This window comes from Streptomyces sp. NBC_00483 (assembly GCF_036013745.1).
Taxonomy (GTDB): Bacteria; Actinomycetota; Actinomycetes; order Streptomycetales; family Streptomycetaceae; genus Streptomyces.
Map to the genome: position 1 here is coordinate 3,474,278 of NZ_CP107880.1, position 115,343 is coordinate 3,589,620.

At 71.0% G+C, this 115,343-nt stretch carries 94 protein-coding genes and 3 tRNA genes (1 of these 97 cut by a window edge); 56 read left to right on the top strand and 41 right to left on the bottom strand.

Annotated features, from left to right (window positions below; translation table 11 throughout):
• Nucleotides 1–174: 174 nt before the first annotated feature.
• The 7 genes from OHA73_RS15405 (at nt 175) to OHA73_RS15435 (ending at nt 8,787) form a co-directional block, all read left to right on the top strand.
• Nucleotides 175–1,332, top strand: coding sequence for a mandelate racemase/muconate lactonizing enzyme family protein (locus OHA73_RS15405; protein ID WP_266719981.1), 1,158 nt, complete (start codon nt 175–177; stop codon nt 1,330–1,332).
• Complete coding sequence (locus OHA73_RS15410) at nt 1,329–2,336, top strand: zinc-dependent alcohol dehydrogenase (protein ID WP_327655317.1); 1,008 nt, start codon at nt 1,329–1,331, stop codon at nt 2,334–2,336. The genes OHA73_RS15405 and OHA73_RS15410 overlap by 4 nt, the downstream gene beginning before the upstream one ends.
• 202 nt (nt 2,337–2,538) lie before the next feature.
• Nucleotides 2,539–3,495, top strand: coding sequence for a hypothetical protein (locus OHA73_RS15415; RefSeq protein WP_267070566.1), 957 nt, complete (start codon nt 2,539–2,541; stop codon nt 3,493–3,495).
• 131 nt (nt 3,496–3,626) lie between these two features.
• On the top strand, nt 3,627–4,748 hold the full coding sequence (chvE, locus tag OHA73_RS15420) for a multiple monosaccharide ABC transporter substrate-binding protein (protein WP_266725494.1): 1,122 nt from the start codon (nt 3,627–3,629) through the stop codon (nt 4,746–4,748).
• A 30-nt stretch (nt 4,749–4,778) separates the two neighbouring features.
• Nucleotides 4,779–6,329, top strand: coding sequence for a multiple monosaccharide ABC transporter ATP-binding protein (gene mmsA / locus OHA73_RS15425; protein WP_266719975.1), 1,551 nt, complete (start codon nt 4,779–4,781; stop codon nt 6,327–6,329).
• Nucleotides 6,326–7,576 (top strand): multiple monosaccharide ABC transporter permease, encoded by a 1,251-nt coding sequence (gene mmsB / locus OHA73_RS15430; protein WP_266719973.1) that lies wholly within the window; start codon nt 6,326–6,328, stop codon nt 7,574–7,576. Before mmsA ends, mmsB begins: the two co-directional genes overlap by 4 nt.
• 38 nt (nt 7,577–7,614) lie before the next feature.
• On the top strand, nt 7,615–8,787 hold the full coding sequence (locus OHA73_RS15435) for an aldose epimerase family protein (protein WP_327655318.1): 1,173 nt from the start codon (nt 7,615–7,617) through the stop codon (nt 8,785–8,787).
• 67 nt (nt 8,788–8,854) lie between these two features.
• Here OHA73_RS15435 and OHA73_RS15440 read toward each other — a convergent pair whose 3' ends face one another.
• Nucleotides 8,855–9,784, bottom strand: a complete 930-nt coding sequence (locus OHA73_RS15440) for an arabinan endo-1,5-alpha-L-arabinosidase (RefSeq protein WP_327658467.1) — start codon at nt 9,782–9,784, stop codon at nt 8,855–8,857.
• Nucleotides 9,785–10,082: 298 nt separating this feature from the next.
• On the opposite strand from OHA73_RS15440, the gene OHA73_RS15445 reads away from it, so the two are divergent.
• Nucleotides 10,083–11,300 carry a pyridoxal phosphate-dependent aminotransferase gene (locus OHA73_RS15445; RefSeq protein WP_327655319.1) on the top strand — a complete coding sequence of 406 codons (1,218 nt, stop codon included), beginning with the start codon at nt 10,083–10,085 and terminating at the stop codon, nt 11,298–11,300.
• A 51-nt stretch (nt 11,301–11,351) separates the two neighbouring features.
• Here OHA73_RS15445 and OHA73_RS15450 read toward each other — a convergent pair whose 3' ends face one another.
• Nucleotides 11,352–11,816 (bottom strand): RrF2 family transcriptional regulator, encoded by a 465-nt coding sequence (locus tag OHA73_RS15450; RefSeq protein WP_326023324.1) that lies wholly within the window; start codon nt 11,814–11,816, stop codon nt 11,352–11,354.
• 133 nt (nt 11,817–11,949) lie between these two features.
• On the opposite strand from OHA73_RS15450, the gene OHA73_RS15455 reads away from it, so the two are divergent.
• Nucleotides 11,950–12,894: a sulfite exporter TauE/SafE family protein gene (locus OHA73_RS15455; RefSeq protein ID WP_266719965.1), complete on the top strand. Its 945-nt coding sequence runs from the start codon at nt 11,950–11,952 to the stop codon at nt 12,892–12,894.
• A 76-nt stretch (nt 12,895–12,970) separates the two neighbouring features.
• On the opposite strand, the gene arfA is transcribed toward OHA73_RS15455, so the two are convergent.
• The 8 genes from arfA to OHA73_RS15495 form a co-directional block, all read right to left on the bottom strand.
• Complete coding sequence (arfA, locus tag OHA73_RS15460; protein ID WP_327655320.1) at nt 12,971–14,476, bottom strand: arabinosylfuranosidase ArfA; 1,506 nt, start codon at nt 14,474–14,476, stop codon at nt 12,971–12,973.
• A 43-nt stretch (nt 14,477–14,519) separates the two neighbouring features.
• Complete coding sequence (locus OHA73_RS15465; RefSeq protein WP_266719961.1) at nt 14,520–15,383, bottom strand: carbohydrate ABC transporter permease; 864 nt, start codon at nt 15,381–15,383, stop codon at nt 14,520–14,522.
• Complete coding sequence (locus OHA73_RS15470; protein ID WP_267070560.1) at nt 15,380–16,324, bottom strand: carbohydrate ABC transporter permease; 945 nt, start codon at nt 16,322–16,324, stop codon at nt 15,380–15,382. The genes OHA73_RS15465 and OHA73_RS15470 overlap by 4 nt, the downstream gene beginning before the upstream one ends.
• Nucleotides 16,321–17,670 carry an extracellular solute-binding protein gene (locus tag OHA73_RS15475; protein ID WP_327655321.1) on the bottom strand — a complete coding sequence of 450 codons (1,350 nt, stop codon included), beginning with the start codon at nt 17,668–17,670 and terminating at the stop codon, nt 16,321–16,323. Before OHA73_RS15475 ends, OHA73_RS15470 begins: the two co-directional genes overlap by 4 nt.
• A 179-nt stretch (nt 17,671–17,849) precedes the next feature.
• Nucleotides 17,850–18,698, bottom strand: a complete 849-nt coding sequence (locus OHA73_RS15480) for an SMP-30/gluconolactonase/LRE family protein (protein ID WP_266719955.1) — start codon at nt 18,696–18,698, stop codon at nt 17,850–17,852.
• Nucleotides 18,695–19,471, bottom strand: coding sequence for an IclR family transcriptional regulator (locus OHA73_RS15485; protein WP_266719953.1), 777 nt, complete (start codon nt 19,469–19,471; stop codon nt 18,695–18,697). Before OHA73_RS15485 ends, OHA73_RS15480 begins: the two co-directional genes overlap by 4 nt.
• 134 nt (nt 19,472–19,605) lie before the next feature.
• Nucleotides 19,606–20,835, bottom strand: coding sequence for a helix-turn-helix domain-containing protein (locus OHA73_RS15490; protein WP_327655322.1), 1,230 nt, complete (start codon nt 20,833–20,835; stop codon nt 19,606–19,608).
• Between the two features lie 4 nt (nt 20,836–20,839).
• Complete coding sequence (locus tag OHA73_RS15495; protein ID WP_267070556.1) at nt 20,840–20,992, bottom strand: hypothetical protein; 153 nt, start codon at nt 20,990–20,992, stop codon at nt 20,840–20,842.
• Nucleotides 20,993–21,398: 406 nt separating this feature from the next.
• Here OHA73_RS15495 and OHA73_RS15500 point away from each other — a divergent pair, with 406 nt between their 5' ends.
• The 11 genes from OHA73_RS15500 (at nt 21,399) to OHA73_RS15550 (ending at nt 34,845) form a co-directional block, all read left to right on the top strand.
• The gene (locus tag OHA73_RS15500; RefSeq protein WP_266719949.1) at nt 21,399–22,409 is read left to right on the top strand and encodes a DUF3068 domain-containing protein; all 1,011 of its coding nucleotides are present in this window, start codon (nt 21,399–21,401) and stop codon (nt 22,407–22,409) included.
• A gap of 181 nt (nt 22,410–22,590) precedes the next feature.
• On the top strand, nt 22,591–23,745 hold the full coding sequence (locus OHA73_RS15505; protein WP_327655323.1) for a glycosyltransferase family 4 protein: 1,155 nt from the start codon (nt 22,591–22,593) through the stop codon (nt 23,743–23,745).
• The gene (locus OHA73_RS15510) at nt 23,742–24,497 is read left to right on the top strand and encodes a class I SAM-dependent methyltransferase (RefSeq protein WP_327655324.1); all 756 of its coding nucleotides are present in this window, start codon (nt 23,742–23,744) and stop codon (nt 24,495–24,497) included. Before OHA73_RS15505 ends, OHA73_RS15510 begins: the two co-directional genes overlap by 4 nt.
• Nucleotides 24,494–28,747 (top strand): DUF3367 domain-containing protein, encoded by a 4,254-nt coding sequence (locus OHA73_RS15515; protein WP_327655325.1) that lies wholly within the window; start codon nt 24,494–24,496, stop codon nt 28,745–28,747. The genes OHA73_RS15510 and OHA73_RS15515 overlap by 4 nt, the downstream gene beginning before the upstream one ends.
• Nucleotides 28,744–30,045: a condensation protein gene (locus OHA73_RS15520; protein ID WP_327655326.1), complete on the top strand. Its 1,302-nt coding sequence runs from the start codon at nt 28,744–28,746 to the stop codon at nt 30,043–30,045. The genes OHA73_RS15515 and OHA73_RS15520 overlap by 4 nt, the downstream gene beginning before the upstream one ends.
• Nucleotides 30,042–30,788, top strand: a complete 747-nt coding sequence (locus OHA73_RS15525) for a class I SAM-dependent methyltransferase (RefSeq protein ID WP_327655327.1) — start codon at nt 30,042–30,044, stop codon at nt 30,786–30,788. The genes OHA73_RS15520 and OHA73_RS15525 overlap by 4 nt, the downstream gene beginning before the upstream one ends.
• Before the next feature lie 6 nt (nt 30,789–30,794).
• Nucleotides 30,795–31,709: a hypothetical protein gene (locus OHA73_RS15530; protein WP_266719937.1), complete on the top strand. Its 915-nt coding sequence runs from the start codon at nt 30,795–30,797 to the stop codon at nt 31,707–31,709.
• On the top strand, nt 31,699–31,941 hold the full coding sequence (locus OHA73_RS15535) for a Trm112 family protein (RefSeq protein ID WP_266719935.1): 243 nt from the start codon (nt 31,699–31,701) through the stop codon (nt 31,939–31,941). Before OHA73_RS15530 ends, OHA73_RS15535 begins: the two co-directional genes overlap by 11 nt.
• Nucleotides 31,938–32,762, top strand: a complete 825-nt coding sequence (locus tag OHA73_RS15540; RefSeq protein ID WP_327655328.1) for an FkbM family methyltransferase — start codon at nt 31,938–31,940, stop codon at nt 32,760–32,762. The genes OHA73_RS15535 and OHA73_RS15540 overlap by 4 nt, the downstream gene beginning before the upstream one ends.
• Complete coding sequence (locus OHA73_RS15545; protein WP_443063080.1) at nt 32,737–33,324, top strand: hypothetical protein; 588 nt, start codon at nt 32,737–32,739, stop codon at nt 33,322–33,324. Before OHA73_RS15540 ends, OHA73_RS15545 begins: the two co-directional genes overlap by 26 nt.
• Nucleotides 33,325–33,807: 483 nt before the next feature.
• Entirely contained in the window at nt 33,808–34,845 is a 1,038-nt protein-coding gene (locus OHA73_RS15550) for a rod shape-determining protein (RefSeq protein ID WP_266719929.1), read from the top strand.
• 123 nt (nt 34,846–34,968) lie between these two features.
• Here the strand turns inward: OHA73_RS15550 and OHA73_RS15555 are convergent.
• The 3 genes from OHA73_RS15555 to OHA73_RS15565 form a co-directional block, all read right to left on the bottom strand.
• A tRNA-Ile gene (locus OHA73_RS15555) sits at nt 34,969–35,042 on the bottom strand.
• A 177-nt stretch (nt 35,043–35,219) separates the two neighbouring features.
• Nucleotides 35,220–35,292 (bottom strand) — tRNA-Asn (locus OHA73_RS15560).
• A 5-nt stretch (nt 35,293–35,297) separates the two neighbouring features.
• Nucleotides 35,298–35,370, bottom strand: a tRNA-Asn gene (locus OHA73_RS15565).
• A gap of 180 nt (nt 35,371–35,550) precedes the next feature.
• Here OHA73_RS15565 and OHA73_RS15570 point away from each other — a divergent pair.
• The 4 genes from OHA73_RS15570 to OHA73_RS15585 all read left to right on the top strand — a co-directional run bounded on the left by OHA73_RS15570 (nt 35,551) and on the right by OHA73_RS15585 (nt 41,198).
• Nucleotides 35,551–35,862, top strand: a complete 312-nt coding sequence (locus OHA73_RS15570) for a YtxH domain-containing protein (protein ID WP_266719927.1) — start codon at nt 35,551–35,553, stop codon at nt 35,860–35,862.
• Nucleotides 35,863–35,929: 67 nt separating this feature from the next.
• On the top strand, nt 35,930–37,360 hold the full coding sequence (locus tag OHA73_RS15575; RefSeq protein WP_266719925.1) for a xylulokinase: 1,431 nt from the start codon (nt 35,930–35,932) through the stop codon (nt 37,358–37,360).
• Nucleotides 37,361–37,533: 173 nt separating this feature from the next.
• The gene (locus OHA73_RS15580; protein WP_266719923.1) at nt 37,534–39,273 is read left to right on the top strand and encodes an ABC transporter ATP-binding protein; all 1,740 of its coding nucleotides are present in this window, start codon (nt 37,534–37,536) and stop codon (nt 39,271–39,273) included.
• On the top strand, nt 39,273–41,198 hold the full coding sequence (locus tag OHA73_RS15585; protein WP_267070550.1) for an ABC transporter ATP-binding protein: 1,926 nt from the start codon (nt 39,273–39,275) through the stop codon (nt 41,196–41,198). The genes OHA73_RS15580 and OHA73_RS15585 overlap by 1 nt, the downstream gene beginning before the upstream one ends.
• A 124-nt stretch (nt 41,199–41,322) precedes the next feature.
• Here the strand turns inward: OHA73_RS15585 and OHA73_RS15590 are convergent, their stop codons facing one another.
• The 5 genes from OHA73_RS15590 to OHA73_RS15610 all read right to left on the bottom strand — a co-directional run bounded on the left by OHA73_RS15590 (nt 41,323) and on the right by OHA73_RS15610 (nt 48,308).
• Nucleotides 41,323–42,609: an RNA polymerase sigma factor gene (locus tag OHA73_RS15590; protein ID WP_266719919.1), complete on the bottom strand. Its 1,287-nt coding sequence runs from the start codon at nt 42,607–42,609 to the stop codon at nt 41,323–41,325.
• A 153-nt stretch (nt 42,610–42,762) separates the two neighbouring features.
• Complete coding sequence (gene dnaG, locus OHA73_RS15595) at nt 42,763–44,670, bottom strand: DNA primase (RefSeq protein ID WP_267070549.1); 1,908 nt, start codon at nt 44,668–44,670, stop codon at nt 42,763–42,765.
• 55 nt (nt 44,671–44,725) lie between these two features.
• Entirely contained in the window at nt 44,726–45,991 is a 1,266-nt protein-coding gene (locus tag OHA73_RS15600; RefSeq protein ID WP_266719915.1) for an NAD(P)/FAD-dependent oxidoreductase, read from the bottom strand.
• A gap of 78 nt (nt 45,992–46,069) precedes the next feature.
• Entirely contained in the window at nt 46,070–47,401 is a 1,332-nt protein-coding gene (locus OHA73_RS15605; protein ID WP_267070548.1) for a deoxyguanosinetriphosphate triphosphohydrolase, read from the bottom strand.
• Nucleotides 47,402–47,447: 46 nt separating this feature from the next.
• The gene (locus OHA73_RS15610; protein WP_267072905.1) at nt 47,448–48,308 is read right to left on the bottom strand and encodes a sirohydrochlorin chelatase; all 861 of its coding nucleotides are present in this window, start codon (nt 48,306–48,308) and stop codon (nt 47,448–47,450) included.
• A gap of 182 nt (nt 48,309–48,490) precedes the next feature.
• On the opposite strand from OHA73_RS15610, the gene OHA73_RS15615 reads away from it, so the two are divergent.
• The 5 genes from OHA73_RS15615 to OHA73_RS15635 all read left to right on the top strand — a co-directional run bounded on the left by OHA73_RS15615 (nt 48,491) and on the right by OHA73_RS15635 (nt 55,176).
• The gene (locus tag OHA73_RS15615) at nt 48,491–49,177 is read left to right on the top strand and encodes a SanA/YdcF family protein (protein ID WP_267070547.1); all 687 of its coding nucleotides are present in this window, start codon (nt 48,491–48,493) and stop codon (nt 49,175–49,177) included.
• 80 nt (nt 49,178–49,257) lie between these two features.
• Nucleotides 49,258–51,357 (top strand): molybdopterin oxidoreductase family protein, encoded by a 2,100-nt coding sequence (locus OHA73_RS15620; RefSeq protein ID WP_267070546.1) that lies wholly within the window; start codon nt 49,258–49,260, stop codon nt 51,355–51,357.
• A gap of 726 nt (nt 51,358–52,083) precedes the next feature.
• Entirely contained in the window at nt 52,084–53,673 is a 1,590-nt protein-coding gene (locus tag OHA73_RS15625; RefSeq protein ID WP_327655329.1) for a M4 family metallopeptidase, read from the top strand.
• A 228-nt stretch (nt 53,674–53,901) separates the two neighbouring features.
• Nucleotides 53,902–54,447, top strand: a complete 546-nt coding sequence (locus tag OHA73_RS15630) for a hypothetical protein (protein ID WP_443063081.1) — start codon at nt 53,902–53,904, stop codon at nt 54,445–54,447.
• Nucleotides 54,448–54,519: 72 nt separating this feature from the next.
• Nucleotides 54,520–55,176: a class F sortase gene (locus OHA73_RS15635; RefSeq protein ID WP_327655330.1), complete on the top strand. Its 657-nt coding sequence runs from the start codon at nt 54,520–54,522 to the stop codon at nt 55,174–55,176.
• Between the two features lie 22 nt (nt 55,177–55,198).
• Here OHA73_RS15635 and OHA73_RS15640 read toward each other — a convergent pair whose 3' ends face one another.
• Together OHA73_RS15640 and OHA73_RS15645 are read right to left on the bottom strand one after the other, a co-directional pair.
• The gene (locus OHA73_RS15640; RefSeq protein ID WP_327655331.1) at nt 55,199–55,981 is read right to left on the bottom strand and encodes a sulfite exporter TauE/SafE family protein; all 783 of its coding nucleotides are present in this window, start codon (nt 55,979–55,981) and stop codon (nt 55,199–55,201) included.
• A gap of 305 nt (nt 55,982–56,286) precedes the next feature.
• Nucleotides 56,287–57,741, bottom strand: coding sequence for a ferredoxin reductase family protein (locus OHA73_RS15645; RefSeq protein ID WP_443063082.1), 1,455 nt, complete (start codon nt 57,739–57,741; stop codon nt 56,287–56,289).
• 250 nt (nt 57,742–57,991) lie between these two features.
• On the opposite strand from OHA73_RS15645, the gene OHA73_RS15650 reads away from it, so the two are divergent.
• From OHA73_RS15650 to OHA73_RS15665, 4 genes are all read left to right on the top strand, one after another.
• Entirely contained in the window at nt 57,992–59,251 is a 1,260-nt protein-coding gene (locus OHA73_RS15650; RefSeq protein ID WP_327655333.1) for an NAD(P)/FAD-dependent oxidoreductase, read from the top strand.
• Nucleotide 59,252: 1 nt separating this feature from the next.
• Nucleotides 59,253–61,790 carry a nitrite reductase large subunit NirB gene (gene nirB, locus OHA73_RS15655; RefSeq protein ID WP_327655334.1) on the top strand — a complete coding sequence of 846 codons (2,538 nt, stop codon included), beginning with the start codon at nt 59,253–59,255 and terminating at the stop codon, nt 61,788–61,790.
• Nucleotides 61,787–62,134, top strand: coding sequence for a nitrite reductase small subunit NirD (nirD, locus tag OHA73_RS15660; RefSeq protein WP_327655335.1), 348 nt, complete (start codon nt 61,787–61,789; stop codon nt 62,132–62,134). Before nirB ends, nirD begins: the two co-directional genes overlap by 4 nt.
• Nucleotides 62,135–62,346: 212 nt before the next feature.
• Nucleotides 62,347–63,630 (top strand): LPXTG cell wall anchor domain-containing protein, encoded by a 1,284-nt coding sequence (locus tag OHA73_RS15665; protein WP_327655336.1) that lies wholly within the window; start codon nt 62,347–62,349, stop codon nt 63,628–63,630.
• 90 nt (nt 63,631–63,720) lie between these two features.
• Here OHA73_RS15665 and OHA73_RS15670 read toward each other — a convergent pair whose 3' ends face one another.
• The 3 genes from OHA73_RS15670 to OHA73_RS15680 all read right to left on the bottom strand — a co-directional run bounded on the left by OHA73_RS15670 (nt 63,721) and on the right by OHA73_RS15680 (nt 69,154).
• The gene (locus tag OHA73_RS15670) at nt 63,721–64,647 is read right to left on the bottom strand and encodes an oxidoreductase (protein ID WP_267070539.1); all 927 of its coding nucleotides are present in this window, start codon (nt 64,645–64,647) and stop codon (nt 63,721–63,723) included.
• Between the two features lie 171 nt (nt 64,648–64,818).
• Nucleotides 64,819–67,536: a pyruvate, phosphate dikinase gene (ppdK, locus tag OHA73_RS15675; protein WP_327655337.1), complete on the bottom strand. Its 2,718-nt coding sequence runs from the start codon at nt 67,534–67,536 to the stop codon at nt 64,819–64,821.
• A 415-nt stretch (nt 67,537–67,951) separates the two neighbouring features.
• Nucleotides 67,952–69,154 (bottom strand): ROK family protein, encoded by a 1,203-nt coding sequence (locus OHA73_RS15680; protein ID WP_327655338.1) that lies wholly within the window; start codon nt 69,152–69,154, stop codon nt 67,952–67,954.
• Between the two features lie 145 nt (nt 69,155–69,299).
• Between OHA73_RS15680 and OHA73_RS15685 the strand changes: the two genes are divergently transcribed.
• Together OHA73_RS15685 and OHA73_RS15690 are read left to right on the top strand one after the other, a co-directional pair.
• A complete protein-coding gene (locus OHA73_RS15685; protein WP_443063083.1) occupies nt 69,300–70,655 on the top strand; it encodes an MGH1-like glycoside hydrolase domain-containing protein in 1,356 nt (451 codons plus the stop codon).
• Nucleotides 70,652–72,625 carry an amylo-alpha-1,6-glucosidase gene (locus OHA73_RS15690; protein WP_327655339.1) on the top strand — a complete coding sequence of 658 codons (1,974 nt, stop codon included), beginning with the start codon at nt 70,652–70,654 and terminating at the stop codon, nt 72,623–72,625. The genes OHA73_RS15685 and OHA73_RS15690 overlap by 4 nt, the downstream gene beginning before the upstream one ends.
• A 766-nt stretch (nt 72,626–73,391) precedes the next feature.
• Here the strand turns inward: OHA73_RS15690 and dusB are convergent.
• Together dusB and OHA73_RS15700 are read right to left on the bottom strand one after the other, a co-directional pair.
• The gene (gene dusB, locus OHA73_RS15695) at nt 73,392–74,519 is read right to left on the bottom strand and encodes a tRNA dihydrouridine synthase DusB (RefSeq protein WP_266719883.1); all 1,128 of its coding nucleotides are present in this window, start codon (nt 74,517–74,519) and stop codon (nt 73,392–73,394) included.
• A gap of 119 nt (nt 74,520–74,638) precedes the next feature.
• Nucleotides 74,639–75,496, bottom strand: coding sequence for a helix-turn-helix transcriptional regulator (locus tag OHA73_RS15700; protein ID WP_327655340.1), 858 nt, complete (start codon nt 75,494–75,496; stop codon nt 74,639–74,641).
• Between the two features lie 100 nt (nt 75,497–75,596).
• Here OHA73_RS15700 and OHA73_RS15705 point away from each other — a divergent pair, with 100 nt between their 5' ends.
• Complete coding sequence (locus tag OHA73_RS15705; protein ID WP_327655341.1) at nt 75,597–77,069, top strand: MFS transporter; 1,473 nt, start codon at nt 75,597–75,599, stop codon at nt 77,067–77,069.
• Between the two features lie 57 nt (nt 77,070–77,126).
• A complete protein-coding gene (locus OHA73_RS15710; protein WP_327655342.1) occupies nt 77,127–78,596 on the top strand; it encodes an MFS transporter in 1,470 nt (489 codons plus the stop codon).
• Here the strand turns inward: OHA73_RS15710 and OHA73_RS15715 are convergent.
• Nucleotides 78,591–79,475 carry a helix-turn-helix transcriptional regulator gene (locus tag OHA73_RS15715; RefSeq protein ID WP_327655343.1) on the bottom strand — a complete coding sequence of 295 codons (885 nt, stop codon included), beginning with the start codon at nt 79,473–79,475 and terminating at the stop codon, nt 78,591–78,593. The two genes, OHA73_RS15710 and OHA73_RS15715, sit on opposite strands and share 6 nt — an antisense overlap.
• 112 nt (nt 79,476–79,587) lie before the next feature.
• Between OHA73_RS15715 and OHA73_RS15720 the strand changes: the two genes are divergently transcribed.
• The 4 genes from OHA73_RS15720 (at nt 79,588) to OHA73_RS15735 (ending at nt 83,734) form a co-directional block, all read left to right on the top strand.
• Nucleotides 79,588–81,024, top strand: coding sequence for an MFS transporter (locus OHA73_RS15720; protein ID WP_327655344.1), 1,437 nt, complete (start codon nt 79,588–79,590; stop codon nt 81,022–81,024).
• A gap of 45 nt (nt 81,025–81,069) precedes the next feature.
• The gene (locus OHA73_RS15725; protein ID WP_327655345.1) at nt 81,070–82,002 is read left to right on the top strand and encodes a molybdopterin-dependent oxidoreductase; all 933 of its coding nucleotides are present in this window, start codon (nt 81,070–81,072) and stop codon (nt 82,000–82,002) included.
• Between the two features lie 112 nt (nt 82,003–82,114).
• Nucleotides 82,115–83,125, top strand: coding sequence for an aldo/keto reductase (locus OHA73_RS15730; protein ID WP_327655346.1), 1,011 nt, complete (start codon nt 82,115–82,117; stop codon nt 83,123–83,125).
• A gap of 24 nt (nt 83,126–83,149) precedes the next feature.
• Nucleotides 83,150–83,734 (top strand): TetR family transcriptional regulator, encoded by a 585-nt coding sequence (locus tag OHA73_RS15735; protein WP_266719867.1) that lies wholly within the window; start codon nt 83,150–83,152, stop codon nt 83,732–83,734.
• Between the two features lie 432 nt (nt 83,735–84,166).
• Here the strand turns inward: OHA73_RS15735 and OHA73_RS15740 are convergent, their stop codons facing one another.
• The gene (locus tag OHA73_RS15740; protein WP_266719865.1) at nt 84,167–84,613 is read right to left on the bottom strand and encodes an ATP-binding protein; all 447 of its coding nucleotides are present in this window, start codon (nt 84,611–84,613) and stop codon (nt 84,167–84,169) included.
• 174 nt (nt 84,614–84,787) lie between these two features.
• On the opposite strand from OHA73_RS15740, the gene OHA73_RS15745 reads away from it, so the two are divergent.
• Genes OHA73_RS15745 through OHA73_RS15755 form a run of 3 tightly spaced genes read left to right on the top strand, consistent with a single transcriptional unit; the run spans nt 84,788 to nt 86,138 of the window.
• A complete protein-coding gene (locus tag OHA73_RS15745; protein ID WP_266719863.1) occupies nt 84,788–85,645 on the top strand; it encodes a helix-turn-helix domain-containing protein in 858 nt (285 codons plus the stop codon).
• Nucleotides 85,645–85,875, top strand: a complete 231-nt coding sequence (locus OHA73_RS15750) for a DUF397 domain-containing protein (protein WP_266719861.1) — start codon at nt 85,645–85,647, stop codon at nt 85,873–85,875. The genes OHA73_RS15745 and OHA73_RS15750 overlap by 1 nt, the downstream gene beginning before the upstream one ends.
• Nucleotides 85,872–86,138 (top strand): DUF397 domain-containing protein, encoded by a 267-nt coding sequence (locus OHA73_RS15755; protein ID WP_266719859.1) that lies wholly within the window; start codon nt 85,872–85,874, stop codon nt 86,136–86,138. Before OHA73_RS15750 ends, OHA73_RS15755 begins: the two co-directional genes overlap by 4 nt.
• A 97-nt stretch (nt 86,139–86,235) precedes the next feature.
• Here OHA73_RS15755 and OHA73_RS15760 read toward each other — a convergent pair whose 3' ends face one another.
• Nucleotides 86,236–87,618, bottom strand: a complete 1,383-nt coding sequence (locus OHA73_RS15760; protein ID WP_266719857.1) for a glycine--tRNA ligase — start codon at nt 87,616–87,618, stop codon at nt 86,236–86,238.
• Between the two features lie 188 nt (nt 87,619–87,806).
• Here OHA73_RS15760 and OHA73_RS15765 point away from each other — a divergent pair, with 188 nt between their 5' ends.
• From OHA73_RS15765 to OHA73_RS15780, 4 genes are all read left to right on the top strand, one after another.
• Nucleotides 87,807–88,772, top strand: a complete 966-nt coding sequence (locus OHA73_RS15765) for a metal ABC transporter substrate-binding protein (RefSeq protein ID WP_266719855.1) — start codon at nt 87,807–87,809, stop codon at nt 88,770–88,772.
• Nucleotides 88,773–88,789: 17 nt separating this feature from the next.
• On the top strand, nt 88,790–89,563 hold the full coding sequence (locus OHA73_RS15770) for a metal ABC transporter ATP-binding protein (RefSeq protein WP_266719853.1): 774 nt from the start codon (nt 88,790–88,792) through the stop codon (nt 89,561–89,563).
• Complete coding sequence (locus tag OHA73_RS15775) at nt 89,563–90,444, top strand: metal ABC transporter permease (protein WP_267070527.1); 882 nt, start codon at nt 89,563–89,565, stop codon at nt 90,442–90,444. The genes OHA73_RS15770 and OHA73_RS15775 overlap by 1 nt, the downstream gene beginning before the upstream one ends.
• 67 nt (nt 90,445–90,511) lie before the next feature.
• A complete protein-coding gene (locus OHA73_RS15780; RefSeq protein ID WP_266719849.1) occupies nt 90,512–90,925 on the top strand; it encodes a Fur family transcriptional regulator in 414 nt (137 codons plus the stop codon).
• A gap of 1 nt (nt 90,926) precedes the next feature.
• Here OHA73_RS15780 and OHA73_RS15785 read toward each other — a convergent pair whose 3' ends face one another.
• The 4 genes from OHA73_RS15785 to OHA73_RS15800 all read right to left on the bottom strand — a co-directional run bounded on the left by OHA73_RS15785 (nt 90,927) and on the right by OHA73_RS15800 (nt 95,649).
• Nucleotides 90,927–93,326, bottom strand: a complete 2,400-nt coding sequence (locus OHA73_RS15785) for an ATP-binding protein (RefSeq protein WP_327655347.1) — start codon at nt 93,324–93,326, stop codon at nt 90,927–90,929.
• A gap of 134 nt (nt 93,327–93,460) precedes the next feature.
• The gene (locus OHA73_RS15790; protein WP_266719845.1) at nt 93,461–94,291 is read right to left on the bottom strand and encodes an isoprenyl transferase; all 831 of its coding nucleotides are present in this window, start codon (nt 94,289–94,291) and stop codon (nt 93,461–93,463) included.
• A gap of 37 nt (nt 94,292–94,328) precedes the next feature.
• Nucleotides 94,329–95,078 (bottom strand): DNA repair protein RecO, encoded by a 750-nt coding sequence (gene recO / locus OHA73_RS15795; RefSeq protein ID WP_266719843.1) that lies wholly within the window; start codon nt 95,076–95,078, stop codon nt 94,329–94,331.
• Between the two features lie 49 nt (nt 95,079–95,127).
• Nucleotides 95,128–95,649 carry an RrF2 family transcriptional regulator gene (locus tag OHA73_RS15800; RefSeq protein WP_327655348.1) on the bottom strand — a complete coding sequence of 174 codons (522 nt, stop codon included), beginning with the start codon at nt 95,647–95,649 and terminating at the stop codon, nt 95,128–95,130.
• Nucleotides 95,650–95,714: 65 nt separating this feature from the next.
• Here OHA73_RS15800 and OHA73_RS15805 point away from each other — a divergent pair, with 65 nt between their 5' ends.
• Nucleotides 95,715–97,166: an MFS transporter gene (locus OHA73_RS15805; protein WP_327655349.1), complete on the top strand. Its 1,452-nt coding sequence runs from the start codon at nt 95,715–95,717 to the stop codon at nt 97,164–97,166.
• Here OHA73_RS15805 and OHA73_RS15810 read toward each other — a convergent pair.
• Nucleotides 97,163–97,378: a hypothetical protein gene (locus OHA73_RS15810; protein ID WP_266719837.1), complete on the bottom strand. Its 216-nt coding sequence runs from the start codon at nt 97,376–97,378 to the stop codon at nt 97,163–97,165. The genes OHA73_RS15805 and OHA73_RS15810 overlap by 4 nt on opposite strands.
• A gap of 354 nt (nt 97,379–97,732) precedes the next feature.
• Between OHA73_RS15810 and OHA73_RS15820 the strand changes: the two genes are divergently transcribed.
• Both OHA73_RS15820 and OHA73_RS15825 read left to right on the top strand, forming a co-directional pair.
• Nucleotides 97,733–98,566 (top strand): helix-turn-helix domain-containing protein, encoded by an 834-nt coding sequence (locus OHA73_RS15820; protein ID WP_327655350.1) that lies wholly within the window; start codon nt 97,733–97,735, stop codon nt 98,564–98,566.
• Nucleotides 98,548–98,754 (top strand): DUF397 domain-containing protein, encoded by a 207-nt coding sequence (locus OHA73_RS15825; protein WP_327655351.1) that lies wholly within the window; start codon nt 98,548–98,550, stop codon nt 98,752–98,754. The genes OHA73_RS15820 and OHA73_RS15825 overlap by 19 nt, the downstream gene beginning before the upstream one ends.
• Here the strand turns inward: OHA73_RS15825 and OHA73_RS15830 are convergent.
• Complete coding sequence (locus OHA73_RS15830; protein WP_327655352.1) at nt 98,696–99,820, bottom strand: PP2C family protein-serine/threonine phosphatase; 1,125 nt, start codon at nt 99,818–99,820, stop codon at nt 98,696–98,698. The genes OHA73_RS15825 and OHA73_RS15830 overlap by 59 nt on opposite strands.
• Before the next feature lie 236 nt (nt 99,821–100,056).
• On the opposite strand from OHA73_RS15830, the gene OHA73_RS15835 reads away from it, so the two are divergent.
• Complete coding sequence (locus OHA73_RS15835; protein ID WP_327655353.1) at nt 100,057–102,150, top strand: ATP-binding protein; 2,094 nt, start codon at nt 100,057–100,059, stop codon at nt 102,148–102,150.
• Here the strand turns inward: OHA73_RS15835 and OHA73_RS15840 are convergent.
• A complete protein-coding gene (locus OHA73_RS15840; protein WP_327655354.1) occupies nt 102,137–103,336 on the bottom strand; it encodes an MFS transporter in 1,200 nt (399 codons plus the stop codon). The two genes, OHA73_RS15835 and OHA73_RS15840, sit on opposite strands and share 14 nt — an antisense overlap.
• Nucleotides 103,337–103,436: 100 nt before the next feature.
• On the opposite strand from OHA73_RS15840, the gene OHA73_RS15845 reads away from it, so the two are divergent.
• The gene (locus OHA73_RS15845; RefSeq protein WP_327655355.1) at nt 103,437–104,366 is read left to right on the top strand and encodes a LysR family transcriptional regulator; all 930 of its coding nucleotides are present in this window, start codon (nt 103,437–103,439) and stop codon (nt 104,364–104,366) included.
• Here OHA73_RS15845 and OHA73_RS15850 read toward each other — a convergent pair.
• Nucleotides 104,363–105,424: a PP2C family protein-serine/threonine phosphatase gene (locus OHA73_RS15850; protein ID WP_327655356.1), complete on the bottom strand. Its 1,062-nt coding sequence runs from the start codon at nt 105,422–105,424 to the stop codon at nt 104,363–104,365. The genes OHA73_RS15845 and OHA73_RS15850 overlap by 4 nt on opposite strands.
• 249 nt (nt 105,425–105,673) lie before the next feature.
• Here OHA73_RS15850 and OHA73_RS15855 point away from each other — a divergent pair, with 249 nt between their 5' ends.
• Both OHA73_RS15855 and OHA73_RS15860 read left to right on the top strand, forming a co-directional pair.
• Nucleotides 105,674–107,746 carry an ATP-binding protein gene (locus OHA73_RS15855; protein ID WP_327655357.1) on the top strand — a complete coding sequence of 691 codons (2,073 nt, stop codon included), beginning with the start codon at nt 105,674–105,676 and terminating at the stop codon, nt 107,744–107,746.
• Nucleotides 107,747–107,776: 30 nt separating this feature from the next.
• Nucleotides 107,777–108,124, top strand: a complete 348-nt coding sequence (locus OHA73_RS15860) for a VOC family protein (protein ID WP_327655358.1) — start codon at nt 107,777–107,779, stop codon at nt 108,122–108,124.
• A 4-nt stretch (nt 108,125–108,128) separates the two neighbouring features.
• On the opposite strand, the gene OHA73_RS15865 is transcribed toward OHA73_RS15860, so the two are convergent.
• The 5 genes from OHA73_RS15865 to leuA form a co-directional block, all read right to left on the bottom strand.
• The gene (locus OHA73_RS15865) at nt 108,129–108,800 is read right to left on the bottom strand and encodes a response regulator transcription factor (protein ID WP_327655359.1); all 672 of its coding nucleotides are present in this window, start codon (nt 108,798–108,800) and stop codon (nt 108,129–108,131) included.
• Nucleotides 108,797–110,089 carry a sensor histidine kinase gene (locus tag OHA73_RS15870; protein ID WP_327655360.1) on the bottom strand — a complete coding sequence of 431 codons (1,293 nt, stop codon included), beginning with the start codon at nt 110,087–110,089 and terminating at the stop codon, nt 108,797–108,799. The genes OHA73_RS15865 and OHA73_RS15870 overlap by 4 nt, the downstream gene beginning before the upstream one ends.
• Nucleotides 110,090–110,156: 67 nt before the next feature.
• On the bottom strand, nt 110,157–112,229 hold the full coding sequence (locus OHA73_RS15875; protein ID WP_327655361.1) for an MMPL family transporter: 2,073 nt from the start codon (nt 112,227–112,229) through the stop codon (nt 110,157–110,159).
• A 212-nt stretch (nt 112,230–112,441) separates the two neighbouring features.
• Entirely contained in the window at nt 112,442–113,137 is a 696-nt protein-coding gene (locus tag OHA73_RS15880) for a TerB family tellurite resistance protein (protein ID WP_443063084.1), read from the bottom strand.
• Nucleotides 113,138–113,324: 187 nt separating this feature from the next.
• Nucleotides 113,325–115,046, bottom strand: coding sequence for a 2-isopropylmalate synthase (gene leuA, locus OHA73_RS15885; RefSeq protein WP_327655363.1), 1,722 nt, complete (start codon nt 115,044–115,046; stop codon nt 113,325–113,327).
• Nucleotides 115,047–115,334: 288 nt separating this feature from the next.
• Between leuA and OHA73_RS15890 the strand changes: the two genes are divergently transcribed.
• Nucleotides 115,335–115,343: the 5' end (the start) of a M4 family metallopeptidase gene (locus tag OHA73_RS15890; RefSeq protein ID WP_327655364.1), read on the top strand. Its footprint extends 1,077 nt past the window's final position; 9 of the gene's 1,086 nt are visible here — the first part of the coding sequence; it begins with the start codon at nt 115,335–115,337; its stop codon lies beyond the right edge, outside the window.

Here is a 115,343-nt window from a genome sequence, read left to right on the forward strand (position 1 = left end):
GAGAGAAAAAGCCTGTCCTGTGAAACTTCTGCACGGAACGCGACGCCGATCGACCGGCCACTGATCACTCGCAGACCGGTCCAGACCCATTGACAGCCCCCTGAGGCCGACTTACTGTCTCGCCAGCATTTCGAACGTGTGACGAAATTTCGAACAGCACAGGGGGCAACTGCCTTGCGGATCACGGGAATCAGCACGCACGTGGTCGGGACTCCGTGGCGGAACCTGACCTACGTACAGGTGCACACCGACGAAGGACTCACCGGTGTCGGCGAGACCCGGATGCTGGGCCACACCGACGCACTCGTCGGCTACTTGCACGAGGCCCAGGCCAACCACATTGTCGGCTCCGATCCGTTCGCCGTCGAGGACCTCGTACGGAGGATGAAGTACGGCGACTACGGCCGGGCCGGCGAGATCGTCATGTCCGGCATCGCCGTGATCGAGATGGCCTGCTGGGACATCAAGGGCAAGGCCCTCGGCGTGCCGGTGTGGCAGCTGCTCGGCGGCAAGGTGACCGACAAGGTCAAGGCGTACGCGAACGGCTGGTACACCACCGAGCGCACGCCGGAGGCCTACCACAAGGCCGCGCAGACGGTCATGGAGCGCGGGTACAAAGCGCTGAAGATCGACCCGTTCGGCACCGGGCACTTCGAGCTCGACCACGAACAGTCCCTGTACGCCGTCTCGTTGATCGAGGCCGTGCGCGACGCCATCGGTCCCGAGGCCGAGCTGATGCTGGAGATGCACGGGCGGTTCTCCCCCGCCACGGCGATCCGGCTCGCCCGCGACCTGGCTCCGTTCAACCCGGCGTGGCTGGAGGAGCCGGTGCCGCCGGAGAACCTCAAGGCGCTGGAGAAGGTGGCCGCGAAGGTGGAGATGCCGGTGGCGACCGGTGAGCGGATCCACGACCGGATCGAGTTCCGGGAGCTCTTCGAGAGCCAGGCCGTCGACATTCTTCAGCCGGACGTCGGCCACATCGGCGGCATCTGGGAGACGCGGAAGCTGGCCGCCACCGCGGAGACGCACTACATGCTGGTCGCTCCGCACAATGTGGGCGGGCCTGTACTGACTGCCGCTTCTCTGCAGGTGGGTTTCTCCACTCCCAACTTCAAGATTCTCGAGCACTTCAACGACTTCGCGGACGCCGAGATCAAGAAGGTCGTGAAGGGCGCGCCGAAGGTCGTCGACGGCTACTTCGAGCTGTCCCACGAGCCGGGTCTCGGCGTCGAGCTCGATGTCGACGCGGCGGCCGAATTCCCGCAGCAGCAGGCCCGGTTCGACCTGTGGGCCGAGGGCTGGGAGAAGCGCGACCCGAAGGCGGCGTCGTGAGCTCCGCCGTCGTCGTCGAGGCGCCGGGCAAGCACCGGGTCGTGCCGCACGAGCCCGCGGCGCCGGGCCCCGGCGAGGCGCGGGTGCGGGTGCACGCCGTGGGGATCTGCGGCAGCGACCGCGAGGTGTACCAGGGCAACAGGCCCGAGGGGTACGTGCGTTACCCGCTGACGCCGGGGCACGAGTGGTCCGGCGTGGTCGACGCGGTGGGCGACGGGGTGCCGGGGTCCCTGGCCGGGCGGAAGGTCGTCGGCGAGGGGTTCCGCAACTGCCAGGTGTGCGCGCGGTGCCATGCCGGTGAGACGACGCTGTGCACCGATGGGTACGAGGAGACCGGGTTCACCCAACCGGGCGCCATGGCCGCGACGTTGACGCTTCCCGCGCGGCTGCTGCATGTGCTGCCCGACGACGCCGATCTCACCGCCGCGGCGCTGCTCGAACCCGCCGCATGCATCGCCGCTGCCGCGATCAAGGCGGAGGCGAGGCCCGGGGAGCGGGTCGGGGTGGTCGGGACCGGGACGCTCGGAATGTTCGCCGTGCAGTTCCTCGCGGCGGCCTCGCCGGCGGAGCTGGTGGTGGTCGGTACGCGGGGCGAACGGGAGCCTCTGGCGCGGAAGTTCGGCGGCACCGATTTCCGGCTGCGTACGGACGTACTGCCGGACGATCTCGACGTGGTCATCGAGACTGCCGGGTCCGCCTCGGCCGCACGTACGGCCGCGTCGTTGCTGCGGCGGGGCGGGCGGCTCGTGCTCACCGGGATTCCGGCGGCCGGGGCGGCGCAGGGGCTTGATCCGACGGATCTTGTGGTGCGGCAGTTGGAGGTGCGGACCGTGTTCGGGGCCGCGGCGGATGCGTGGGGGCATGCGGTGCGGATGTTCGGGGCGGGGTTGCTCGATCCGTTGCCGCTGGTGACGCATCAGGTGCCGTTGGAGCGGTTTGCCGAGGCGATCGAGTGGGTGGGGGCGGGGGACCCTGCGGTCGGCAAGGTGTTGTTGCGGCCCTAGCCGTGGGCGGCTGCGCCTGCGGCGGGCCTTCTTCCCCAATCCCACCCCTTCCCGAAACGGCGCTCCGCGCCCCGTGGTTGAGGTCTCGGGGCTCCGCCCCGGACCCCGCGCCTCAAACGCCGGCGGGGCTGGAAATGCCCGACCGCCGCAGGGGCTCAGATGGTCCGAAATGTCGAACGACTCGTACTCGTAAAGGAACACCGTGACCGACACACCCCGCCGACCCGGCGAACCCGCTCTCTCCGCTCTCGGGCTCAGCGCCCCCGCGCACGAGCCCGGCGACGCCTCGCCGCACGCCTTCCCCGACGGTGGTACCTGGCGTACCGAGATTCCGTCGGTCGAAGGGCCGGAGGCCGTCGCCACCGTGCTCAAGGAGTCCTCGCGGCTCGACGTGCCCATTCACCGGATCAGCCAGGGCAGCGGCATCTGGATGCTGCGGGACACCGAGATCCAGGAGATGGTCGAGGCGACCGCCGAAAGGGACATCGAGCTCTGCCTGTTCACCGGGCCGCGCGGCACCTGGGACACCGGCGCCTCCGTGCGGACCGACTCGGGCGGCGCGGGGTTGCGCGCCCGTGGGCACGACGCCGTCGCCGGATGCGTCGAGGACGCCGTGCGGGCAACGGAGTTGGGCGTGAAGTGCCTGCTCGTCGCCGACGAAGGTGTGCTGTGGACGCTGCACCGGGCGCGCAGCCAGGGGATCATCCCCGCCGACACCACGCTCAAGGTGTCCGCGCTCGTCGGGCCCGTGAACCCGGCCGCGTACGCCGTGTACGAGCGGCTCGGAGCCGACTCGTTGAATGTGCCGAGCGATCTGACGCTCGCGCATCTCACCGAGATTCGGCGGGTCTCCGGGGCGCCCATGGACATGTACGTCGAGGCGCCCGACGACCTCGGCGGCTATGTCCGGATGTACGAGATCGCCGAACTGGTGCGCCGCGGCGCCCCGTTGTACCTGAAGTTCGGTCTCGCCAAGGCGCCGGCCATCTACCCGTACGGCGCCCAGCTGCGCGACGTCACCCTGGACACCGCCCGCGAGCGGGTGCGCCGGGGCCGGCTCGCGCTCGACCTGCTGGAGCGGCACGGGGCCGCCGGCGGGATGTCGCCGCTGGGCTCGCGGCTGCCGGGAGCGCTGAGCCGGTTCGACACGGGCCAATAACTTTCCGGGCACGGAACTTCCCAGAACTGGACAGGGCCGCGCAGAATCCAACGCATCTGCACTCGTTCAACCCGCGCTCCGCGCAAGGGACTTCGCACCGCCCGCATTTGTGCACTCACACATCAAGGATGATGACCATGCGAAACCGTCGAGCCGTTCTCACCGCGATAGCCGCCTCCGCCTCCCTCGCGCTCACCCTGTCCGCGTGCGGCCAGAGCGGAGAGGGCGGAAGCAAGGACGAGAAGAAGAGCGCGAAGGGCTCCACCGTCGGCATCGCGATGCCGACCAAGTCCTCCGAGCGGTGGATTGCCGACGGCAACAACGTGGTCAAGTCGCTGAAGGCGAAGGGCTACAAGACCAAGCTGGCGTTCGGTGAGGACGACCCCGACCAGCAGGTCTCGCAGATCGAGAACATGATCACCCAGGGCGTCTCGGCGCTGATCGTCGCCTCCATCGACAACAAGTCGCTCACCAACGTGCTGCAGGAGGCGAAGGACGCGAACATTCCGGTGATCGCGTACGACCGCCTGATCCTCGACTCGAAGAACGTCGACTACTACGCGACGTTCGACAACGAGAAGGTCGGCCAGCTTCAGGCCGGCGCCATCGTCAAGAAGCTGGGCCTCGACAGCGGCAAGAAGGGCCCGTTCAACCTGGAGCTGTTCGCCGGTTCCAACGACGACAACAACACCAAGTACTTCTTCAACGGCGCGATGTCGGTGCTCAAGCCGTACATCGACAAGAAGCAGCTGGTCGTCAAGTCGGGGCAGACCAAGCTCAACCAGGTCACGACGCTGCGCTGGGACGGCGCCACCGCGCAGAAGCGCATGGACGACATCCTCACCTCCACGTACAAGAGCGAGAAGGTCGACGCGGTGCTCTCGCCGTACGACGGCATCTCCATCGGCATCCTGTCGGCGCTGAAGTCCGACGACTACGGCACGAAGGCGAAGCCGTTGCCGGTGGTCTCCGGGCAGGACGCCGAGGTCGCCTCCGTGAAGTCGATCATCGCGGGCCAGCAGTTCTCGACCGTCTACAAGGACACCCGCAAGCTCGCCGAGGTCTCGGTGGACATGGTCGACGACGTGCTCAACGACAAGAAGCCGAAGGTCAACGACACCAAGACGTACGACAACGGCGCCAAGGTCGTCCCCTCGTACCTGCTGACCCCGGTCAGCGTCGACAAGACCAACTACCAGAAGACGCTGATCGACAGCGGCTACTACACCAAGTCCGACCTGGGCCTGAAGTAGACCGTCCACGCCTCAGAGAAGGGCACGACCATGGCGGGACCCGTCCTGGAAATGCGCTCGATCGTCAAGACCTTTCCCGGCGTCAAGGCGCTGTCGGACGTCTCCCTGAGCGTCCGCCCCGGCGAGGTCCACGCCATCTGCGGGGAGAACGGCGCCGGAAAGTCCACCCTCATGAAGGTGCTCTCCGGCGTCCACTCGCACGGAAGTTACGAAGGGGACATCCTCTTCGAGGGAGAACACTGCGAGTTCAAGGACATCAACGCCAGTGAGGCGCGCGGCATCGTCATCATCCACCAGGAGCTGGCGCTCGTGCCGTTCCTGTCGATCGCCGAGAACATGTTCCTCGGCAACGAGCACGCGAGCCGCGGCTTCATCAACTGGCACGAGACCCTCGGACACGCGACGCGCCAGCTGCGCCGGGTGGGCCTGAACGAGAACCCCAACACCCGCATCGCGGACATCGGGGTGGGCAAGCAGCAGCTCGTGGAGATCGCCAAGGCGCTCGCCAAGGAGGTGAAGCTGCTCATCCTGGACGAGCCGACGGCGTCCCTGAACGACGAGGACTCCGACACGCTCCTCGATCTGATCCTGGAGCTGAAGGATCAGGGCATCACCTCGATCATCATCTCGCACAAGCTGAACGAGATCCGCAAGGTCGCCGACTCGGTGACGATCCTGCGCGACGGGCGCACCGTCGAGACCCTCGATGTGCGGGCCCCGGAGACCACCGAGGACCGGATCATCTCCGGCATGGTCGGCCGCGACCTGGACAACCGCTTCCCCGAGCGCACCCCGCACCAGCCGGAGGCGGGCGCGGCGCCCGCCATGGAGATCCGCAACTGGACGGTGCACCACCCCCTCGACCGTGAGCGCAAGGTCGTCGACGACGTCTCGCTCAGCGTGCGCCGCGGCGAGATCGTCGGCATCGCGGGTCTGATGGGCGCGGGCCGCACCGAGCTGGCGATGAACGTCTTCGGGCGTACGTACGGCAGGTATGCGGGTGGAGTGGTCCTGAAGGACGGCAAGGAGATCCGGACCAGGCACGTCTCCGACGCCGTCGGCCACGGGATCGCGTATGTCACCGAGGACCGCAAGCACTACGGGCTCAACCTGATCGACACCATCGGCCGCAACATCACGATGAGCGCCCTGGACAAGGTCGCCAAGCGCGGGATCGTCGACGAGCACGAGGAGCGGCAGGTCGCCGAGGGCTACCGCAAGTCGATGAACATCAAGGCGCCGACGGTGTTCGAGCCGGCGGGCAAGCTGTCGGGCGGCAACCAGCAGAAGGTCGTCCTCAGCAAGTGGATCTTCGCCGGGCCCGATGTGCTGATTCTCGACGAGCCGACGCGTGGCATCGATGTCGGCGCCAAGTACGAGATCTACACGGTCATCGACAAGCTGGCCGCCGAGGGCAAGGCGGTCGTCTTCATCTCCTCCGAGCTGCCCGAGCTGCTCGGCATGTGCGACCGCATCTACACGATGGCCGCGGGCCGCCTGACCGGCGAGGTGCCGCGCGCCGAGGCGACGCAGGAATCGCTGATGCGCCTGATGACGAAGGACAAAGAGGTAGCACGATGAGCACGAACGTCACGAGCAAGGTCCCGGCGGACGCGCCACCGCCGCCGCGCAAGGAGGGCGGGGCGGCCGGGGGCGGCCTGCTCCAGCTCGTCGTCGACGGCATGCGCCGCAATATGCGCCAGTACGGGATGCTGATCGCGCTCGGTCTGCTGGTCGCCGTCTTCGCCGTGTGGACCGACGGCGACCTGATCCTGCCGCGCAACGTCTCCAACCTGGTGCTGCAGAACAGCTACATCCTGATCCTCGCGATCGGCATGATGCTGGTCATCATCGCGGGCCATATCGACCTGTCCGTCGGCTCGTTGACGGCGTTCGTCGGCTCGATGGCGGCGGTCCTCACGGTCAGCCATGACATCTCCTGGCCCGTCGCCATGATCCTCTGCCTGGTGATGGGCGGCATCGCCGGTTCGATTCAGGGCTGGCTCATCGCGTTCGGCGGCATACCGTCGTTCATCGTGACCCTGGCCGGCATGCTGGTGTGGCGCGGGCTCACCGAGATCCTGCTCAAGGGGCAGACGCTCGGCCCGTTCCCCGACGGCCTGCAGGATCTCGGCAACGGCTTCCTGCCCGCGGTAGGACCGAACACCAACTACCACAACCTCACCCTGCTGCTCGGCGTCCTGCTCGCCGCCGCGGTGGTCTGGCAGGAGATGCGCGACCGGCGCCGGCAGCGCGAATTCTCCCTGGACGTCGTCCCGTTCAACCTGTTCATACTGAAGCTGATCGCGATCGTCGCGGCGATCGCGGTCGTGACGCTGCTGCTCTCCAGCTACAAGGGCACCCCGATCGTCCTGATCGTCCTCGGCGTCCTGGTGGTCGGCTACGGCTATGTGATGCGCAACTCGATCTTCGGCCGGCACATCTACGCGATCGGCGGCAATCTGCCGGCGGCGAAGCTCTCCGGCGTGAAGGACAAGAAGGTCACCTTCTATGTCTTCCTGAACATGGGCGTGCTCGCGGCCCTGGCGGGTCTGGTCGTCGCCGCCCGGCTGAACGCGGCCTCGCCGAAGGCGGGGCTCAACTTCGAACTCGAGGCGATCGCCGCGTCGTTCATCGGTGGCGCGTCGATGAGCGGCGGCGTCGGCACCATCCTCGGCGCGATCATCGGCGGTCTCGTCCTCGGCGTGCTGAACAACGGCATGAACCTGCTCGGCGTCGGCTCCGACTGGCAGTCGGTGATCAAGGGTCTGGCCCTGCTCGCCGCGGTCGGCTTCGACGTGTGGAACAAGCGCAAGTCCGGTTCGTAGTAAGTCCGGTTCGTTACTCACTTTCAGGAGCCGCACAGATGGAACTGAGCAGACGTACGGTCATGGCATCCGCCGCGGCGGCCGGTGTCGCAGCCACCGCGCTCGGCGGCACGGCACACGCGTCGGGGAGCACCTCCGCGAACGCGTCGGGAAGCAGGAAGCCCGTGAAGGAGTCCTTCGGCAAGCTCGCCGACGGCACGAAGATCTACCGCTGGTCGCTGGAGAACGGCGGCACGCGCCTGAAGGTCCTGAACTACGGCGGCATCGTCCAGTCGCTCGAACTCCCGGACCGGCACGGCCGGTACGTGAACGTCTCCCTCGGCTACGACACCGTCGAGGAGTACGTGGCGGGCACCACGTTCTTCGGCGCCACCATCGGCCGCTACGGAAACCGCATCGCCAAGGGGAAGTTCACCCTGGACGGCAAGGCGTACCAGGTCTCCGTGAACGACGGCGACAACTCGCTGCACGGCGGCGCGAAGGGCTTCAACACCCGGGTGTGGGACATCGAGCCCTTCACCTCCGGCTCCGACGTCGGCCTGCACATGCACTACACGTCCGTCGACGGCGAGATGGGCTACCCCGGCACGCTGAAGACGACCGTCACGTACACGCTGACGGCGCGCGGCGACTGGCGCATCGACTACGAGGCGACGACGGACAAGGCGACCGTCGTGAACCTCACCAACCACACGTACTACAACCTCGCGGGCGAGGGCAGCGGCACGATCTACGACCACGAGCTGACGCTGGCCGCCTCCCGCTACACGCCCACCGACGCGGGGCTCATCCCGACCGGTGAGCTGGCGAAGGTCGCGGGCACCCCGTTCGACTTCCGCAAGGCGAAGCCCATCGACCGCGACATCCGCGACGCCCACCCGCAGCAGATCCTCGCCAAGGGCTTCGACCACAACTGGGCCCTGGACAAGGGCATCACCGCGAAGCCGGTCCTCGTGGCGACGCTGCGCGATCCGGCCTCCGGCCGCAGCCTGAAGATCGCCACGGACCAGCCGGGCCTGCAGTTCTACTCGGGCAACTTCCTCGACGGCACGCTCGTCGGCCAGTCGGGTCGCACCTACCGGCAGGGCGACGGCCTGGCGCTGGAGACCCAGCACTTCCCGGACTCCCCGAACCAGCCGAAGTTCCCGTCGACGGTGCTGCGTCCGGGCGAGAAGTACCGGACGACGACGGTGCACTCCTTCGGCGTCTGACGACGGTCCGAGCATGTAAGTGGCCGGGGCCCTGCGGGGTCCCGGCCACTCGCATGCCCGGTCCGGCTCAGTACGCGACGGGCCAACCACTCCCCCAGTTCAGCAGGTTGACGCCCATCTTGGGCGTCCCGCCGTCCGTCCCGTCGTAGTAGTGGTAGACGAGCAGATCGCCGTCGGAGTCCGCGAGCACGGACTGGCCGCCGGGCCCGATGTACTTGTCGTGCGTGGCGAGCACCTCGGTGCCGCCGTTCTCCGTCATCCGGACGCCGTTCTTGTCGACGTAGGGGCCGGTCGGCGAACTCGCCCTGCCCACCTTGATCTTGTACGTGGACGAGGTGCCGGCACAGCAGGTGTCGTACGAGGCGAAGAGGTAGTAGTACGCGCCGTGCTTGACGACCGCGGGGCCCTCGACGGCCTTGGTGCCGCTCGGGCGCGCGGCCAGTGACCGCACCGCCTTGTCGGCGGCGTACTGCTTGCCCGTCGACGGGTCGAGCCTGATCATCTTGATGCCGGACGACCAACTCCCGAACGACAGCCACCACTTGCCGTCGTCGTCCACGAAGAGGTTCGGGTCGATGGCGTTGTACCCGGAGGACGTGGTCGTGGCGTGCACGACGCCGTGGTCGGTCCAGGTGCCCGGCTGTCCGCTCGGCGAGGACGCGAAGCCGATCGCCGAGTGCGTCGAACCGAAGGTCGAAACGGCGTAGTACATCAGGTACTTGCCGCCGTGGTACGAGACGTCGGGCGCCCACACGTCCTTGTCGGGGTTGTACGTCGACCACCACGACGGGAGCGTCGTGAAGGCGGCGCCCGCGCGCTTGAACGCCGTGCGGTCGGTGGAGGTGCGGGCCTCGACGCCGTTGTGCGTGGAGTAGACGACGTAGCCGCTCGACGTCTTGACCATCGACGGGTCGTGCACCGACACATCGCCGGTGAGCACGCCCGAGCCGGGGTAGGCGGCCTGCGCGCTGGCGGGGACGAGGGCGTAGGCGGTCATGACGGCGGCGGACGCGGCGAGCACCGGGATCAGGCGGCGCTTGCGCAGGGCGTGACGGCGGACGCGCACTCTTCGCGTGGGGGTTTCATCCTTCATACCGGTGAGTCGCCGCGGGCGGGGCGGGGGTTGCCGGGGGCGGGGCGGGGATTGCCGCGTCACGCACTCAGCGGGGTTGCCGCGTCACACACTCAGCGGGATTGCCGCGTCACGCACGTCACATTCGCCCCACGCGCTGAACACCGACCGCCACACCCCCGTACTCATGCCCGACACCCACCCGGCCGATGGGAGGCATGTGATGAGCGGAAGCGTCGTCTCGCTGTTCCAGGGCTCGACGGCCCACTCCCCGTCCTACGGCCAGCTGACGCGGGCCGGGGCGGGCGGCGGCGACGGCGCGGTCATCGACTTCTGCATCCCGTGCAACCCGTACTTCCCCACCCCCGCGATGCTGGACGCGCTGCGCGGCCGGCTGCACGAGATCCTGACGTACTACCCCAGCAGCGCCGAGCACATCACCGCCGAGCTGTGCCAGGTCCTCGGCCTCAACCCGGCGACCGTGGCGATGGGCAACGGCTCGACCGAACTCATCACCTGGATCGACCACTTGCTGGTCCGCGAGTCCCTCGCCGTGCCGGTGCCGACGTTCGGCCGGTGGACGGACCAGCCCATGGAGACGGGCAAGCGGGTCGACATGTTCCCGCTGCCCGAGCGCGACGGGTTCGCGCTCGACCCGGCCGCGTACGCGGAGTTCATCCACGCGCGCGGCTCGCGGGTCGCCGTCGTCTGCAACCCGAACAACCCGGACGGCGGCCTGCTCCCGCGCCGGGCCCTGCTCTCCCTCGTCGACGAGCTGCGCCACCTGGACCTGATCGTCATCGACGAGTCGTTCCTCGACTTCGCCGACGCCGACGGCGGGCAGGACCCCAGCCTCGTACAGGAGGCGGTACTCCGCCCGAACGTGATCGTGCTGCGCAGCCTCGGCAAGAACTTCGGCCTGCACGGGGTCCGCTTCGGCTACCTGGTCGCGAACCCGGGACTCGCCGGCCGGGTCCGCACGGCGCTCCCCAAATGGAACCTCAACTCCTTCGCGGAGACGGTCGTCTTCATGCTCCGCGAGCACCGCCAGGAGTACGCCGACAGCCTCCGCCAGGTGACCCGCGACCGCCAGGAGATGCGCTGGCACCTGGCGCGCCTGCGCCCGCTCACCGTCTACCCCTCGCAGGGCAACTTCCTCTACGTCCGCCTGCCGGACGGCGTCGACGGCGTGGCGGTCCGCGACCGGCTGCTCGCCGAGCACGGCGTCCTGGTGCGCGAGTGCGGCAACAAGATCGGATCGTCCAGCAGCTTCCTGCGCCTCGTGGTGCGACCCCAACCGGACGTCCTGCGCCTGGTGGCCGGCCTGGAGTCGCTCATGGGGAGCGGGAACGGAGTCGCCGTGCCCGAGCTGATCGGAGGGACCACCTACAGCTCGGGCACGGCGGCGGTCGACCGCCTCATCCGGACCACGGGAACGTGAACCTCAGGGAGCATCAGGGGGCCTCAGGGAGCTCAGGGAGCTCAGGAAGCCTCAGGGGTTGCGCCAGGCGGCGGGGTCCTCGGCCAGCTCCTTCACCGGATCCGGCAGCCGGTCGTGCGCGAGGTCGGCGAGCGTGACGCCCTCCAGGATCTTGCGCACGTTGGCCCGCAGCGCCACCCACAGCGGGAGCAGCGGTTCGGCGGGACCGGTGTAACTGAGCGCGTTCGGCCGTTCACCCCGCACGGAAACGATGGGCCCCTCCACGGCACGTACGACATCGGCAACGGTGATCTCGGCGGCAGGCCGGGCCAGCAGATACCCCCCGTTCCCACCCCGCTTGCTCACGACGATGCAGCCGCGCCGCAGATCGCTGAGGATCCCCTCCAGGAACTTGTGCGGAATCTCCTGCGCCGCGGCGACGGCCTCTGCCTTGATCGGGACACCGTCCCCCTCGGCATGAACGGTGATTTCCAGGCAGGCACGTACGGCGTAGTCGGCGCGGGCGGAGATCCTCATGCGCTCATTGTGGTGGACGTTCGCGGCGCGCGGTGCGGTGGATCTTGCTTGAGTCCTCCGCGGATCTTCCAGCATCTGGGATACACAGATCTTCCCTACCTTTCCCATAGGGATGGTGCGTACAGTCGCGACCATGGATTTCTCATGGGCGATAGTCGTCGCGGGTGCGCTCGTCGGTGTGGCAGTGGGCCTCACCGGCATGGGCGGCGGCGCGCTGATGACACCGATCATGGTGATGCTGTTCGGCGTCAATCCGACGGCGGCGATCGGCAGCGACCTGGCCACCTCCGTCTTCATGAAGCCCTTCGGAGCGGCGGTGCACCAGCGGGCGGGAACCGTGCGCTGGGACATCGTGCGCTGGCTGCTGCCGACGGCGATGCCGGCGGCGGTCCTCGGCGCACTAGCCCTCCAGCTCCTCGGTGACGGAGATCAGCTTCAGGAGCGCGTGAAGTACGTCATCGGCGGCGCGCTCGTCCTGGCGGTCGTGGGCATGCTGGCCCGGATGTGGCTGGACGCGCGGCGCGGCACGGGCTCCGCCGAGGCCGAGGACGCACACGTGGCGGTCCGCCCGCTGGCCACCCTCACCATCGGCCTGATCGGCGGCTTCATCGTCGGCATGACGTCCGTCGGCTCCGGCTCGCTGATCATCGTCATGCTGATGCTGGCGCACCCGCGCCTGAAGGCGAACCACCTGGTCGGCACGGACCTCGTGCAGGCCATCCCGGTGGTCGCGGCGGCGGCCCTCGGCCACGTGATCTTCGGCGACGTCGCCTTCGGCATGGCGGGCACGCTGCTGATCGGCGCGATCCCCGGCGTCGTGGCCGGCGCCCTCCTCTCCACCCGCATCTCCGGCCCGGCCCTGCGCTGGGCCCTGGTGACACTCCTGGCGGGATCGGGCCTGGCGATGTGGGGCGTGTCGGGAACGCCACTGCTGCTGGTGTGCGCGGCGTTCGCGGCGGTGGGAGTGACGGTCACGCTGCGGGGGCGGCGGCGCTCTCTGGTGGTGGCGGGCTCGTCGGCACCGGCGCCCGCACCCGACGCAGAGAAGGCCGCATCGGAGGCAGGCTCCAGGGTGTAGCCGCGCCGCAAGCGCGGGACTGTGACGCGGAACCACGGAAATATCGTGGTTCCGCGTCACAGTCACAACTCCACGATCACGCCAACCGGATCACATTCCACGACAGCGGTTCCAGGTCCGCCTTGAGGGTGCCGTCCTCCAGGACCGTTCCCGTCGCCGCGTGCGGCACCACCCGGTCCGGCTCCGTGAGGGTGTTGCGGGCCTCCGGGTCGGTGTCGGAGAGGACGGTGTGCTCGACGATGCGTGTGAGGTCGAGGCCGTTCAGGGCGACTTCCAGGGGAAGCGTCTCCGTCTGGCTGCGGTTGACCGCGAAGACGGTGAGCGTGCCGTCCTCGGCGCGGACCGCCGTGGCGTGCAGGAGGTCGGCCGTGCCGTGGCGCCGCGTGTCGTGGGTGGGGCCCGAGACGCGGACGTCGAGGACCTCGCCGCGGCCGTACTTCGAGGCCGCCGCGAACGGGTAGAACGTCGTCTGCCGCCAGGCGGGGCCGCCCGGCTCGGTCATGATCGGGGCGATGACGTTGACCAGCTGGGCGAGGCACGCCACCGTGACGCGGTCCGCGTGGCGCAGGAGCGCGATGAGGAGCGAGCCGAAGACGACCGCGTCCGTCACCGTGTAGACGTCCTCCAGGAGGCGCGGGGCCTCCGGCCAGTCGAGAGCCGCGACCTCGGACTGGGAGCGCGTCTGGTACCAGACGTTCCACTCGTCGAAGGAGAGGTTGATCTTCTTCGACGACTTGAGGCGCGCGCCCACGTGGTCGCAGGTCGCCACCACGTTCTCGATGAACGACTCCATGTCGACCGCGGAGGCGAGGAAGGAGTCCCTGTCGCCGTCGTGCTCCTGGTAGTAGGCATGGAGTGATATGTGGTCGACGAGGTCGTATGTCTCGGCGAGGACCTTCGCCTCCCACTCGGCGAACGTCGGCATCGACTGGCCCGAGCTGCCGCACGCGACCAGCTCCACGTCCGGGTCGATCTGGCGCATCGCGCGCGCCGTCTCCGCCGCGATCCGCCCGTACTCCTCGGCCGTCTTGTGGCCGGTCTGCCAGGGGCCGTCCATCTCGTTGCCGAGGCACCACAGGCGGATGCCGAAGGGGTCCTTGTCGCCGTGCTCGACGCGGAGGTCGGAGAGGGCGGTGCCGGCGGGATGATTCGCGTACTCCTGGAGTTCGATCGCCTCGGCGACGCCGCGCGTGCCCAGGTTGAGCGCCATCATCGGCTCGGCCTGCGGGCCGAGCTTCTTCAGGAACGCGATGTACTCGGACAGGCCGAAGCGGTTCGGCTCCGTGGTGCGCCAGGCCAGGTCGAGGCGGGCCGGGCGGTCCTCGACAGGGCCGACCGAGTCCTCCCACTTGTAGCCGGAGACGAAGTTGCCGCCGGGGTAGCGGATGGTCGTCACGCCCAACTCGCGTACCAGCTCCAGGACATCGGTGCGCAGGCCCGCCTCGTCCGCGTGCTCGTGCCCCGGCTCGTAGATGCCGGTGTAGACGCAGCGGCCGAGGTGCTCCACGAACGAGCCGAAGAGCCGGGGGTTGACCTGGGCGACGGTGAAGGCGGGGTCGAGAGTGAAGCGTGCGGTGCGCAAGGTGTTCCTTTCGACGAACTGGTTGATCTTCAGGTGCCGGAGGTCACTGGCCGGCCAGACCGGTATGGGCCACGCCCGCCACGATCTGTCGCTGGAAGAAGACGAAGACGATGATCAGGGGGAGGCTCGCCATGAGGCCGCCGGCCATCAGCTGGGCCCACTGGATGCCGTAGGAGTTCATGATGGTCGCGATGCCGTTGGGCATCGTCATCAGGTCGGGGTTGTTGGTGACCATGTACGGCCACAGGAAGTTGTTCCACGAGCTGATGAAGGTGAAGATGCCGACCGCCGCGAGCGAGGGGCGGGACAGCGGCAGGATGACGGTGAAGAAGATCCGCCAGCGGCCCGCGCCGTCGATGGCCGCGGCATCCTCCAGTTCCCGCGGGACGCCCTGGAAGAACTTGTAGAGGATGTAGACCATCGACGCGGGCGCGCACTGCGGCAGGATCATGCCCCAGTACGTGTCGACCATCCCCATCTGCTGGACCGTGGTGAAGAGGGGGACGCCGAGGACGGCCGGGGAGATCATGAGGCCCGCCATGACCAGGCCCATCAGGGCGCCCTTGCCCCTGAACTCGGTGCGCGCGAACCCGTATCCGGCGAGCGCGCTGGTCATCACCACGACGGCCGTGACGCACACGGACACGACCACGGAGTTGACGAACCAGTTGGTGATGTTGCCGGTCTCGAAGATGGCGGACCAGGCCTGCCAGGTCCAGTTCTCGGGCAGCCAGTGCGTCGGTGAGGCGACGGCCTCCGTCTCCGACTTCAGCGACGTGAACAGGGCCCAGACCAGCGGCGACAGGAACACGGCGGACACGGCCACCCCGAGGGCGGTGAGCACGATCTGGCTCGGGGTCCAGCCACGGCGGGCCTTGACGCGGATCTGCGGGGCGGTGGTGGTCATCGGGCGCCCTCCTCACGGTTGCGCAGCAGCCACATCCGCGCGAGCGCGACGGAAGCGATGATCACGAAGAAGATGATGGAGGTGGCGGAGGCGTAGCCCACGCGGTAGGCGGTGAAGCCCTCTTCGAGGGTGAACTGCACGAAGGTGCGGGTGCTGTCCTCGGGTCCTGGCCCGAAGTCGAACATCACGACCGCCTGGTCGAAGACCTGGAGCGAGGCCAGGATCTGGAGCGCGATGACGAGTCCGGTGATGTTGCGCAGCATCGGCAGCGTGATGTGGACCATCCGGTGCCAGGCGTTCGCGCCGTCCAACTTGGCGGCCTCGTACAGATGGGCCGGGATGCCCTGGAGGGCGGCGAGGTAGAGCAGGAAGCTGAAGCCGGCGGTCCACCACAGGGTGCAGATGACGACGGCGAGCATCGAGTAGGACTTGTCGGCCAGCCAGGCCGTGTCCAGGCCGAAGACATGGTTGACCATGCCCGCGGTGGGGTTGAACAGCCATTCCCACAGATTGCCCGCGACGGTCGAGGGCAGCAGGAACGGCAGGAAGAAGCAGAGCCGCCACAGCCACTTCCCGCGCTCGATGTGGTGCGCCAGCATCGCGAGCAGGAACGCCATGACGGTGATGCAGGGCACGACCAGGAGCGTGAAGTACGCGCTGTGGCCGAGCGAGTCCCACAGCATGTCGTCCTGGAGTGCCTCGCGGTAGTTGTCGAGGCCGATGAAGCTCGCGCCCTCGCCGGAGATGTTGGCGTCGGTGAACGAGAGGTACAGGCCGCGCACCACCGGCCAGATCACGAAGAGGCCGAACAGCGCCAGGAACGGCGCCACGAACCAGCCGCCGTGCTGGAAGCCCTGCTTGCGGCGGCGGACGGTGGCGGCCTTGGTGGCGGACCGCGCGGGCGCCGGGGCGATGACGGTCTGCGGGGTGGTCGTCGTCATGAGACCGCACCTCCCTGGGCGGCGGTCCTGCCGTCCATCGGGTTCTTCGAGGCGAGGAGCTGGGAGAGGGCGCCCTTGAGGCGCCGGGCGGCGGCCTCGGGGCTCGCGGAGCCTGCCGACGCGGACATCACGATCGGCCCGGTGCGCTGGCCGAGCAGTCCGGTGGAGCCCGCGAACCACGCCTTCGGCTCGGTCGCCATGTGGTTCATCGCGGACACGTACTCGCTCTGCGGCTCCATCTTTCGGTACGCGGCCGATGACAGGGTCGGCGTGTACGCGGGGATGTGGCCGCCGAGGGCCCACTTCCTGGCGTGCTTGACGATGTACGCGGCCAGTTGGTGGGCGCCCTCGTTGGCGGCGCCGCCGCGCTCCGCCTGGTGCGGGAGGACGAAGGCGTGGGACTCGGCGTGGGTGGCCTCCTTGCCGAAGACCGGCGGCAGCGGGGTCGCCCCGTACGGCACCTTCGCGGTGTCGAAGACGGGCACCGACCAGTTGCCCTCCCAGGTGAACGGGGCGCCGTTGACCATCTGTTCGGCGCCCTTGGCCCCCTTGGCGGAGTAGCCGTCGGTGACGTGCTTGCGCAGGAACTCCAGGACCTGGGTCGCCTTGTCGGTGTCGAAGGTGACCTCGGTGCGGTCGGCGCTGAACCAGGTGCCGCCGAGCTGGGTGTAGAAGGCGACGAACATCCACCACTGGATGTTGAGGTCCTGGACGTTCAGACCGAGGGTCTGCACACCCTTCTTGGCCGCCTTCTTGGCCTCCTTCAGCACGTCGAACCACTCGTCGGTGGAGGTGACCGGAACCATCCGTCCTTCGCCGTCGAGCAGCCCCGCCTTCTTCAGCACGTCCTTGCGGTAGAAGCAGAGCTGTACGTGGATGTCGAGCGGCAGGCCGTACAGCTTGCCGTCGATCGTCGCGCGCTTCCACAGGACCTGGTTGAAGTCCTCCTCCCGCACGCCGTACTTGGCGAGCAGGCCGACGTCCCAGGGATCGAGGAGGGTTCCGGGCGCGAAGCCGGGGATCCTTCCGAGGTGCATCACGGCGAGGTCGGGGGCGCGGTCCCCTGACGCGGTCATCGCGAGCTTGGAGTAGTACGGATTGCCCCACTGGAGCGTGGAGTCCTTCACGTCGATGTCCGGATGCCCCCGACGGAAGTCGTTCAGCATCGAGATCATGTTGTACCCGTCGCCGCCGCTGAAGAGATTCCAGTAGCGCACGCGGGTGTCCGCGCCAGAGGTGAGCGCGTCGGCGCCCGTGCCCATGGCCGCGAATCCCAGGCTTCCCGCGACCGCCAACCCACTCGCACCTGCGAGGAGTTGTCTGCGGTTCAGGCCAGGTCGTCCCACAACCGGCCCCTCCCTACGTCCGATATTTCGAATGCCGCTCGTAACTTCGAACGGGACCGTAAAATCGAAGCGCTTCCGCGTCAATGGGTCGCACGGGAATGGAGGTAAAAAATGCGGGGGGCGCACGACGCGAACGCCGCACGCCCCGCAGGGCATCACCGGACTGCCCGGCCGAACTCTCAGCCTCCGAAGGCCGGTTGGGCCAAGCCCTGTCCGGCTCCCGACACCACCAGCAGGGACCCCGCGAGCGGCTCCGGCGCTTCGAGGCCGACCCGCGCCGACGACACGTACAGATCCTTGAGGTCCGCGCCGCCGAAGGCACAGGCCGTGGGGCGGCTCACCGGTAGCGGGAGCACCCGGTCGAGCTTCCCCTCGGGGGTGTAGCGGCGGATCGCCGCCCCGCCCCACAGGGCCACCCACACGCAGCCGTCCGCGTCGACGGTGAGGCCGTCGGGAGAGCCGGAGCCTTCCTCGACGACCGCCAACTCCCGCCTTTTGCCGATCCGTTCACCGTCCACGTCGAAGACGTCGATGCGTCCCGTCGGGGTGTCGACGTAGTACATGCGCGCGGCGTCGGGGCTCCAGCCGGTGCCGTTGGAGATCGTGACGTCGTCGAGGACCTCGGTCACCGCCCCGTCGGGGGCGACGCGGATCAGGTTGCCGCCGCCGGGCGTCTCGTCGTACGACATGGAACCCGCCCACAGCGCGCCGTCGGGGGCCACCGCCGCGTCGTTGCCGCGCCGCCCGGGGACGGGCTCGCGGTGCAGCCACGTGAAGGCCCCGTCCGGGCCGTAACTGCCCACTCCGTCACGGAGGTTGACGACCAGGCCGCCTCCCGCGCGCGGCTTGGCGGCGCCCACGTGCTGTTCGGTGGCGAGGACGGTGCGGCGGCCGCTGCCCGGCTCGTAGGTGTGCACGCGGGAGTTGAGGATGTCCACCCAGATCACGCGGCCCGTGGCCGGGTCCCAGGTCGGGCCCTCGCCCAGCTCAGCAGAGGCTCGCACGGCCTCCTCGACGCGGATCCTCATCGCGTCACCCCCCGGTGGCCGAGGCGCTCGGAGAGATCGGCGGCGCCCTTCGCGGCGAGCCCCGCCAGCTCGTCCTCGCGCGCGTCGCTCCAGCGGATCATCGGTACGGAGATGGAGAGCGCGGCGACGACCCGGTTGGTGCGGTCGCGTACGGGCGCGGCGACGCACGACACGTCCGAGTTCGACTCGCGGCTCTCCACGGCGATGCCGCGCTCGCGCACCCCGACCAGGTGGGTGCGCAGGGCCGCCGGGTCGGTGATCGAGTTCTCGGTCATCGCGACCAGGTCCGCGTCGTCCGGGACCCGCGCGGTCAGCTCGGCCTCGGACAGCGACGCGAGCAGCATCTTGCCGACCGACGTGCAGTGCGCGGGGAGGCGGCGGCCCGCGGCGGACACCATGCGCACGGCGTGCGTGGAGTCGACCTTCGCGATGTAGATGACGTCGGTGCCCTCCAGGATCGCCACGTGGACGGTCTCGTCGCAGGTCTCCGCGACGTCGCGGGCGACGTGCTGCCCCTCGGCGGCGAGGTCGAGCTGCTCGGCGTACCGGCTGCCGAGCTGGTACGGGCGCACGCCGAGGCGGTAGCGGCCCGGCTGTCCCGGGACCTGCACGATGTACTGGCGGGCGGCGAGCGTGGTGACCAGTTCGTGGACCGTGGTCCGCGGTAGCTGTAGCTTGCGGACGATGTCGGGGGCGGACAGCGTGCCGTCCCCGTCCAGGAACAGCTCCAGGATGTCCAGAGCGCGGGTCACGGCTGGTACGAGGCGTCCCACAACCGACCCCTCCCTATGTTCGGTATTTCAACAGACGGTCGGTATCGCGAACATAGGCTAAACACAGGGGCATTGACCGGGCAATGGGTGATCCCATGCCCGCTACACGGTCTGCACAGAGTCATCGAGTCCGCTCAGACGGGCCCGAGTTCCCCCCGAAGACGCCGGGCCCGCAGCACCAGTTCCAGCTCGAAGCGGCGGTCCGGGTCGTCGACCTCGTCGCCCCACAGCTCGCGGATCTGGCGCAGCCGGTAGCGGACGGTCTGCGGGTGGACGCCGAGCCGGGCCGCGACCTCGGGGGCGCCGCCGCGGGTCTCCAGCCAGGCGAGCAGGGTCTCGGCGAGCCGCCGCGCGTGCGCGGGGCCGCACCGGGTGAGGGGTTCGAGGGCGCGCCGCGCGAGATCGTCGACGAGCTCCTCGGGCTGGAGCAGGACGAGGGCCTGGGTGTGCTGGGTGCACTGCACCACTTCGGCGTCGGGCAGCAGTCCGCGCTCCATGAGGCCGACCGCGGCCTCGGCCCAGCGCAGCGACTTCGCCGCGTCGGCGGGCGCGACGGGCGGCCCGATCGCCCCGGTCCAGCCGGACAGGGCGCGGCGCAGCAGATCGGCGCGGCCCGCGGCGTCGGGTTCGGAAAGGACGAGCCGGGGCCGCTCCGGCTCCATGTCGAGGAGGACGTCGGCCCCGACGGCGGGGGCGACCGCGTCGCGGGCCGGCCGCAGCAGCACGCCGACGGCGACGTGCGCGGGCACCGTCCACCCGATGCGCGCCGCCCGTTCGGTGAGTGCCTGGACGGGGTCGCGGGGCACCGCGGTCCGCCCTTCGAGGAGCAGGTCCATCAGCTTGCGCTGCTGGCGCAGGCGCTCCCCGGCCTGCCGGGCGGCCGCCTCCGCGTAGCCGCGGACCGACTGGTCGACGAGGCCGTCGAGGTACTCGTAGCCGGCCTCCGCGAGTTCGTACATGGCCGGGGGCGGGATGTGCAGCCGCTGCCCGATGTCGGCGAGGCGGCGCCAGGCCATCTTCACACCGAGCCGGTACATCGCCTGGAGCGAGTCGAGGGTGCGGCCGTGCAGGGACTGGCCGCGCCCGAACTCCTGGAAGAGCGCCGGGGCCTGGCCCTCCGGAAGGCCGTCCGAGGCCCCGTCGGCGAAGCCGCGCACGAAGTCCTCGACGGCGCGGCGGATGCCGACGAGGGCCACCGCCTCGCCCGACTCGTCGAGCACGACCGGCAGTTGGGGGAACTCACGGTGGATCTCGTCGAGGATGTCCCGGGCGAGCCGGGGTGCCTCGTCGAGGGCGAGTGCCACGAACTGCTTGGCCTGGAGGCGCGGCACGTCGCACCATGCGGAGCGAGCGGTGGCCGGCACCGGCTCAGCCCCCTTGGCCGGGCGTCTCGTAGGTCACCAGGGGCGTATTGGGCTGGTCCGGTGTCGCGTTGATCAGCGCGAGCACGCCGAAGGCGGCCGCGAAGGCGAGCGCGGCTCCCGTGGCCGCGGACAGCGCGGCGGCGAGCAGTCGGTTCATCGCAGGGTCAGCCTCTCGTCCGTGCCCGATCCGGAGTTCACCGATCGGGGTATCGAGGTCGTTCCCCACCCGTGCGATTGCGACGTACGGCAAGCCGTCCGCCTCAAGTGCCCAGTCTCCACAGGACGTTGACACTTCGTCAAGAGTACGTCTACGGTTCCCGGCCCAAAGGACCCTTCTGACGGATCCTGCTGGAGTCGCGGGCCCTGGCACGCGCATCTGCGGCGTTGTCGTCGGTTGCCAACGCTCCGCGTTGACGCCCTCCTCCGCCTTGCAGCTGCACGCACCAGACCCCGCTCGCCTGCACCGCACGTGGACGCCGTCCGCATCCAGCCTGACCCGTCAGAAGGGCCCTCACCGGCCGCCCGCGAACAGAGCGCGGATGCCCTTCCACCAGGAGTGCCGGATGCGCCGTACAGCCTCACCGTTCTCGCTGGTCGCAACAGGTCTCGGCACGTTCCTGCTCGTCCTGGCGGGGCTGCTCGCCTGGTACGTGGAGCCGCGCGCCGAGCGCACCAGCATCGACATCGACGCGACGACCGTGTTCACCGGAACCGGCAGCTACTTCGACACCGAGAAGATCAAGACCGTACGCGATCGCAAGCTCACCATCACCCGACAGGCCCGCGGCGACGTGGCCGCGAGCGAGCGCAGCGGCCGGGCGGTCTGGGACGTGACGACGTCCGTCGACACCGCGAAGACCCTCCCGGCGAGCGACCCGCACGACGCACTGCAATGGACCCTGGAGCGCTGGGTCACCGACCGGAAGACCAACGCCGCCGTGCACTGCTGCGGCGAGCAGCCCACCTTCAGCGGCGAGGCCTACCTGAAGTTCCCCTTCAACGTGGAGAAGCGCACCTACACCTGGTGGGACAACACGCTCGGCGCGACGGTCCCGCTCCGCTTCAGCGGCGTGACCAAGGTGCAGGGCTACGAGGGCTACCGGTTCACCGGCACCGTCGCCCCCGCCAGGACCGGCTCCCGGCTCGTGCCCGGCCGGATCGTGGGGCAGCCGAGCAAGAGCCAGGTCCTCGCCGAGGAGTGGTACGCCAACCACGGCGTCGAGCTCGTCGTCGACCAGCGCACGGGCCGGGTCCTGTACGCCGCCATCGGCCCGCGCAAGACGCTGCGCGCACCCGGCACGGACAAGGACGCGGCGGTGCTCCTGGACAGCCGGAAGATCGCGTTCACCCCGGCCACGCAGCGCGACCAGGTGGCGCTGGCCCAGGACGACAACGACCGGCTCACGCTGATCGGCACGACGTTGCCGCTGGTGGCGGGGGGTCTGGGTGTGCTGCTCGTGGCGGCCGGCCTGGTACTCGTCGTACGGGGCAGGGGTGGCAGGCAGGAGCGGGAAGGGTCGGAGCGTCCGGATCCCGATACGTCCCCGACGACCCTGGAAACGTCCACGATGTGACGGTACGTCAGTCAAATACGGACCGAAACTTGTCACGCGGGTGAGTAGCCGCATCGAACAGCGGGGCGAAAACTGTCCCTCCCCACCCCGTGCACAGGCTCCGCACAGCCTCGGCACCGTACCTCCCAGTACACCCAAGTACGCCCGAACACCCGCGTACGCCCGACGAGTTGGAGCACCAATGCCCCAGCACGTGCCCCTCCCGCTGCGCGCCACGTCGGCCCCACCCGGCGCGCGGCATCCGCAAGCCGACCCCCCGCACCCGCGCCGCATCGTTTTCCTCGCCCACCGCGACCTCGGCAATCCGGCCGCGGGCGGCTCCGAGCTCCTGGTCGACCGGCTCGCCGACGGACTGACCCGCCAGGGCCACCAGGTGACGCTGCTGTGCGGCGGCCCCGCGGCCTTCCGCGACTATCGGGTCGTCTCCGCCGGCGGTGAGCACGCCCACTATCTGCGGGCGCGCTCGGCCTTCGCCCGCCAGGTCGGCGACTGCGATCTGCTCGTCGAGGTCTGCAACGGGATGCCGTACCTGGCCCCGCTGTGGCACCGCGGCCCCACGCTCTGCCTCGTCAACCACGTCCACACGGACCTGTGGCGGATGCGGCTGCGCGGACCACTCGCACCCGCGGCCCACCTCGGCCGAAGACTTGAGCACTGGGCGCTCTCCGGGGCCCAGCGCCGCAATCTGCTCGTGGCCGTCTCGCCGTCGACGGCACACGCGCTGCACGCCATCGGCGTGGACCGGGACCGGATCCGCCTCGTGCCGAACGGCGTCGAGGAGCCGGGCCCGAGTGCGGACCGCTCCCCCGAACCGCTGTTCCTGGCGATGGGCCGGCTCGTCGAGTACAAGCGGATCGATCTGCTGCTGCGCCTGTGGGAACGGGTGCGTCCGGTGACGGGCGGCCGGCTCGTGATCGTCGGCGACGGCCCCGAGGCACCGCGCCTGCGCCAACTGGCGGGCAAGGGCGTCGAGTTCACGGGCCATGTCTCCGAGGCCGAGAAGCACCGTCTGCTCTGCGAGGCCTGGCTGCTCCTCCACCCCTCGGCCGTCGAGGGCTGGGGCCTGGTCATCACCGAGGCGGCGGCGCGCGGCACCCCCGCGGTCGGCTTCGACGTGCCGGGCGTGCGCGACTCCGTCGAGGACGGCGCCACCGGGCTGCTCGCGCGCGGCGAGTCGGCCTTCGCGGCGGCCTGGTGCACGCTCGCCCTGTCCGGGCACCGCCGCGAACTGATGGGCAAGGCGGCCCAGGAGCGGGCCTCCGGCTACCGATGGGCCCACACCGTGCGCCAGTTCGGCGCGGTGGCGGCGGAAGCGGTGCGGGGCTGGACGCCGTGACGGCGGCCACGGGGGTCAAGGGGCGTGCCGGCTTCAGAGATCCGTCGCCGGCCCGCTCGCTCGCGCTCTTCCGGGCGTTCCTGCGCGAGCAGCGCGACCCCGAGACGTGCTACGCGCTGCTCGCCCGGGACGCCGCCGACCAGGTGGAGGCGTACGGGAAGGTGGCCGGGAAGGTCGTCGTGGACGTGGGCGGCGGCAGCGGGCACTTCACGCGCGAGTTCCGGGCGCGCGGCGCGCAGGCCCTCCTCTTCGAGCCGGACACCGGGGAGTTGGGCGCCGACCCGCCGGCGGGCACGGTGGTCGCCGACGGCTATCTGCTGCCGCTGCCCGACGCGTCGGCGGACGTCACGTTCTCCTCGAACGTCCTGGAGCACGTCGCCGACCGCGACACGTTCGTGAGCGAGCTGATCCGGGTCACCCGGCCCGGCGGCCTGATCTACGTCGCGTTCACCAACTGGCTGTCCCCGTGGGGCGGTCACGAGTGGGCGCCGTGGCACTATCTGGGCGCCGACCGCGCGCAGGCCCGCTATCTGCGGCGTACCGGCCGGGCGCCCAAGCACACCCTCGGCGAGAACCTCTTCGCCCATCACATCGGCCCCACCCTGCGCCATGTGCGCGCCCGCGACGACGTGTCGGTCGTCGCGGCGCGCTCCCGCTACTGGCCGTTCCTCGCGGAAGCGGTCACGCGGGTCCCCGGCGTGCGCGAGTTCGCCACCTGGAACCTTCTCCTCATCCTCAGGCGGTGTCCATGACGACCGTGGTCCAGGCCCCACCCGCCGCGGCGACGCACCCGGACCCCGAACCGGGTCCGCGTGCGCGCCGCTGGCTGTTCGCGTTCTGGGCCGTGTTGTTCGTCGCGTTCTGCGCGGTGCAGCCGGGGCGTGCCACGTTCGAGACCAAGCTCGGCGTCTCGCAGGACCCCTGGAAGTTCCTCGGTGACCTCGGGGAGCTGTGGCACGACAGAGCCGGCTTCGGCGGGATCTCCGACCAGTACATCGGCTACGCGTTCCCGATGCTGCCGTACTACGGCCTGACCGATCTGCTGCAGATCCCGGTGTGGCTGGCCGAGCGGCTGTGGATGTCGATCATCGTGACCGTCGCCTTCTGGGGCGCCCTGCGCCTGGCCGAGCGCCTCGGCATCGGCGCTCCGGGCAGCAGGCTGCTCGGAGCGGTGGCGTACGCGCTGTGGCCGACGTTCACGATCGTCATCGGCTCGACGTCGGCGGCGGCGCTGCCGGGCGCGTTCCTGCCGTGGGTGCTGCTCCCGCTCACCAACCCCCGTACGACAGCCCGCATTTCGGCGACCCGGTCGGCGCTCCTGATCCCGTTCATGGGCGGCGTGAACGCGTCCTCGACACTGGCGTCCCTGCTCCCCGTGGGCCTGTATTTACTCTCCCGGCCACCGTCCGCCCGCAAGCGCCGCCAGATCATCTGGTGGCTCCCCTCGGTGATCCTGGCGACGGCCTGGTGGACGATCCCGCTCGTCCTGCTCGGCATCCACGGCAATAACTTCCTTCCTTACGTGGAGAGTTCACAGACCACGACCGAGGCCATGTCCGCGACGGAGACGCTGCGCGGGGCCGGGAACTGGGTGGCGTATCTGCATCTGGGCGACGCCTGGCTGCCCGCTGGCTGGGCCGTGGCGACGTCGGTGGTCGTCATCGTCTGCTCGGCGCTCGCCGCCGCGATCGGGCTCGCGGGCCTGGCGCGCCGCGACATCCCGGAGCGCCGCTGGCTGCTGCTCACGGTCATGGCGGCGGCCCTCGTCACCCTTGCGGGATACGGGGGTTCGCTCGGCGCGCCCTTCCACGACACGGTGCAGTCGTGGCTCGACGGGGGCCTCGCCCCGTTCCGCAACATCTACAAGTTCCAGACGGGAATCGCGCTCGCCCTCGCGCTCGGCATCGCCCACCTCGTGGGTGTGGCCGCCAATCCGCGCGGCGCCCGCCCGGTGCGCGCCCGCCGCTACGCCACGCTGATCGCCGCGATCCTCATCGTGCCGGGGCTCGCCTGGCCGTACCTCAACGGCTCGATCCTGCAACCGGGTGCGTTCCAGAAGCTCCCCACGTACTGGCAGACGACGGCGAACTGGCTGGAGAAGTACTCGCCCGACTCCCGCGCCCTGGTCGTCCCCGCGACCGCCCACGGCATCTACACCTGGGGCTCCCCCATCGACCAGCCGCTCGACGTGCTCGCCGAGTCCCGCTGGGCGCAGCGCGACTACGTCCCGTTCGGCACGCGCGGCAACCGGCGCGCCATGGACGCCGTCGAACAGGCCCTGATGAGCGGCACCCAAGTACCGGGCCTCCAGGACTACTTGAGCCGAGCGGGCCTGCAGTACGTGGTGGTCCGCGGCGACCTCGACCCCGACCAGTTCGGCTACGTCCCCACGGCCACGGTCAAGCGCACCCTGGCCGAGTCCGGCTATGAGCGCGTCACCGGCTTCGGCCCGCTCACCACGGGCGGCCGCATCGCCGAGAAGACACCGATCCAGATCGAGGGCCTCTACCCGCGCAGCCGCGCCGTCGAGATCTACGCGCCGCGGGACAACGCCGACCGTCCTGGCCAGGCGGGCCTGCTCCCGGTCGGGAACACGGCGGAGGTCAGCGGCGGCCCCGAGGCCCTGCTCCGGCTCTCCGCCGACCCGTCCTTCCTGAACCGCCCCGCCGTCCTGACCGGCGACAACCACCCGGGCATCGGCAACCCCGCCCTGCGCGTGGCCGCCGACGGACTGCGCCGCGCGGACACCCGCTTCGGCCTGGTCAACACCAACACCTCGTATCCGTACACGCCGAAGGAACGCAACAGCCCGAACGCCTCCGAGAACCCGGACGAGCCGCCGAAGCAGATCCTGCCGACCGACGGCATGACCCATCAGACGACGGCGGACATCCAGGGCGCCCGCTCGGTCACTGCGTCCTCCAGCGGCAACTGGCTGCTTCACCTCCCCCAGTTCGACCCGGTGAACGCCTTCGACAAGGACCCCGACACGGCATGGGTGGAGGGCGCCCCCGACTCCGCCAAGGGCGAATGGGCGCGCATCGGCTTCTCCGCGCCGACACGGATCCCCGCCACCATCCATCTGACACCGCTGCCGCAGGACAACGTGCGGGCGGCCCCGACCCGCGTACGGATCGAGACGGACAAGGGCTCCACGACGGCCAACATCCAGCCGAACGGCAAACGCCAGGCGATCAAGTCCCCCGCGGGCACCGCGAATTGGCTGCGCGTGACGATCCTCGACACACAGCGCGCCCGCCCCGGGCTCACCGGCGCCGGATTCACGTCCATCGACATCCCCGGCGTCAGGGCGACCCGCGCGCTGCGCCTTCCGTCCGACTCCGAGCAGGCCGACCAGTACTCCTTCCACCGCGCCACGAGCGACGGCGGCCTCACCCTCACCGACACCGAGCGCTCCCTGAACCGCGTCTTCTCGACGACGGGCGAGTCCACGTACGACGTCGAGGCGAAGGCCGCCCCCACGCCGGGACCCGCGCTCGACAAGCTCCTCTACGACCTGGCCCCCGACCAGCGCCGCAAGATGACGGCGACCGCGGACTCCACGGCCGAGCTGGGCCTGAACACCACGCCCCGCAACCTCACCGACGGCGATCTGACGACGGCCTGGATCGCGGGCGACGACCCCACGATCCACCTGCGCTGGCCGGACAAGCAGCCCGTCTCCACGCTCGTCCTCGCCGGGGCCGGCGGCCTCACCACGCGCCCCGAAAAGATCGAGATCAGCAGCCCGGACGGGGCGGCGGTGGCCGGCGTCGACGAGAACGGCGTGGCCCACTTCGACCCCATCACCACGAACCGCCTGGACATCACCATCACCAAGTCGGCCCCGCTCAAGGTCCACAACCCGGTCGCCGACAAGGACCTGCAACTCCCGGTGGGCCTGACCGAGGCCTACATCCCGACCCTCGACGCCTACCGCGTCGCACAGCCCACGCCCGACCGCAGGTTCAGCCTCCCCTGCGGCAAGGGCCCGACGATCACGATCGACGGCACCCGCCACCGCACCTCGGCGAGCGGCACCCTGCGCGCCCTGACCGAACGCCGCCCGATCACGGTGAAACCGTGCGGCGACACCCTGGACCTCCCGGCGGGCCCCCACACCCTGAAGACCTCGCCCGCCGGCCCCCTCTCCCTCACGGACGTCACCCTCACCAACACGACAGCCACCACGGAGGCAGCGCCCACCGTCCGCGGTCTCACGGTCCGCGACTGGCTCGGCGACCGCCGCGAAGTACAGGTCGCCGCGGGCGAGGCGACGTACCTGACCACGTACGAGAACGCCAACGACGGCTGGGAGGCGACCCTCGACGGCAAGAAGCTGAGCTCGCTGCGCCTCGACGGCTGGCAGCAGGCGTGGCTGATCCCTGGCGGCTCAAGCGGCACGGTCAAACTCTCCTACGCCCCGGCCCGCACCTACGAGGTGGGCCTGTTCGCATCCGGCGCCGCAATCCTGGTGCTCGGCGCGCTGTGCCTGTGGCGCAGGCGGGACACGGAACAGGAGCCCCCGGCCGCACCACCACCCCCCGGCTGGATCATCGGCACGGCCCTGCTCACAGTCATCGGCATCGTGATCGCGGGCCCCTGGGCGGCCCTGGTCCCGGCCCTCGCCCTCCTGGCCTGGAAACGCCACGCACTCCTGATCCCGATCGCCTTCGCGGCGATGACGGCGGCAGGCGCGGTGGCAGCAACAGGCGCGGGAGAACCGGTCCGCGAGGGCGCGGGCGCCTACAGCACGGCAGCCCAACTCCTGGCGCTGGTCGCCCTGTTCGCGGCGCTGGTGACGTTCACGCTGCCCAATCAAGCCCGCCTTTCGGACGAGAGCCAGCGGGGTCCGGGGCAGAGCCCCGAGTCCGCACCCCCCGGGGGCGCAGCCCCAACGACGGGACGGGAAGGGGAGGAAGGGGCGACTCCCCCGGACCCGACTCCGGACCGCACCCCCACGCTCCCGCAGAAACCCACAACCCCGGGGAGCGCCCCATGACCACCCTGGACCGCCCCGCCCGGGGCAACCACGGCAACCGGCCCACCCGCATCCCCTTCCCAACGGTCGACGAAGTCTCCCGCCACTGCCTCCAGGACCGCGAACCGGAAACCGTCCACATCGAGATCCACCTCACCGCCCGCCTCGACCCCACCCGCCTCACCCACGCCTTCACCGATGCCCTCCACCACCACCCCCGCATCCTCATGCGCGAGGCCCCCCGCCACTGGTACAGCAGCCGCTACGAGTGGGAACTGACGCAAACCCCGGACGTACCACCCGTCTCCTTCCCGGCCCCCACCCCGAACGCCCTGCACGAGGCCCGCACCCGCTCCCTCGCCGACGCCCCACCCCTCACCGCCTCCCCACCCATCCGCCTGGAGGCGGTGGAGGACCCCGGGACCGGGAACACCGTCCTGTTCGTCACCATCAACCACACGGCCCTCGACGGCCCCGCCTGCCTGCGCGTCATCGCCACCGCGGCGGAGCTCTACGCCGGCCGCGACAACTCCCCGCCACCCACCACTCCCCCGCTCCTGAGCCCACGCCCCCCACAGCCCCCGCCCTCCCCCTGGTCCCGCCCGGCCCGGGTCTCCGCCGGCACCCCCGACCCCCGCCCCGGCAACGGCCTCGTGGTCACCGAACTGTCGGTGCCCCGCCGCCCGAAGGGCGCCCCGTACACGGTCAACGACCAGCTGATGGTGGCCACGGCCCGCACGATCGCCGACTGGAACGAGGAGCACGGCACCCACCACACCCGCCGCCCCCTGCGCGTCACCATGCCGGTGGACGACCGCCCGCGCGACACGACGATGCCCATCGGCAACGGCACACGCCTGGTGGAAGTGGCCCTCACACCAGCCGAGTTGGAGAAGGACACCCCCGCCCTCCTGCGTCTCACGGCCACCCGCACCGCGACCCTCAAGTCCCAGCCCAGACCCCAACTCGGCCACGGGGCAGCATTGTTGACCAGCCCGTACGCCCCGGTGGCCTGGCGCGCCGCCGCCACCCGCGCCCTGCGCACGGTGGCGGCGCCATGGACGTCGACCACCCTGCTCAGCAACATCGGCCGCGTCCCCTACCCGCTGGACTTCGGCGACGGCGGCAAGGCCCGCGCCGTCTGGTTCTCGGCCCCGGCCCGGATGCCGCGCGGCCTCACCTTCACGACGGCGTCCACGGCGGGCCGGCTGCACCTGGCCCTGCGCTGGTCGCGCACCCTGCTCGGACCCGGAGACGGGGCCCGCCTGCGCGACCTCTTCGAGCAGCACCTCCACGCGACGCAGGAGGAGGCACCATGACCACGCACCCCGAACTCGAAGCCCCGCCAAAGGACTTGAGGGACTTCTACGAGAATCCGGCCGTCCCGGTGGCCTCCGGCACCCCCCGCACCCGCCGCCAGGCCCGCATCCTCGCCACCGCCCTGTCCGGCACCCGCCGCGCCACCGTCCTGGACATCGGCTGCGGCGACGGCACGGCCGCGGCCACCACCGCCCGCCTCCTGCCAGGACCCGACGAGCACCGCCTCATCGGCATCGACTGGTCGCAGGACGCGCTGCGCCGCGCGGCCCTCCGCGTCCCCCGGGTCGTACGCGGCGAACTCACGGGCCACGGGCTGCCGTTCGCGGACGCGTCCGCCGACGCGGTCCTCCTCTCCGAGGTCGTCGAGCACCTCGTCGATCCCGACGCCGCGCTCGACGAGATCCACCGCGTCCTGCGCCCGGGCGGCCATCTGATGCTGTCCACCCCGAACCTGGCCGCCTGGTACAACCGGGCCCTGCTCCTCGCCGGCGTACAGCCCGTCTTCTCGGAGGTGAGCCTGCGCGCGATCCACGGCAGGCCGGGCACCGAAGTGGTCGGCCACCTGCGCCTCTACACCCCCCGCGCCCTGAAGGAGTTCGTCGCCGCGTCGGGCTTCGAGGTCGTACGCCTCGCAGGGGCTCCGTTCCACGGGGTGCCCCGCCCGCTGCGCCCCCTCGACCGGCTCGCCTGCGCGGCCCCGTCCCTCGCCTCGATCCTTCTCCTGCACGCACGAAGGACGTGAGCGGCGATGCCCGCCGTGGCATGGGGAGTCGGCGCGGCACTGCTCGCCAACACGCTCTACAGCGTGGGCTTCGTCCTGGAGAAGCGGGCCCTCACCCGGCTGCCCGAAGTGAGCGTGCGCCGCCCCGCCCACCTCCTGCGGCAGGTGGTGACGAGCCCGCTGTGGCTGGCCGGATCCATCGCCCTGGCCTCCGGCTTCGGCGCCCAGCTCGCCGTCTACCGGACGCTTCCCATCGCCGCGGCCCAGGGAATCTTCGTCTCCGGCCTGGTCATCCTCCTGCTCCTGTCGGCCCGGCTCCTCGGCGAACGCACCTCGGGCCGCGAGCGCTACGCCATCGCCGCGATCCTGGCGGCGCTGCTCATGGTGGTGCTCTCGCTCGAACAGGACGCGGACGCGGTGGGGCACCGCTCCCCCGCACCCCTCATCCTCCTGGTGTGCGTGCCCTCGCTGGCGGCGGGCCTGTCCCTGTACGCCGCCGCGGAACGCCGCGCGCGGCACCGCCACCGGCTCCCGACCACGGGCGTCGAGTACGGGGTCGCGGTGGGCCTGCTCTACGGGGTCAGCTCGCTCGCCATCAAGGGCGTGTCGGGCGTACTCCCGGACATCCCGGCCCTGTTCGCGTCCCCGTACCCGTATCTGCTGATGTGCACGGGCGCGTTCGGGCTCGTCATGTCGCAGGCGGCCCTGCAACGCTGCCGCGCCTCGCTGATCGTCCCGGTGTGCACCACGGTGACCTGCCTGTTCACGGCGGTCCTCGGCACGCTCGCGTTCGGCGAGTCGCTGCCCCACGAGCCGGTGCGCCTGACGCTGCGCCTGACGGGCACGGCCCTCGCGGTCGCCGTGCTCCTCCTGATGCCGAAACACGATGCCCCCACACAACCGGACCAAGAACCAAGGGAGTTGCTCCCGCATGAACCCTGACGACCCGCTGCTCAAGATCCTCGCCTGCCCGCTCGACAAGGGGCCCCTGCTCCTGCTGCCCGCACCGGAAGGGAACACGGGCGACAGCCTCTACAACCCCCGGCTGCACCGCCGTTACCCCATCGTCGACGGCATCCCGCAGCTCCTCCCTTCGTCCGGCGAACAGGTGGCGGAAGGCGAGCACGAGCAGCTCCTGCAACGGGCCGAGCAGGCGAAACGGGCGCTGCCATGACGACACTCGCCGCCCGGATCGCCCCCTGGCTGCCCGCCCGGCTGACCGCGGCGACGGCCCGCGCCCTGTACCCGCGCTTCGAGCCCGAGCTGACCCGGCTCGCCGACATGCTGCCCGCCGCCGGGGCCTGCGGCACGGCGGTCGACGTCGGCGGCTGGTACGGCCCGTGGACCCACCGCCTCGCGGGCCCGGCCCGCCGCGTGATCACCCTCGAACCGGTCCCGCACCTGGCCCGGGTGCTCGCCGCGTCCGCGCCGGCGAACGTGCGGGTCGTCCGAGCCGCCGCCAGCGACCGCCCCGGCACGGCCCCGCTGTGGCAGCCGCCGCACGACGAGCGCGGCGAACGCGGGGTGTCCTCGCTCGTCCGCCGCGACGACCTGCACGCACCGACCGGCCGCGAGGTGCCCTGCGTGACCCTGGACGAACTCGCCCTGCGCGACGTCGACTTCATCAAGATCGACGTGGACGGGGCGGAGCTGCGAGTCCTGCGCGGCGCCCGCACCCTGCTCGCCCACGACCGGCCCGCCCTCTTCATCGAGCTGGAGACCCGCATCCAGCCGATCACCCCGGTCGTCGCCCATCTCCGCGCCCAGGGCTACGAGGGCTGGGTCCTGCCGGAGACCGACTGGCTACCCCTGCCCTCCTACGATCTGGCGGCCCATCAGCGCGGCACCTCCCACATCGCCTCGCAGGGCCTGCTGCGCCGCGCCCTCACCCCGACAAGACGCCGCCCGCGGTACGTGAACTCGGTGCTGTTCCTTCCGGACGGGCGGGCCCCCGGCGACGTACGCCACCATGGAGCGCATGCCCGCACCAGCTGAGCCCTTCACCCCGCTGGACTTCCAACTGGTCCTGCTGCGCCGCATGGCCGACCACAACCCGGACCTTGTGGAGACCGCCCGCGCCGACCTCGGTGCCTCCGTCGCCGAGATGCGGGAGGCGAACCGCCGCTGGCAGGCGAAGCTGCACTCCCGCCACCCGCAGGCGGCGGTCTCCCGCTACCGGTCCGTGCTCGGCGCCCCGGAGCGCACCCTGCTCCGCAAGGTCGGCGACCTGGAGTGCGAGGCGCTGCTGTGGCCGGTGCCGCTCTGGCCCGACCTGCGCTTCGAGGTGCTGCTCGCCCCCACGGGCGGGATCTGGAACGAGTGGCTGATCCGCACCCCCGGCACCCCGGGCCCGGCCCTGCGCACCCTCGCCGATCTGACGCCCTGGTCCTGCACGGTGGACGAGGCGGCCCGCGCCTTCGCCCCGGCCCGCCCCCTCGAAGGCTCGGCGCCCACCCGCTGGGGCCTGGCGTTCCACGCCCCGGACGAGGCGGGGACGCCCCGCGAGGTGCGGGCGGAGTTCACCTGGGGGCTGCTCCAGCGCTGGTACGAGGCCTGAGATTCACCCGCGAGGCCCATCCGGAATACGAACACAAAAAACGAACAGGGGCGCAGTTGTTCCCTTGAACAGGTGGTCGTAGCCGAAGAGTTTGCATGGGGCGTACGTGAACAACGATGCTTACGGTGCGCAAGCAACGGGCTGCAGACCGTAGCGACCGCATCGCGATGCACATCTCAAGTCCCAAGTCCCATATGCACTTTGCATCACCGATGCACTTTGCATCATCGCTAGGAGAACGCGTCACATGAACGTCATCACCGACATCGTCGCCGGCCTCGCCCACTTCCTCGGCTGGCTGGTGTAACACCGTCGGACACCGAAGCGGCGCCGTCTCCCACGTCCCACGGGAGGCGGCGCCCCGGCGTTTGTGGACCCGCCCGGCCTACTCCAACGAGCGCCCTCCCGCGCGCGACCGCAGGATGCCAGAAGGGTCGCCGCCCGGCGAGCCCACCACGGTCCGCGCTCTCGGGAGGATCTGCCATGACCGCCAGTCTGGAGCAGTTGCGCCGCTGCCACTTCGCCGTCGATCTCGGTGCCGCGCGCACCCGCGTGTATGTGAAGGGCGCGGGCCTCGTCGTCGATGAACCGAGCGCGGCGGCGGTCAACACCCGCACCGGCGCGCTGATCGCGGTCGGCGAGTTCGCCGAGAAGATGACAGGCCGCACCCCGCACTACATCCGCGTCGTGCGCCCGGTCTCCGGCGGCACGGTCGTCGACATCGAGATGGCCCAGCGGATGCTGCGCCACCTGCTCGGCGACAAGCTCCGCCGCACCCTTCGCCGCAAGCCCCGCCTCCGTGCGGCGGCCGCCATCCCGCACGACGCGGACCCGCTGGCCCAGCGCGCCGCCGTCGAGACCCTCATCGGCCTCGGCGCCCGCCGGGTCGAGCTGGTCGACACCCTGATCGCTGCCGCAGTCGGCTGCGGCCTCCCGGTGGAACAGCCCGAGGCCACGATGATCATCGTCTGCGGCGCGGCCACCACCCAGATCGCGGTCCTCTCGCTCGGCTCGATCGTGACGGCCGCCCGGATCCCCGTCGGCGGCGACGCCATCGACCACGCGGTCGTCCAGCACCTGCGCCAGCACCACGCGCTGATGCTGCCGTCCCAGTCCGTACGCCCCCTGCAACTCGCCCTGAGCGGCAACGGCCTCACCCCGCAGGGCCCGGAGCAGACCGAGATCCACGGCCGCGACGTGGCGACGGGCCTGGCCCGCTCCGTACATGTGGACACCGCCGCCGTGCGCAGCGCGATCCACACCCCGCTGACCGCCGTCCTCGACGGCATCGGCAGGGTGCTGCGCGACTGCCCGCCCGACCTGGTCGCCGACCTCACGGAGCGCGGCATCATGATGGTCGGCGGCTCCGCCCTGCTGCCCGGCCTCGACCAGATGCTGCGGTCCGCGACGGGCGTCCCGGTGCACATCGCCGAGCGCCCCGACGTGTGCGCGGTGCGCGGGCTCGGCGAGATGCTGGAGGGCAGGATCCAGCCGATGTCCCTGAGCCCCCTGACCGACTGACCGCGCACACCCCCGGGCATCGAGCCCGCCCATCGGATGACAGATGGCCCGTCACGGTTTCCGTGACGGGCCATCAGGTTACGTACGAGCTGGTCGCATCGTTTCTGCGCCGCGTACTTGCGGTGGGGCGGGTGGGACTCGAACCCACGGCCGACGGATTATGAGTCCGCTGCTCTAACCGGCTGAGCTACCGCCCCGTCTCAGCGTGGCGCGTACAAGTGTGCGCGCCGTCTGCCGCAGCATAGCCGCTCATACGATCTCCTGCCTCGGATGGTCCGGCTCTGCACGACCATGAGGACTCCCCGCGCGCGCGGACGGTTCCACCAGGCAAGAAAAAGCCCTCCGGAGTGGACTCCGGAGGGACTTGTTCACAGCTCTCCCGACTGGACTCGAACCAGTAACCTGCCGGTTAACAGCCGGCTGCTCTGCCAATTGAGCTACAGGAGATCGAGCTCCCCCGACTGGACTCGAACCAGTAACCTGCCGGTTAACAGCCGACTGCTCTGCCAATTGAGCTACAGGGGAATGACCTCGTTGCTTCGAACGAACCCACCTGGGTACTCACCAGGCGGCGTGCGCTCGCTGCGACACATACATTAGCGCAAGGTGGGGGGTGCTCCGCCAATCGGTATCCCTCAGGTGATCAACAAGCTCCACGATGACCGCACTGACCACGACGCCTCACTACGGAAAGGGTGGCCGACCATGCGCTATCGGCTCACATTCATCGCAGGTCTGGCCCTGGGCTACGTGCTGGGCACGAGGGCAGGTCGCGAGCGCTACGAGAAGCTGAAGAAGTCCGCGCGCGAGATCGCCCAGAACCCGACCGTGCGCAATACGGCGGAGACGGCGGCGCAGCAGACGCGGAACGTCGCGGGCAAGGCCTTCCACTCGGTGAGCGAGAAGGTCGAGAGCAAGGTTCCGGACTCGGTCGCCGACCGGGTGCGCACGCTGCGCGAGCGCGGCGGCAGCGCCGACGGCGGGGCGACCGACGACTGGGGCACCAGCAACACCTGACGCCCCGGACCCTACGGCGCGAGCCCGACGGCACAGATTCCTCCGGCGGTACGGCAGAATTTCAGTCATGGGGATAGTCGCCGGGCTGGACAGTTCGCCCGAATTTACGCGCATAGTCGTTTGTGACGCCGACACCGGGGCCGTGCTGCGGCAGGGGTACGCCCCGCACCCGCTGGAGGCACCGGAAGGCGGCGGACGGCCGTCCGACGTGGATCCCCAGGCGTGGCTGCTCTCACTCGGCGAGGCCGCCGGCGGCGGGCTGCTGGAGAGCGTGCAGGCCATCGGGGTCTCCGCGCAGCAGAACACCGTGGTGCCGCTGGACGCGCAGGGCAACACCGTGCGCCCGGCCCTGGTCGGCGGGGACAAGCGGGCGCAGGTCGCGGCCGCGGACCTGATCGACCGGCTCGGCTCGCGCGAGGCGTGGGCCGAGGCCGTCGGGACCGTGCCGCAGGCGGCGCTGCCGGTGACCAAGCTGCGCTGGCTTGCGCGCAGCGAGCCGGAGAACGCGGAGCAGGTGGCCGCCCTGATGCAGGCGCACGACTGGCTGGTGTGGCAGCTGCTCGGCCGGCCCGCGCGCCGGACCACCGACCGCGGCGGGGCCTCCAGCACCGGCTACTGGTCGGCGGCGACCGCCGCGTGGCGGCCCGATCTGGTGGAGCTTGCGCTCGGGCACCAGGTGGCGCTGCCGGAGGTGATCGGCCCCGGTGAGGCGGCCGGGCGGACCCCTGAGGGCCTGGTCATCTCGGCCGGGACCGGGGAGACGATGGCCGCCGCGTTCGGGCTCGGCGTGCAGTCCGGGGACGCCGTGGTCTCGCTCGGGGCATCGGGCTCCGTGATGGCCGTGCACCACGAGGCGCTCGTGGACTCCAGCGGCTCCATCACCTCGCTCGCCGACGCGACCGGAATGCATCTTCCCGTCGTGCATACGTCGAACGCCGTACGGGCGCTGCGGGGCACGGTCGAGATGCTGGGGCTCGACGGAGGCCTGGAGGAGCTGTCCGAGCTGGCCATGAAGTCGACGCCGGGCGCCCACGGACTCGTACTCCTGCCCTATCTGGAGGGCGAGAAGACGCCGAATCTGCCGCACACCGCGGGGACGCTGAGCGGGCTGCGAAGAGAGTCCATGAAGCCCGAGCATCTGGCGCGGGCCTCCTTCGAGGGCATGCTGTGCGGGCTCGCCGACGCGATGGATGTGCTGCGTGGGCGTGGCGTGGAGATACGGCGGGTGTTCCTGCTGGGCGCCGCCGCCGAGCTGCACGCGGTGCAGAGCGTGGCGCCGGCCGTGTTCGGGGCGCAGGTCGTGGTGCCGCAGCCCGCGGACTACGCGGCGATCGGCGCGGCGCGACAGGCCGCGTGGGCGCTGAACGGGCAGTTGCCGCAGTGGCAGGGCGCGGCCGCGCAGGTCTTCGAGGCGGGCGACGAGCTGCCGGTGGGCCAGGCGGTGCGGCAGCAGTACCGGGCCGTACGGGACCAGATCCACCCCGGCGCGTTCGCCTGACACCGGTGCGGCGGCCGGACTTTGAGCACTCTTGGATAAATCGGTTGAGGTAACGCGGGTGGAGTGTCGGACGATAGGGCTCCATGCGTCGCCGTAGTGACAGACGGCGCGCGCGGCGATCCCCCTCCCCGCTCACCGCTCCCACCCCGACCGCCGACCACGAGAGACCGAGCGTGCTCATAAAACTTCTGCGGACCTATCTCCGTCCGTACAAGAAACCCATCGGGCTGCTGGTGCTGCTGCAGTTCCTGCAGACCTGCGCCTCGCTGTATCTGCCCACCCTGAACGCCGACATCATTGACAACGGTGTCGTGAACGGCGACACCGGCTACATCCTGGAGTTCGGCGCCCTGATGCTGGGCGTCACCGTCGTCCAGGTCGTCTGCAACACCGGCGCCGTCTACTTCGGCGCCCGGACCGCCGCGGCGGTCGGCCGGGACCTGCGGGCGGGGATCTTCGACCGCGTGCAGTCCTTCTCGGCCCGCGAGGTCGGCCAGTTCGGCGCCCCTTCGCTGATCACCCGCACCACGAACGACGTGCAGCAGGTCCAGATGCTGGCCCTGATGACGTTCACGCTGGTGGCCTCGGCGCCGATCATGTGTGTCGGCGGCGTCGTCATGGCGCTCGGCCTGGACGTGCCGCTGTCGGGCGTGCTGCTCGCCGTGCTGCCCGTCATGGCGATCGTCCTGTCGCTGATCATCCGCAAGATGCGGCCGTTGTTCCGGTCCATGCAGGTCAAGCTGGACACGGTGAACCGGGTGCTGCGCGAGCAGATCACCGGCAACCGCGTCATCCGCGCCTTCGTCCGCGACGACTTCGAGAAGGACCGGTTCGGAGCCGCGAACCGGGACCTGACCGATGTGTCGGTCGCCACCGGCCGGATCATGGCACTGATGTTCCCGTTCGTGATGACGATCGTGAACGTCGCGTCCATCGCCGTCGTCTGGTTCGGCGCGCACCGCATCGACAGCGGCGGCATGCAGATCGGTGACCTGACCGCGTTCCTCGCGTATCTGATGCAGATCGTGATGAGCGTGATGATGGCCACGTTCATGTTCATGATGATGCCGCGCGCCGAGGTGTGCGCCGAGCGCATCCAGGAAGTGCTCGGCACCGATTCGAGTGTGGTGCCGCCACGGCCCGACGCGTCGGTGCGTGAACTGCGCCGCCACGGCCATCTGGAGCTGCGGGGCGCCGACTTCGGCTACCCGGGCGCCGAGGAACCCATCCTGCGCGGCATCGACATCACGGCCCGCCCCGGCGAGACCACGGCCATCATCGGGTCGACCGGCAGCGGCAAGTCGACGCTGCTCGGCCTCGTGCCGCGGCTGTACGACACCACGGCCGGCACGGTCTACGTGGACGGCGAGGACGTCCGCGGGATCGACCCGGCACTGATGGCGAAGACGGTCGGGCTCGTGCCGCAGAAGCCGTACCTGTTCTCCGGCACCGTCGCCACGAACCTGCGCTACGGCAATCCGGACGCCACCGACGACGAGCTGTGGCACGCGCTGGAAGTGGCGCAGGCCAAGGGGTTCGTCGGCAAGCTGGAGAGCGGGCTCGACGCACCCATCACGCAGGGCGGTACCAACGTCTCCGGCGGTCAGCGCCAGCGCCTCGCCATCGCGCGCACGCTGGTGCAGCGGCCGGAGATCTACCTCTTCGACGACTCGTTCTCCGCGCTCGACTACGCGACCGACGCGGCGCTGCGCCGGGCGCTCGGCGAGGAGACCGCCGAGGCGACCGTGGTGATCGTGGCCCAGCGGGTCTCGACGATCCGCGACGCCGACACGATCATCGTGCTCGACGAGGGCCGCGTCGTCGGCACCGGACGCCATCACGAGCTGATGGCCGACAACGAGACGTACCGGGAGATCGTTCTCTCCCAGCTGACGGAAGCGGAGGCCGCCTGATGAGTGGGCCCATGGGGCGGATGGCGGCCGGTGCGCCCGGTTCGCGTTCGATGGACTTCAAGGGGTCCGGCAAGCGGCTCCTGAAGCGGCTCGCCGCACACCGCACGGCGGTGATCGGGGTGCTCGTCTCCGTCGTGATCAGCGTCGGCCTGTCGGTGGTCGGGCCGAAGATCCTCGGCCACGCCACCGATCTGCTGTTCGGCGGGATCATCGGCGGGCAGATGCCGGCCGGGCAGACCAAGGAACAGGTCCTCGATGGCCTGCGCGCCAAGGGTGACGGCGGCATGGCCGACATGCTCGGCGGCGTCGACTTCACGCCGGGACAGGGCGTCGACTTCGGCGCGATCGGTGAGGTGCTGCTGCTCGGCCTCGCCGTGTTCGCCGTCGCGGGGCTGACGATGATGATCGGCACCCGGCTCGCCAACCGGACGATCAACCTGGCCGTGGGGCAGCTCCGTGCCGAGCTTCAGGGCAAGCTGTCGCGGCTGCCGCTGTCGTACTACGACCAGCAGAAGCGCGGCGAGGTACTGAGCCGGGCGACCAACGACATGGACAACCTCGGGCAGACGCTCCAGCAGACGATGGGGCAGATGCTCAACTCGCTGCTGACCGTCATCGGTGTGCTCGCGATGATGTTCTGGATCTCCTGGCTGCTCGCGCTGGTCGCGCTGGTGACGGTGCCGCTGTCGGTGTTCGTCGCGGCGAAGGTCGGCAAGCGGTCGCAGCCGCAGTTCGTGCAGCAGTGGCGGGCGACCGGCGCGCTCAACGCGCACATCGAGGAGATGTACACCGGCCACAACCTGGTGAAGGTGTTCGGGCGGCAGGACGAGTCGGCGGAGCTGTTCGCCGAACAGAACGACGCGCTGTACGAGGCGTCGTTCAAGGCGCAGTTCAACAGCGGCATCATGCAGCCGCTGATGTTCTTCATCTCGAACCTGAACTATGTGCTGGTCGCTGTCGTGGGCGGATTGAGGGTGGCCAGTGGGTCGCTGTCCATCGGTGATGTGCAGGCGTTCATCCAGTACTCGCGGCAGTTCTCGATGCCGCTGACGCAGGTCGCGTCGATGGCGAACCTGGTGCAGTCGGGTGTCGCTACGGCCGAGCGGGTCTTCGAACTGCTCGACGCGGAGGAGCAGTCGGCGGAGCCGGTGCCCGGCGAGAAGCCGGACAACCTGCGCGGGCACGTCGAGTTCGAGCACGTGGCCTTCCGCTACGAGAAGGACACGCCGCTCATCGAGGACCTGTCGCTGACGGCCGACCCCGGTCACACGGTGGCGATCGTCGGGCCGACGGGCGCGGGCAAGACGACCCTCGTCAATCTGCTGCTGCGGTTCTACGAGGTCACGGGCGGGCGCATCACGCTCGACGGCGTCGACATCGCGAAGATGTCGCGGGAGGAGCTGCGCGCCGGGATCGGCATGGTGCTCCAGGACACCTGGCTGTTCGGCGGGACCATCGCGGAGAACATCGCGTACGGGGCCCCGAAGGACGTCACCCGCGAGGAGGTCGAGGAGGCGGCGAAGGCCGCGCACGCCGACCGGTTCATCCGGACGCTGCCCGACGGGTACGACACCGTGCTCGACGACGAGGGCACCGGCGTCAGCGCGGGTGAGAAGCAGCTGATCACCATCGCGCGGGCGTTCCTGTCCGATCCGGTGATCCTCGTGCTCGACGAGGCGACCTCCTCCGTCGACACCCGGACCGAGGTGCTGATCCAGAAGGCGATGGCGCGGTTGGCCTCCGGCCGGACGTCGTTCGTGATCGCGCACCGGTTGTCGACGATTCGGGATGCGGACACGATTCTCGTGATGGAGAACGGGGCGATCGTGGAGCAGGGCTCGCACGAGGCGCTGGTCGCTGCGGATGGGGCGTATCAGCGTTTGTACGAGGCGCAGTTCGCGCAGGCGGTCGCCGAGGTCGACTGACGCCCGGGTCCGCCTGATCTCTTGCCCCGTCGGGGTTGCGGTCGCGGGGCTCTGCCCCGGGCCCCGCGCCTCAATCGCCGGCGGGGCTTGATTGGCCGAACCGCCGACGGGGCTTGATGTGGAACTAGTCCAGGTAGCCCCGCAGTTGGTCCGCGAACGCGTGGTCGCGGAGTTTGTTCAGGGTTTTTGATTCGATCTGGCGGATGCGCTCGCGTGTGACGCCGAAGATGCGGCCGATCTCCTCCAGCGTGCGGGGGCGGCCGTCGGCGAGGCCGTAGCGGAGCTGGACGACCTTGCGTTCGCGCTCGCCGAGCGTGGAGAGCACGGCTTCCAGGTGTTCGCGCAGCAGGAGGAACGCCGCCGATTCCACGGGGCTCGTGGCGTCGCCGTCCTCGATGAGGTCGCCGAGCGCCACATCGTCCTCCTCGCCGACGGGGGCGTGGAGGGACACCGGCTCCTGAGCGAGGCGCAGCACTTCGCTGACCCGCTCGTGCGTCAGGTCGAGGTGGACGGCGACTTCCTGAGGGGTCGGCTCGTAACCGCGCTCCTGCAGCATGCGGCGCTGCACGCGGACGACCCGGTTGATCAACTCGACGACGTGGACCGGGACCCGGATGGTGCGCGCCTGGTCGGCGAGGGCGCGACTCATCGCCTGGCGGATCCACCAGGTCGCGTACGTCGAGAACTTGTAGCCGCGGGCGTAGTCGAACTTCTCGACCGCGCGGATCAGGCCGAGATTGCCCTCCTGGACCAGGTCGAGCATGGTCAGGCCGCGGCCCACGTACCGCTTGGCGACGGAGACGACCAGGCGCAGGTTCGCCTCGATGAGGCGGCGCTTGGCCATCCGGCCCATGACCACCAATTTGTCGAGGTCCAGGGCGAGTTGGGAGTCGAGGTCGGGGGCGTGGGCGAGCTTCTCCTCGGCGAACAGGCCCGCCTCGACGCGCCGCGCGAGGTCCACTTCCTCGGCCGCGGTGAGCAGCGGGATCCGGCCGATCTCGCGCAGATACTGCCGGAACAGGTCGGAGGACGGACTGGCGCTTTCGGTGCGGGCGCCGCGCACCGGTTCGGGCGGGTCCACGGACCCCTGGGGGCCGGCCGGTTCTTCCGGCTCGGCCTCGGGATGGTGCTCGACGCGGCTCTGCGAGGGCACAGAAGCCAGCACGTCGCCCTGCGGCACGGCACCCTTGGGCGCGGCTTCGGGTTCGGCGAGGGCCTGCGCTGTGCTGTCGCTCTGGGTGAGGGTCTGGGTCTGCACGGGGGCGACCTCCAAAGTGATCGCATCTGAGGCGTGCGGCAGGGGGGCGGGAACGACGGCCTCGCCGCTGTCCGTCCCGTACGCGATGAGCGGAACCGCGGGGGTGTCGGACCCGTTGTCCGGGCTCCGGCCGCGCTCCGAGGACTCAGGCACCGCAACCCAGTGTGGAGTACGACACAGTGCCGCCACGAGGGGCGTGCGTTGACTTTTTGAGTCCGGTGCGTGACCGCGTGGTTACCGTGCTGGACGGTTACCCGCCTTTCCCGGATCCGAACAGCCGCAAACGGCGCATCGGAGTGCGGGCACCTACAGGGCTTCCGCGCCCCGCTCGCGCAGCGCCTGGCCGTACTGCTGGAGCACCCACAACTCGCTCTGCACCGTGGCCAGTTGGTGCGGGTCGCCGCCCGCGCCGAGGCGGGTGAGCGTGCCCTGGACGTCCCGGATGCGGCGGTCGACGGCCCGCTTGCGCACGGTCACCAGCTGCTCCCCCGCGTACGCCTCGTCCACGGTCTTGCGGCGGATGGCCTCGACGGCGAGCTCGGTCACCATCGCCCGCACCGCGTCGTCGGGCGCCGCCTCGCGCACCGCGATCAGGTACTCCTGCGGGTCGTGGACGCCCTGCTCGGCGCCGCCCGCGTCCATGACGGCCTGGCGGACGGCGGCGTACGGGTCGGCCGTGAACTCGTCGACCCCGTACGCGTCGAAGGCAGGGGACACCAACTGCGGGTACTGCAAGGCGAGTTTGAGCAGTTCGCGTTCGGTCGTGAACACCGGGTTGCGCAGGGTGAGTGCCGGTCCGCCGAAGGGGCGGGTCGTGGCGGCGGCGGGGTCGGCCCCCGGACCGCCGCGCCCGGCGGCGGGCGCTGGCCCGCGGCCACCGCGCTCGCGGGCCCAACGGGCGAGCTGCCCCACCCGCTTGACCACGAACTGGGTGTCGAGGATGCCGAGCATCCCGGCGAGCTGGACCGCGACCTCGTGCTGCGAGGCACTGTTCTTGATGCGGGCGACGACGGGCGCCGCCTCGTCGAGCGCGGCGGCGCGGCCCGCCGGGGTCTCCAGGTCGTACCGGGCGACGATCTGGCGGAGCGCGAACTCGAAGAGCGGCGTGCGGGGTTCGGCCAGTTCGGCGACCGCGTCGTCGCCCTTGGCGAGGCGCAGGTCGCACGGGTCCATGTTGTCCGGCGCGATCGCGATGTACGTCTCGGCGGCGAACTTCTGGTCGTCCTCGAAGGCGCGCAGGGCGGCCTTCTGGCCCGCCGCGTCGCCGTCGAAGGTGAAGATCACGCGCGCCGAGCCGTTGTCCATCAGGAGCCGGCGGAGGATCTTGATGTGGTCGCCGCCGAACGCCGTGCCACAGGTGGCGATGGCGGTGGTGACGCCGGCCAGGTGGCAGGCCATCACGTCCGTGTACCCCTCGACGACGACGGCGCGGGAGGACTTGGCGATGTCCTTCTTCGCGAGGTCGATGCCGTACAGGACCTGGGACTTGCGGTAGATCGGCGTCTCGGGCGTGTTCAGGTACTTCGGCCCGTTGTCGTCCTCGCGCAGGCGGCGGGCGCCGAAGCCGACGACCTCGCCGCCGATGTCGCGGATCGGCCACATCAGACGGCCGCGGAACCGGTCGATGGGGCCGCGGCGGCCCTCCTGGGAGAGCCCGGAGAGCAGGATCTCCTTGTCGCTGAAGCCCTTGCCGCGCAGGAAGCGGGTGAGGTGGTCCCAGCCCGCCGGGCTGTAGCCGACGCCGAAGTGCTGGGCCGCAGCCTGGTCGAAGCCGCGCTCCGCGAGGAACTTGCGGCCGATCTCGGCCTCGGGCGACTCCAGCTGGTCGACGTAGAACTGCGCGGCGACCTTGTGCGCCTCGACGAGGCGGATGCGCTCGCCGCGCTGGTGGGTGGGGTTGTACCCGCCCTCCTCGTAGCGCAGCGTGATGCCCGCCTGACCGGCGAGGCGCTCCACCACCTCGGAGAAGGAGAGGTGGTCGACCTTCATCACGAATGTGATGGTGTCGCCGCCCTCCTGGCAGCCGAAGCAGTGGAACAGGCCCTTACTGGGGCTGACCTGGAAGGACGGGGACTTCTCGTCGTGGAACGGGCACAGACCCTTGAGGTTTCCGCCGCCCGCGTTGCGCAGTTGCAGGTACTCGGACACCACGGCGTCGATCGGGACCGCGTCCCGAACCGCCTTCACGTCCTCGTCATTGATCCTGCCTGCCACGCGGCAATTCTACGGGCCGCCACTGACACTTCTGTCACCGCTCCAGAAGATCAACTCACTGGTCCAGAAGATCACCGAGCGGAACCGACGGGTCCGAAAGGCGCTCGACCCCGGGCCTGGCCCCGGACCTGATCAGCCGCTGGATCTGCTCCGTGACGTCCCACACATTCACGTTCATCCCCGCGAGGACCTGTCCGTCCTTCAGCCAGAACGCGATGAACTCGCGCTTGCCCGCGTCCCCGCGCAGCACCACCTGGTCGTACGAGCCCGGGGGCGCCCAGCCCGAGTACTCCAGGCCCAGGTCGTACTGGTCGGAGAAGAAGTAGGGCACGCGGTCGTAGCTGACGTCCTTGCCGAGCATGGCGCGGGCCGCGGCCGGCCCGCCGTTCAGCGCGTTCGCCCAGTGCTCGACGCGCAGTCGGTCGTCGAAGAGCGGGTGCCGGACCGCCGCCACGTCGCCCGCCGCGTAGATGTCGGGGTCGGAGGTGCGCAGCGTCGCGTCCACGGCGATGCCGCCGCCGTGCGCCCGGTCGGCGAGCTCGAGGCCCGCGGCCTCGGCGAGCCCGGTGCGCGGGGCGGCGCCGATCGCGGCCAGCACATCGTGCGCCGGGTGCTCCTCGCCGTCGTCGGTGAGGGCGGCGAGGACCATGCCGTCCTGGCCGGTGATCTCGGTGAGCCTGGCGCCGAAGTGGAAGCGGACGCCGTGGTCGCCGTGCAGCTCGGCGAAGATCTGGCCGACCTCGGGGCCGAGCACGGAGTGCAGCGGCGTGGCCTCCGGCTCGACGATGGTGACCTCCGCACCGTACTCACGGGCGGCCGCGGCGACCTCCAGGCCGATCCAGCCGGCGCCGGCGATCACCAGGTGTCCGTTGTCCCTGCCGAGCGAGGCCAGCACGCCCTTGAGACGCTCGGCGTGGGCGAGGCGGCGCAGGTGGTGGACGCCCGCGAGGTGGGTGCCGGGGATGTCGAGGCGGCGCGGCTCCGCGCCGGTGGCGAGCAGCAGCTTGTCGTAGCGGACGACGGTGCCCTCGCCGAGCCGCACGGTCTTCTCCGCGCGGTCGATCGTGGTGACCGTCTGGCCGAGGTGCAGCTCGATGTCGTTGCTCGCGTACCAGGCCGGTTCGTGGACGAAGACGCTGTCGCGCTCCTCCTTGCCCTGGAGGTAGCCCTTCGACAAGGGCGGTCGTTCGTACGGGTGGTCCCGTTCGTCACCGATGAGGATCACCCGCCCGGTGAACCCCTCCGAGCGAAGTGTCTCGGCGGTCTTGGCTCCGGCGAGCCCTCCCCCGACGATGACGAACGTCTGGTCCGCGTCGACCACTTGATGCCTCCTCATTGCCATGCCGTCATATGCGAGCGTCCCGCACGCAGCGTAATGCGGGAAGGGGGCGTGGCCCGATCAGGGCATCTTTTCGTCACGCCCAGTGGTCGCGTCTTCCTCTCGATGATGCCCGGCGACGGTAAGCCGCGCGTGAAGGGAACGGGCCGAGGCGTCGGTCAGGGAGGCGATCTGGTCGATGATCACCCGCTTCTTCGCGCGGTCGTCGGGCGCCGCGTCGAAGAGGGCGCGGAACTGCGGGTCGAGGCCGTCGGGCGCGCGGGCGACCAGCGCCTGCGCCAACTCGGCGACCACGATGCGCTGGTCGGCCCGGAGCCGCTCCTGCTGGGGGCGCTGCATCACATACCGGTCGGCGACCGCCTTGAGCACCGCGCACTCGTAGCGGGCGGCGCGCGGGACCACCAGCTCGGCCACGTACCGTGTCAAACGGCCCGTGCCGTATCTCGCGCGTGTCGCGCCCTCGGCGGCGAGGCAGAAACGCCCGATCAGCTGGCTGGTCGCGTCCTTGAGCCCGGCCTGGGCGACCGCAGTGCCGTCGTAGCCGTGCGGCCACCACTCCTGGTCGAGGAGGCGGTCGAGGGCCGCGGAGAGCTCGGCGGGATCCGTGCCCTCGGGAACGTAGCGTCCGATGGCGACGGCGAAGATGTCGGCGCGCTCGGGCTCGGCGTGCAGCACGTTCGGATCCAAGTGTCCCGCGTGCAGGCCGTCTTCGAGGTCGTGCACGGAGTACGCCACGTCGTCCGACCAGTCCATGACCTGCGCCTCGAAGCAGGTGCGGCGGCCGGGAGACGTCTTCCTGATCCAGTCGAAGACCGGCCGGTCGTCCTCGTAGACCCCGAATTTCAGCGACTCGGGGTCACTGGGGTGCTCGCCGCGCGGCCACGGGTACTTCGTCGCGGCGTCCAGCGCGGCCCGCGTCAGGTTGAGTCCTACGCTGGTCAGCCGGCCGGAACTGTCGCTGCGCGCGAAGCGCTTGGGCTCGATGCGGGTCAGCAGACGCAGCGACTGCGCGTTCCCCTCGAAGCCGCCGCAGTCCTCCGCCACCTCGTTGAGCGCCTGCTCGCCGTTGTGCCCGAAGGGCGGGTGGCCCAGGTCGTGCGAGAGGCAGGCCGTCTCGACGAGGTCGGGATCGCAGCCGAGCGCGGCGCCCAACTCCCGCCCCACCTGGGCGCATTCGAGGGAGTGCGTGAGCCGCGTGCGCGGGCTCGCGTCCCAGTGGTGGCCGAGGGTGCCCGGCGTGACGACCTGGGTCTTGCCCGCGAGGCGGCGCAGCGCCGACGAGTGCAGCACCCTGGCCCGGTCGCGCTGGAACGCCGTGCGCCCCGGGCGCTTGTCGGGCTCGGGGGCCCAGCGCTCGACCGCCACCTCGTCGTATGTGTCGCTGCCTTCCATGTCCTGACAGTAAGGGCAGCCACCGACAACCGGGGTCTGCGGCGGCTCAGACGGACGCGGTCTGCGCCACCGTGGCGTACGCCGTCGTGGCCGGTGCCCGGTCGTAGCGGTGCAGGACGAGGCGGGCCAGGGCCGGGTGGGTGCCGAGCGGGGCCGCGGCGATGCCGGGCGCGGCCGCGGCGGTCTCCGTGGCGAAGCGGCCGGGGGCGGTGAAGTACGAGGCGACGGCGATCCGGTCGCGGCCGCGGGCGGCGAGGGAGCGGGCGGCCGTGGCGACGTCGGGGGCGGAGGCGGAGGCGTAACCGGGGACGACGGGGACGCCGAGGCGGTCGGCGAGGAGACTGGCGGAGGCACGAACGTCCTGGGCAGCGCGGGGGTCGCGGGACCCGGCGGCGGCGAGGACGACTCCGGCGCGGCGGCGGTCGCGGTCGGTGGTCCGCTCGGGCCAGCCGGCCTCGACGAGCCGGTCGTGGAGGGCGTCGACGAGCAGCGGGTGCGGGCCGAGCGGGTCCGCGACGCGGGTGCGCAGGTGCCCGGCGGCGTCGGCGGCCCGCGGCAGATCGTGCTTGACGTGGTGGCCGCGGGAGAGGAGCAGCGGCACGAGGACGGCCCGGCCCGCGGGCAGGTCGGCGAGGGTGTCGCTCAGCAGCGGCTCGTTGAGCTCGATGTGGCCGAGGCGGACCGTGAGGCCGGGGCGTCGCTCGCGTATCCGCTCGACGAGCTCGGAGACGGTGGCCAGGGCCCGTGGGTCGCGGCTGCCGTGCGCCACGAGCACGAGGGCGGGCGGCTGCCGGTGCCCGCGCAGCGGGGACACGTGGCTGAGTCTGCTGCCGAGCTGGTCGCTGATCATGGTGAGGAGTCCCGCCGTGCCGACTGTGTGATCGAGGTAGGTCGTGCCGTGGTCCATGGGGCCGTACGACTCGTCCGTCATGAACAGATCGTGCCGGTCCCCGGTTGCCGGGCTGTTGCCGGGCGGTGACGGGTGGTTGCCGGTCGTTCACGGGGCGGACCGCGCGGCGGTGAGCAACCACGCGGCCGCGCCGCGCGTCTCCTGTCAGCACCGAACCACGCCTGCCCCGGGGGTCCCGAATGCGTCTGCCACGTCCACGCCTGCCGCGTACGAGGAGGGCGCAGCACAGGACGGTGCAGGTGGTGATGGCGGTCTGTGTGCTGGCGCTGCTGCCGGCGACCTGGCTGTTCGTGTCGACCGGGGACCGGCTGCGGACGGTGGCGGACGCGCCGCGCGGCGAGGTGGCCGTGGTGTTCGGTGCGGGCCTGTGGAACGGGGAGCCCTCGCCGTACCTGGCGCACCGGCTCGACGCGGCGGCCGAGCTGTACCGCACCGGAAAGGTCCGCGTGCTCCTGGTCACGGGCGACAACAGCCGCGAGGAGTACGACGAACCCGACGCCATGCGCGCGTACCTGACCCGCCACGGGGTGCCGTCCCGGGCCGTCGTCAGCGACTACGCGGGCTTCGACACCTGGGACTCCTGCGTCCGCGCGAAGAAGATCTTCGGCGTCGACCGCGCCGTCCTCGTCACCCAGGACTTCCACGCGCGGCGCGCGGTGGCGCTGTGCGAGGCCGCGGGCGTCTCCTCGTACGGGATCGGGGTCGCCGAACCGCACGACGTGACCTGGTACGCGGGCGGGGCGCGGGAGACGCTCGCGGCGGCGAAGGCGGCGCTCGACGTGGTGGTGCGTCCTGATCCGCACTTCCTGGGACGCGAGGAGCAGGGCGTGCGCGAGGCCCTGGGCGCGACCTCACGCCGTCCGTAGGACGGCCGGGAGATGCTCGTTCCGGCTACGTAACCTCCAGGCGCGCCGACCGGCAACACACCCGGCGCACCCTCAGGGGCATGCTCAACACCACGGCGACGCCCACCCACTGCCCGTACTGCGCCCTGCAGTGCGGCATGAACGTGCTGCCCGGCACCGAAGGGCCCACGGTCGAGGGTCGCGCGGAGTTCCCGGTCAACCAGGGCGCGCTGTGCGGCAAGGGCCAGAGCGCCGCCTCCGTGCTCTCCTCCCAGGTGCGGCTGACGGAGCCACTGGTCCGCAGCCCCGCCACCGGTCGGCTCACACCCGCCACCTGGGAGGAGGCCCTGGACAAGGTCGCGGACGGTCTGGCACGCGCGCGTACCGGGCACGGTCCGGACGCGTGCGGGGTGTTCGGCGGGGGCGGCCTGACGAACGAGAAGGCGTACGCGCTGGGCAAGTTCGCCCGCATCGTGCTCGGCACGTCGCAGATCGACTACAACGGCCGGTTCTGCATGTCGTCGGCGGCGGCCGCCGGGCAGAAGGCGTTCGGCCTGGACCGGGGTCTGCCGTTCCCGCTGGAGGACATTCCGCGTACGGGCTGCGTGATCCTGGTCGGCTCGAACCTGGCCGAGACCATGCCCCCGGCCCTGCGCTACCTCAGCGAACTCAAGGCCAACGGCGGCACGTTGATCGTGATCGACCCCCGCCGTACCCGCACCGCGGACCAGGCGGACCTGCACCTGGCGCCCCGCCCCGGCACGGACCTGGCGCTCGCGCTCGGGATGCTGCACCTGGTGGTCGCGGAGGGCCGGGTCGACGAGGAGTACGTACGCGGCCGTACGCAGGGGTGGGAGGAGGCCCGTTCGGCGGCGATGGCGCACTGGCCGGAGTACGTGGAGCGGGTCACGGGCGTGCCGGTGCCCCAACTGCGCGAGGCGGTCGGCCTGTTCACGGCGGCCGAGCGGGCGATGGTCCTCACCGCGCGCGGGCCCGAGCAGCAGTCCAAGGGCACGGACACGGTCGGCGCGTGGATCAACCTGGCGCTCGCGACGGGGCGGCCGGGCCGGCCGTACTCCGGTTACGGGTGTCTGACCGGCCAGGGCAACGGTCAGGGCGGCCGCGAACACGGCCAGAAGGCGGACCAGTTGCCCGGCTACCGCAAGCTCACGGATCCGGCGGCGCGGGCGCATGTGGCGGAGGTCTGGGGTGTGGACCCGGACACGCTGCCGGGCCCTGGGCGGTCGGCGTACGAGTTGCTCGACGCGCTGGGCGGTGACATCCGGGCGCTTCTGCTGATGGGCTCGAACCCGGTGGTCTCGGCACCGCGGGCGACACATGTCGAGTCCCGGATCCGCTCCCTGGACTTCCTGGCCGTCGCCGATGTCGTCCTCTCCGAGACCGCCGAACTGGCCGACGTGGTCCTGCCGGTGACGCAGTGGGCCGAGGAGACGGGCACGGTGACGAACCTGGAGGGGCGGGTGCTGCTGCGGCAGCGCGCCCTGACACCCCCTCCGGGGGTGCGTACGGACCTTTATGTCCTCCAGGAACTCGCGGCCCGTCTCGCACCCGACCTGGAGAAGGGCTTTCCGACGGATGCGCGGGAGGTGTTCGACGAGCTGCGGCGGGCGTCGGCGGGCGGTCCTGCGGACTACTCCGGGATCAGCTACGACAGGCTGGCCGAGGGCGAGGGAATCTTCTGGCCGTGCTCCTCCGACGACGCGGCCGCCGACGCCGACGGCCCCGGCACGCCGCGACTCTTCCTCGAACGGTTCGCCACGGAGGACGGGCGGGCGCGGTTCGTGCCGGTGACGCATCGGCCCGCGGCGGAGGAGCCGGATGCGGAGTATCCGCTGTATCTGACGACGGGGCGGGTCGTGGCCCAGTACCAGTCCGGGGCCCAGACGCGGCGGGTGCCGGAGCTCAACAAGGCGGCTCCCGGGGCGTTCGTGGAGCTGCATCCGCGGCTGGCGGGGCGGATCGGGGTCGCGCAGGGTGACGTGGTCGCGGTGACGTCGCGCCGTGGCCGGGTCGAGGCTCCGGCCCATCTCACCTCCACGATCCGCCCGGACACCCTCTTCATGCCGTTCCACTGGCCGGGGGCGGGGCGGGCCAACACCCTGACCAACCCGGCACTCGACCCCACGTCCCGCATGCCGGAGTTCAAGGTGTGTGCGGTGCGGGTGGAGCGGGTGGGGTGACGTTGCTGCGCGGCACCGGGTTCCTGTCACCTGCGCCGGGGCGGGGGCCCTCGTGCGTGGTGCGCGGCACCGGGGTCTCGCCATGTCGGCCGGGGCCGGGGCCCTCGTAGCCTGGCGCGCCGCACCGGGGTCTCGCCACCTTGTCCGGGGCCGGACCCCTCGTAACTGGCGCGCCGCACCGGGCGCCGCCTTGCCCACCCTGCCGCCCCAGGCGGCAGATTGCCCAAGTCGGTGACGGCCGGCCGTAGGCCTGCGCGGCACGTTGGCCTGGGCGGGCACCCCGTCGGGCCGACGCCCCCGGAGGGGGCGGGTGGTGGGAGATGAGCGGGGCAAATCAAGCCGCTGCAGCGGGCGCGTAATTCAGGCCGCTGCGGTGGGTGGGCAATTAGAGCCCCTGCGGCGATTGAGCAGCGGGGTTCGGGGCAGAGCCCCGATCTTTTGAGCCGCTGCGGCAGGCGGGCAATTCGAGCCCTGCGGCGGGTGGGCACATCAAGCCCCGCCGTCGGACGAGACTCGCGGGGTCCGGGGCGGAGCTCCGATCTTTCCAGCCCCGCCGGCGTTTGAGGCGCGGGGGCCGGGGCGGAGCCCCGTGGCGTAGGCAGAGGTGACCCGGTCCTTCACAGGGCCGACACCGCGGATCCATGGACTCCATTTGTCATGACCGCCTAAAACTGAACCAGCGTCAGGAAGTTGCCGCTCATCTCACCGTCCCCACGGAGCCGCCTGATGAGACACATACGGACCACATCGCGCCTCACCACCGGCATCACCACCCTGGCCACCCTCCTCGCCGCCACCCTCGCCCTCGCCCCCACGGCGACCGCGGCCCCCTCCGCCACCACCGCCGAGGCCACCTCCGTACGGGACGTGATCACCGACCCCGACGGGACCCGGCACACCCGTTACGACCGCACGTACGGTCAACTCCCCGTTCTCGGCGGGGACTTCGTCGTGCACCAGACCGCGGACGGCACGTACGAGGGCACCGACCGCGCCGTCTCCGGCAGCGTCTCCGTCCCCACCACCACGCCCCGCCTCTCCGCCCCCAAGGCCGCGGACCTCGCCACGACGCTCCTGCGCGAGGCCAACCCCGGCAGGGTGCTCCACAGCCTCATGGCCAAGCCGCAACTCGTCGTGGACGCACTGCACGGCAGCCCCAAACTGGCCTGGCGGACGACCGCCGCCGCGAAGGACTCGCTCGGCAACCCCATGGCCCGCACCGTCCTCACCGACGCCACCACCGGCGCCGGGATCGACGCCTGGGACAGCCTCGAAACCGCCACCTCCGCCGCGGCCACGGGCGACGGCCGCTCCCTCTACTCCGGCACCGTCCCCCTCACCACCACCGGCGCCTCCTCCGGCGGCTACCAGCTCGACGACTCCACCCGCGGCAACACCTACACCGGCGACGCCGCCAACAAGACCGACACCTGCATCCTCGGCATCTGCCTGGAGCGCGCCCCCGCCAAGGTCTACAAGGACGCCGACAACCACTGGGGCACCGGAAAGACCGCGGACCGGAGCACGGCCGCCGTGGACGCCCAGTACGGCACCGACCAGACGTGGGACTACTACAAGGACGTCCACGGCCGGATCGGCATAGCCGACGACGGCAAGGGCTCGTACAACCGCGTCCACTACGGCAAGGACTACAACAACGCCTTCTGGGACGACAACTGCTTCTGCATGACGTACGGGGACGGCGACGGCAAGACGTTCGGCCCGCTGGTCGCCCTCGACGTCACGGGCCACGAGATGTCCCACGGCGTCACCTCCTCCACCGCGGCCCTCACCTACTCCGGCGAGTCCGGCGGCCTCAACGAGGCCACCTCCGACATCTTCGGCACGCTCGTCGAGTTCCACGCGAAGAACGCCTCCGACCCCGGCGACTGGCTCATCGGCGAGAAGATCGTCAAGCCCGGCGCGAAGACAGCGGCGCTGCGCTTCATGGACAAGCCGAGCCGCGACGGCAAGTCGGCGGACTGCTGGAACTCCGACGTCGCCGGCCTGGACGTGCACTACTCCTCCGGCGTCGCGAACCACTTCGCGTATCTGCTCGCGGAGGGCAGCGGCCCGAAGACGATCGGCGGCGTCCACAACGACAGCCCCACGTGCGACAAGTCGAAGCTCACCGGCATCGGCAAGGAGAAGCTCGGCAAGATCTGGTACCGCGCGCTGACCATCTACATGACGTCGTCGACGGACTACAAGGGCGCACGCACGGCGACGCTGAAGGCCGCCAAGGACCTGTACGGGGCGGACAGCAAGGAGCACGCGGCGGTCGCGGCCACCTGGTCGGCCGTGGCGGTGAACTGACCGGGCATCACCCGGGCGCCACCTCCGTCACCCGGTCGCACGCCTCCCCGCCCGCTTCGGGTACTTTCCGGCGGACACGCCGGTGACCTGCTGGAACGTACCCGTCGGGCCGTCAGAAGTACTGCCTACGCAGGTGTCATGACGTCACATCAGGAGGCGGGCGGCCACGACTGGCACTTACCTCGACCTTGGCAGGGCGCGCCCGTCGCCCGCGAAGGAGCTTGGACGATGCGCGTGCGCAGGGGCATGGGCCGACCGCTGACCGCGGCGGCGTTCCTCACCACCGCGGCCACGACGGCGATGCTCGCCGTCGCCGCCCCTGCGACCGCCGCGCAGGGCGGCCTGGAGGTCTACCCGGCGACGGCTGCCCCGGGCGACCGCGTCACGGTGGACACCACCGCGTGCGGCGGGAGCGACACGGCCACCGGTGACGCCAGCGCGGTCGGCGCGGGCACCTTCACACTGGCGCCGGCCACCCCGAACGCCTCGAACGCCAGGGGTCGCTTCCGGATCCCGGTGTCCGCGCAGCCGGGAACGTACGAGATCGTCGCGAAGTGCGCGAGCGGCCCCGAGGTGACGGGCGACCTCATCGTCTCCGTGACCGGCACCGGCGCCTCCGTGGCCCAGCTCCCCAGGGGCCACGTGAACACGGGCGTCGGCGGCGCGCTCGGCCCCGAACCCACGCGGACCTCCGCGGGCGTGGCGGCGCTGGCGCTGGCCGCCGCGGGCGGCACCTGGCTGCTGCACCGCAGGGCACGCGGCGACCGCATCTGAGCCCGGTCCGCCCCCTCTCCCCCTCCCCACGAAGTACCGCCCCGTGAAGAACTGCGAGGAACCCCAGCCCCCATGCGCAACCCCAAGCGCACCGGCACCCGCCCGCGCGCCACGCACCGCGTGAACTCCGCCATAGGAGCAGCCACCACCCTGGCCCTCGCCGCCGGCGCCTGGCTCCTGGCCAGCGGCGCGGAGGGGCAGCCGCCGCCCCAGCCGTCCGCCGCGCAGGCCCGCGTCGACCGGGACCGCGAAGCACCGGCCGCCGCTCCCCTGGCACCGTCCCCGCCGGACCGCGTCCGCATCCCGTCGATCGAGGTCGACGCCCCGCTGATGGGCCTGGAGCTGACCCGCTCCGGCAGCCTCGACGTGCCTCCGGCCGGCAACAAGAACCTCGCGGGCTGGTACGAGGCGGGCACCAAACCCGGCGAGACGGGTACGGCTGTGGTCGCGGGCCACGTCGACAACGCGCGCGGCCCGTCCGTCTTCTACGCCCTGGGCTCGCTGAAGCGTGGCCGCACGATCGAGGTGGAGCGGCGGGACGGTTCGGCCGCGGTGTTCACGGTGGACGCGGTCGAGGTGTACGACGCGAAGCACTTCCCCGACGCGAAGGTCTACGGCGCGGCCCGCCGCCCCGAACTCCGGGTGATCACGTGCGGCGGACCGTACTCACGCAAGACGGGCTACCAGGGGAACGTCGTCGTCTTCGCGCACCTGACGGGCAGCCGGTAGCCGCGCCCAAAAGGGAGTCGGCTCACGCCACCCACTGCTCGTACGCCATCTTCACCACCAGCGCGCACACCACCGTCAGCAGCACCACGCGCACGAACCCGGCGCCCCGCTTCAGCGCGGTGTGCGCGCCCACCATGCCGCCCGCCAGGTTGAACACCGCCATCAGGCCCGCGAGCTGCCAGTACACCTGGCCCTTCCAGGCGAACATCGCCAACGCGCCCGCGTTGGTGCAGCAGTTGACGATCTTCGCGGTGGCGGAGGCGGTGACCAGGTCGAGGTGGAGGATCGCGGTCAGGGCGAGGACCAGGAAGGTGCCGGTGCCCGGCCCGATCAGGCCGTCGTAGAAGCCGATGCCGAGGCCCGCGAAGCCGATGGCGGCCCAGATCCGGCGGGGCGAGGCGGGGATCGCCGTCGGCGCCGTGCCGAACGCCGGGCGGAAGATCACGAACGCGCCCACCGCCACGAGCACCACCATCACGACCGGCTTGAGGACCTCCGTGCTCATCCCCGTCGCGAGCAGCGCCCCGCCGGTCGACCCGACGAGCGCGGCCGTGCCGATGCGGACGGCGAGTCGTACGTCGACGGGGGCCTTGCGGGCGTAGGTGACGGCGGCGCCGGTGGTGCCGACGATGGCGACGGCCTTGTTGGTGCCGAGGGCGTGGCCCGCCGCGGCGGAGTTCGGCAGACCGAGGAGAAGGGCCGGGAGCAGGAGCAGTCCGCCGCCGCCCACCACCGCGTCGACCCAGCCCGCCGCGAGCGCGGCGACGCACAGGACGACGACGGTGGTCAGGGATATGTCAGGCATGATCAGGACTCTACGGATCCGCCGCCTGCACGGCCCACGGCCCCCTGGAAGGCTGAGCTGGATCTGAGGGTTCCGTACCGGTATGTGGGACGGCCCGGTCGGGGGCCGGGGGCGCCGCCGGTTCGACGGTGAGCGCGAGGCACGCCGCGACCACGGCGCTGGCCGAGGCGAGCCCGGCGGTGAGCCTGCGACGGGCCTGGACGGTGGGGGCGTGTGCGGTGCGGGTGGGTCTGGTGTGGCGGCCCATGGCGGTGTGTCTTCTCTTCTCCGGGAGAGGGGGCGGGGCTGGGCGTGGCGTCGCGTGGTCAGTACGTGAAGGACTCCGCGTATATGCGGCTCTCGGGGACGCCGGCCCTGTTCAGTGCCGCCGTCGCCGTCGTCGTCATGCCGGGCGGGCCGCACAAGTAGACGTCGTGGTCCGCGAGTTCGGGCACGAGGTCGCGCAGGGCCCCCGGGGCGAGGGAGTCGAAGGCCGCACCCGAGGGGCCGAGGAGATAGTGCAGGGCCGCCTTGCGGGTGCGGGCGATGGACTCCAACTCCTCGCGCAGGACCAGCTGTTCGGCGCTGCTCGCGCGGTAGAGGAGCGTGATGTCCCCGGGTTCGCCGGGGAGCGTCTCGAACAGCGCCCGCAGCGGCGTGATGCCCACTCCCCCGGCCAGCAGCAGCACCTTGCGCCGGGTGCGGCGGTGCGCCGTGAGCGCGCCGAACGGTCCGGTCGCGACCACCCGCACCCCGGGCCGCAGCCTCCGCACCCGGCGGGTGTGGTCGCCGACGGCCTTCACGGTGATCCGGACGTGGTCGCCGTCGACCGGCGCGGACAGGGAGAACGGCAGCGCCGTGTGCCACAGCCGCCGCGTCAGGAACCGCCAGCGCAGGAACTGGCCCGGCTCCGCGCGCAGCAGGCCCAGGTCGGTGCCGCGCATCAGGACCGAGGCGACGCCGGGGCCCTCCTGCCGTACGTCGACGATCCGCAGCCGGTGCCGCAGCGCCTGCCGCACCGGCACGACCAGCCGGTACCAGACCAGCAGCACCGCGACGGTGGCGTGCAGCAGCGTCCAGAATCCGAGGCTGAGCGGGCTGGACGCGATGTCGGGTCCTGAGAGCTGGTGGGCGAAGGCCAGCGCCGCGGCGACGTACGTCAGCAGGTGCAGCCCCTGCCACGCGCCGTGCCCGACGCGGCGGCGGACGGCGCGGGCGCTGCTCACGCCGACCGCGGCGAACAGCACGGTGCCGGCCGCTGCGGCGGCGAGCCCCGGGTAGCCGAGCAGCTCGGTGACCGTGCCGACCAGGTCGGTTCCGGTGTGCGCCGCGTACCCGCACAGGGCGAGCAGGACGTGGGCGGCGCAGAGGGTGAGGACGTGGCGGCCGCCGCGCGCGTGGTGGCGGGCGAGCCGGTCGGCTCCGATGCCGTGCTCGACGGCGGGCACCCGGGCCATGAGGAAGAGCATGACCAGGATTCCGTACCCGGCGAGCAGGCCGGTCAGATGGGCGCCGGTCGTGAACAGCGCGTCGATCCGTGCCGAGGGGCGGACCTGCGCCATCCACAGAGCGGTCACGAGCAGCGCGCCCGCGCGGATCCCCGCCCGCAGCTGGTGCGCGGTGAGCCGGGCGGGCGCGGCGGGCCGCACGCGGGGTGCCCTGCGGGGGCGCGGCGGGATCGGCGGTGCCTTGCGGCGCCGCTCGGTCTGCCTGCGGTAGGACGCCAGAGCGGGGTAGCGGGCGAGTTCGTGGTCGACGGCCTTGGTGGTCACGACCGGCACACTAGGCTCGACGGACCCCGGATTTCGGCTGGTCAGCGCCGTACGAACGATCCTTAAGGCGCCCTTGAGGACGGACTGAACACGGGTTAAGCCATCGACGGCGAACGACCCTCACCAGGCCCCTCACAGACCCGCCGCCGCGCCCGTACGGAACCCTCACACCGCCACCCGCCCCCCGCTGAGCGCAGCGTTCCTCGTGGGAAACGAAGGAGACGCCACCGAGAAACACCCGCCACGCACGCTGCGATACATGACCGCACCGTACGAGCACGACGACGCCACGACCGGCCCCGGCCGCGTCGTCGTCATCGGCACCGGCCTCGCCGGGACCCGTATCGCCCACCGCCTGGGCGAGCGGGCCATGCTGATCGGCGAGGAGGCGCACGCCCCGTACAACCGCGTGCTGCTCGCGGAGGTGCTGGCCGGGACGTACGCGCCGGAGGTCATCGAGCTGCCCCGCGCCACCGTTCCGCACCTGCGCACCCGCGCCGTCCGGATCGACCGCGAGCGGCGGCTCGTCCAGTGCGAGAACGGGGACGAGGTCGCATACGACACCCTCGTCCTCGCCACCGGCTCGAACCCGGTACTGCCCCCGCTGCGCGGCCTGTTCGCACCCGAGGCCACCGAACTGCCGGGCGGCGTCCACGCGTTCCGCACGATGGACGACTGCCTGGCGCTGTCCGAGGCCGTCACCGATGGCACCCGCGCCGTCGTCATCGGCGGCGGCCTCCTCGGCGTCTCGGCGGCCCGCGCGCTCGCCCGGCGCGGCGCGCAGGTGGTCCTCACCCAGCAGTCCGAGCGGCTCATGGAGCGCCAGCTCGACCCGAACTCCTCCGAACTCGTCCGCCGCCACCTCACCGCGCTCGGCGTGGAGATCCACACCGAGTGCCGGGTGCGCGGCGTCGGCGTCGTCGAAGGACACGTGCGCCGCGTCGAGCTGCACGACGGCTACGTGCTCGGCACCGACGTCACCGTCCTCGCCTGCGGCGTCCGCCCGCGCGCCGGTCTCGCGCAGGCCGCGGGGCTCGACGTCCGCAAGGGGATCGTCGTCGACGACGCGCTGCGCACCAGCGATCCCCGCATCCGCGCGGTCGGCGACTGCGCCCAGCACGCCGACACCGTCTACGGCCTCGCGACGCCGGCCCTGGAACAGGCCGACGCGCTCGCCGACCTGCTGACCGGGGCCGACGCGGGGCACCCCGGGTACACCGGCACCCGCACCCTGACCCGGCTCACCCTCCCGCACGAGGCCGGCCCTCTGGACCTCGCCGCGTTCGGCGAGACCGAGGCGCTGCCCGGCGACGACGTCGTGCAGCTCGCCGACGCCACCCGCGGCACGTACCGGAAGGTCGTCGTGCGCGGCGACCGGCTGGTCGGCGGGGTGCTGATCGGGGAACTGACCACGGTCGGCGCGCTCGCACACGCCTGGGAGTCCGACGAATCACTGCCCGCCGACGACGCTGTCGGCGCGCCTCTGCTGCACCTGCTCACCCACGACGGAGGCCTCTGACATGCCGACCGACAAGGCACTGCCCACGATCGTCCTCATCGGCCACGGCATGGTCGGCCAGCGTTTCCTCGAGGCCGCCGCCGAGCGCGGGCTCACGGACTCGCACCGGGTGGTCGTCCTGTGCGAGGAGCCGCGTCCCGCCTACGACCGCGTGCACCTCACCTCGTACTTCTCGGGCACCACGCCCGAGGAACTCTCCATGACGGACCCGGAGTTCATCGAGAAGCACGGCATCGAGCTGTACGTCGGCGACCCCGCCGTGGTCGTCGACCGCGAGTCCCGCGTCGTGCACGCCCGCTCCGGGCTCAAGGTCCCCTACGACACGATGGTCCTTGCCACCGGCTCGTACCCGTTCGTCCCGCCAGTGCCCGGCAAGGACGCGACCGGCTGCTTCGTGTACCGGACGATCGAGGACCTGTACGCGATCGAGGAGTACGCGAAGAACAACGCGACGGTCGGCGCCGTGGTCGGCGGCGGCCTCCTCGGGCTTGAGGCCGCGGGCGCGCTGCAGGGGCTCGGACTCGCCACCCACATCGTCGAGTTCGCGCCGCGCCTGATGCCGGTGCAGGTAGACGAGGGCGGCGGCGCGGCCCTGTTCAAGACCATCAGCGACATGGGGCTCGACGTGCACACGGGCGTCGGCACCCAGGAGATCGTCACGGGCGAAGGGGACGCGGTGCGCGGCATGAAGCTGTCGGACGGCAGCGAACTCGCCACGGACCTCGTCGTCTTCTCCGCCGGCGTCCGCCCCCGCGACCAACTCGCCCGCGACATGGGCCTTCTCGTCGGGGAGCGCGGCGGCATCACCGTCGACGAGCGGTGCCGCACCAGCGACCCCGACATCTTCGCGATCGGCGAGTGCGCGCTGGCCTCGGACGGCCGGGTGTACGGGCTCGTGGCCCCCGGCTACGAGATGGCGCTCGCGGTCGCCGACACCATCGCCGACGAGGACGCGTCGTTCACCGGCGCCGACCTCTCCACCAAGCTGAAGCTGCTCGGCGTCGACGTCGCCTCGTTCGGCGACGCGCACGGCGCCACCGACGGCTGCCTCGACGTCGTCTACTCGGACTCGCGCTCGGGCACGTACAAGAAGCTCGTGATCGGCGGCGAGGGCGAGCTGCTCGGCGGCATCCTCGTCGGCGACGCGGAGGCGTACGGGACGCTGCGCGCGCTCACCGGGACCGTGCCGCCGATCGCCCCGGAGCAGCTGGTCCTCCCTGCGGGCGCGGGCGCACCTGCCCAGCTCGGCCCGGAGGCGCTGCCCGACGAGGCCGTCATCTGTTCCTGCCACAACGTCACGAAGGGCGCGATCTGCGAGCACACCTCGCTGCCCGAGGTGAAGAAGTGCACCAAGGCCGGTACCGGCTGCGGGAGTTGCGTCAAGCTCATCGGCCAGCTGCTGCCGAAGAGCGGTGACGACGGGCTGTGCGGCTGCTTCAAGCACACCCGCGAGCAGCTGTACGAGATCGTGCGCGTCAAGCGGATCACGACGTACGCCCAACTCCTCGACGAGCACGGCCGGGAGGGTGCGCGCGGCGGCGAGGGCTGCGAGATCTGCAAGCCGACCGTCGGCTCGATCATCGCCTCGCTCGCCCCGTCGATCGGCGCGGACGGCTACGTCCTCGACGGCGAGCAGGCCGCCCTCCAGGACACCAACGACCACTTCCTCGCCAACCTCCAGAAGAACGGTTCGTACTCGGTCGTGCCCCGGATCCCCGGCGGCGAGATCACCCCCGAGAAACTGATCGTGATCGGGGAGGTCGCGCGGGACTTCGGTCTCTACACGAAGATCACGGGCGGCCAGCGCATCGACCTGTTCGGCGCGCGGGTCGACCAACTGCCCATGATTTGGGCCAGGTTGGTGGACGCCGGCTTCGAGTCCGGGCACGCGTACGGCAAGGCGCTGCGGACCGTGAAGTCGTGCGTGGGGCAGACCTGGTGCCGTTACGGGGTGCAGGACTCGGTCCGGATGGCGATCGACCTGGAGCTGCGCTACCGGGGCCTGCGAGCACCGCACAAGCTGAAGTCGGCGGTCTCCGGGTGCGCCCGCGAGTGCGCGGAGGCCCAGTCGAAGGACTTCGGCGTCATCGCCACGGCCAACGGCTGGAACCTGTACGTGGGCGGCAACGGCGGCATGACGCCCCGTCACGCCGACCTGCTGGCAAAGGACTTGAGCGACGCCGAGCTGATCCGGCTGATCGACCGGTTCCTGATGTTCTACATCCGCACCGCCGACCGCCTGGAGCGCACCGCGACCTGGCTGGAGCGGATCGAGGGCGGGCTCGACCACGTACGGGACGTCGTCGTGCACGACTCGCTCGGCATCTGCGACGAGCTCGAAGCCCTGATGCGGGCGCACGTCGCGCACTACCGCGACGAGTGGGCCGAGACCATCGAGGACCCCGAGCGCCTCTCCCGCTTCGTCTCCTTCGTCAACGCCCCCGACACCCCGGACCCGACGGTCCGCTTCATGCCCGAGCGCGACCAGATCAAGCCCGAACTGCCGCTGATTCCCCTGGAAGGACTGACCGTCCGATGACCATCGCTCCTGAGATCACGACGACCACCCTCGTGCGACTCGACGTGGACGGCGAGCTGTTGGCCGTGTGCGAACCGTCCCGCCTGAGCGCGGGTCGCGGGGTCGCCGTCCTGCTGCCGGACGACCGGCAGGCCGCGGTCTTCATGGACCGCACGGGCCGCGTGTACGCGATCGACAACACCGACCCGTTCACCGGGGCGTCCGTGCTCTCGCGAGGGCTGCTCGGCTCGGCGGAGGGACGGCCGTTCGTGGCGTCGCCGCTGCTGAAGCAGCGGTTCGACCTGGAGACGGGGCGGTGCCTGGACGACGACGGGGTCACCGTCCGGACGTACGCGGTGCGTTGACACCCCCTTCACGGGGCAGTGACATCAGTCACAGAGAAAACACAGGGATAGAGAGCAACTTTCACAATCTGTCCATATTTCAACTCCAGTAAGCACAGAACAGCGCTTACACCGGGACAGAAAGCCCCGCACGGGCGCCCTCGAACCGCCTTAGGATCTCGGCCTCAGCGCTTACACGCGCCTTACTCCGAACTCCGAACAGAGGGCGTTCCGTGCAGATCCGTCAGATTCTCGCGACAGCCGCAGTCGCCGCCGTGACCGCTCCGGTGGCGCTGCTGTCCGTCTCTCCGGCGTACGCCGGGACCCAGTCCAGCGTGCAGACCCAGGAGAAGTCCTCCATAGCCAAGTTGAAGAAGGCTGTGAAGGAGGCGAGAGCGGCGTACCGCGCGGCTGTCGCCGCCGAGCAGGCCCTGGAGAAGGAGCTCGACGCCACGACGGCCCCGGAGCACCCGCTCATGGTCGCCCTCGCCGACGCGAAGAAGGACGCCGAGGCCGCCGCGAAGGCGAAGGACGAGGCCGACGCGGCCGTCGTCGCCGCGGAGCAGAAGCTGGCCGAAGCCAACGCCGGCGAGGACGAGGCCGCCAAGGCCGCCGCCGAGAAGGCGCTCACCGACGCCAAGGCCGCCGCGACCGGGGCCGCCACCGCCAAGACCGACGCCGACGCCAAGGTCACCGCGGCCGACACGGCCCTCGACGACAACCGCGTCGCGATCGCCCGGAAGATCCACAAGGCCCAGCAGGACGTCAAGGCCGCGCTCGCCACGAAGGAAGCCGCCGAGAAGGCCCTCGCCGACGCGAAGGACGAGCAGCCCGGTCCGGACGAGCCGACGGACCCCGAGTGCAAGGAAGGTGCCGCGCTCAAGGCCACCCTCCCCGGCCTGCCGTCCAAGATCGCCGCCGGCTCCACGGTCGACTTCCGGCTGCGCCTGACCAACGGCACCGGGCGGACCCTCGACGAGGTGCTGCCGTTCGCGAGTGTGGGCGCGGGCGACAAGTCCGACAAGGACATCACCAGCAAGCTGCACCTCAAGTCCAAGCAGGGCGGCCAGTGGAAGTCCGTCCCGGCGGACGACTACGCGGGTAGGTTCACCAACGTGAAGGCGGGCGCGCACGTCGATCTGCCGCTGCGCCTGTCGATCGACCGCTCGGCACCTGCCGGCTACGGCATCAGCGCCGCCGTGGGCGCGTACTTCAACGAGGACGCCACCTGCGGCGTCGGCGACTTGGTCGCGTACAACTTCACGATCAACCCGGTCGGCGCCGGCAACTCCGACACCCCCGCCGGCGAGGGCAACAAGCCCAAGCCGCAGGGCAGCGCCTCCCCCGTCGCCACCTCCGGCTCGGGCAACGGCTCCGGCACCACGGACGGCTCCCTCGCCTCCACCGGCTCCTCCTCCGCCCTGCCGACGATCGGCCTGGCGGGCGGCGCGGCCGTCGTGGTCGGCGCCGGTGCGGTGTTCGTGATGCGCCGCCGCAAGGCCGACGCCAACAGCTGAGGCCGGCACGCATAGCCGACGGCGGACCGGTGCCCCTGCTGGAGGGGGCGCCGGTCCGCCGTCTTTATCAGCTCTGCCCGCCTGTCGCCCTCATCGGCCAAGCGCCTTGAAGTCCACGCCCGTCAGCTGCTCCGACGCGGCCCACAGCCGCTCCCCCGCCGCGTCGTTGACCGTCCACGACGCCCGCCAGGACTTGATGGGGGCGCCGCGCCACATCATCACGCGCGGGCCGTAGAAGTCGTCGGGCCGTACGTCCGGGGCCGTGGCCGCGCGCAGCGTCGGCAGCGCTCCGTCCTCGGCGGGCTGCCCGAAGAACCGGTTGCCGACCTCGAAGAACCGTTCCGCGCCCTTGCGGCCCTCCATCCGGGCGCTGCGCGCCTGCAGCTCCGTGGCCGCGTAGCCGGGGTGCGCCGCGGCCGCCACGAGCCCCGCACCCGCCGCCTCCACCTGCCGCGCCAGCTCGTGCACGAACAGCAGGTTGGCCGTCTTGGACCGCCCGTAGGCGACCCAACGCCCGTACTTCCTCTCGCTGTTGAGGTCGGCGATGTCGATGTTGGCGAGGGCGTGCAGCCCGCTGGAGACGGAGACGACGCGGGGCGCGGGCGCCGCGAGCAGGCCCGGCAGCAGCAGCCCGGTCAGCGCGAAGTGCCCCAGGTGGTTCACGCCGAACTGGGTCTCGAAGCCGTCGGCGGTGCGGCCGTACGGGAGGGCCATCACGCCCGCGTTGTTGACCAGGAGGTCGAGCGGGCGGTCCTCACGGGCCTCGGCGAAGGCCCGTACCGAGGCGAGGTCACCGAGGTCGAGCCGCGCGAACTCGGCCTGCGCACCGGGGACTTCGGACGTCAGACGCTCCAGGGCCGCGACGCCCCGCTGCTCGCTGCGGCAGGCCAGGACCACGTGGGCGCCCGCGCGGGCCAGTTCGCGTGCGGTGACGTAGCCGATGCCGGTGTTGGCTCCGGTGACCACCGCCGTACGGCCCTGCTGGTCGGGGATGTCGGTCGCGCTCCAGCCGCTCATGGGTCGGCTCTCCTTCGGGGGGACGTCGTCAGTGGGGGTTACCGAAGGGTACGCACACGCCGAAAAGGGCGGCACCCCCCGCACAGGGGTGCCGCCCTTTCGTGGATACCGGGGCCGCCGCGAATCGGTGAGGGTCGGGGACCCGCGGCGGCCCCGGAGTTCAACTCCCGGTCAGCGGTGGTCGCTGCCCGCGGAGGTGGAGGCCGCGCGGCCCGCCTCCAGACGGGCGACCGGGATGCGGAACGGGGAGCAGGAGACGTAGTCCAGACCCACCTCGTGGAAGAAGTGGACCGACTCCGGGTCGCCGCCGTGCTCGCCGCAGACGCCGAGCTTGAGGTCGGGCCGCGTGGCGCGTCCCGCCTCGACGGCGGACTTCACGAGCGAGCCGACGCCGTCCTTGTCGATCGTCTCGAACGGCGACACCCCGAAGATGCCCTTCTCCAGGTACGCGGTGAAGAACGAAGCCTCCACGTCGTCGCGGCTGAAGCCCCAGACCGTCTGCGTGAGGTCGTTGGTGCCGAAGGAGAAGAACTGCGCCGCCTCGGCGATCTGCCCGGCCGTGAGGGCGGCGCGGGGCAGCTCGATCATGGTGCCGATGGCGAGCTTCAGCTTGACGCCGTGGCTCTCCTCGACCTCCGCGATGACCTGGTCGGCCTCCTCGCGGACGATCTCCAGCTCCTGGACGGTGCCGACGAGCGGGATCATGATCTCGGCGCGCGGGTCGCCCTTGGCGGCCTTGCGCTCGGCCGCGGCCTCGGCGATGGCGCGGACCTGCATGGTGAACAGGCCGGGGATGACGAGGCCGAGACGGACGCCGCGCAGGCCCAGCATCGGGTTCTGCTCGTGCAGCCGGTGCACGGCCTGGAGGAGGCGCAGGTCGTTCTCGTTGTTGTCCTTGCGGGACTCGGCGAGCGCGACGCGGACCGAGAGCTCGGTGATGTCCGGCAGGAACTCGTGCAGCGGCGGGTCGAGCAGGCGGACGGTGACCGGGAGGCCGTCCATCGCCTCGAACAGCTCGACGAAGTCCTGCTTCTGGAGCGGGAGGAGCAGCTTGAGGGAGTCCTCGCGCTCGCTGTCCGTGTCGGCGAGGATCAGCTTCTCGACCAGCTCGCGCCGGTCACCGAGGAACATGTGCTCGGTGCGGCACAGGCCGATGCCCTGCGCGCCGAAGCGGCGGGCGCGCAGCGCGTCTTCCGCGTTGTCGGCGTTGGCGCGTACGCGCAGGCGGCGTACTCGGTCCGCGTAGGCCATGATCCGGTGCACGGCGCCCACGAGTTCGTCGGCGTCGTCGGCGCCGGCGTGCATCCGGCCCTCGAAGTACTCGACGACCGGGGAGGGCACGACGGGCACCTCGCCGAGGTAGACCTTGCCGGTGGAGCCGTCGATGGAGACGACGTCGCCCTCCTCGACCACGGTCTCGCCGATGGTCATCCGGCGGCGCTTGGTGTCGACCTCGAGGTCCTCGGCGCCGCAGACACAGGTCTTGCCCATGCCGCGGGCGACGACGGCGGCGTGCGAGGTCTTGCCGCCGCGCGAGGTGAGGATGCCCTCGCAGGCGATCATGCCGTCGAGGTCGTCGGGGTTGGTCTCACGGCGGATCAGGATGACCTTCTCGCCGGAGCGCGACCACTTGATGGCCGTGTACGAGTCGAAGACCGCCTTGCCGACCGCCGCGCCCGGCGAGGCGGCGATGCCGCGGCCGAGCAGCTCGACCTTCGCCTCGTCGTCGAAGCGCGGGAACATCAGCTGCGCGAGCTGGGCGCCGGAGACGCGCTGGAGCGCCTCGGCCTCGTCGATCAGGCCCTGGTCGACGAGCTGCGTCGCGATGCGGAAGGCGGCACCGGCGGTGCGCTTGCCGACGCGGGTCTGGAGCATCCACAACTGGCCGCGCTCGATGGTGAATTCGATGTCGCAGAGGTCCTTGTAGTGGTTCTCCAAGGTCTCCATGATCTGCATGAGCTGGTCGTACGACTTCTTGTCGATCTGCTCAAGCTCGGCGAGCGGCACCGTGTTGCGGATGCCCGCGACGACGTCCTCGCCCTGCGCGTTCTGAAGGTAGTCGCCGTACACGCCCTGGTGGCCCGAGGCCGGGTCGCGGGTGAACGCGACGCCCGTGCCGGAGTCCGCGCCGAGGTTGCCGAAGACCATCGAGCAGACGTTGACCGCCGTGCCCAGGTCGCCGGGGATGCGCTCCTGGCGGCGGTACAGCTTGGCGCGGTCGGTGTTCCACGACTCGAAGACGGCCTTTATGGCCAGGTCCATCTGCTCGCGCGGGTCCTGCGGGAAGTCCCGCCCGGCCTCGGTCTTGACGATCTTCTTGAAGCGCGTGACGAGCTTCTTGAGGTCGGCGGCGTCCAGGTCGGTGTCGACCGCGACCTTCTTCGCCTCCTTGGCCTTCTCCAGGGCGTCCTCGAAGAGCTCGCCGTCGATGTCGAGGACGGTCTTGCCGAACATCTGGATGAGGCGGCGGTACGAGTCCCAGGCGAAGCGGTCGTCGCCGGCCTGCTTGGCGAGGCCCTGCACCGACTTGTCGGAGAGACCGATGTTGAGGACGGTGTCCATCATGCCGGGCATGGAGAACTTGGCGCCCGAACGGACCGACACCAGAAGGGGGTTGTCGGCCTGGCCGAGCTTCTTCCCCATCTTCTTCTCGAGCGCGTCGAGGTGCGCGGAGACCTCGTCACGGAGTGCCACCGGCTCCTCGCCGCTGTCGAGGTAGACCTTGCAGGCCTCGGTGGTGACGGTGAAGCCGGGCGGGACGGGAAGTCCCAGGTTGGTCATCTCGGCGAGGTTGGCACCCTTGCCGCCCAGCAGGTCCTTGAGGTCCTTGTTGCCCTCGGTGAAGTCGTAAACGAACTTCGCTACCTGAGGATCCTTGTTCTCCGACACGTGTCTCGACTCCTCGAGGCTCGGTGGCTGCCCTGACGGCGAGGAACATACCCAGATCCAAGGCCTGTGGGTACGTCCACTCAGCTGTCACACGGGCGTAACCACCCGTCCGCCAGGAGATCGAAAGTGATGGACGGGGGGTGACCCTCTCGGCCTTTCGTTCATTACTTGAAGGCACTACCCCCGTAGACCCCACCCAACGCTCACTTGAGCGCACTCTGCTCGTTTGTGCGTTCAGGCCGTAAATGATCGAACGGTGGCACTGAGTGCCAGGGCTTGGAGAAGTGCAGACGGGCCCCAAGCGCTCATCTGAGCGCAACCCCGATCAGGGGTGGCGAGAATCACGCCGTTTGAAGCGGCTCCCGGACGATCCCGTTCCAGCATGCGGACGCCTCTCGGGGGCGAAACGGGCGCGTCACAGGCCCAGTGCCGCCAGCCGCCGCTCGGCCCGCGCGGGGGCGTACAGCTCCTCCACCACCAGCGCTCCCGCTCCGATGAGCGCCGAGCGCTCGCCGAGCCGGGACGTGACCACGTCCAGGTGCGCGGTCGAGCGCGGCAGGGCCCGTTGATACAGGAGTTCACGGACGCCCGTGAGGAAGGCAGTTCCGGCCAGATCTCCGGCGATCATGAGAACGCCGGGGTTGAGGAGCGTCACGACGGTCGCGAGGACCTCGCCGACGGCGTGCCCCGCCTCCCGCGCGAGCCGCAGCGCCTCCGGGTGCCCGGCGGCCAGCAGCTCGCGCACATCGGAGCCGGACCTCGCGGGGACACCCGCCTCCGTCAGGCGGCGCGCCACGGCCCGGCCGCTGGCGACGGCGGCCAGGCAGCCGTACGAGCCGCACTTGCACAGCGCGTCCGCGCCGTCCGGCACGCGGATGTGCCCGATGTCGCCCGCGCCGCCGTCGATGCCCCGGTAGATCGCGCCGTCCACGACGACGCCCGCCCCGATGCCGGTGGAGACCTTGACGAGGGCGAAGGCGCGGCAGTCGGGGTGGGCGGTGCGCTGTTCGCCGTACGCCATGAGGTTGGCGTCGTTGTCGACGAGGACCGGGACGTCCGCCGGGGTGCCCGCGCCCTCGGCGGCGGCGCGGGCGAGCCGGCCCACGATGTCGTAGCCGTCCCAGCCGGGCATCATCGGCGGCTGGACGACCCGGCCGGACGCGAAGTCGACGGGGCCCGGCACCGCGAGGCCGATCCCGCACACCAGGCCGGGCGAGCGGTCCGCCTTGCGCAGCAAGTCACCGAACCAGCCGCCGAGTTGGGACAGCACCCGCTCGGGCCCGTCGTCGACGGTGAGGGTGTCCATGTGTTCCGCGAGCACCTCGCCGGTCAGGGACAGGACCGCGGCGCGGGCGTGCCGGGTGTCGAGGTCGGCGGCGAGCACCACGGCGTGCGCGTCGTCGAACTCCAGGTGGATCGAAGGGCGGCCGCCGAGCCGGGAGTTGACGGGACCCGCGGCGCCCTCGCGCAGCCAGCCCGCGCGGAAGAGCCGGTCGAGCCGTTGGCCGACCGTGGCCCTGGACAGGCCCGTGACCTCCTGGAGGGCGCCTCGCGTGGTCGCTCTGCCGCTGCGCACCAGGTGCAGCAGCTCTCCGGCGCTCGCCTGATTCCCCGCCATGCCGTTCCGGCCCCCTTACGGGCCGTCCGGCCCCCTTGCGTTCATCAACTGTGCGTTACATTCTAGGTTTTGCGTGTGAAATAGACGTAACCCTATGCGGGGAACCGCGTAACCGACACCCGTTGGAAGAGGTGTGGGAAAGCCTGTGGAGCACACGACCGAGCGGCGCGGAGGAGCGCTGCGGCCCGCACGGCCCCGCGTCTCCTTACGGGACCGCGCCGCGCGCGTGCTCGACGCGAACTGGACGGGGACCTCGACCGTCCCCTCGCGCAAGCTCTACCCCCACCAGTGGTCGTGGGACTCGGCGTTCATCGCGATCGGCCTGCGTCATGTCTCTCCGCTGCGCGCCCAGGGCGAGTTGGAGACGCTTCTTGCCGCGCAGTGGGGCGACGGCCGGATCCCGCACATCGTCTTCAACCCCGCCGTCGCGCTCGACGCGTACTTCCCCAGCCCCGACTTCTGGCGCTCCTCCACCGCGGGCCGCGCCGCGGGCGCCCCGGCCGCCGTGCAGACCTCCGGCATCGTGCAGCCGCCCGTGCACGCGCTGGCCGCCTGGCTGGTGCACCGCGCGGATCCGGGCCTGTCCCGCTCCCGCGGCTTCCTGGAGCGTGTGTACCCCGACCTCGCCGCCTGGCACCGCTATCTCCTCCACCGCCGCGACCACGGCGGCGCGGGCCTCGTCTCCGTGGTCCACCCCTGGGAGCAGGGCATGGACAACAGCCCTTGTTGGGACGCCCCGTTGAGCCGGATCGCCCCCGCCCCCGCACTCTCGTTCCGCCGCGCGGATCTGGAGCACGGCGCGGCGGACGACCGCCCGACGGACCTCGACTACGGACGGTACGTCCGCCTTGCGGCCGACTACAGGGACGTCGAATACGCGGACGCAGACGGGGAGTTCGCGGTCGAGGACCCGTCCTTCAACGCCCTGCTCGCGGCCTCCGAGCACGCGCTGGCCCGGATCGCCTGCGAGTTGGGAGCCAGGGGGACGGCTCGGCACGCGCGCGCGGAGCGGCTGACGGCGGCGCTGGTGCGACGACTGTGGGACCCGCGGGCCGGGATGTTCTTCTGCCGGGACTTACGCGGCGGGGGCGGCCTCGTCCGCGAGTACGGCGTCTCCGGGCTGCTGCCGCTGATCCTGCCGACGCTGCCGCGCGAGGTGGTGCGGGCGCTCGTGGACACGGCGCGCGGACCGCACTTCGGCGTCGGTGATCAGGTACGGATGGCGCCCAGCTACGACCTGCTCGGACCGGCCTTCGACCCGCACCGCTACTGGCGCGGGCCCGCCTGGTTCAACACCAACTGGCTTCTGGAGTACGGACTGCGGCTGCACGGCGAGCTCGCGCGGGCCGGGCGCCTGCGCACCGCCATGCTCGACATCGCCGGGGCTTCGGACTTCGCCGAGTACGTGGATCCCCGAACGGGGGCGGGCTGCGGCGCCCGCGGCTTCGGCTGGACGGCCGCGCTGACGCTGGATCTGCTGGCCGAGAGGACGACACGATGACGGACGGGTACGGACATGGGCAGGGGCGGCAACTCCTGGTGTACGGAGGGACGTTCGCGGCGACCGACCCGTCGGGGGCGCTGACCGCGGTGCGTGGCGGCTTCTCGCCGGACGGCCTGTTCGTGCGGGACGCGCGCCACCTGTGCCGCTGGCAGCTCACGGTCGACGGGGCGGCGCCCGAGGTGTTGATGCCGATGTCGTACGAGGAGGAGGGCGTCGGCCGCTGTGTGCTCGTGCCGCGCGGCGGGCGCCAGGAGCCTTCGGCGTACACCCTGTTCCGCGAACAGGCGGTGACGGAGGGCTCGTTCGTGGAGCTCCTGAAGGTCGTCTCGAACCGCCCGGTGCCGACGACGGTACGCGTCGCGCTCACGGTGGACGCGGACTTCGCCGACCAGTTCGAGCTGCGCTCCGACCACCGTACGTACCAGAAGCCCGGGGCGGTACGTACGCGTGAAGTCCTGGACGACGGCGTGGAGTTCACGTACACGCGGGGCGACTGGCGCTCGTCGACGACGGTGACGAGCGAGCCCGCGCCGGACGCGGTGGAGGAGACGGGAACCGGGGCACGCCGCCTCGTCTGGACGCTGGACCTCGCGGGACAGGGCGTCGCGGAGCTGGCGCTGCGGGTGATGGCGCGGCCGTCGGGGACGGAGTCGGCCGGGGCGGCGGTGGCAGCCGGAGCGGCGGCGAGCCCGGCGGCGGTGGCGGCCGAACTTGCCCGGACCGTGAGGGAGTTCACGGAGGGCGTCGAGCTGCCGGGCGCGTGGCCGGAGCTCGCGGACGCCTGTACGCGGGGGCTTGCCGACCTGGCGGTGCTGCGGGTGCCGGCGGCCGGGCCCGACGGGGAGCGGCATCTGGTGCCGGCGGCCGGGGTGCCGTGGTTCCTGACGCTGCTCGGCCGGGACGCTGCGCTGACCTCGCTCTTCGCGCTGCCGTACCGGCCGGAACTGGCCGCGGCGACGCTCCCGGTGCTGGCCGCGACGCAGGCGACCGAGCAGGTGGAGGGGGCGGTGGCGCAGCCCGGGAAGATCGTGCACGAGGTGCGGCACGGGGAGTTGGCGCACTTCGGGCAGGTGCCGTACGGGCGCTACTACGGTTCGGTGGACGCGACGCCACTGTTCCTGATCCTTCTCGGGGCCTACGTGGAACAGACGGCGGACGTGACCCTCGCCCGGCGTCTGGAGTCCCACGCGCGAGCGGCGGTGAGCTGGATGTTGGACCACGGCGGCCTCACGTCCCGCGGATACCTGGTCTACCGCGCGGACCGGGGCGGGCTCGCCAACCAGAACTGGAAGGACTCCCCCGGCGCGATCTGCTCTGCCGACGGCGGCCGGGCGACGGGCCCCGTGATGGCGGCGGGCGCGCAGGGCTACGCGTACGACGCGCTTCGGCGGACGGCGGTGTTGGCCCGGACGATCTGGGACGACACGGTGTACGCGGATCTGCTGACGCAGGCGGCGTCGGACCTGCGGGACCGCTTCGTACGGGACTTCTGGATGGAGGAGGCGGGGTTCCCCGCGCTGGCCCTGGACGGCGAGGGCCGCCAACTGGACGCGCTCGCCTCCGACGCGGGGCACTTGCTGTGGTCGGGCCTGCTGGACAAGGAGTACGGGGAGGCGGTCGGCCGTCGTCTCCTCGAACCGGACTTCTTCTCCGGCTGGGGCGTCCGCACGGTGGCCTCCGGCCAGGCCGCGTACCACCCGCTCTCCTACCACCGGGGTTCGGTGTGGCCGCACGACAACGCCCTGATCGCGCTCGGCCTGGCCCGGTACGGGCTGCACGACGAGGCGCGGACGGTGGCGGGTGGCCTGATCGCGGCATCAACCGCCTGCGCCGGCCGCCTCCCGGAGGTAATCGCAGGCTACGCAAGCTCGGCCTACCCGGCGCCGGTCCCTTACCCCCACGCCTGCACCCGCGAATCCCGCTCAGCGGCGACACCGCTGGCACTGCTCAGCGCGGTGGGGGGTTAGCGGGGGCGGGGTGGGCGCCGGTCGGATTGTGGCGCGGCACCAGGGTCGTTGGGCGGTGCCGGGGTGGGCGCCGGTAGCAATCGCTGCGCGGCGACGGGCCTTTGACCTGCACCGGCGTGACTCCCCCGCCCGCTGATCGCGGTTGACGCCCAGCCCACCTGGGTCGTCCGCCTCCCTCGATCACCTGCTACTTGCCCTTACCCCGTACCTCGCCCATCTCCCACCCCCCGCCCCCTCCGGGGGCTCCGGCCCAAGGGGGCACGCGTGGTAGGTCATCGTGCCCCCGGAACCGCACCAGGCCTGAAGCCGCACCGGAGCCGGGCCCCGTCGGCTGTTGCGCCGCACCGGGGTGCCGCCTTGCCCACCCTGCCGCCCGATGGGGTCTCCCCTGCTCGGAGCTTGTCGGAGAGCTTGGGGAAGGCAGATTGCCCAAGGCGGTGGGCGCCGACCGCCAGGGGTGGGGAGCCGGGGCCGACGGCGGACTACCCCGAGAGTGAGCGGCACCCCGTCGGGCCGACGCCCCCCGGAGGGGCGGGTGGGTGGGAGATGAGCGGGAACGAGGCGATCAGCACTCGGTCGACCCCCGCCCCCGCGAAGTGGCGGCCCCATCAAGCCCCTGCGGCGGCTGGGCAATTAAAGCCCCGCTCTGGGACGAGACTCGGGGTCCGGGGCAGGACCCCGATCTTTCCAGCCCCGCCGGCGATTGAGGCGCGGGGTCCGGGGCGGAGCCCCGTGGTCGGAGGACGGTGCCGGGGAACGGGACCCGTCAGCCCCCGGACGTGTCCAGTTCCGCGTCGGCCGAGATGCCCGCGCAGTCGTTGGGGTCGTTCAGCCAGCCGTCCGGCAGGACCACTCGTCCGTTGCCCGACGTACGGCCCCGCGGGCCGTCCGCACCCGCGGGCCAACCCTGGTCGAGGTCCAACTCGTCCAGCCCCGCCCGGAGTTCACCAAGGGACGACGTCGTCGCGAGGCGCTTGCGGAGTTCGCCGCCGACCGCGAAACCCTTCAGGTACCAGGCCACGTGCTTGCGGAAGTCGATGACTCCGCGCGATTCGTCGCCGATCCACTCGCCGAGCAGCGTCGCGTGGCGCACCATCGCATCCGCCACCACCCGCAGCGTCGGCCGCACCCGCTCCTCGCGCCCCTCGAACGCCGCCACCAGATCCGCGAACAGCCACGGCCGCCCCAGGCAGCCGCGCCCGACGACCACCCCGTCGACCCCGGTCTCACGGACCATGCGCAGCGCGTCGTCCGCCGACCAGATGTCGCCGTTGCCGAGGACAGGGATCTCCGGAACGTGCTCCTTCAACCGCGCAATCGCGTCCCAGTCCGCCGTGCCGCCGTAGTGCTCCGCCGCCGTACGCCCGTGCAGCGCGATCGCCGTGACGCCCTCCTCGACCGCGATCCGGCCCGCGTCGAGGAACGTGATGTGGTCGTCGTCGATGCCCTTGCGCATCTTCATCGTGACCGGGATGTCGCCCGCCCCCGACACGGCTTCCTTCAGGATCGCGCGCAGCAGCGGGCGCTTGTACGGGAGCGCCGACCCGCCGCCCTTGCGCGTCACCTTCGGGACCGGGCAGCCGAAGTTCAGGTCGATGTGGTCGGCCAGGTCCTCCTCCGCGATCATGCGGACGGCCTTGCCGACGGTCGCCGGGTCCACCCCGTACAGCTGGATCGAACGAGGCTTCTCGGTCTCGTCGAAGTGGATGAGCTGCATCGTCTTCTCGTTGCGCTCGACCAGCGCCCGCGTCGTGATCATTTCGCTCACGAACAGGCCCTTGCCGCCCGAGAACTCCCGGCACAGGGTGCGGAACGGCGCGTTCGTGATCCCCGCCATGGGGGCGAGCACCACGGGGGGCTGCACCAGGTGGGGGCCGATGGTCAGAGCGGACATCTCAGGGCTCTCCGGGACGGACGACGGGTGGGGGCAAGCATCCATTGTCCCTCACTCCCCGCTCAGCCCGTCACGGCCGCTGTCCCTCACTCCCCGCCCGGCCCCCGCCCCGCCCCCGCTCAGCCCGTCACGGCCGCCGGCGCCGCCAGTTTCTCCAGGCGCCCACCGGTCTCCTCGTCCGCGGGAACGTACGCGACCAGCCGGTACCCGCCGCTCTCCGGCGACAGCCACAGGTTGCGGTGCTCCAGGCGCAGCAGCCCCACCTCCGGGTTCCGGTACCGCTTCACGTGCGGCACCATCGGCGCGACCTCGTGCCGCTCCCAGATCGCGCGGAACTCCGCCGACATCTCCAGGAGGCGGGCCACCCGCGCCTTCCAGGCCGGTTCGGCGACATGCTCGGCCATCGACGTGCGGTACTTGGCGGCCAGGTCGCGCAGCATCTCGTCGCGGTCGAGGAACTGCTCGCGCCACCGGTCGCTCATGGCGAGCAGCCACATGCAGTTGCGCTCGTCGGGGGCGAGTTCGGCGGGGTCGCCGAAGACCGCGGCGTAGGCGGGGTTGTGGGCGAGTACGTCGTAGCGGGCGTTCTGCAGGGACGCCGGGTAGGGCGACAGACCTTCCATGAGGCGCAGCATCGTCGGCGTGACGGCCGGGCAGACGGTCTCCGCGTGCGGGTCGGTGGTGCCCGCGAGCGCGAAGGCGTGGGCGCGCTCGGTCGGGTCCATCTGGAGGGCGCGGGTGATCGCGTCGAGGACGCCGGGCGAGACGTTGATCGCGCGGCCCTGTTCCAGCCACGTGTACCAGGTGACGCCGACCGCGGAGAGGTGCGCGACCTCCTCGCGGCGCAGTCCTGGGGTGCGGCGGCGCGCGGTGCGCGGCAGTCCGGCCCGCTCCGGCTGGATCCGCTCGCGGCGGCTGCGCAGGAACGCGGCGAGTTCCAGCCTTCGGGGGTCGTCGGAGACGGGGCGGGTCGACATGCCACCAGGATGCCCCGGCCCTCATCCGGTTGCCAGGTACCGCCTGTAACAGGATGAGGAGACTCTGGTACCAGGCTGAGCGCGGGGCGATGGTCAACCCATGACGACCCTCGGCACCACCACCACCGGCACCGCATCCGCACTACCGGCACCACCGGCCCCCGCCACCGCGCCCCCAACGCGGGACGCACCCCTCCTCGGCCCCATCGGCCTGTTCACCGTCCTCATCGGCGCCGCCCTCCCGATGATCGACTTCTTCATCGTGAACGTCGCCCTGCCCAGCATCGCCCGCGATCTCGACGCCTCCCCCGCGGGCCTGGAGATGGTGGTGGCCGGTTACGCGGTCGCGTACGCCGTGCTGCTCGTCCTCGGCGGCCGGCTCGGCGACACCTTCGGGCGGCGCCGGCTGTTCCTGCTCGGCGTCGTCGCCTTCGGCCTGACCTCGCTGGCCTGCGGTCTCGCGCCGAACGCGTGGGCGCTGGTCGCCGCCCGCGTCGCGCAGGGCGCCGCGTCCGCGCTGATGCTGCCGCAGGTCCTCGCCGCCATCCACGCCACGACGAGCGGGGAGCGCAGGGCGAAGGCCGTGTCCCTGTACGGGTCCGTGGGCGGCGTCTCCGTCGTGCTCGGGCAGGTCCTCGGCGGGGTGCTGGTCGCCGCCGATCTCGCCGGGACCGGGTGGCGGGCAGTCTTCCTGGTGAACGTGCCGGTCGCCGCTGCCGCCCTGCTCCTGGCCGTACGCACCGTGCCGGACAGCCGCGCCGAGCGTCCCGCGCGCGGTGATCTCGCCGGGACGGTGCTCCTCGCGGCGTCGCTGACCGCGCTGTTGCTGCCACTGACCGAGGGCCGGGCGGCGGGCTGGCCGCTGTGGTCGGTGCTCACGCTGCTGGCCGCGCCCTTCCTGACCTGGGCCTTCGTCTCCGTCGAGCGGCGGGCCGAGCGGACCGGCGGGAGTCCGCTGCTGCCGCCTTCCCTGGTGGCCGCCCCGGCGGTGCGGCGCGGGCTGATCCTCGGCCTACCGGTCTTCGTCGGGTTCGCGAGCTGGATGTTCGTGAGCGCGGTCACCCTCCAACAGGGCCTGCACTACGGGGCGTTGAAGGCGGGCCTGACGCTGGTGCCGATGGGCGTGACCCAGTTCGCGGCCTCGGTCCTCGCGCCGCGGCTCGCGGCCCGGTTCGGCGCGCGGACGCTGGCGCTGAGCGCCGCCGTTCACATCGCGGGCCTCGCGACGGTGGCGCTGACCGCGCTGTGGGTGCCCTGGGACCGGATCACTCCGCTGGTCCTGGCCCCCGGTCTCGCCCTGATCGGGATCGGTGGCGGCCTCCAGCTGCCGCTCTACTACCGGATCGTGCTGGCCGCCGTGCCCGCCGCACGGGCCGGGGCGGGCAGCGGCCTCGCCGCCACCGTGCAGCAGGCGTGCCTCGCGGTGGGCGTGGCCACGCTCGGCTCACTCTTCCTCGCGCTGGTGCCGGGGGCGGGGATGCGGACGGCGCTGGCCGTCGTCCTCGCGGTGCAGGCCGCCGGACTGCTCGGCCTCGCGGCCCTGAGCGTACGCATGCCGCGGAACCTGGCCTGACCCCGACCGGCGACCTCGCGTGTCCGGTCTGTGGCGACTCGGGCTACCGTCAAACACATGCCCGATGCACCCAACCCCCTCCCCCACCGCAGGCGCATGCTCGTCCTGGCGATCTGCTGCATGAGTCTGCTGATCGTCAGCCTCGACAACACCGTCCTGAACGTCGCCCTCCCGTCCATGGCGAAGGACTTCGACGCCACGCTCTCGGGCATGCAGTGGACGATCGACGCCTACACGCTGGTCCTCGCGGCGCTGCTGATGCTGGCCGGTTCGACCGCCGACCGGATCGGCCGGCGCAAGGTCTTCAAGATCGGCCTCATCGTCTTCACGGCCGCCTCCGTGGCCTGCTCCCTCGCGCCGAACCTGGAGTCCCTGGTCGCGTTCCGGATGTTGCAGGCGGTCGGCGGCTCGATGCTCAACCCGGTCGCGATGTCGATCATCACGAACACCTTCACCGACCCGCGCGAGCGGGCCCGCGCCATCGGCGTGTGGGGCGGCGTCGTCGGCATCTCCATGGCGGCCGGGCCGCTGGTCGGCGGCCTGCTCGTGGACTCGGTCGGCTGGCGTTCGATCTTCTGGATCAACCTGCCGGTCGGCCTCGCCGCACTCCTGCTCACCATCCGCTACGTCCCCGAGTCCCGCGCCCCGAAGGCCCGCCGCCCCGACCCGGTCGGCCAGCTCCTGATCATCGCGCTGCTCGGCTCACTGACGTACGCGATCATCGAGGCGCCCTCGGCGGGCTGGACCTCGGTGCGGATCATCGTCTTCGCCTCGATCGCCGTCGCCTCGCTCATCGGCATCCTGCTGTACGAGCCCCGGCGCGAGGAACCCCTCATCGACCTGCGGTTCTTCCACTCGGCGCCGTTCAGCGGCGCCACCGTGATCGCCATCTGCGGCTTCGCGTCGCTCGGCGGATTCCTGTTCCTGTCGACGCTCTACCTCCAGGACGTACGCGGCCTGGACGCGCTGCACGCGGGGCTGTGGATGCTGCCGATGGCGGCGATGACGCTGGTGTGCGCCCCGCTGTCGGGCCGCCTGGTCGGCAGCCACGGCCCGCGCCTGCCCCTCCTCGTCGCGGGCGTGATGATGACGGCGAGCGGGATCCTCTTCGCGGCGTTCGACGCGGAGACCTCGAACACGACGCTCTTCATCGGCTACGTCCTGTTCGGCATCGGATTCGGCTTCGTGAACGCCCCGATCACCAACACCGCGGTCTCCGGAATGCCGCGCGCGCAGGCGGGCGTCGCGGCGGCGGTCGCCTCCACCAGCCGCCAGATCGGCCAGACCCTCGGCGTCGCGGTGATCGGCGCGGTGCTCGCGTCGGGCGTCGCCGGATCCTCGTACGCGAAGGCCTTCGTGGAGGCCAGCCGCTCCTGCTGGTGGATCATCGCGGGCTGCGGCCTCGCGGTCCTGGTGCTCGGCGCGCTGACCAGCGGGCACTGGGCGCGGGAGACGGCGCGGCGGACGGCGGAGCGTCTTGAGAACGCGGAGGACGCGGCCGTCACGAAGGCGGCCACGGGCTCATGACCGGGCGGTCGCCAACTCCCTGAGCGCTTCGAGGCGTTCACCGCTCACGGCGTCCGCCGGTGTGTACGTCACCATGCGGGCGCCGCAGTCCCGGCCGAGCCACAGGTCGGTGTGGACGACGGAGAGCGGCCCCACGTACGGGTTGTGGAAGTGCTTCACCTTGCTGGGCACGGACTGCACCACCTCGTGCCGCTCCCACAGCTCGCGGAACTCGGGCGACTCCTCGATGAGCCGCTTGAGGACCAGCTTCCAGGCGGGCTCGCCGAGGTGCTCGGCCATGCCGGAGCGGAACTTGGCCGCCATCGTCCGCAGCACGTCGTCGAGATTCGTGATCGCGGAGCGCCAGCCCTCGTGCGTGAACGCGAGCAGCATCCAGTTGCGGTCCTCCGGCGGGATCTCGTCGAGGTCGCAGAGCAACATCCCGTAGGTGCGGTTGTAGGCGAGGATGTCGTACCTGCTGTTCTGTACGCAGGCGGGGACGGGCTCCAACCGGTCCATCAGGTCAAGCAGTTCGGGTGTCAGCGTGGTGCAACTCGCCGCCGGTGTCGGGTCGATGGCGCCCGCGAGGCCGAACAAATGGGCCCGCTCGCTCGCGTCGAGCCGCAGCGTGCGGGCGAGCGCGTCGAGGACCTGCGCGGAGACCTGGATGTCGCGGGCCTGCTCCAGCCACGTGTACCAGGTGACACCGACCGCCGAGAGGTGCGCGACCTCCTCGCGGCGCAGGCCGGGAGTGCGGCGGCGCCGTCCGCGCGGCAGGCCGACGTCCTCGGGGGTGATCCGCTCGCGGCGGCTGCGCAGGAACCCGGCCAGTTCGTGCCGCCGGATCTCGCCGGGCTGCTCGTCCCGCACGTCCCGCGTCTCGTGCGCCATGGTGGTCATGTCTCCAGGCTGCACCTTGGAGGCGGCCCCACGCACGCTGTTTCCAGGTAGAGGTTCTACCAGGATAAGAAGGCTCTGGTACCAGTCTGAGCGGCGGCGCACGCTCAGTGCCATGACCACCCACACGCAGTCCCCGCCGATCGCACCTCCCGTGCGATCCGGCACCGGCACGTCTCTTTCAGGCCCCGGCCTGTTCACCGTGCTGCTCGGCGCGGCCCTGCCCCTCATCGACTTCTTCATCGTGAACGTCGCCCTGCCCACCATCGACCGCGACCTGTCCGCGAGCGAGCCGGTCCTGGAGCTGGTGGTCGCGGGCTACGGCATCGCGTACGCCGTGCTCCTGGTCCTCGGCGGCCGGCTCGGCGATCTGGTCGGCCGCCGCCGACTGTTCCTCGGCGGCATGGCCGCCTTCGGCCTCACCTCGCTGGCCTGCGGGCTCGCCCCGACCGCCTGGACGCTGGTCCTTGCGCGGGTCGCGCAGGGTGCCGCGTCCGCCGCGATGCTGCCGCAGGTGCTCGCCACGATCCAGGCCACGACGGCCGGGACGCGCCGCGCCAAGGCGATGAGCATGTACGGGGCGACGGCCGGCCTGTCGATGGTGGCGGGCCAGGTCCTGGGCGGCGTACTCGTCTCGGCCGACCTGTTCGGCACGGGCTGGCGCTCGGTGTTCCTGGTGAACGTGCCGGTGGTGGTGCTGGCCCTCGTGCTCGCCGTCCGTACGGTCCCCGAGACCCGCTCCGACCGCCCCGAGCCGGTCGACGTCCCCGGCACGGTGCTGCTCGCCCTCGCCCTGATGGCACTGCTCGCCCCGCTCACCGAGGGCCGGGCGGCGGGCTGGCCGCTGTGGACGTGGATGTCGCTGGCTGCGTTCCCGGGTCTTGCGTACGCGTTCTACGCGGTGGAGCGCAGGGCCGACCGGGCGGGACAGACGCCACTGATCCCGCCGTCCCTCCTCCAACTGGTGTCGCTGCGCCGGGGGTTGCTGATGGTGGTGCCCTTCTCCATCGGCTTCAGCGGGTTCATGTTCGTGATCGCGGTGGCGCTGCAACAGGGCGAGCGGCTCAGCGCGACCTCGGCCGGCCTTGCCCTGGCCCCCATGGCGGCGGTCTTCTTCGTGGCATCGCTCGCCGGTCCGCGGCTGGTGGCCCGCTGGGGTACGCGGGTCGTCACCGCGGGCGGTCTGCTGCAGGCGGCGGGGATCGTACTGATCGCGCTGGCGGCGTGGCGCACCTGGCCGGACCTCGGCGTGCTCCAGCTGCTGCCCGGCGCGGCACTCGCCGGGGCGGGCCAGGCACTCCAACTGCCCATCATCTTCCGGATCATCCTGTCCGAGGTGCCGACGGAGCGGGCGGGCGTCGGCAGCGGCGTCATGACGACGACCCAACAGGCCTCCCTGGCCCTGGGCGTGGCCACGCTCGGCACCCTGTTCCTCTCCCTGACCTCCTCGCAGGGCATGCGCGACGCCCTGATCACGACGCTGCTCGTGCAGCTCGCGACGGTAGCGCTGACGGTGGGGCTCAGCCTGCGCCTGCCGCGCGTGATCGCCTGACCGGTGACCGCGCGGCGCGGCGCGGGCCCCGGCATGCTGGTTGCCATGAGCCCACGCCCGCCGGACCCGCGCACCCCGCCCTCGGCCGTCACGCCGGTCGACTCCGTCTTCGTGCGTACGCACCTGGGGGCGCCGCCCGAACTGAACGCTGCGGAATGGGAGTTGCGGGTGGAGGGCCTGGTGGAACACCCCTTGACCCTGGATCTCCCCGCCCTCCTGGCCCTCCCCCAGCACCACCTCACGTCGGTCCACGAGTGTTTCGGGAGCCCGTTCGCGCCGAATGTGCCGACGCGGGCGGTGACGAACCTGGAGTGGACCGGCGTCCCGCTGTCCACCGTCCTGGACCGCGCCCGGCCGACCGGCGCGGCCCGCCACGTGTGGTTCGAGGGGGCGGACCACGGTGACTTCGCCGACGAGAAGGGCATCGGCTACGTCAAGGACCTGCCCCTCGCCCGCGCCCACTCCGACGTCCTGCTCGCCCACTCCCTCAACGGCGCGCCGCTGCCGGTGCAACACGGCTTCCCCGTACGGGCGGTGGTGCCGCACATGTTCGGCACGAACTCGGTGAAGTGGCTGACGCGCCTGGTGGTCTCGGACGTCCGCCCGGACCACCTCTTCACCACCCGCCTCTACAACCGGGACGGCCACCCGGTCCGCGACGTCGACGTCAACAGCAAGCTGCTCGCCCCGTACGACGGAGACGAAATCCCCTCAGGGGACGTCGAGTTGACGGGCCGGGCGTGGAGCACGTCGGCGGTGGCGAGCGTGGAGGTGTCCGTGGACGACACCCCGTGGCGGCCGGCCAAGCTGGAGCCCACCCCTCAACTCCCTTACGCCTGGACCCGTTTCACCCTGGACACCACCCTCTCCCCCGGCCCGCACCGCATCCGCAGCCGCGCCACGGACACGAAGGGCCGCGTCCAGCCGCCACCGGGGGCACGCAATTCCGTGCACGAGATCGAGGTGCGGGCCCGCTAGGGCCCGTCGTCGAACTCCCACCTGCCCGACAAACTCCCGTCCGCCCGGCCGGGTACCGAATGACAGGTGACAGATATTGAAATCTGTCACCTGTCATGTCATGGTGGATGACATGACCCTCCACACCCGCCCTCTGGGCACCACCGGTCCCGACGTCTCCGCCCTCGGCCTCGGCTGCATGGGCATGTCCGCGCTGTACGGCGAGGCCGACCGCGCGGAGTCCATCGCCACCGTCCATGCTGCGCTCGACGCGGGCGTCACGCTCCTCGACACCGGCGACTTCTACGCGATGGGCCACAACGAGATGCTGATCGGCGAGGCCCTGCGCACGGCCCCCGCAGCGGCCCGGGAGAACGCGCTGACCAGCGTGAAGTTCGGCGCCCTGCGCGGCCCGGACGGCTCGTGGAACAGCTATGACGCCCGCCCCGAGGCGGTGAAGAACTTCGCCGCGTACTCGCTGCAGCGCCTCGGCGTCGACCACATCGACATCTACCGGCCCGCCCGCCTCGACCCCGAGGTGCCGATCGAGGAGACGGTCGGCGCCATCGCCGAGCTCGTCGAGCAGGGCTACGTACGCCACATCGGGCTCAGCGAGGTCGGCGCGGACACCATCCGCCGGGCCGCCGCCACGGCCCCGATCTCGGACCTCCAGATCGAGTACTCGCTCATCTCGCGCGGCATCGAGGAGTCGATCCTGCCCGCCACCCGCGAGCTGGGCATCGGCATCACCGCGTACGGCGTGCTGTCCCGCGGCCTGATCTCCGGCCACTACACGCGCGACCGCAAGCTCGGCGCGGGCGACTTCCGCGCCTTCAGCCCGCGCTTCCAGGGCGAGAACCTCCAGCACAACCTGGACCTCGTCGACCAGCTCCGCAAGATCGCCGAGCAGAAGGGCGCGAGCGTCGCGCAGATCGCGATCGCGTGGGTGGCCGGCCGCAGCGAGAACATCGTGCCGCTGATCGGCGCCCGCACCCGCGAGCGCCTCTCGGAGGCCCTCGGCGCGCTCGACGTGCGCCTGGACGCCGCCGACCTCGCCGCCATCGAGGCGGCCGTGCCCGCCGACGCCGCGGCCGGCGACCGCTACCCGGCGGCCCAGATGGCACACCTCGACAGCGAGCGCTGATCGGCGCCGGGTAACTTCGTAGCCATGGCCCCCGAGACCCTGACCCCCGAGCGCATCCTCGCCGCGACCGAGGACGTGCTGCGCAGGCACGGTCCCGCGAAGGCGACCGTCGTCGACGTGGCCCGCGCGCTGGGGGTCAGCCACGGCTCGGTGTACCGCCACTTCCGTACGAAGGCGGAGCTGCGCGGCGCGGTCACCAAGCGCTGGCTGGACCGGACGACGGCGCGGCTCGCCGAGGTCGTCGCGGCCGACGAGCCCGCCGCCGGCAAGCTGCGCCACTGGCTGGCGACGCTCTTCGAGGCGAAGCGCCACAAGGCGGGCGACGACCCGGAGCTGTTCGCCACATACTCCGTCCTGACGGACGAGCAGGGCGGCGTGGTCCACGCCCATATCGACGAACTGGCGGCCCAGTTGACCGCTATCCTCCAACAGGGCGTGACGGCGGGCGAGTTCGAGATCGAGGATCTCCCCGCGACGGCCCGGGCGGTCTTCGAGGCGACGGCCCACTTCCACGACCCGGTGTACGCGCCGGAGTGGTCGCACCCGGACGCGCAGCGCGCCTTCGACACGCTGGTGTCCCTCGTCGTGCGCGGGATCTCGGCCCACTGACGAGGGCTCTCCTGGCGGAACCGTGCATTCACTCTCGGCCATGCTGTGCGGCCGTTTTCAGCGCTGAGCAGGAGGCCCGTCCTCGGCGTACTTCGCCGTGACAGCGGCCGATACCAGCAGTAACACCGTTGGCCATAGGTTGACTTCGGCCGATGCATGCCTCCAAACATCTGACCGAATCCACATGGCTGCCACTGTGAAGTTTTCGCAGCCCCTCGTACGCTCCGCATGAGGGCTGGATCACAGATCATCCCCACGCTCTCCCGACTTCCGCCCCAAACGGAAGCAGCGCCCCGGACCCCGGCGCGGTCGACCCCTGGACCCCCGCGACAGCGGTGTCGACCCCGGCAGTCCCGCGGACGGCGCGACCAGAGGATTCACTTGAACCCCCACAGACGCACAAGGGTGCCGCCCTGCGGCTCGCCGGCTCCGTCAGCCGGACCCGCCCGCGTCTCTGTCCTTGAGCGCGAGCTCGGCCCACACCACCTTTCCGGTGAGCGTCGGCCGCACGCCGACAGCGGAGGCGTAGGCCGAGACCAGGAACAGACCCCGGCCTCCGGGCTCGAGGAAGTCCGGTGGCTCCACGGGGATGACCACGAGCTCGGGGGACGTGTCGGCCACTTCGAGGCGGACACCATCGACGGTTCGGATGATGGCCAACTCGAAGGTGCCGCCGTCGCAGTGCCGCACATTGCTGCACAGCTCGGTCACCACGAACGACGTGTCGTACACCAGCCCGTGCAGGCCCCAGCACCGCAGGCGGGCACCAACGATCCGGCGAATCTGCTCCAGGCGGTGCGGGCTGTACTCCATACGGATCGAGCACGGCTGATCGAGCATGTCGATCACATCGATCTCATCCGTCGACTGGTCCGGCATTACCCCTCCGGGGGTCCCATGGGAGTGAACTCGCTTGTGGACAACGGGCGTTGGACCGTCATCTTGGTACCGAAACCCTGCCTTAGGCAAGTATTACGTAAGAATCACCATTCCGATGGAGCGGGTAGGCATATGACAGTTGTGTGGCCTGAAGGCGCGGGACATCATGTGGCCATGCCCCAGAGCGAGATGCCCACCATGCGGAGCCGTCGTCTCGGTGCCGAGCTGCGACGACTGCGCTCCGAAGCCGGTCTGAAGGTCAACGACGCGGCACTGGCACTCGAATGCGGGCAGCCGAAGATCAGTCAGATCGAGACGGGAAAACGGGGCATCCGCCGGCTCGACCTGACAACGCTCCTCAATCTGTACGGAGTCGAGGACGACCGGCAGCGCACCAACCTCAAGCGCCTGGCCCGGGACATCCACAAGGTCGACTGGTGGTCGGGCCAAGGGCCGCTGCTGAGCGACGACTTGCGCGACTACCTCACCCTCGAAGCGGATTCCTCGCTCGTGCGGTCCTTTGAACCTTCGGTACTGCCAGGGCTTTTGCAGACAGAAGCATATATGCGAGAGATATTCACCGTGGGGGCCGAAGAGGATCGCGTCGAACCCCTTGTGAATACTCGAATGAGGCGCAAGGATCTACTCGGCGGACCTGCGGAATTCCGCCTGAGAGTGGTCATCGACATGCCCGCACTGCACCGCATACCGGGCCCACGGGCATTGATCCGTGAGCAGTTCGAATACCTGATGGAAGCAAGCGGTCTGCCCAATGTCACCATTCAGGTGCTGCCATTGGACATCACCCTGCCCCTCGCGCAGTACGCTCCGTACACGCTCTTCACGATGCGCGGCGAACCGCCCGTGCAGGTGGCGTGGCTGGAGCACATGACCGGCGGCACGCTCCTTGAGCAGCGCCCCGACGTGGAGATGTACACGAAGGCCTGGGACGACCTGACGGCCGCCGCGCTGTCCCCCGCACAGTCCCGCCTGTACATCAGTGACCGAATCAAGCAAGAAAGTGGGCCGTGATGCTCCCCACCTCCGCCCCCACCGCCTCGCACGTCGAAGTCGGGTCAGCGGTCTGGCGAAAGAGTACGTTCAGCGGCGCATCCAATGGATGTGTCGAGCACGCCGAACTCACATCGGACCGGCGGGCAATCCGCGACACGAAGCATAGGGAGTTCGGAGCGGTCGTCTTCGAATCCTCGGCGTGGCACGCATTTGTTTCAAGCGTCAACTCTGGAGTCCTGCCACTATGAGCACGGGCACCACGGACAGCATTCCGTTCGGTATCGCACTGGAGAAAGAGAAAGCGCGGCTCTATGCGCTCGACATCTCCGAGGCCCAATGGCTGAGTGCCCCCGGCGGCCCGACCCGGGGCGGCCCCGTGGAGATCGCCGCGCTCGGCGACGGCGCGGTGGCCCTGCGCAATCCGGCCGACCCCCGAGGGCTCGTCCTGCGCTTCACCGCCCATGAGTGGGAGGCGTTCAAACTCGGGGCGCTGCACGGCGAGTTCGACTGAGACTGAGACTGAAGAGACTGAGACTGAGACCGAAAACGAAACGCCCCGGCCCACCGCGGAAGCGGTCGGCCGGGGCGTTTCGTACGCAAAGAGCCGGTCAGCAGCCGATGAGGCGGCTGGCGAGGTAGCCCTCGATCTGGTCGAGGGAGACGCGCTCCTGCTTCATGGTGTCGCGCTCGCGCACGGTCACCGCGTTGTCGTCGAGGGTGTCGAAGTCGACGGTGACGCAGAACGGCGTGCCGATCTCGTCCTGGCGACGGTAACGACGGCCGATGGCGCCGGCGTCGTCGAAGTCGATGTTCCAGTTCTGCCGCAGCGCCTGCGCGAGGCCCTTCGCCTTCGGCGACAGCTCCGGGTTGCGGGACAGCGGGAGGACCGCGACCTTCACCGGGGCGATGCGGTGGTCGAAGCGCATGACCGTGCGCTTCTCCATCTTGCCCTTGGCGTTGGGCGCCTCGTCCTCGAGGTACGCGTCCATCATGAACGCGAGCATCGCGCGGCCGACACCGGCCGCGGGCTCGATGACGTACGGCGTGTAGCGCTCGCCCTTCTCCTGGTCGAAGTAGGAGAGGTCCTGGCCGGAGGCCTTGGAGTGCGCGGACAGGTCGTAGTCGGTGCGGTTGGCGACGCCCTCGAGCTCGCCCCACTCGCTGCCGCCGAAGCTGAAGCGGTACTCGATGTCAGCGGTGCGCTTCGAGTAGTGGGAGAGCTTCTCCTTCGGGTGCTCGAACCAGCGCATGTTCTCCTCGCGCATGCCGAGGCCCGTGTACCAGTTCCAGCGCTGCTCCATCCAGTACTCCTGCCACGCCTCGTCCTCACCGGGCTTGACGAAGAACTCCATCTCCATCTGCTCGAACTCGCGGGTGCGGAAGATGAAGTTGCCGGGCGTGATCTCGTTGCGGAACGACTTGCCCATCTGCGCGATGCCGAAGGGCGGCTTGCGGCGCGAAGTCGTCTGCACCTGGCTGAAGTTGGTGAAGATGCCCTGCGCGGTCTCGGGGCGCAGGTAGGCGACGGAGCCGCTGTCCTGCGTCGGGCCGAGGTGCGTGGAGAGCAGGCCGGAGAACTGCTTGGGCTCGGTGAACGTGCCCTTGTTGCCACAGTTGGGGCAGGAGAGGTCGGCCAGGCCGTTCTCGGGGAGCCGGCCCTTCTTCGCCTCGAACGCCTCTTCAAGGTGGTCCGCACGGAACCGCTTGTGGCACGAGGTGCACTCGGTCAGCGGGTCGGTGAACGTGGCGACGTGGCCGGAGGCCTGCCAGACCTCGGTCGCCAGGATCACGGACGAGTCGATACCGACGACGTCCTCGCGCGAAGTGACCATGTAGCGCCACCACTGGCGCTTGAGGTTCTCCTTCAGCTCCACGCCCAGCGGCCCGTAGTCCCAGGCGGCACGCTGACCACCGTAGATCTCGCTGCAGGGGTAGACGAAGCCACGGCGCTTGCTGAGGCTGACGATGGTTTCGATCTTGTCGGCGGCCACGGTGCTCTCTTCATTACGGCGACGGTGAGCGCGCTGGATACGCGCTCCGGGAGCGAAGCTTTTAGGTTACCGGCGGGCCCACCCCCCGAACCAAATCGGTTCCCGGGACAGAGCGGGACCGAGCGTGACGAAGACCTCGACGAACATCTTGTTGACAACCGTTTCCAGTTTTGTTGAAAATGACAGTCATGAACGTACGTGTGCTCCGCAGTCCTCGCCGCCTGATACCCGTCGCCGCCGCCACCGCCCTCGGCCTCGGTGCCCTGACCGCGTGCGGCAGCTCCGCCGCGGACGACAAGGGGAGCGACGGCAAGCTGAGCGTCGTCGCGTCGTTCTATCCGATGCAGTACCTCGCCCAGGAGATCGGCGGCGACCACGTCGACGTCACGAACCTGACGGAGCCCGGCCAGGAGCCGCACGACCTGGAGGTCAGCGCCAAGCAGCGCGCCCAGCTCGAGGAGTCCGACGTCGCCGTCTACCTGAAGGGCCTGCAGCCCTCCGTGGACGAGGCCATCGACCAGTCCGACATCAAGACGAAGGTCGACGCCGGCACCCTGACCGCCCTCGAGAAGCACGGCACCGAGGTCGACGGTCACGACCACGAGCACGGCGAGCACACCCACGACGCGGACGCCGCCGACCCGCACATCTGGCTCGACCCGGTGAAGTACGCCGAGGTCGCCGAGGGCGTCGGCAAGGCCCTGGAGAAGGCCGACCCGGACCACGCGGCCGAGTACAAGAAGAACACCAAGGCACTGGTCGGCGACCTCGACGAGCTGAACACCAAGTTCGAGAAGGGCCTGAAGGACACCAGGTCCTCGACCTTCATCACCACGCACGCCGCCTTCGGCTACCTCGCCGAGCGCTACGGCCTCACCGAGGAGGCCATCAACGGCCTGGACCCGGAGAGCGAGCCCAGCGCCGCCCGCGTCAAGGCGCTCCAGAAGACGGCGAAGGCCGACGGGGTCTCCACCGTCTTCTACGAGACGCTCGTCAGCGACAAGACGGCCAGGACCCTCGCGGGCGACGCGAAGCTCAAGACCGATGTGCTCGACCCGATCGAGGGCATCACCGACAAGTCCAAGGGCGACGACTACATCTCGGTCATGGAGTCGAATCTGGCGGCGCTCCAGAAGGCGCTGGGCACCAAGTGACCTCGAAGGAGGGCGACATGGGTGAACGGGAAGCCGTCATCTCGCTGAGCAAGGTGACCGCCGAGCTCGGCGGGCGTCCCGTGCTGCGCGGCATCGATCTCACCGTGCACCGCGGCGAGGTCGTGGCCCTGCTGGGGGCGAACGGCTCGGGCAAGTCCACCGCGATCCGCAGCGTCATCGGGCAGGTCCCGACCACCGGCGGCGGGATCGAGATCTTCGGCACGCCGCGGCGGCGCTTCAAGGACTGGGCGCGCGTCGGCTACGTACCGCAGCGCACGACGGCCGCGGGCGGCGTGCCCGCGACGGTGTCCGAGGTCGTCTCCTCCGGCCGCTTGTCGCGCGCGAAGTTCGGCATGATGCGCAAGGCCGACCGGGACGCGGTGACCCGCGCCCTCGAACTCGTCGGGATGGCGGACCGCGCGAAGGACTCCGTGGACGCGCTCTCCGGCGGCCAGCACCAGCGCGTGCTCATCGCGCGCGCCCTGGCCGCCGAACCCGAGCTGCTGATCATGGACGAGCCGATGGCGGGCGTCGACCTGGCCAGCCAGGAGATCCTCGCGGCGACGCTGCGCACGCAGGTCGCGGCCGGCGCGTCCGTCCTCCTCGTGCTGCACGAACTCGGCCCGCTGGAACCGCTGATCGACCGCGCGGTCGTCCTGCGCGACGGCTGCGTGCTGCACGACGGCCCGCCCCCGCAGGCCGTCGGCCAGCACGCGCTGCCCGGACACGACCACGTACACCCGCACACGCACGCGGCCGCCGAGCCGATCCGGACAGGACTGCTGAGCTGATGGAACTCCTCTCCTACGACTTCATGCAGCGGGCGCTGCTCGCCGCCGTCCTCGTCGGCATCACGGCCCCGGCCGTCGGCATCTACCTGGTGCAGCGCCGCCAGGCCCTGATGGGCGACGGCATCGGCCACGTGGCGATGACGGGCGTCGGCCTCGGCTTCCTGCTCTCGACCTCGCCGGTGTGGATGGCGACGCTGGTCTCCGTACTCGGCGCCGTGATCATGGAGTTGATCCGCTGGTACGGGAAGACGCGCGGCGACATCGCGCTCGCGATGCTCTTCTACGGAGGCATGGCGGGCGGCGTCATGTTCATCAACCTGGCGCCCGGCGGCTCCAACGCCAACCTCAACTCGTACCTCTTCGGCTCGCTGTCGACGGTGTCGGAGGACGACGTCCTCGCCATCTGCCTGCTCGCGGCCTTCGTGGTGCTCGTGACGGTGGGCCTGCGCAAGCAGCTGTTCGCGGTGAGCCAGGACGAGGAGTTCGCGCGGGTCACGGGCCTTCCGGTGCGCTTCCTGAACCTGCTGATCGCGATCACGGCGGCGGTCACGGTGACCGTCGCGATGCGCGTGGTCGGCCTGCTCCTGGTCTCCGCCCTGATGGTGGTGCCGGTCGCCGCGGCGCAGCAGCTGACGCGCAGCTTCAAGGCGACGTTCGTGATCTCGGTGGCGCTCGGCGTCGCGGTGACGCTCGGCGGCACCGCCACGTCGTACTACCAGGACGTGCCGCCCGGAGCGACGATCGTGCTGCTGACCATCGCGGCGTTCATCGTCCTCGCGCTGCTCTCGAAGCCGCTCGCCCGGCGCAGGGCACGGTCGGTCCCGGCGCACTCCGAGTGCCCGATCCCGGAGCAGGCCGCGACTCCTTCCCTTCATGGATGACCCACGTCCAGCGCCTCCTGGCACAATGGCGGCCGTACGTACGTGGCAGGGATGTGAGGAGAAACCCGTGGCAGCCCCGGTTCGAGGCAGGTCGACCCGCCAGCGCGCGGCCGTGGCGGCGGCGCTCGACGAGGTGGACGAGTTCCGCAGCGCCCAGGAGCTGCACGACGTCCTCAAGCACAAGGGCGACTCCGTCGGGCTGACCACGGTGTACCGCACGCTTCAGTCCCTCGCCGACGCGGGCGAGGTGGATGTCCTGCGCACCTCGGAGGGCGAGGCGGTCTACCGCCGCTGCTCCACGGGTGACCATCACCACCACCTGGTGTGCCGGGTGTGCGGCAAGGCGGTCGAGGTCGAGGGCCCCGCAGTGGAGAAGTGGGCCGAGGCAATTGCCTCCGAGCACGGTTACGTCAACGTGGCCCACACGGTGGAGATCTTCGGCACCTGCGCGGAGTGCGCGGCGGCTGCCTCCGCGCACTGAGTCACCCGCCGGCCGCGTCGCCGGCCCCTGACGCGTCGCCGGCCCCGGCCGCGTCGCCGACTTCCTCGTCGTCCTTGCCGTCGGATGCGCACAGGGCGGCGATCTGGGTGCGGGTCCCGACCCCGAGCTTGGTCAGGATGTGCTCGACGTGGGCGTCCGCCGTGCGCTTGGAGATGACGAGTCGCTCCGCGATCTCCCGGTTGGTCAGGCCGACCGCGACCAGGGACGCCACCTCCCGCTCCCGCGGGGTGAGCGCCTCGGCCACCTCTGGTGCGCGCGGGGTCGGTACCGCGGTGGCCGACGGCAGATCCTCGGTCAGCGCCCGCTCGACCGCCGCCTGTGTGCTGAGGGCCTCGCCCTCGCGGTAGAACCGCTGGAACTCCCGCTCCCCCAGCGCCACCCGGGACGCCCGGGCCGCCTCCTCGTGCAGCCCGCTCAGGAGCGGTATCGCGAACCGCGGCGTCAGGACCGACAGCGCCCACAGCCGGTCGGCGGCGCCGTGCAGCACCGCGACGCGGGACGCCTTGCCCTCCTCGGCGGCGCGCCAGGCGAAGGCATCCAGGAGCTGGGCGATGCCCACCCTGTCGTGCAGGGCGAGCTTGATGCGGATGCCCTCGCGGGCGCACTCGATGCTGTCGGCGTGATCGCCCCTGATCCACAGGCCCATGGACTTGACCCACAGGATCACCCCGCGTGCCCAGCGCTCCTCCGGGATCACGGCCATGCGCTCCAGCGCCTCATCGCACAGGCGGATGCCCTGGTCGCTGTCCTGGCCCGACAGGACATACAGGCCTGCGGCGTAGTACGTGGTCGACACCATCCCGAACTCGTCGCCCAGTTCGGCCATCATCCGGCGTGCCTCGGCGTACTGCTCCTCGCATCCTTCGTAGTCTCCGAGGAACACCCGGTTGAACGTGCGGAACGCCAGCGTCCAGGCGAGCCCCGACCGGTCGCCGATGGTCTCCGCGATCTCCTTCGCCTCGTCGAGCAGGGTCCGGTTGTCCTGTCGCTCGCCCTGGACGTCCATGAAACCGCTGGTGCTCCACAGGGCCTTGACCCGCTCCGGGGACGGTTTCTTCGATCCGGTCAGACCGCGCCGCATCCAGTGCCGGCCCTGGATGAACAGTGCGGTGCAGACCCAGTACCCCCAGAGCCGGACGGCGAGTTGGAGTCCCGCGTACGGCTCGTCGGGGGTACTGAACGAGTACTCCATGGCGGCCTGGAGGTTCTCGTGGTCGGCGACGAGGCGCCGCACCCAGGGCAGTTGACCGTCGCCGAACCACTCCGCGTCGAACTGTCCGGCGACCTCCAGGTAGTAGTCCCTGTGGCGCCGCCTGGCCCGCGCCTCCTCCTCCGCCGGCACGAGGTGTTCCAGGCCGAACTCGCGGATGGTGTCGAGCATCCGGTAGCGCGACCCGTCTCCGGTCTCCAGGTGCCGCACGATGGACTTGTCGACGAGCCCCACCAGGGCGTCGAAGACCTCGTCCGTGGGCAACTCGGCGTCGGCGCACACCACTTCGGCGGCCTCCAGGTCGAACCCGCCGGCGAACACGGCGAGCCGCGCCCAGAGCAGCCGCTCCCGGTCGGTGCAGAGCTCATGGCTCCAGTCGATGGTCGTCCGCAGCGTCTGGTGGCGCGGCACGGTGACGCGGCGGCCGCCGGTGAGGAGCCGGAAGCGGTGGTCGAGGCGGCGCAGCAGCTGCTCCGGTGAGATCACCCGCAGCCGGGCGACGGCGAGTTCGATGGCCAGCGGGATGCCGTCGAGGCGGCGGCACAGCGCGTGCACGGCGGCGCGGTTGCCGTCGGTGAGGACGAACTCGGGCGCGGCGGACTCCGCCCGGTCCACGAACAGCCGGACCGCGTCGGAGAGTTCGGCGCCGGGACGGCTGTCCGCTTCCGGTTCCGGCAGCGCCAGCGGCGGCACGGGCAGCACCTGCTCGCCGGGGATGTCGAGGGGCTGCCTGCTGGTGGCGATCAGACGGAGGCCGGGGGCGGCGCTCAGCAGGGCGTCGGCGAGCGTCGCGCAGGCGTCGACCAGGTGCTCGCAAGTGTCCAGGACGATCAGCGTCCGCCGCCCCGCGAGATGCGTGGCGAGCACCTCGTGCACCCCGCGCCCGCCCTGCTCGGGCACGCCGAGCGCGCCGCACACGGCGTGCGGCAGCAGTTCGGGGTCGCTGAGCCCGGAGAGCGGTACGACGCACGCCCCGTCGGGGAAGTCGCCGAGCTGATCGCGCGCGGAGCGCATCGCCGTACGCGACTTGCCGACGCCGCCGGGGCCGGTCAGGGTGACCAGGCGCGAGCGGGTGAAGACGTCCTTGATCCGGGCGAGTTCGGGCGCCCGGCCGACGAAGCTCGTGGTCTCCGCGGGCAGCTCGCCCGGCGTCCGCACAGCCACGTCCATCCACCGCCCCCCTTGTCCGGTCGACCCCGAGTGGGTCGTTACTCACCGTAGGGGGCGGCGGTGCGCGGCGGGAGGGTTCGACCGGTTTTGACCGCTGCTGATTTCGGCCGCGGGTCGGACCCGGTCGCTGTGGCCTACTGCCCGCCCTCCAGCTGAAGCAGCACCTCGTTCGGCGTCGCCCCGCCGAACCGCCGGTCGCGCGAGGCGTACTCGACGCACGCGCGCCACAGGTCGCGGCGGTCGAAGTCCGGCCACAGGACGTCCTGGAAGACCATCTCGGCGTACGCGCTCTGCCACAGAAGGTAGTTGGACGTGCGCTGTTCGCCGCTGGGGCGCAGGAACAGGTCCACGTCGGGCATGTCGGCGTAGTAGAGGTACTTCGCGAAGGTCTTCTCGCTGACCTTGGACGGGTCGAGGCGGCCCGCCTTCACGTCCTCTGCGAGCGCCTGCGCGGCGTCGGCGATCTCGGCGCGGCCGCCGTAGTTCATGCAGAAGTACAAGGTCAGCTTGTCGTTGTCCTTGGTCTGCTCCTGGGAGATCTCCAGCTCCTTGGCGACCGACTTCCACAGCTTGGGCATGCGCCCCACCCAGCGCACCCGCACACCGAGCTCGTCGAGCTGGTCGCGGGTCTTGCGGATGAAGTCCCGGTTGAAGTTCATGAGGAAGCGCACCTCGTCGGGCGAGCGCTTCCAGTTCTCCGTGGAGAAGGCGTACAGGGAGATGGCGCCGACGCCCATCTCGATGGCGCCCTGGAGCACGTCGAGGACACGCTCCGCGCCGACCTTGTGGCCCTCGGTGCGCGGCAGGCCGCGGTCCTTGGCCCAGCGTCCGTTGCCGTCCATGACGATCGCCACGTGCTGGGGCACCAGCTCGCCGGGGATCTTCGGCGGCCGCGCGCCCGACGGGTGCGGTTCGGGCGCTGTGTACTCACGGCGGTTGCGTCCGAGGATTCCGCGACGTGCCATCTTCCGGGCCTCTCCCCTAGCTCAGTGCCAGCTCTCGCTAGCTTTTCTCTACGTAGCGCAGCGATCGCAGTCCGCGCTCAAGGTGCCAGTGCAGGTAGGCCGACACCAGCCCGTTGCCCTCCCGGACGAACCGTGCCTCGCACGTGTCCGCCGTCTCCCAGTCTCCGGTGAGCAGCGCACCGAGCAGGACGAGGGCCTGCGGTGAGGGTACGACGCTGCCCGGTACCCGGCAGTCGACGCAAACCGAGCCGCCCGCGCCGACGGAGAAAAACCGGTTGGGACCGGGCATTCCGCACTTCGCGCAGTCACCGAAGGTGGGTGCGTAGCCGTTGACCGCGAGCGAGCGCAGCAGGAACGCGTCGAGCACGAGGCCCGGCGCGTGCTCGCCGCGGGCGAGCGTGCGCAGGGCGCCGACGAGGAGCAGGTACTGCTGTACCGCGGGTTCGCCCTCGTGGTCGGTGAACCGTTCCGCCGTCTCCAGCATCGCGGTGCCGGCCGTATACCGCCCGTAGTCCGTCACGATGCCGCCGCCGTACGCGGCGATGGTCTCGCTCTGCGTGCACAGCGGGAGCCCGCGGCCGATCAACTCGCTGCCCCGCGCGAAGAACTGCACGTCCACGTGCGAGAAGGGTTCGAGGCGGGCGCCGAACTTGGACTTGGTGCGCCGCACACCGCGGGCGACGGCGCGCACGCGGCCGTGGTTGCGGGTGAGCAGCGTGATGATGCGGTCGGCTTCGCCGAGTTTCTGGGTGCGCAGCACGACTCCGTCGTCCCGAATGAGAGTCATCGCGCGCCCTCGCGCTTCTCATCGTCGTCGCGGAACAGGCTCATGCCTCTCATTGTCCCTTACGGACGGAGCCCGTTTGCGGGAACGGGGGCAGGGGTGCGGTCGGATCCGCCAGCCATGCGCGCCCGCGCGAGCGCACCGCCCCGCTCAGGCCCCCGCTCAGGTCCGCCACCGTCACGGCCCGCAGCGACTCCCGCCAGGCCCGGTCCGCGTCGTACATGACCTGCGCCACTCCGCACGGCCCCGTGCACCGCTCGGGTGGGATGGCGCACGCGCCGCGCTGCCGGATCTCGCCGCAGACGAAGGCGGGCGCGGAGCCCTCGACCGCCTCCACCACGTCGAGCACGGTGATGTCCTTCGGGTCGCGGGCGAGCCGGAACCCGCCGCGCGGGCCGGATGTGGCGGTCAGCACACCGGCGGCGGCAAGGGACTTGAGGTGCTTGGCGAGGTACGCCTCGGGCAGCCCGTAGTACCCGGCGAGCGTGGAGCGGCGCACGGCGGCACCGGGCGGCGCCTGCACGAGGAGCACGCAGCAGTGCACGCCCCACTCGACGCCCTGCGACAACTTCATGGGACCCGAGGCTACCCTTCCATCCACTTGATGGATATTCAATGTCCATGATACCGATGGGTCTCATGGCTGACATCCGGATCGGCACCACCATCGGCACCATCCCCGGACAGGAGGACACCTCCGACGGGCCCTCCCCCGCCGACCGGCGCATGCTCGCGGTCGCCCTCACCGCCACGTTCATGGGGAGCTTCGACCTCTTCGTCGTGAACGTCGCCACCGAGGCGCTCCGCGCGGACCTGCGCGCGAGCGACGCGGCGCTCGAACTCGTCGTGTCCGGCTACGCGTTCGCGTACGCGGCGGGTCTGATCACGGGCGGCCGGCTCGGGGACCGGTTCGGTTACCGGCGAACGTTCGTGGCGGGCATGGTGGCGTTCACGGTGACGTCGCTGCTGTGCGGGCTCGCCCAGGGGGCCGGGGAGCTGGTGGTGGCGCGGATGGCGCAGGGGCTCTCGGCGGCGGTGATGGTGCCGCAGGTGCTGTCGCTGGTGACGGCCCGTTTCCCGGCGGCGCACCGGGGCCGGGCCACCGGCTGGAACGGGGCGATGGCGGGCATCGGGTCGATCGCCGGGCAGCTCCTCGGTGGCGTACTCCTCCAGGCGGACGTGTTCGGGCTCGGCTGGCGCGCGGTGTTCCTGGTGAACGTTCCCGTGGGCGTGGTGGCCTCGGTCGCCGCGTGGCGGATGCTGCCGCCCCATGTCGCCGGGCCCCGTCGGCAGTTCGACGCGCTCGGCGCGCTGGGGGTCACCGCGACGCTGGCCCTGCTCCTGGTGCCGCTGGCGCTCGGCAGGGACGAGGGGTGGCCGGTGTGGACGTGGGTGTGCCTGGCGGCGGCCGCCCCCGTGGCGTGGGCGACGTGGCGGTGGCAGCGGGTGCTGCGGGCGCGCGGCGGAGAGCCGGTGCTCAACCCCGCCCTCTTCCGCAACCGCCCGTATCTGACCCTGCTCGCGGGCCTGGGGGCCTTCCAGCTCTACTTCGGCGCCTATATGTTCACGCTCGCGCTGCTGCTCCAGGCGGGCCTCGGCGCGAGCCCGCTCACGGCCGGCGCGGTGTTCGTCCCGCAGGCGGTCATGTTCACCACGGGTTCGCTGCTCAGCGGGCGACTCACGGCACGGTACGGGGTGCGGTGGCCGGTGACGGGCGGGGCGCTGGTGGTGGGCGGCCTGGCCCTCGCCGCGGGCCGGCTCACCGCGTCCGACGGGGCGATCTCCCCCTGGGCCCTGACGCCCGCCCTCCTCCTCAACGGCCTCGGCAACGGCCTGCTGATGCCGCCGATCATCGGTGCGGCCCTGTCCCGGGTGACACCCGGGACGGCGGGCGCGGCGTCCGGGATGCTCAACACGGCTCAGCAGGCGGCGAGTTCCCTGGGCGTCGCCCTGCTCGGCATGCTGTTCTTCGCGGTGTCAGGACCCGGCCTGCGGGACGCGCGGGCCGGGATGACGGCCGTATCGGCGGTGTTCGCGGTGCTCGTGGCCGTGGCGGCGGCCCTGATGTGGTCGACCCACCGAAGGGCCTAGGGCACCTCACCCCGGCTTCTTCTGTTCTCGTACGCCGTCGCGGCCCGCACCCGCTCCGTCGTCGACGCCACGCGCAGCACCTCCGGCGGACAGTCCCACTCACGCCCGCCCCCGAAGGGCCGCAACTGTACGTACGGCCCCTCGTGCCCCATCACTCGTCCCACCTGACCCGTGCTCGTGTCGATCGCGTACGAACCGATCGGCGGTTTCATGGCGTAGCGCTCCTGTCGTCCGTCCCTGCAAGGACTACGGCGGCGAGCCGGGCCGCCGTGTCAACCGGACAACGCCCCAATTCCACCAAGGGACACGGGGCACTCCGTGCGATTGACCCGGGATCGAGGCCGAGCGAGGGCAGCACAATTCCCGCTCCGGCGAGTGCGGCTCGCAATGTCTCCACCATTTCCTCGGCTTCCTCCACGCACAGCGCGGCGTGCTTCGATTGTTCCGTCACGTGGCTCCCCTGCCTCATTGGATTTCACGCTTTGCGCCTCCACGGTGGCGTTCCGTCCCTAGAGTGGGGAGAGGTCTGCGCACTACAACTGCGTGGCTTCACATGGGGGTTGGCCATGGCCAAGGGTTCGCGGCAGGCGGCGTGGGAGTTCTTCGGCGTGGAGTTGAAGCGGCGCCGCGAGGACGCGGGGCTGACCCAAGTGGAGTTGGGGTTACGCGTATTCGTTTCCGGCGGCTACATCGGCCAGTTCGAACAGGCAATTCGCAAACCGCAGTTGGACGTAGCCCAGAGGATTGACGAGGCGCTGCAATCCGACGGTATTTTCGAGCGGATGTGGCGCGGCCTGATTCGCGACCAGCGGTATGCGGACTACTTCGCGCACGTTGCGGACCTGGAGCGGTCGGCCACCAAGATTTGCGACTACGCCCCGGCCGTCGTGCCCGGCCTCTTGCAGACGCCCGCCTACGCGCGGGCGATCTACTACGCCAGCAACCCGCTCGCGGCGGAGGAGTACGTCGAGGAGATGGTGCAGGCCCGCATGGACCGCGCCGAGGTTCTGGCGGACGCTACACGCCCCATGTATTGGGCGATCCTGCACGAGGCAGTGTTGCGCATCCCAGTGGGCAGCCCCAGCACAACCGCTGAGCAGTTGGCGGCCCTTGCCGCCGCCGTCCGCGCCCGCAGGGCGATGATCCACGTGTTGCCGTTCGCCGCAGGAGCGCACCCCGCCATGGGGAAGATGATGACGCTCATGGAGTTCGACGATGCCCCGCCGGCCGTCTATACAGAAGGCGTGCTGACGGGGAACCTGCTGGACGATCCAGCCATCATGAAGCGCACCCAAGCGCACTACGATCTGCTCAGGGTCGCCGCACTGCCGCTGGAGGCGTCCCTGGCCCTGATCGAAGCGGCGGCAGAGGACTTCGATAGATGCGCGCGTACGAACTGAGCAACGCCCTTTGGCGCAAGAGCAGTTACAGCGGCGGCGACGGAGGCGAGTCCTGCCTCGAAGTCGCCGACGGCATCGCCGGCGTCGTGCCCGTCCGGGACTCTAAGGTCACGGACGGGCACGTCGTCGTCATCGGCGCGGCAGCATGGGCCGCCTTTGTGACGGGTACGATGCGGCCCCGGGGCTGAACCGGCCCCCGGCGGAGCCCACGTCCTCGCAGAGGATCAGGGCCACGTCGTCCCGCAACGGCCCACCCGTGTGCGTGGTCACCGCCTCGTACAGCGAGTCCAGGAAGTCGTCGGGCCTGACCGTGGAGGAGGCGGCGTCGGCGGCCGCCTCCTCCAGCGGGAACTCGACGCCCTGCCGGTCGCGGGCCTCGGAGAGGCCGTCCGTGTAGAACAGCAGACGGTCGCCGTGCTGCAGCCAGTACTTGCTCTGCTCCGGTTCCGGGCCGAGGCCCAGGGGCCGGCACGCAACGTGGGGTTCGAGGAGTTTGGGCGGGGACCCGAGGCGCAACGGCGGCGGATGCCCGCAGTTGACACTCTTGACCTCGCTCGGCCCGAACTCGGCGAACACCGCCGTGACGAAATCCTCCGCACCCAGGTCGGGCGCCAGGCGCACATCCAACTCACGGACCAGGTCCGGCAGTTCGGGTGTCACGTAGGCGAGGTCACGGAAGGTGCTCAGCGCGCTCGCCGTGATGCGTACCGCGTCAAGCCCGTGCCCTCGTACGTCCCCGACGAACAGCCTCGTGCCGTACGGGGTGTGCACCACGTCGTACAGGTCGCCGCCCACCGTGGTCCCGGGGACCCTGCAATGGTGCCGCGTGCACACCGCGATCCCGCCGACCCGTGCGTCGACCGGCCGCAGGATCGCGGCTTCGGCGACGCGGGCGATCTCCGTGGCATGGGAGAGCGCCGTCGCGCGCACCGCGTCGCGCATCGCGAGCCGTACGGTCAGCGCGCCGCCTATCAGCAGTGCCAGACACTCGGCGGCGGCCCACGGCGTCAGCACCAGATCGCGCACCACCGTCACGGTGAGGGCGAGGACCATCGCGAGTACGGCCGCGCCCGCCGTGCACCGGGCGTCGAGACGCAGCGCGGCCAGCAGCGGCACGATCAACAGGGAAGCGATCATCGGCGGCCAGCCGGGTACGAGGAGTCCCGGTCCGGCCGCCAGCACCCCCGATCCCAACAGCGGGATCACCTCCGCCGGCCGTGGTCGTCCTCCCCGTCCCATGTCCTGCTCAGCCATGGGCGGCCTCCTGACTTTTTCTTCCCCCGTACGCTCCACCCCGCCGTACCAAGTCGGCCACGATGCCCCAATCGCCGCACGTTCACGACCTGTTGTCCGGAGTCGATCACACATCGACCGTGTATGACCGAAGTGCGTCCATCCGGTAGCCAACGGCCTGGTCGGCCCCGCACCGCCCCCGCACCGGAGGAGACTGCTTCCGGGCCTGCGGAGTGGACACGGAGAGTGGAGGGCGCATGTCGACCACGAGGTACCTACCTGCCGAGACCACGAGCTTCGTAGGCCGCGCCCACGAACTGGACGGAATCGAGAAGGCGTTGGCGGACAGCCGCCTGGTGACCCTCACCGGGGTGGGCGGCGTCGGGAAGTCGCGGCTCGCCGTGCGGGCGGCGGCGCGCGTCGCCCCGACGCTCGCGGACGGCGCGCGGTTCGTCGCCCTCGCGCCGCTGCGTGATGCCTCCCTCCTCGGGCACGTACTCCTGGAGGACCTGCGCCTCGCCGACCAGCACAGCCGGTCACCCGAGGAACTGGTCGCCGAGTGGCTGGCCGACAAGGAGCTGCTACTTGTCCTCGACTCCTGCGAGCACCTCGTCGAGGCCTGCGCCCGTCTGGTGCGCACGCTGCTGGACGCGGCGCCGGGGCTGCGGATCCTGACCACCAGCCGGCAGGGCCTCGCCGTGCCCGGTGAACTGGTCTTCGCGGTCGACCCGTTGCCGGTCCCGGAGCCGACGACCGACGGGGACGCGCCTGCTGCCGGCGACGCCGTCGCGCTCTTCGCCGAGCGGGCCGCCGAAGCGGTCGCCGGCTTCGCCCTGGCCGACACCGACCGGATGGCGGCCGCCGCCGTCTGCCGCAGGCTCGACGGCATCCCGCTCGCCGTGGAGCTGGCCGCCGCCCAGCTCGCCGAGCTGCCCGACCACTCGGTGTACGAGCTCAACGACCGGCTTCAGCACCGCTTCGAGACCCTTGTCGCGCAGTCCGGCACGGCGGGCCGGACGCTGCCCCGGCACCGGACGCTGCGCACCACCATCGGGTGGAGCCACGAGCTGTGCGCGCCTCTGGAGCGGCTGTTGTGGGCGCGCCTGTCGGTGTGCGCAGGCGGCTTCGACCTCGCGGGCGCACAGGCCATCGGCTGCGGCGTGCCGTTGGCGGTCGAGCGGGTGGCGGAGGTGCTCGCGGGACTCGTGACGAAGTCGCTCGTGCGCAAGCACCCCGACGGCCTGGGCGGCGAGCGCTACAGCATGCTCGACACCGTGCGCGAGTTCGGTGCGCACTGGCTGTACGAGCTGGGCGAGGAGACGGAAGCGCGTCGGCGTCACCTGGACTTCTACCGGGACCTCGCCTGCCGGGCGGACACCGAGTGGGTCGGCCCGAACCAGGTGTCCTGGTACGCCCGTCTGGTCGCCGACCGCGCCAACTTCCGTACAGCGCTGCGGTTCTGCCTGTCCCAGGGCGAGGAACGCACCGCACTGGAGATCGTCGGGTCGCTGTGGATGATGTGGATCGGCTTCGGTTACGCACGGGAAGGCGCCCACTATCTGGACCTGTCGCTCGACCTGTACCGCGAGCCCTGCCCCGAACGAGCGAAGGGCCTGTGGCTGCGCGCCGTGATCGGGGTGGTGCTGGGCGACATCGCTGTGGCGCAGCACATCTCGGCCGATCTGCGGCAGTACGCGCAGGCTGACGGCGATGCGACCACGCGACTGGCGCTGGACCACGTCTGGGCCATCTCACTGGTCCTTGAGGGGGAGCACGAGCAGGCCACGGCGGCCTTCCACGCGGCACCGGACCGGCCTCCGGAGCACGGCACGTATCAGGCCACGTGGTGCATGCTACGCACTGCCCTCGCGTACGCCCACATCAACCGGGGCGAGCTGGCGATGGCCGACGCCTGTGCGTACGAGGTGATCGAGGAATGCGAGCGGCGCGGGGACGTATGGCTGCGCGGGTATGCCGACTACATCCGGGCCCTCACCGCACTCACCACCGGCCATGCCGACGAGGCCTGCGAACATGCCCGTACGGCCATCACCCACAAATCGCCGTTCCACGACGGTCTCGGGGTCGCCATGACCGTCGAGGTTCTGGCCACCGCCACCACGACCACCGGCCGACACCCGCGTGCCGCCCGGCTGCTCGGCGTCTCTCAGCGGATGTGGCATGCACTGGGCCGACCGCAGTTCGGCGCCCCGGAGATCATCGAGGCCCGCGCCGCGACCGAGCACCAGATCCGCGCGGCCATCGGCGACACCACGTACGACACGGAGTACGCGGCGGGCCGGGCGATGTCCCCCGACGACGGCATCGCCTACTGCCTCACGCGCGGCTGACCTCCGCCACCGGCGCGCCCGCCGCCCGCAGGCGCGTAACGACCGCCGCGACCACCGCGAGCACGGCCACCGCCGCCAGCAGCTCCCACGTCGGGGCCGCGTCGCCGAGGAGAGTCAGGACGTACGGGGTGAACATGCCGAGGTACGCCGCCGTCCAGAACTTGGCGGTCCAGCGCGCGAGTTGGTGGGGCGGGGCGAGGGCAGCCGTACGGGTCAGGCCGTGGGCGAGGCTCAGTCCGTAGCCCGCGCCGAGGACCGCCGCGGCGGCCATGGCGAGGACGCGGCTGCCGCTCGCGGCGGCGGTCGCGGCCAGCGCCGCGCCGACGGCGGTCGTGAGCAGACCCGGTACTGGCGTGGCGACGGCGCGGCGCGCGGTGAGCAGGCCGATTCCGGGGACGACGGCCGTGGCGACTCCGGTGAACAGCAGGCCCGCGTGGATCGCTCCGGGCAGCGTGACGAAGCCGATGGTGGGCGCCACGAACACCCAGGGGGCGACGGGCAGCACCCTGCGCCGGAAGCGGGAGCGCGCCTCGGCGTCCAAGTCCCTTGCTGCGGGGGCCGGTTCGGCGTTCAGTTCTACGTCGGGTGTCGGGGCCTTCGTACGACGCCTGCCCGTCTCGGGCGCCGTGAGCGCGAGCAGCCCCGCCGCCACGCCGAGCACCACGTGCGGCACGTACGCCGTCACCATCGGCTCCGGTGCCCACTGCGCGATGAGCGCCGCCGCCAGGCCGCCCGTGGCGAAGCCCGCCGAGACGTAGAGGCCGGAGAGGCGGGGCGAGTGCGAGAGTTCCTTGATCCAGGCGCTGCCCGCCGCGAGCAGCGCGCCCGCGCTGATCCCGGTCAGGAAGCGGCCGGGCAGCAGCAGCGCGGTGCCCCACACGGCGCCCGCCATCAGCATCAGGGTCGACAGGACGTTGAGGCCCAGGGCGGCGAGCGCCACCGGGCGGCGGCCGTGCCGGTCGGCCAGCGGGCCCGCGATCAGCAGCGCCGGGATCAGGCCGACGACGTACACCGCGAAGAGGCCCGTCACCGCCGACGAGGTCAGGCCGAGCTCGGAGTGGTAGGGGCCGAGCAGCGCCGAGAACTGGTTGGCGCTCCAGCCGGAGGCGAGCATGATCCAGGCGGCCCGGGTGCCGTGGGGCTTCGCTATGGGAGTCGGGGGCGCGAGGGCAGATGCTGCGGTCATGCCCTCATTCCTACGGCCAAGGCCGTTCGGTGCGCGCCGAACATTCACGTTTCGTGAACGGCGTGCGTCACCCGCACGCGCGTGCGCCTACGCTGGGCGTATGGCGCTTGACCTGCGACTTCTGTCGTCGTTCCTGGCGGTCGTCGAAGAGGGGCACTTCGGGCGGGCCGCGGGGCGGCTCTTCCTGTCGCCGCCGGCGGTCACGCAGCACGTACGACGCCTTGAGAGCGAGGTCGGCGCGCGGCTCCTCGACCGGACGGCCACCCCTGTCGTGCCGACCGCCGCCGGGGTGCGCCTGGCCGGGCACGCGCGCGTACTGCTCGCCGCCGCGAACGCCGCGCTCGACGACGTGGCGGAGGTCACGGCCCGGGAACCGGAGGGCGGCCGGCCGCTGCGGGTGGGGATCATGGGGCACGGCTCGGCCGAGCTGACCCCGGCCGCCATCAACGCGTACCGGCGGGCTCGCCCCGAGGTGAAGGTCGAGATCCGGCAGCTGAACTTCACGGAGCATGTGACCGCGCTCCTGGAGGACCGGGTCGACGTCGCGTTCGTGCGGCCGAGTCCCGACGACGAGCGGGTCGTCGCCGATGTGCTCACCACGGAGCAGCGGATCGTGGTGGTGCACGAGCGGTCGCCGCTGGTCGATGCGCGGGAGAGCGGGGTGGGTGTCGCGGACGTAGCCGACCTCCCGTTCTTCCGGGTGCCCCGGCACACGCCGCACACCTTCGTCGACTACCTGTACTTCGACGACCGGGCGCGGCGCCGCAGCACCGAGTGCGCGCTCACCCCGCAGGAGGTCCTCACGGGCGTCGTGACCGGACGGGCGGCGGGGTCCGGTCTGCGGTCCTTCGCGCGGTACTACGCGTGGCCGGGCGCGGTGTTCGTGCCGGTGCTCGACGCGCCGTGGGAGAGCAGTTACCTCGCGGTGCGGGCGGGCGACGACAACCCGGAGGTCCGCATCTTCCGGGCGCTCGCGACGGCGTTGGCGAAGGACCTGGGGCCGGCCATCAACGCGCGTCCGTTGCATTAAAGCCCCTGCGGCGATTGAGCAGCGGGGACCGGATTCGCCGAACGCGCCGCAGGCACACCGCTCTCACACAGGACAAGCGCCACGTCGTCCCGCAACGGCCCACCCGTGTGCGCCGTCACCTCCGCGTACAACCCATCGAGCGCCTCCCACGGCAACGTATGCGACAGCGCCTCGCACGCCCGGTCGAAAAGCGGGAACTCCGCGCCGGAGGCGTTCCGCGCCTCCACGAGGCCGTCCGTGTAGAGGAGCAGCCGGTCACCGGACTGCAACCAGTACCGGGACTGGGTGGGGTCGCAGCCGAGGCCCAGGGGCAGCGAACAGGTCACCGGGGTGAGGACCTTGGGGTGGGCGCCCAACCGCAGCGGCGGCGGATGGCCGCAGTTGACGAGCCTGACCTCGCCCGGGGCGAACTCGGCGAACACGGCCGTGACGAAGTCCTCCGGGCCGAGCACGGGGGCGATCCGCGCATCGAGTCGCACGGCGAGCTCCGTGAGGTCCGCGGTGACGTAGGCGAGGTCCCGGAACCCTTCGGCGACCGCCGCGTTGACGCACACCGCGTCGAGCCCGTGCCCCCGTACGTCACCGATGAACACCCGTAGTCCGTACGGGGTGTTGGCCACGGCGTAGACGTCGCCGCCGACCGTGGCCGAGGCGACCGCGCAGTGGTGGCGTGTGTGCACGTCGATGTCGCCGAACCGCGCGTCGACCGGCCGCAGCAGCGCCGCCTGCGTCACCTGCGCGACCTCGTCGAGCAGCCGTAGCCGGGCCGAACGGGCCGCGGCCCGGCGGGCGATGTGGACCGCGGCGAGCCCGCCGACGAGCAGCACGAGGTACTCGACCGCGACCTGCGGGCCCGCGCCGACGTGCCGGACGACACCCACCGTCACCGCGAGGGCCAGCGCCCAGGCGGCCGTGGTGAGCGTGGCCCGCACGCCGAGCCGGGCGCAGGCCAGGAGCGGGCCGATGAGCAGGACCGCGACAGCGGGACGGCCGGGGCGCCAGGCGTCGACGCAGGCCGCGAGCGCGGCGCACAGGCAGAGGAGGGCAACGCACGGCACGTGGGCTCCCCACCGACTTCGTAGCATGTCCGGACCTCGACCTCGCCGCTCCGCCCCGCGTGCGTGAACGGCCCACTATGGACCAACACACCATCAGTCACGCTCCGTTGAACCGCATAGGACCGGTGCGGACCGGAACTGATCACTCTCCGTCGCATTCCGTCCGGTATCCGGAGAAGGGGGGCGCTGCAGGCACTCGGCTCGACCGATCCCGGCGAGTCGGCGCGCCGGACGGAGCAGACTGTGACCGTGGAAACCCTGCCTGTCGAGGCCACCCAGTTCATCGGCCGTGAAGCCGAACTCGCGTACCTGGAGCAGGAGCTGAGCGACCATCGGCTGCTCACACTCACCGGCGTGGGCGGCGTCGGCAAGACGCGACTCGCCGCCCGCCTGGCCCTGCGCACGGGCCCGCGCCTGGCGGACGCGGTGTGCTTCGTGCCGCTCTCCCCGCTGCACGACCCGACGCTGCTCGGCAACGTACTCCTGGAGGAGCTGCGGCTCGCCGACAACTCGAACGAGGACGCCACCGACGTCGTCGCCCAGTGGCTCGCCGACAAGCGGGTGCTGCTCGTGCTCGACACGTGCGAGCACCTCCTGGACGACTGCGGCCGCCTCGTCCGCAAGCTGCTCGACGTCGCGCCCGGCCTTCGCGTCCTCGCGACGAGCAGGCAGCCGCTGGGGCTCGCCGACGAGAACCGGTTCATGGTCGCGCCGCTGCCCGTCACGGCCGAGGGCGACGAGGAGCGGCCCGGCGACGCGGTCGCGCTCTTCGCCGACCGGGCCGCGCTCGCCTCCCCCGGTTTCCGGCTCGGGCCCGGCGAGCGGGGCGTCGCCGAGGCAGTCTGCCGGCACCTCGACGGCATCCCGCTGGCGATCGAACTGGCCGCGGCCCGGCTCTCCGAACTCCCCCTGGAACGACTCGGCTCCCTGCTCGGCGACCGCCTCGACGCGCTGACCGCGTCGGACGGGCACACCGGACCCCCGCGCCATCGCACCCTGCGCGCCACCATCGGCTGGAGCCACGAACTGTGCACGCCGCTCGAACGGCTGCTGTGGGCGCGGCTCTCCGTGTTCACCGGCGGCTTCGACCCGGCGGGTGCGCGGGCGGTGGGCCGCGGCGGGCCGCTCGGCGAGGACGCGGTGCCCGGGGCGCTCGACGGGCTCGTGGCCAAATCACTGGTGCGGCGCAGGCCCGGCGGGCGCTACGACATGCTCGACACGGTCCGCGAGTTCGGGGCGTCGTGGCTGGAGCAGCTCGGACCCGAGGAGGTGACGGGGGCGCGGCGCAGGCACCGGGACTTCCACCTGGAGCTCGCGCGGCTGGCGGACGCCGGCTGGATGGGGCGCGAGCAGGAGCAGTGGTACGAGCGCCTCGTCACCGACCACCCCAACTTCCGCATGGCGCTCGACTTCTGCCTGGAGACCCGCGACGGACCGGCCGCGCAGCGGCTCTGCGGGCACCTGTGGATCCTCTGGTTCCCCTGCGGGTTCGCCCGCGAGGGCCGGCGGTACGCGGAGGCGGCGCTGGCCCTGTCCGAGCAGCCAGGGCCCGAGTATCTGCTCGCTCTGTGGGCCTGGGGGGTGGCAGCGATGACAGGCGGCGACATGGAGACGGGCCTGAAGGTGTCGAGGCTGTTCCGCGAGCACACGCTGCCCGCGCCCTCGCCGGCCCAGGCGACGGCTGTGTCCCATCTGGAAGGTACGTCGCTGTGTCTGATGGGCCGACTGACCGAGGCCGCGGACGTCCTCGACGCAGCCCCGGACACCCGTACGTACACCGGCCCCTATGAGGCCGCCTGGTTCGTGGCGACGGCCTGCCGCTCGGTCACCCACGTCATGTCGGGCGAGTTCACGGAAGCCGCCGAGGTGGCCGCCAAGCTGGTCGCCGAGTGCGACCGGCGCGGCGAGCAGTGGGCACGCGCCTGGGCCAGCTGGGCGGCGGCCCTCGCGGCGAACGGCCAGGACCGTCCCGACGAGGCCGCGCGGCACGCGCTCACCACCATCGCGGGCAAGTCCCGGTTCCGCGACCGGGTGGGCGTCGCCGTCGCGATCGACGCGCTGGCCGCCTCGCTGAGCACGCTCGGCGAGCCCCGCCGCGCGGCCCGGCTGCTCGGCATCGGCCAGCGCGTGTGGCAGAGCCTGGGCCGCCCCCAGCTCGGCTCCCCCGACCTGGTGGCCACGCGGAACCGCACGGAGCACCGCATCCGGGAGACGCTCGGCGACAGCGCGTACGAGTCGCAGTACGCGGCGGGCCTGGAGATGGACACCGCGGACGGCATCGCCTACAGCCTGGCCACGAAAACCGGTGTCGACACCGGCTGACCGCGCCCCCGCACCGCTACGCTCCCCCGCATGATCACAGGAGCGCACACCATCCTCTACTCCTCCGACGCGGACGCCGACCGGGCCTTCCTCCGGGACGTGCTCGGCTTCCCCAACGTCGATGCCGGGGGCGGCTGGCTGATCTTCGCGGCGCCGCCCTCCGAGATCGCGGTGCATCCGACGGAGGACGCACCCAAGCACGAGCTGACGCTGATGTGCGACGACGTGGACCGTACGATCACCGAACTCACGGACAAGGGCGTCGAGTTCACGTCCCCCGTCCAGGACATGCGCTGGGGCCGCCTCACGTCGTTCCGCCTGCCGGGCGGCGGCGAGATGGGCCTGTACCAGCCCCTCCACCCGACGGCCCACGCCTGAGTCCTTAGCGCGCCGGGGCCACCAGCCCCGACTCGTACGCGGCGATCACCAACTGCGCCCGGTCCCGCGCGGCCAGCTTGCCCATGATCCGGCTGACGTGGGTCTTGGCGGTGAGCGGGCTGAGCCCCAGCGCCTCGGCGATCTCGGTGTTGTTGAGCCCACGCGCGACGAGCGCGAGCACTTGGCGCTCGCGCTCCGACAGCTGACCGAGTGCGTCGCCCGTCGACGGCGCGGGCACCTCCGGGGCGCGCAGCACACGGGCGATGAGCCGGGCGGTGGGCCCCGGCGACAGCAACGCCTCCCCCGCGGCCACGATCCGTATGGCATCGAGGAGTTCGGCGGGCCTGGTGTCCTTCACGAGGAACCCGGAGGCCCCGGCGCGCAGGGCCTCGACCACGTACTCGTCGGTGTCGTACGTGGTCAGCACCAGCACCTTCACACCCGCCAGATCCTCATCGGCGGCGAGCAGCCGGGTGGCCTCGATCCCATCGAGCTCGGGCATCCGGACATCCATGACAACAAAGTCGGCCCGAGCCCCCTTGGCCACCTCAACAGCTTCCCGCCCGGTGCCGGCCTGCCCCACCACATCCATATCGGCAGCGGACTCCACGAGCATGGCGAACGCGGCCCGCACGAGCGTCTGATCGTCGGCAAGCACCACGCGAATCCCATTCACTCGCTGGTCCCTTCAAGCCCCTGCATTTCAAGCCCCGCTCTGGGACGAGAGCCAGCGGGGTCCGGGGCAGAGCCCCGTGACGTCAACGGCAACGTAGCCCGCACCTCGAACCCACCCGAACCCCGAGGCCCCGCCTCCACCACACCCCCCACACTCCGCGCCCGCTCCCGCATCCCCACCAACCCGAACCCCGGCACGGCTGCCGCATCCGCATCCACACCACCCCCGACTCCGTCATCCACCACAGAAACCTCCACCGCCCCGGGCACCGCACGCAGCGCAACCCACACCGACAGACCCGCCCCACCGTGCCGCACCGCGTTGGTCAACGCCTCCTGAACGATCCGGTACGCCGCCGCACCCACCGCCGCCGGCACCGGCACCGGCACCACGGCAGCCTCAAGATCGCACCGCACCGAAACCCCCGACGTACGCGCCGCCTCCGCCAACTCCGGTATCCCGTCCACCCCCGGCAGAGCCCCCCGCGCATCGTCCGCCGGCGACCGCAACACCTCCAACGTCGCCCGGAGTTCACCCCGCGCCGCACGGCACGTATCGGCGATGTCGTCGAGCGCCGCAGCCACGGCCGCCCGGTCGAGCCGCTCGGGATCCGCGTTCAGGACATGCGCCGCGACGGACGTCTGCACGCCGACCAACGTGATGCTGTGCGCCAGCAGATCGTGCAGATCACGCGCCACCCGCAACCGCTCCTCGGCGACCCGCCGCCGCGCCTCCTCCTCCCGCGTCCGCTCCGCCCGCTCGGCCCGCTCGACGACCGAGGCGAGGTACTGCCGGTGCACCCGCACGTAGACGCCGAGCAGCAGCACGACGACGACCCACCCGGAGATCCTGAGCGCGTCCGTGCCCTCGGCCATCCCTGCGCTGAACTTGACCGCGAGCATCAGCCCGACGACGCACGCACCGACGAGCACCGTACGCCGCGGCCGCCCGGACACGGCGACGGTGAAAAGGCCGAACAGCGAGGCGGCCAGCGGCGCGGAGTGGTGGAAGTCCATCGCGTGGTACGGCAGGACGAAGGCGATGAGAACGAGGAACGAGCCGAGCGGCGCACTCCGCCGCCAGATCAACGGCACATGCGCACCCAGCAGCAACACCCAGCCCACAGCCGTGAGTTGACGCCCGTCGGCGACGGGCACGGCCAGCGCCACACCGGCGTCGACGAGCGCGAGCCCCGCCGCGAGGAGCGCGTCCTGGCGCCGTACGCGGCCGGGGTCCGGCGGCCCGGCGCGGCGCGCGGGACCGTTCAGGAGAACACGTGGCACATCCACCGCCCCATCTTCGGTGAGGAACGTGCCCCTCCGGCAGGGAGAGGCACGTTCGATGCGGGTCCTTCGGTCACGGAGCCGGCACGAACTCCCGCTCCGGGGCCGACGGCGGCGCGGCCTCGTCCCGCTTCCGGGACAGCGGCCCCGGCCACCACACCTTCCGGCCGAGCGCGTAGGACGCCGACGTCACGAGATACGTCCGCACGAGGAAGGTGTCGAGGAGCACCCCGACCGCGATCACGAAGCCCAGCTCGACGAGTTGGACCAGCGGCATGCTGGTGAGCACGGCGAACGTGGCCGCGAGCACCAGGCCCGCCGACGCGATCACCGCCCCGGTCGTCCGCAGCGCGGTGAGCGCCGCCGCCCCGGTCGGCGCCCCGCCGAGCACCTCCTCCCGCATCCGGTGCATCAGGAAGATCCCGTAATCCACACCGAGGGCGACGAGGAAGACGAAGGACAGCAGCCCGAGCCCCGGGTCGGTGCCCTCGAAGCCGAACAGCGGCCCGAAGACGAGCCCGCCGATGCCGAGCGCCGCTCCCCACACCGCGACCACGGCGGCGAGCAACAGCAGTGGCGCGACGAGCGAGCGCAACAGCGCGACCAGGATCAGCAGCACGGCGGCGAGCACGATCGGCACGACGACGAGCCGGTCGCGGGCGTTGGTGTCCTTCAGATCGAGCTGCTCGGCGCTCGGCCCGCCGACGTAGGCCCCCTGCCCGTCGAGCCCGTCGCGCAGCGCCTCGATGGTCGCGGTCTCGGCGGCGGTCTGCGGCGCGGCCTTCGCGACCACGTTGATCTCGGTCCAGCCGCCGCCACCGCGCCCGCGCGTGACGTCGGTGACTCCGTCGGTGTCGCGCGCGGTGGCGACCGCCTCAGCGGCCTTGCCGGTGGGCGCGATGACGGTGATCGGCTGGCTGCTGGCCTCGGGGTAGGCATCGGCGAGGGTCCGCATCGCGACGACCGAGTCCGGCTTGTCGGTGAAGGAGTCCTCCTGCTTGAGGCTGCCGGGCAGCGCGAAGGCTCCCAGCGCGAGCGCCCCGAGCAGCACGGCCCCGACGCCCAGCACGGTGAGCGGCCTGCGCCCCGCCGACGAGCCCATCGCCGTGAACAGCGACCTGCGCTCCTTCGGCCGCGAGCCGAACGCGGGCACCAGCGGCCAGAACACCCGCCGCCCGAGCAGCACGAGCACGGCCGGCAGCAGCGTCAGCATGGCGACGAGCGCGCACAGCACGCCGACGGCCCCCAACGGGCCCATCCCGCGACTGGAGTTGAGGTCGGCGGCGAGCAGGCACAGCAGCCCTACGGCGACGGTCGCGGACGAGGCGAGCACGGCGGGCCCGCAGCCGCGCAGGGCCGCGCGCATGGCGTCGTACGGCCGCTCGAACCTTCGTAGCTCCTCCCGGTACCGGGACACGATGAGCAGCGCGTAATCCGTCCCCGCGCCGAACACGAGGATCGTCATCACGCCCTGGCTCTGCCCGCTGATCGTGGTCCCGAAGGCCTGGTTGAGGCCGTACGCGACGCCCATCGACAGGAAGTCGGCGACCCCCGCGACGGCGAGCGGCACGAGCCACAGGAACGGGCTGCGGTAGATCAGGATCAGCAGCAGCGCGACGACGGCCACGGTGGTGTAGAGCAGCGGCCCGTCGAGCGACTGGTACACCTCGGACGCGTCGGTGGCCACCGCCCCGGGCCCGCCGACGTCGACGCTCATCCCGGCGCCGGTGTCATGGGCGATGTCCCGTACGTCGTTCACGAACGCGTCCCGGGCCTTCTCGTCCTGCCCGGGGGACGTACTGGCGACGGGGTACATCACGGTGTCACCGCTCTTGGACGGCACGCCCTCCGGCGCCCGTACAAGATTCAACTCACGTTCTATGTCCGCTACTTGGTCCGACGCGGCCGCGCGGTCGGCGGAACTGAGCCCGCCGTCCCGGTGATACACGAGCACCAACTCGGTGGTCTCGCCGCCCGGCAACTGGTCCTGGATCTTCGCGACCTGCGTCGAGTCGGCGCTCGCGGGCAGGTAGTCGACGGCCCGGTTGTGCTGTACGTCGCCGAGCTTGCCGGCGAAGGGCCCCGCGAAGGCAAGCACGGCGATCCACAGCGCGAGCACCCCCCAGGGAACCGCGATCCGCCTCATGGGTTGACCCCTCTCTGCCACCGAAATCCGACACATCCAGATTCCGATCCAGAGGGACCCAACACGTCGCCCGAGGGACCGAGTTGGGAGGTACTGCGGCGGGCGTCAGGGCCGGCCGACTACTCCCCGGGGAGTATCAACCGGGGGCTCCATTTTGGAGCCCCTGCGGCGATTGAGCAGCGGGGTCCGGGGCAGAGCCCCGAGACGTAGGCTCAGCTCGGCGTACGAGCAGCGACAGCCAGCAGCTCTCCGACCTCATCCGTGCACAAGGTAAGAGCCGCGCCCACCGTGCCGAGCACATCCCGCTCACCCGCCGAATACACCCCGTCCGCGAGGGCAATCCGCGCCCCCTGCAACAGGATCGACTCCCGCCCCGCCGGAGCGAGATGCTGCGCGAGCGGATCGAGCGCCTCGTGCAGCTCTATGGCGAGCCCGGCCCCCGTCCCGCACTGCTCGGCGACGCGCCCCGCATCGGTCACCAACGCCTCGACGAGCGCCGCGAGTTGTTCCTCGGAGGTGTCCTCGAACCCGGCGTCCCGCAACGTACCCACCGCGCATTCGAGCGCCTGCGGCGACGTGCCACCGCCCGCGAGCACCGCGAGCACCACCGTGTGCACGGCGTCCCGCAGCATCGCCGAGAAGCGGTGCGTGGTGGGGTGGTCGAGCGCGTCCGTGCCGAACCGGCCCTCGCAGGCCGCGCATTCGACGACGGGGCCCGCCTGCCCGCGCGGCACGACGGGAACGCCGAGCAGCACCAACCGTCGTTTCCCGGTCCGCCGTTGGTAGTTGCGATCGCCGCCGCAGCCCGGACAGAAGAACTCGCCGTCGCCCACGGTGGTCCATATGGCGTGCACCCCGAACACCCGCGAGAGCCCGGTCAGTCCCATGCGTCCATGATTCGGCAGCACGTCGCACACCTCCCGTCGTGGCGCCGCATCATCGCGGCGTTGGCGTGATGTTAGCCACATTGTTGATGCGGCGTCAGTACCTTGGTCACGCCGAGGTCACGGAACTTCTCGTTCCTGGCCGGGACACGACGCGGCCCCGCACACCCACAAAAGGTGCACGGGGCCGAGAAAGCGCAGCTCAACCGGGTCAGCGGCTCGCGCGGTTGACCGCGGAGACGACCGCCTTCAGCGACGCACGTGTCGTGTTCGCATCGGTGCCGATGCCCCACAGAACCTTGTCCCCGATGGCGACCTCGATGTACGAGGCGGCGACCGCGGAGGCGCCCTCGCTCATCGTGTGCTCCTGGTAGTCCAGCAGACGGGCGTCGATGCCGATGCCCTGCAGGGCGTGGAAGAACGCGGAGATCGGACCGTTGCCGGTGCCGACCAGGACCTGCTCCTCGCCGTCCACCTCGGCCTCGACGGTCAGCGTGTCGACGCCGTCCGTGTCGGTCGTGGTCTGGCCCGTCTTGACCTGGATGCGGCCCCACGGGTTGGCCGGGTTCGGCAGGTACTCGTCCTGGAAGACGCTCCAGATGTCCTTCGGCGTGACCTCGCCGCCCTCGGCGTCCGTCTTCTGCTGGATGACCTTGGAGAACTCGACCTGCATACGGCGCGGCAGGTCCAGGTTGTGCCCGTCCTTCAGGACGTACGCGATGCCGCCCTTGCCGGACTGCGAGTTGACGCGGATGACGGCCTCGTAGGAGCGGCCGACGTCCTTCGGGTCGATCGGCAGGTACGGGACGGCCCACTCGATGTCGTCGACGGTGACGCCCTTGGCCTTGGCGTCGGCCTCCATGGCGTCGAAGCCCTTCTTGATGGCGTCCTGGTGGGAGCCGGAGAAGGACGTGTAGACCAGGTCGCCCACGTACGGGTGGCGCGGGTGGACCTCCATCTGGTTGCAGTACTCCCACGTACGACGGATCTCGTCGATGTGGGAGAAGTCGATCTGCGGGTCGACGCCCTGCGAGAACAGGTTCATGCCCAGGGTGACCAGGTCGACGTTGCCGGTGCGCTCGCCCTGTCCGAACAGGCAGCCCTCGACGCGGTCGCCGCCCGCCATCACGCCCAGCTCGGCGGCGGCGACGGCGGTGCCGCGGTCGTTGTGCGGGTGGATGGACAGGCACACGTACTCGCGGCGCGACAGGTTGCGCGACATCCACTCGAAGCGGTCCGCGTGCGTGGACGGCGTCGAACGCTCCACCGTGGCGGGCAGGTTGAGGATGATCTCGCGGTCCGGGCCCGGCTGGTAGACGTCCATGACGGCCTCACAGACCTCCAGGGCGAAGTCCAGCTCGGTGTCCGTGAAGATCTCGGGGCTGTACTGGTAGCCGAACTTCGTCTCCGGGCCCAGCAGCTTCTCCGCGTACTCCATGACCAGGCGCGTGCCGTCGACGGCGATCTGCTTGATCTCTTCCTTGGAGCCGCGGAAGACGACGCGGCGGAAGACCGGCGCCGTGGCGTTGTACAGGTGGAGCGTGGCGTTCTTGGCGCCCTTCAGGGACTCCACGGTCCGCTCGATCAGGTCCTCACGGGCCTGGGTCAGTACGGAGATCGTGACGTCGTCCGGGATGGCGGCCGGGTCCTCGATGATCGAGCGTACGAAGTCGAAGTCCGTCTGCCCCGACGCGGGGAAGCCGACCTCGATCTCCTTGTAGCCCATCTTGACCAGCAGGTCGAACATCGCGCGCTTACGGGCCGGCGACATCGGGTCGATCAGCGCCTGGTTGCCGTCGCGCAGGTCCGTGGAGAGCCAGCGGGGGGCGGTGGTGATCCGCTTGCCGGGCCACGTGCGGTCCGGGATGTCGACCTGGTCGTACTGGCCGTACTTGTGGATCGGCATGCTGCTGGGCTGCTGACGGTTTGCCATGATGCGTGGGCTCCTCGGAGGTGGCCTTGAAGGCGGCCGACGGCGCAACACCAAACTCCGCGGGGAGGGAGCCGACCTTGTCTACAGGCCCTCGCCGCGGCAGCTAAGGAGAAGCAGCCCGAAACGCATGATGCACCGCACCTTAGTCGAGTACCGCAGGACGCGAAGACCCGTATCAGTATGCGGGACCACGGACAGGTAACGGGTAAGAGGTGATCAATACCTCTATTTCGCTAATCATGGTGGCAGGTAGTGACAGCGGCATCACCCGGTGCCAGATTGCCTCGCATGACCGCA

Excerpts from the sequence above, each read along its gene's own strand:
- chvE (WP_266725494.1), top strand. The coding sequence starts at position 3,627 with ATGACCATGCGAAACCGTCGAGCCGTTCTCACCGCGATAGCCGCCTCC.
- mmsA (WP_266719975.1), top strand. The coding sequence starts at position 4,779 with ATGGCGGGACCCGTCCTGGAAATGCGCTCGATCGTCAAGACCTTTCCC.
- mmsB (WP_266719973.1), top strand. The coding sequence starts at position 6,326 with ATGAGCACGAACGTCACGAGCAAGGTCCCGGCGGACGCGCCACCGCCG.
- OHA73_RS15435 (WP_327655318.1), top strand. The coding sequence starts at position 7,615 with ATGGAACTGAGCAGACGTACGGTCATGGCATCCGCCGCGGCGGCCGGT.
- OHA73_RS15440 (WP_327658467.1), bottom strand. The coding sequence starts at position 9,784 with ATGACCGCCTACGCCCTCGTCCCCGCCAGCGCGCAGGCCGCCTACCCC.
- OHA73_RS15445 (WP_327655319.1), top strand. The coding sequence starts at position 10,083 with ATGAGCGGAAGCGTCGTCTCGCTGTTCCAGGGCTCGACGGCCCACTCC.
- OHA73_RS15450 (WP_326023324.1), bottom strand. The coding sequence starts at position 11,816 with ATGAGGATCTCCGCCCGCGCCGACTACGCCGTACGTGCCTGCCTGGAA.
- OHA73_RS15455 (WP_266719965.1), top strand. The coding sequence starts at position 11,950 with ATGGATTTCTCATGGGCGATAGTCGTCGCGGGTGCGCTCGTCGGTGTG.
- OHA73_RS15465 (WP_266719961.1), bottom strand. The coding sequence starts at position 15,383 with ATGACCACCACCGCCCCGCAGATCCGCGTCAAGGCCCGCCGTGGCTGG.
- OHA73_RS15470 (WP_267070560.1), bottom strand. The coding sequence starts at position 16,324 with ATGACGACGACCACCCCGCAGACCGTCATCGCCCCGGCGCCCGCGCGG.
- OHA73_RS15480 (WP_266719955.1), bottom strand. The coding sequence starts at position 18,698 with ATGAGGATCCGCGTCGAGGAGGCCGTGCGAGCCTCTGCTGAGCTGGGC.
- OHA73_RS15495 (WP_267070556.1), bottom strand. The coding sequence starts at position 20,992 with ATGAACCGACTGCTCGCCGCCGCGCTGTCCGCGGCCACGGGAGCCGCG.
- OHA73_RS15500 (WP_266719949.1), top strand. The coding sequence starts at position 21,399 with ATGCGCCGTACAGCCTCACCGTTCTCGCTGGTCGCAACAGGTCTCGGC.
- OHA73_RS15505 (WP_327655323.1), top strand. The coding sequence starts at position 22,591 with ATGCCCCAGCACGTGCCCCTCCCGCTGCGCGCCACGTCGGCCCCACCC.
- OHA73_RS15515 (WP_327655325.1), top strand. The coding sequence starts at position 24,494 with ATGACGACCGTGGTCCAGGCCCCACCCGCCGCGGCGACGCACCCGGAC.
- OHA73_RS15520 (WP_327655326.1), top strand. The coding sequence starts at position 28,744 with ATGACCACCCTGGACCGCCCCGCCCGGGGCAACCACGGCAACCGGCCC.
- OHA73_RS15525 (WP_327655327.1), top strand. The coding sequence starts at position 30,042 with ATGACCACGCACCCCGAACTCGAAGCCCCGCCAAAGGACTTGAGGGAC.
- OHA73_RS15530 (WP_266719937.1), top strand. The coding sequence starts at position 30,795 with ATGCCCGCCGTGGCATGGGGAGTCGGCGCGGCACTGCTCGCCAACACG.
- OHA73_RS15535 (WP_266719935.1), top strand. The coding sequence starts at position 31,699 with ATGAACCCTGACGACCCGCTGCTCAAGATCCTCGCCTGCCCGCTCGAC.
- OHA73_RS15540 (WP_327655328.1), top strand. The coding sequence starts at position 31,938 with ATGACGACACTCGCCGCCCGGATCGCCCCCTGGCTGCCCGCCCGGCTG.
- OHA73_RS15545 (WP_443063080.1), top strand. The coding sequence starts at position 32,737 with ATGGAGCGCATGCCCGCACCAGCTGAGCCCTTCACCCCGCTGGACTTC.
- OHA73_RS15550 (WP_266719929.1), top strand. The coding sequence starts at position 33,808 with ATGACCGCCAGTCTGGAGCAGTTGCGCCGCTGCCACTTCGCCGTCGAT.
- OHA73_RS15570 (WP_266719927.1), top strand. The coding sequence starts at position 35,551 with ATGCGCTATCGGCTCACATTCATCGCAGGTCTGGCCCTGGGCTACGTG.
- OHA73_RS15575 (WP_266719925.1), top strand. The coding sequence starts at position 35,930 with ATGGGGATAGTCGCCGGGCTGGACAGTTCGCCCGAATTTACGCGCATA.
- OHA73_RS15585 (WP_267070550.1), top strand. The coding sequence starts at position 39,273 with ATGAGTGGGCCCATGGGGCGGATGGCGGCCGGTGCGCCCGGTTCGCGT.
- OHA73_RS15605 (WP_267070548.1), bottom strand. The coding sequence starts at position 47,401 with ATGGAAGGCAGCGACACATACGACGAGGTGGCGGTCGAGCGCTGGGCC.
- OHA73_RS15610 (WP_267072905.1), bottom strand. The coding sequence starts at position 48,308 with ATGGACCACGGCACGACCTACCTCGATCACACAGTCGGCACGGCGGGA.
- OHA73_RS15615 (WP_267070547.1), top strand. The coding sequence starts at position 48,491 with ATGCGTCTGCCACGTCCACGCCTGCCGCGTACGAGGAGGGCGCAGCAC.
- OHA73_RS15620 (WP_267070546.1), top strand. The coding sequence starts at position 49,258 with ATGCTCAACACCACGGCGACGCCCACCCACTGCCCGTACTGCGCCCTG.
- OHA73_RS15625 (WP_327655329.1), top strand. The coding sequence starts at position 52,084 with ATGAGACACATACGGACCACATCGCGCCTCACCACCGGCATCACCACC.
- OHA73_RS15630 (WP_443063081.1), top strand. The coding sequence starts at position 53,902 with ATGCGCGTGCGCAGGGGCATGGGCCGACCGCTGACCGCGGCGGCGTTC.
- OHA73_RS15635 (WP_327655330.1), top strand. The coding sequence starts at position 54,520 with ATGCGCAACCCCAAGCGCACCGGCACCCGCCCGCGCGCCACGCACCGC.
- OHA73_RS15640 (WP_327655331.1), bottom strand. The coding sequence starts at position 55,981 with ATGCCTGACATATCCCTGACCACCGTCGTCGTCCTGTGCGTCGCCGCG.
- OHA73_RS15650 (WP_327655333.1), top strand. The coding sequence starts at position 57,992 with ATGACCGCACCGTACGAGCACGACGACGCCACGACCGGCCCCGGCCGC.
- nirB (WP_327655334.1), top strand. The coding sequence starts at position 59,253 with ATGCCGACCGACAAGGCACTGCCCACGATCGTCCTCATCGGCCACGGC.
- nirD (WP_327655335.1), top strand. The coding sequence starts at position 61,787 with ATGACCATCGCTCCTGAGATCACGACGACCACCCTCGTGCGACTCGAC.
- OHA73_RS15670 (WP_267070539.1), bottom strand. The coding sequence starts at position 64,647 with ATGAGCGGCTGGAGCGCGACCGACATCCCCGACCAGCAGGGCCGTACG.
- OHA73_RS15680 (WP_327655338.1), bottom strand. The coding sequence starts at position 69,154 with ATGGCGGGGAATCAGGCGAGCGCCGGAGAGCTGCTGCACCTGGTGCGC.
- OHA73_RS15690 (WP_327655339.1), top strand. The coding sequence starts at position 70,652 with ATGACGGACGGGTACGGACATGGGCAGGGGCGGCAACTCCTGGTGTAC.
- dusB (WP_266719883.1), bottom strand. The coding sequence starts at position 74,519 with ATGTCCGCTCTGACCATCGGCCCCCACCTGGTGCAGCCCCCCGTGGTG.
- OHA73_RS15700 (WP_327655340.1), bottom strand. The coding sequence starts at position 75,496 with ATGTCGACCCGCCCCGTCTCCGACGACCCCCGAAGGCTGGAACTCGCC.
- OHA73_RS15705 (WP_327655341.1), top strand. The coding sequence starts at position 75,597 with ATGACGACCCTCGGCACCACCACCACCGGCACCGCATCCGCACTACCG.
- OHA73_RS15710 (WP_327655342.1), top strand. The coding sequence starts at position 77,127 with ATGCCCGATGCACCCAACCCCCTCCCCCACCGCAGGCGCATGCTCGTC.
- OHA73_RS15715 (WP_327655343.1), bottom strand. The coding sequence starts at position 79,475 with ATGACCACCATGGCGCACGAGACGCGGGACGTGCGGGACGAGCAGCCC.
- OHA73_RS15720 (WP_327655344.1), top strand. The coding sequence starts at position 79,588 with ATGACCACCCACACGCAGTCCCCGCCGATCGCACCTCCCGTGCGATCC.
- OHA73_RS15725 (WP_327655345.1), top strand. The coding sequence starts at position 81,070 with ATGAGCCCACGCCCGCCGGACCCGCGCACCCCGCCCTCGGCCGTCACG.
- OHA73_RS15730 (WP_327655346.1), top strand. The coding sequence starts at position 82,115 with ATGACCCTCCACACCCGCCCTCTGGGCACCACCGGTCCCGACGTCTCC.
- OHA73_RS15735 (WP_266719867.1), top strand. The coding sequence starts at position 83,150 with ATGGCCCCCGAGACCCTGACCCCCGAGCGCATCCTCGCCGCGACCGAG.
- OHA73_RS15740 (WP_266719865.1), bottom strand. The coding sequence starts at position 84,613 with ATGCCGGACCAGTCGACGGATGAGATCGATGTGATCGACATGCTCGAT.
- OHA73_RS15745 (WP_266719863.1), top strand. The coding sequence starts at position 84,788 with ATGCCCCAGAGCGAGATGCCCACCATGCGGAGCCGTCGTCTCGGTGCC.
- OHA73_RS15750 (WP_266719861.1), top strand. The coding sequence starts at position 85,645 with ATGCTCCCCACCTCCGCCCCCACCGCCTCGCACGTCGAAGTCGGGTCA.
- OHA73_RS15755 (WP_266719859.1), top strand. The coding sequence starts at position 85,872 with ATGAGCACGGGCACCACGGACAGCATTCCGTTCGGTATCGCACTGGAG.
- OHA73_RS15765 (WP_266719855.1), top strand. The coding sequence starts at position 87,807 with ATGAACGTACGTGTGCTCCGCAGTCCTCGCCGCCTGATACCCGTCGCC.
- OHA73_RS15770 (WP_266719853.1), top strand. The coding sequence starts at position 88,790 with ATGGGTGAACGGGAAGCCGTCATCTCGCTGAGCAAGGTGACCGCCGAG.
- OHA73_RS15775 (WP_267070527.1), top strand. The coding sequence starts at position 89,563 with ATGGAACTCCTCTCCTACGACTTCATGCAGCGGGCGCTGCTCGCCGCC.
- OHA73_RS15785 (WP_327655347.1), bottom strand. The coding sequence starts at position 93,326 with ATGGACGTGGCTGTGCGGACGCCGGGCGAGCTGCCCGCGGAGACCACG.
- OHA73_RS15790 (WP_266719845.1), bottom strand. The coding sequence starts at position 94,291 with ATGGCACGTCGCGGAATCCTCGGACGCAACCGCCGTGAGTACACAGCG.
- recO (WP_266719843.1), bottom strand. The coding sequence starts at position 95,078 with ATGACTCTCATTCGGGACGACGGAGTCGTGCTGCGCACCCAGAAACTC.
- OHA73_RS15800 (WP_327655348.1), bottom strand. The coding sequence starts at position 95,649 with ATGAAGTTGTCGCAGGGCGTCGAGTGGGGCGTGCACTGCTGCGTGCTC.
- OHA73_RS15805 (WP_327655349.1), top strand. The coding sequence starts at position 95,715 with ATGGCTGACATCCGGATCGGCACCACCATCGGCACCATCCCCGGACAG.
- OHA73_RS15810 (WP_266719837.1), bottom strand. The coding sequence starts at position 97,378 with ATGAAACCGCCGATCGGTTCGTACGCGATCGACACGAGCACGGGTCAG.
- OHA73_RS15820 (WP_327655350.1), top strand. The coding sequence starts at position 97,733 with ATGGCCAAGGGTTCGCGGCAGGCGGCGTGGGAGTTCTTCGGCGTGGAG.
- OHA73_RS15825 (WP_327655351.1), top strand. The coding sequence starts at position 98,548 with ATGCGCGCGTACGAACTGAGCAACGCCCTTTGGCGCAAGAGCAGTTAC.
- OHA73_RS15830 (WP_327655352.1), bottom strand. The coding sequence starts at position 99,820 with ATGGCTGAGCAGGACATGGGACGGGGAGGACGACCACGGCCGGCGGAG.
- OHA73_RS15835 (WP_327655353.1), top strand. The coding sequence starts at position 100,057 with ATGTCGACCACGAGGTACCTACCTGCCGAGACCACGAGCTTCGTAGGC.
- OHA73_RS15840 (WP_327655354.1), bottom strand. The coding sequence starts at position 103,336 with ATGACCGCAGCATCTGCCCTCGCGCCCCCGACTCCCATAGCGAAGCCC.
- OHA73_RS15845 (WP_327655355.1), top strand. The coding sequence starts at position 103,437 with ATGGCGCTTGACCTGCGACTTCTGTCGTCGTTCCTGGCGGTCGTCGAA.
- OHA73_RS15860 (WP_327655358.1), top strand. The coding sequence starts at position 107,777 with ATGATCACAGGAGCGCACACCATCCTCTACTCCTCCGACGCGGACGCC.
- OHA73_RS15875 (WP_327655361.1), bottom strand. The coding sequence starts at position 112,229 with ATGAGGCGGATCGCGGTTCCCTGGGGGGTGCTCGCGCTGTGGATCGCC.
- leuA (WP_327655363.1), bottom strand. The coding sequence starts at position 115,046 with ATGGCAAACCGTCAGCAGCCCAGCAGCATGCCGATCCACAAGTACGGC.